The sequence below is a fragment of the Streptococcus sp. 2342 genome (assembly GCF_013276795.1).
In the GTDB taxonomy this organism is placed as follows: domain Bacteria; phylum Bacillota; class Bacilli; order Lactobacillales; family Streptococcaceae; genus Streptococcus.
On the sequence record NZ_VMLR01000003.1, the window covers coordinates 287,980 to 403,322 of the forward strand.

At 38.5% G+C, this 115,343-nt stretch carries 96 protein-coding genes, 6 pseudogenes and 1 riboswitch (2 of these 103 only partly in view); of the genes and pseudogenes, 82 read left to right on the plus strand and 20 right to left on the minus strand.

The window, feature by feature from the left end:
- Nucleotides 1-3,615: the 3' portion of a DNA-directed RNA polymerase subunit beta' gene (gene rpoC, locus HT689_RS03935; protein ID WP_173225215.1), read on the plus strand. It extends 63 nt beyond the left edge of the window; the window shows 3,615 of its 3,678 coding nt (coding positions 64-3,678); its start codon lies off the left edge, out of view; its stop codon occupies nucleotides 3,613-3,615.
- A gap of 305 nt (nucleotides 3,616-3,920) precedes the next feature.
- Complete coding sequence (gene ndk / locus HT689_RS03945) at nucleotides 3,921-4,334, plus strand: nucleoside-diphosphate kinase (protein WP_061115000.1); 414 nt, start codon at nucleotides 3,921-3,923, stop codon at nucleotides 4,332-4,334.
- A gap of 680 nt (nucleotides 4,335-5,014) precedes the next feature.
- Here ndk and HT689_RS03950 read toward each other — a convergent pair.
- The 3 genes and pseudogenes from HT689_RS03950 to HT689_RS09900 all read right to left on the minus strand — a co-directional run bounded on the left by HT689_RS03950 (nucleotide 5,015) and on the right by HT689_RS09900 (nucleotide 8,493).
- Complete coding sequence (locus tag HT689_RS03950) at nucleotides 5,015-5,671, minus strand: ATP-binding cassette domain-containing protein (RefSeq protein ID WP_033685029.1); 657 nt, start codon at nucleotides 5,669-5,671, stop codon at nucleotides 5,015-5,017.
- Nucleotides 5,672-5,675: 4 nt separating this feature from the next.
- Nucleotides 5,676-7,877 (minus strand): ABC transporter permease, encoded by a 2,202-nt coding sequence (locus HT689_RS03955; RefSeq protein WP_173225217.1) that lies wholly within the window; start codon nucleotides 7,875-7,877, stop codon nucleotides 5,676-5,678.
- Between the two features lie 464 nt (nucleotides 7,878-8,341).
- Nucleotides 8,342-8,493: pseudogene (locus HT689_RS09900) on the minus strand (PhrA family quorum-sensing system peptide).
- A 207-nt stretch (nucleotides 8,494-8,700) separates the two neighbouring features.
- Between HT689_RS09900 and HT689_RS03960 the strand changes: the two are divergent.
- From HT689_RS03960 to HT689_RS04135, 34 genes and pseudogenes are all read left to right on the plus strand, one after another.
- Entirely contained in the window at nucleotides 8,701-9,564 is an 864-nt protein-coding gene (locus HT689_RS03960; RefSeq protein ID WP_173225220.1) for a helix-turn-helix transcriptional regulator, read from the plus strand.
- A 305-nt stretch (nucleotides 9,565-9,869) separates the two neighbouring features.
- On the plus strand, nucleotides 9,870-10,490 hold the full coding sequence (locus tag HT689_RS03965) for a hypothetical protein (protein WP_050989826.1): 621 nt from the start codon (nucleotides 9,870-9,872) through the stop codon (nucleotides 10,488-10,490).
- A gap of 198 nt (nucleotides 10,491-10,688) precedes the next feature.
- Nucleotides 10,689-11,132, plus strand: a complete 444-nt coding sequence (gene tsaE, locus HT689_RS03970; protein WP_000288238.1) for a tRNA (adenosine(37)-N6)-threonylcarbamoyltransferase complex ATPase subunit type 1 TsaE — start codon at nucleotides 10,689-10,691, stop codon at nucleotides 11,130-11,132.
- Entirely contained in the window at nucleotides 11,122-11,640 is a 519-nt protein-coding gene (locus tag HT689_RS03975; RefSeq protein ID WP_173225223.1) for a GNAT family N-acetyltransferase, read from the plus strand. Before tsaE ends, HT689_RS03975 begins: the two co-directional genes overlap by 11 nt.
- Nucleotides 11,641-11,647: 7 nt before the next feature.
- On the plus strand, nucleotides 11,648-12,664 hold the full coding sequence (locus tag HT689_RS03980; RefSeq protein ID WP_173225226.1) for an LCP family protein: 1,017 nt from the start codon (nucleotides 11,648-11,650) through the stop codon (nucleotides 12,662-12,664).
- Nucleotides 12,665-12,747: 83 nt separating this feature from the next.
- Complete coding sequence (locus HT689_RS03985) at nucleotides 12,748-14,004, plus strand: competence/damage-inducible protein A (protein ID WP_173225229.1); 1,257 nt, start codon at nucleotides 12,748-12,750, stop codon at nucleotides 14,002-14,004.
- Nucleotides 14,005-14,058: 54 nt separating this feature from the next.
- Nucleotides 14,059-15,225 carry a recombinase RecA gene (gene recA / locus HT689_RS03990; RefSeq protein WP_173225232.1) on the plus strand — a complete coding sequence of 389 codons (1,167 nt, stop codon included), beginning with the start codon at nucleotides 14,059-14,061 and terminating at the stop codon, nucleotides 15,223-15,225.
- Between the two features lie 115 nt (nucleotides 15,226-15,340).
- Nucleotides 15,341-16,711: an MATE family efflux transporter gene (locus HT689_RS03995; RefSeq protein WP_173225235.1), complete on the plus strand. Its 1,371-nt coding sequence runs from the start codon at nucleotides 15,341-15,343 to the stop codon at nucleotides 16,709-16,711.
- 375 nt (nucleotides 16,712-17,086) lie between these two features.
- Nucleotides 17,087-18,037, plus strand: coding sequence for an N-acetylmuramoyl-L-alanine amidase family protein (locus HT689_RS04000; RefSeq protein ID WP_173225241.1), 951 nt, complete (start codon nucleotides 17,087-17,089; stop codon nucleotides 18,035-18,037).
- A 370-nt stretch (nucleotides 18,038-18,407) separates the two neighbouring features.
- Nucleotides 18,408-18,752 (plus strand): helix-turn-helix transcriptional regulator, encoded by a 345-nt coding sequence (locus tag HT689_RS09905; protein ID WP_001056000.1) that lies wholly within the window; start codon nucleotides 18,408-18,410, stop codon nucleotides 18,750-18,752.
- A 12-nt stretch (nucleotides 18,753-18,764) separates the two neighbouring features.
- Nucleotides 18,765-19,511, plus strand: coding sequence for an ImmA/IrrE family metallo-endopeptidase (locus HT689_RS04010; RefSeq protein WP_306291438.1), 747 nt, complete (start codon nucleotides 18,765-18,767; stop codon nucleotides 19,509-19,511).
- Nucleotides 19,504-19,926 (plus strand): annotated as a pseudogene (locus tag HT689_RS04015) (hypothetical protein); the annotation flags it as partial. The gene HT689_RS04010 and the pseudogene HT689_RS04015, both read left to right, overlap by 8 nt.
- A 765-nt stretch (nucleotides 19,927-20,691) precedes the next feature.
- Nucleotides 20,692-21,195 (plus strand): PBECR4 domain-containing protein, encoded by a 504-nt coding sequence (locus HT689_RS04020; protein ID WP_173251833.1) that lies wholly within the window; start codon nucleotides 20,692-20,694, stop codon nucleotides 21,193-21,195.
- A 796-nt stretch (nucleotides 21,196-21,991) separates the two neighbouring features.
- Complete coding sequence (locus HT689_RS09715) at nucleotides 21,992-24,811, plus strand: DUF1542 domain-containing protein (RefSeq protein WP_240148083.1); 2,820 nt, start codon at nucleotides 21,992-21,994, stop codon at nucleotides 24,809-24,811.
- A gap of 311 nt (nucleotides 24,812-25,122) precedes the next feature.
- A complete protein-coding gene (locus HT689_RS04045) occupies nucleotides 25,123-25,581 on the plus strand; it encodes a DUF4231 domain-containing protein (RefSeq protein ID WP_138699800.1) in 459 nt (152 codons plus the stop codon).
- 12 nt (nucleotides 25,582-25,593) lie between these two features.
- Nucleotides 25,594-26,202, plus strand: a complete 609-nt coding sequence (locus HT689_RS04050; RefSeq protein WP_173225250.1) for a hypothetical protein — start codon at nucleotides 25,594-25,596, stop codon at nucleotides 26,200-26,202.
- Nucleotides 26,195-26,605: a hypothetical protein gene (locus HT689_RS04055; RefSeq protein WP_000595753.1), complete on the plus strand. Its 411-nt coding sequence runs from the start codon at nucleotides 26,195-26,197 to the stop codon at nucleotides 26,603-26,605. The genes HT689_RS04050 and HT689_RS04055 overlap by 8 nt, the downstream gene beginning before the upstream one ends.
- 10 nt (nucleotides 26,606-26,615) lie before the next feature.
- On the plus strand, nucleotides 26,616-28,031 hold the full coding sequence (gene ply, locus HT689_RS04060; protein ID WP_173251347.1) for a cholesterol-dependent cytolysin pneumolysin: 1,416 nt from the start codon (nucleotides 26,616-26,618) through the stop codon (nucleotides 28,029-28,031).
- Nucleotides 28,032-28,701: 670 nt separating this feature from the next.
- A complete protein-coding gene (locus tag HT689_RS04065; RefSeq protein WP_000532883.1) occupies nucleotides 28,702-29,418 on the plus strand; it encodes a YebC/PmpR family DNA-binding transcriptional regulator in 717 nt (238 codons plus the stop codon).
- A gap of 176 nt (nucleotides 29,419-29,594) precedes the next feature.
- Nucleotides 29,595-30,065, plus strand: coding sequence for a MarR family winged helix-turn-helix transcriptional regulator (locus tag HT689_RS04070; protein WP_173226176.1), 471 nt, complete (start codon nucleotides 29,595-29,597; stop codon nucleotides 30,063-30,065).
- A complete protein-coding gene (locus HT689_RS04075; protein ID WP_173226178.1) occupies nucleotides 30,040-31,809 on the plus strand; it encodes an ABC transporter ATP-binding protein in 1,770 nt (589 codons plus the stop codon). Before HT689_RS04070 ends, HT689_RS04075 begins: the two co-directional genes overlap by 26 nt.
- Nucleotides 31,799-33,559 carry an ABC transporter ATP-binding protein gene (locus tag HT689_RS04080; RefSeq protein WP_173226180.1) on the plus strand — a complete coding sequence of 587 codons (1,761 nt, stop codon included), beginning with the start codon at nucleotides 31,799-31,801 and terminating at the stop codon, nucleotides 33,557-33,559. The genes HT689_RS04075 and HT689_RS04080 overlap by 11 nt, the downstream gene beginning before the upstream one ends.
- A 95-nt stretch (nucleotides 33,560-33,654) precedes the next feature.
- Entirely contained in the window at nucleotides 33,655-34,158 is a 504-nt protein-coding gene (locus tag HT689_RS04085) for a phosphatase PAP2 family protein (RefSeq protein ID WP_173226182.1), read from the plus strand.
- Nucleotides 34,159-34,271: 113 nt separating this feature from the next.
- Nucleotides 34,272-34,718, plus strand: a complete 447-nt coding sequence (locus HT689_RS04090) for a LytTR family DNA-binding domain-containing protein (RefSeq protein WP_033684350.1) — start codon at nucleotides 34,272-34,274, stop codon at nucleotides 34,716-34,718.
- A gap of 4 nt (nucleotides 34,719-34,722) precedes the next feature.
- A complete protein-coding gene (locus HT689_RS04095) occupies nucleotides 34,723-35,397 on the plus strand; it encodes a hypothetical protein (protein ID WP_173226184.1) in 675 nt (224 codons plus the stop codon).
- A 105-nt stretch (nucleotides 35,398-35,502) separates the two neighbouring features.
- The gene (rpmB, locus tag HT689_RS04100) at nucleotides 35,503-35,691 is read left to right on the plus strand and encodes a 50S ribosomal protein L28 (RefSeq protein ID WP_001140948.1); all 189 of its coding nucleotides are present in this window, start codon (nucleotides 35,503-35,505) and stop codon (nucleotides 35,689-35,691) included.
- 154 nt (nucleotides 35,692-35,845) lie between these two features.
- Nucleotides 35,846-36,211, plus strand: coding sequence for an Asp23/Gls24 family envelope stress response protein (locus HT689_RS04105; protein WP_050089938.1), 366 nt, complete (start codon nucleotides 35,846-35,848; stop codon nucleotides 36,209-36,211).
- A gap of 2 nt (nucleotides 36,212-36,213) precedes the next feature.
- Nucleotides 36,214-37,881, plus strand: a complete 1,668-nt coding sequence (locus HT689_RS04110; protein WP_173226186.1) for a DAK2 domain-containing protein — start codon at nucleotides 36,214-36,216, stop codon at nucleotides 37,879-37,881.
- Between the two features lie 199 nt (nucleotides 37,882-38,080).
- A complete protein-coding gene (locus HT689_RS04115; RefSeq protein ID WP_033682350.1) occupies nucleotides 38,081-39,781 on the plus strand; it encodes an acetolactate synthase large subunit in 1,701 nt (566 codons plus the stop codon).
- Nucleotides 39,774-40,250: an acetolactate synthase small subunit gene (ilvN, locus tag HT689_RS04120; protein WP_001253803.1), complete on the plus strand. Its 477-nt coding sequence runs from the start codon at nucleotides 39,774-39,776 to the stop codon at nucleotides 40,248-40,250. Before HT689_RS04115 ends, ilvN begins: the two co-directional genes overlap by 8 nt.
- 168 nt (nucleotides 40,251-40,418) lie before the next feature.
- Complete coding sequence (ilvC, locus tag HT689_RS04125; protein ID WP_000290683.1) at nucleotides 40,419-41,441, plus strand: ketol-acid reductoisomerase; 1,023 nt, start codon at nucleotides 40,419-40,421, stop codon at nucleotides 41,439-41,441.
- 114 nt (nucleotides 41,442-41,555) lie between these two features.
- Nucleotides 41,556-42,806: a threonine ammonia-lyase IlvA gene (ilvA, locus tag HT689_RS04130; RefSeq protein WP_000952975.1), complete on the plus strand. Its 1,251-nt coding sequence runs from the start codon at nucleotides 41,556-41,558 to the stop codon at nucleotides 42,804-42,806.
- 537 nt (nucleotides 42,807-43,343) lie between these two features.
- Nucleotides 43,344-43,457: pseudogene (locus HT689_RS09720) on the plus strand (SPFH domain-containing protein); the annotation flags it as partial.
- Nucleotides 43,458-43,563: 106 nt separating this feature from the next.
- Nucleotides 43,564-43,779, plus strand: coding sequence for a hypothetical protein (locus HT689_RS04135; protein WP_001130036.1), 216 nt, complete (start codon nucleotides 43,564-43,566; stop codon nucleotides 43,777-43,779).
- A 106-nt stretch (nucleotides 43,780-43,885) separates the two neighbouring features.
- Here HT689_RS04135 and HT689_RS04140 read toward each other — a convergent pair whose 3' ends face one another.
- Nucleotides 43,886-44,626 (minus strand): amino acid ABC transporter ATP-binding protein, encoded by a 741-nt coding sequence (locus HT689_RS04140; protein WP_000189477.1) that lies wholly within the window; start codon nucleotides 44,624-44,626, stop codon nucleotides 43,886-43,888.
- On the minus strand, nucleotides 44,626-46,191 hold the full coding sequence (locus HT689_RS04145) for an ABC transporter substrate-binding protein/permease (RefSeq protein ID WP_101785466.1): 1,566 nt from the start codon (nucleotides 46,189-46,191) through the stop codon (nucleotides 44,626-44,628). The genes HT689_RS04140 and HT689_RS04145 overlap by 1 nt, the downstream gene beginning before the upstream one ends.
- 138 nt (nucleotides 46,192-46,329) lie before the next feature.
- Between HT689_RS04145 and HT689_RS04150 the strand changes: the two genes are divergently transcribed.
- Together HT689_RS04150 and HT689_RS04155 are read left to right on the plus strand one after the other, a co-directional pair.
- Nucleotides 46,330-48,219 carry a DUF2207 domain-containing protein gene (locus HT689_RS04150; RefSeq protein WP_173226188.1) on the plus strand — a complete coding sequence of 630 codons (1,890 nt, stop codon included), beginning with the start codon at nucleotides 46,330-46,332 and terminating at the stop codon, nucleotides 48,217-48,219.
- A gap of 60 nt (nucleotides 48,220-48,279) precedes the next feature.
- The gene (locus HT689_RS04155; protein ID WP_173226190.1) at nucleotides 48,280-49,125 is read left to right on the plus strand and encodes an undecaprenyl-diphosphate phosphatase; all 846 of its coding nucleotides are present in this window, start codon (nucleotides 48,280-48,282) and stop codon (nucleotides 49,123-49,125) included.
- A 147-nt stretch (nucleotides 49,126-49,272) separates the two neighbouring features.
- Here the strand turns inward: HT689_RS04155 and dinB are convergent, their stop codons facing one another.
- The gene (gene dinB / locus HT689_RS04160; protein WP_173226192.1) at nucleotides 49,273-50,334 is read right to left on the minus strand and encodes a DNA polymerase IV; all 1,062 of its coding nucleotides are present in this window, start codon (nucleotides 50,332-50,334) and stop codon (nucleotides 49,273-49,275) included.
- Between the two features lie 237 nt (nucleotides 50,335-50,571).
- On the opposite strand from dinB, the gene pflB reads away from it, so the two are divergent.
- Nucleotides 50,572-52,896 carry a formate C-acetyltransferase gene (gene pflB / locus HT689_RS04165; protein ID WP_173226194.1) on the plus strand — a complete coding sequence of 775 codons (2,325 nt, stop codon included), beginning with the start codon at nucleotides 50,572-50,574 and terminating at the stop codon, nucleotides 52,894-52,896.
- A 263-nt stretch (nucleotides 52,897-53,159) separates the two neighbouring features.
- On the opposite strand, the gene HT689_RS04170 is transcribed toward pflB, so the two are convergent.
- From HT689_RS04170 to HT689_RS04180, 3 genes are all read right to left on the minus strand, one after another.
- The gene (locus HT689_RS04170; protein WP_000359824.1) at nucleotides 53,160-53,717 is read right to left on the minus strand and encodes a DUF6036 family nucleotidyltransferase; all 558 of its coding nucleotides are present in this window, start codon (nucleotides 53,715-53,717) and stop codon (nucleotides 53,160-53,162) included.
- Nucleotides 53,710-53,994 (minus strand): hypothetical protein, encoded by a 285-nt coding sequence (locus tag HT689_RS04175; RefSeq protein WP_050259685.1) that lies wholly within the window; start codon nucleotides 53,992-53,994, stop codon nucleotides 53,710-53,712. The genes HT689_RS04170 and HT689_RS04175 overlap by 8 nt, the downstream gene beginning before the upstream one ends.
- Before the next feature lie 1,078 nt (nucleotides 53,995-55,072).
- Complete coding sequence (locus HT689_RS04180) at nucleotides 55,073-56,296, minus strand: ROK family transcriptional regulator (RefSeq protein ID WP_173226196.1); 1,224 nt, start codon at nucleotides 56,294-56,296, stop codon at nucleotides 55,073-55,075.
- 167 nt (nucleotides 56,297-56,463) lie between these two features.
- Between HT689_RS04180 and HT689_RS04185 the strand changes: the two genes are divergently transcribed.
- The 5 genes from HT689_RS04185 to HT689_RS04205 all read left to right on the plus strand — a co-directional run bounded on the left by HT689_RS04185 (nucleotide 56,464) and on the right by HT689_RS04205 (nucleotide 63,357).
- Nucleotides 56,464-57,786, plus strand: a complete 1,323-nt coding sequence (locus HT689_RS04185) for a PTS sugar transporter subunit IIC (protein ID WP_173226198.1) — start codon at nucleotides 56,464-56,466, stop codon at nucleotides 57,784-57,786.
- A gap of 1 nt (nucleotide 57,787) precedes the next feature.
- Nucleotides 57,788-59,674, plus strand: coding sequence for a DUF4838 domain-containing protein (locus HT689_RS04190; RefSeq protein WP_173226200.1), 1,887 nt, complete (start codon nucleotides 57,788-57,790; stop codon nucleotides 59,672-59,674).
- A 167-nt stretch (nucleotides 59,675-59,841) separates the two neighbouring features.
- Nucleotides 59,842-60,186, plus strand: a complete 345-nt coding sequence (locus HT689_RS04195; RefSeq protein ID WP_000836780.1) for a PTS lactose/cellobiose transporter subunit IIA — start codon at nucleotides 59,842-59,844, stop codon at nucleotides 60,184-60,186.
- A gap of 9 nt (nucleotides 60,187-60,195) precedes the next feature.
- Nucleotides 60,196-61,608, plus strand: coding sequence for a 6-phospho-beta-galactosidase (gene lacG / locus HT689_RS04200; protein ID WP_173226202.1), 1,413 nt, complete (start codon nucleotides 60,196-60,198; stop codon nucleotides 61,606-61,608).
- A gap of 69 nt (nucleotides 61,609-61,677) precedes the next feature.
- Entirely contained in the window at nucleotides 61,678-63,357 is a 1,680-nt protein-coding gene (locus tag HT689_RS04205; protein WP_173280803.1) for a PTS transporter subunit EIIC, read from the plus strand.
- A gap of 124 nt (nucleotides 63,358-63,481) precedes the next feature.
- On the opposite strand, the gene HT689_RS04210 is transcribed toward HT689_RS04205, so the two are convergent.
- Both HT689_RS04210 and trkA read right to left on the minus strand, forming a co-directional pair.
- A complete protein-coding gene (locus HT689_RS04210; RefSeq protein ID WP_173226205.1) occupies nucleotides 63,482-64,921 on the minus strand; it encodes a TrkH family potassium uptake protein in 1,440 nt (479 codons plus the stop codon).
- A gap of 3 nt (nucleotides 64,922-64,924) precedes the next feature.
- Nucleotides 64,925-66,274, minus strand: coding sequence for a Trk system potassium transporter TrkA (trkA, locus tag HT689_RS04215; RefSeq protein ID WP_173226207.1), 1,350 nt, complete (start codon nucleotides 66,272-66,274; stop codon nucleotides 64,925-64,927).
- A 187-nt stretch (nucleotides 66,275-66,461) separates the two neighbouring features.
- Between trkA and HT689_RS04220 the strand changes: the two genes are divergently transcribed.
- The 16 genes and pseudogenes from HT689_RS04220 to rpsI all read left to right on the plus strand — a co-directional run bounded on the left by HT689_RS04220 (nucleotide 66,462) and on the right by rpsI (nucleotide 81,502).
- Complete coding sequence (locus tag HT689_RS04220) at nucleotides 66,462-67,310, plus strand: S-adenosyl-l-methionine hydroxide adenosyltransferase family protein (protein WP_173226209.1); 849 nt, start codon at nucleotides 66,462-66,464, stop codon at nucleotides 67,308-67,310.
- An 18-nt stretch (nucleotides 67,311-67,328) separates the two neighbouring features.
- Entirely contained in the window at nucleotides 67,329-67,877 is a 549-nt protein-coding gene (locus tag HT689_RS04225) for an ECF-type riboflavin transporter substrate-binding protein (protein WP_173226211.1), read from the plus strand.
- A gap of 237 nt (nucleotides 67,878-68,114) precedes the next feature.
- Complete coding sequence (locus HT689_RS04230) at nucleotides 68,115-69,797, plus strand: ABC transporter ATP-binding protein (RefSeq protein ID WP_173280805.1); 1,683 nt, start codon at nucleotides 68,115-68,117, stop codon at nucleotides 69,795-69,797.
- Entirely contained in the window at nucleotides 69,782-70,612 is an 831-nt protein-coding gene (locus HT689_RS04235) for an energy-coupling factor transporter transmembrane component T (protein WP_173280807.1), read from the plus strand. The genes HT689_RS04230 and HT689_RS04235 overlap by 16 nt, the downstream gene beginning before the upstream one ends.
- Nucleotides 70,613-70,804: 192 nt before the next feature.
- Nucleotides 70,805-71,308 (plus strand): tRNA (cytidine(34)-2'-O)-methyltransferase, encoded by a 504-nt coding sequence (locus HT689_RS04240; protein WP_000181388.1) that lies wholly within the window; start codon nucleotides 70,805-70,807, stop codon nucleotides 71,306-71,308.
- Between the two features lie 59 nt (nucleotides 71,309-71,367).
- Nucleotides 71,368-71,602, plus strand: a riboswitch (FMN riboswitch).
- Nucleotides 71,603-71,765: 163 nt separating this feature from the next.
- A complete protein-coding gene (locus HT689_RS04245; protein ID WP_000185834.1) occupies nucleotides 71,766-72,329 on the plus strand; it encodes an ECF transporter S component in 564 nt (187 codons plus the stop codon).
- Nucleotides 72,319-72,969, plus strand: coding sequence for a phosphatase PAP2 family protein (locus tag HT689_RS04250; RefSeq protein ID WP_240148127.1), 651 nt, complete (start codon nucleotides 72,319-72,321; stop codon nucleotides 72,967-72,969). The genes HT689_RS04245 and HT689_RS04250 overlap by 11 nt, the downstream gene beginning before the upstream one ends.
- 27 nt (nucleotides 72,970-72,996) lie before the next feature.
- A pseudogene (locus tag HT689_RS04255) lies at nucleotides 72,997-73,339 on the plus strand (chromosome partitioning protein ParB).
- 4 nt (nucleotides 73,340-73,343) lie between these two features.
- Nucleotides 73,344-73,793, plus strand: a complete 450-nt coding sequence (locus tag HT689_RS04260) for a GNAT family N-acetyltransferase (RefSeq protein ID WP_173226357.1) — start codon at nucleotides 73,344-73,346, stop codon at nucleotides 73,791-73,793.
- A 270-nt stretch (nucleotides 73,794-74,063) separates the two neighbouring features.
- Nucleotides 74,064-75,110: a phenylalanine--tRNA ligase subunit alpha gene (pheS, locus tag HT689_RS04265; protein ID WP_000103745.1), complete on the plus strand. Its 1,047-nt coding sequence runs from the start codon at nucleotides 74,064-74,066 to the stop codon at nucleotides 75,108-75,110.
- Nucleotides 75,110-75,619, plus strand: a complete 510-nt coding sequence (locus tag HT689_RS04270) for a GNAT family N-acetyltransferase (protein WP_173226217.1) — start codon at nucleotides 75,110-75,112, stop codon at nucleotides 75,617-75,619. The genes pheS and HT689_RS04270 overlap by 1 nt, the downstream gene beginning before the upstream one ends.
- Before the next feature lie 76 nt (nucleotides 75,620-75,695).
- Nucleotides 75,696-78,101, plus strand: coding sequence for a phenylalanine--tRNA ligase subunit beta (pheT, locus tag HT689_RS04275; protein WP_173226219.1), 2,406 nt, complete (start codon nucleotides 75,696-75,698; stop codon nucleotides 78,099-78,101).
- Between the two features lie 237 nt (nucleotides 78,102-78,338).
- Nucleotides 78,339-79,232: an ABC transporter ATP-binding protein gene (locus HT689_RS04280; protein WP_000895303.1), complete on the plus strand. Its 894-nt coding sequence runs from the start codon at nucleotides 78,339-78,341 to the stop codon at nucleotides 79,230-79,232.
- Entirely contained in the window at nucleotides 79,229-80,428 is a 1,200-nt protein-coding gene (locus HT689_RS04285) for an ABC transporter permease (protein WP_173226221.1), read from the plus strand. Before HT689_RS04280 ends, HT689_RS04285 begins: the two co-directional genes overlap by 4 nt.
- 216 nt (nucleotides 80,429-80,644) lie before the next feature.
- Nucleotides 80,645-81,091, plus strand: coding sequence for a 50S ribosomal protein L13 (gene rplM / locus HT689_RS04290; protein ID WP_001044624.1), 447 nt, complete (start codon nucleotides 80,645-80,647; stop codon nucleotides 81,089-81,091).
- An 18-nt stretch (nucleotides 81,092-81,109) separates the two neighbouring features.
- The gene (rpsI, locus tag HT689_RS04295; RefSeq protein WP_173226223.1) at nucleotides 81,110-81,502 is read left to right on the plus strand and encodes a 30S ribosomal protein S9; all 393 of its coding nucleotides are present in this window, start codon (nucleotides 81,110-81,112) and stop codon (nucleotides 81,500-81,502) included.
- Between the two features lie 260 nt (nucleotides 81,503-81,762).
- On the opposite strand, the gene HT689_RS04300 is transcribed toward rpsI, so the two are convergent.
- Together HT689_RS04300 and HT689_RS04305 are read right to left on the minus strand one after the other, a co-directional pair.
- Entirely contained in the window at nucleotides 81,763-82,158 is a 396-nt protein-coding gene (locus HT689_RS04300) for a tyrosine-type recombinase/integrase (RefSeq protein ID WP_173226359.1), read from the minus strand.
- 349 nt (nucleotides 82,159-82,507) lie between these two features.
- Complete coding sequence (locus HT689_RS04305; protein ID WP_173226225.1) at nucleotides 82,508-83,716, minus strand: ATP-binding protein; 1,209 nt, start codon at nucleotides 83,714-83,716, stop codon at nucleotides 82,508-82,510.
- A 454-nt stretch (nucleotides 83,717-84,170) separates the two neighbouring features.
- Between HT689_RS04305 and HT689_RS04310 the strand changes: the two genes are divergently transcribed.
- The 8 genes from HT689_RS04310 (at nucleotide 84,171) to HT689_RS04345 (ending at nucleotide 90,473) form a co-directional block, all read left to right on the plus strand.
- Nucleotides 84,171-84,647, plus strand: a complete 477-nt coding sequence (locus HT689_RS04310) for a PTS sugar transporter subunit IIB (protein WP_172931947.1) — start codon at nucleotides 84,171-84,173, stop codon at nucleotides 84,645-84,647.
- An 11-nt stretch (nucleotides 84,648-84,658) separates the two neighbouring features.
- Complete coding sequence (locus HT689_RS04315) at nucleotides 84,659-85,459, plus strand: PTS sugar transporter subunit IIC (protein WP_112444304.1); 801 nt, start codon at nucleotides 84,659-84,661, stop codon at nucleotides 85,457-85,459.
- Entirely contained in the window at nucleotides 85,452-86,264 is an 813-nt protein-coding gene (locus HT689_RS04320) for a PTS system mannose/fructose/sorbose family transporter subunit IID (RefSeq protein ID WP_001000716.1), read from the plus strand. Before HT689_RS04315 ends, HT689_RS04320 begins: the two co-directional genes overlap by 8 nt.
- Before the next feature lie 11 nt (nucleotides 86,265-86,275).
- On the plus strand, nucleotides 86,276-86,692 hold the full coding sequence (locus tag HT689_RS04325) for a PTS N-acetylglucosamine transporter subunit IIBC (protein WP_112444306.1): 417 nt from the start codon (nucleotides 86,276-86,278) through the stop codon (nucleotides 86,690-86,692).
- Nucleotides 86,692-88,377 (plus strand): alpha-glucosidase, encoded by a 1,686-nt coding sequence (locus HT689_RS04330; protein ID WP_173226227.1) that lies wholly within the window; start codon nucleotides 86,692-86,694, stop codon nucleotides 88,375-88,377. The genes HT689_RS04325 and HT689_RS04330 overlap by 1 nt, the downstream gene beginning before the upstream one ends.
- A 382-nt stretch (nucleotides 88,378-88,759) precedes the next feature.
- Complete coding sequence (locus HT689_RS04335) at nucleotides 88,760-89,521, plus strand: MurR/RpiR family transcriptional regulator (protein ID WP_173226229.1); 762 nt, start codon at nucleotides 88,760-88,762, stop codon at nucleotides 89,519-89,521.
- A gap of 164 nt (nucleotides 89,522-89,685) precedes the next feature.
- Nucleotides 89,686-89,862, plus strand: a complete 177-nt coding sequence (locus tag HT689_RS04340; RefSeq protein WP_000050754.1) for a hypothetical protein — start codon at nucleotides 89,686-89,688, stop codon at nucleotides 89,860-89,862.
- On the plus strand, nucleotides 89,862-90,473 hold the full coding sequence (locus HT689_RS04345) for a Fic family protein (RefSeq protein WP_173226231.1): 612 nt from the start codon (nucleotides 89,862-89,864) through the stop codon (nucleotides 90,471-90,473). The genes HT689_RS04340 and HT689_RS04345 overlap by 1 nt, the downstream gene beginning before the upstream one ends.
- Before the next feature lie 433 nt (nucleotides 90,474-90,906).
- Here HT689_RS04345 and HT689_RS04350 read toward each other — a convergent pair whose 3' ends face one another.
- Both HT689_RS04350 and HT689_RS04355 read right to left on the minus strand, forming a co-directional pair.
- On the minus strand, nucleotides 90,907-92,445 hold the full coding sequence (locus HT689_RS04350) for a helix-turn-helix domain-containing protein (RefSeq protein ID WP_173226233.1): 1,539 nt from the start codon (nucleotides 92,443-92,445) through the stop codon (nucleotides 90,907-90,909).
- The gene (locus HT689_RS04355) at nucleotides 92,426-94,096 is read right to left on the minus strand and encodes a histidine kinase (RefSeq protein ID WP_173280809.1); all 1,671 of its coding nucleotides are present in this window, start codon (nucleotides 94,094-94,096) and stop codon (nucleotides 92,426-92,428) included. Before HT689_RS04355 ends, HT689_RS04350 begins: the two co-directional genes overlap by 20 nt.
- A gap of 202 nt (nucleotides 94,097-94,298) precedes the next feature.
- On the opposite strand from HT689_RS04355, the gene HT689_RS04360 reads away from it, so the two are divergent.
- The 5 genes from HT689_RS04360 to HT689_RS04380 all read left to right on the plus strand — a co-directional run bounded on the left by HT689_RS04360 (nucleotide 94,299) and on the right by HT689_RS04380 (nucleotide 100,764).
- Nucleotides 94,299-95,216 (plus strand): ABC transporter permease subunit, encoded by a 918-nt coding sequence (locus HT689_RS04360; protein WP_000861540.1) that lies wholly within the window; start codon nucleotides 94,299-94,301, stop codon nucleotides 95,214-95,216.
- A gap of 17 nt (nucleotides 95,217-95,233) precedes the next feature.
- Nucleotides 95,234-96,130: a carbohydrate ABC transporter permease gene (locus tag HT689_RS04365; RefSeq protein ID WP_000870790.1), complete on the plus strand. Its 897-nt coding sequence runs from the start codon at nucleotides 95,234-95,236 to the stop codon at nucleotides 96,128-96,130.
- Between the two features lie 9 nt (nucleotides 96,131-96,139).
- Entirely contained in the window at nucleotides 96,140-97,705 is a 1,566-nt protein-coding gene (locus HT689_RS04370) for an extracellular solute-binding protein (RefSeq protein WP_173251340.1), read from the plus strand.
- Nucleotides 97,706-97,909: 204 nt separating this feature from the next.
- A complete protein-coding gene (locus HT689_RS04375) occupies nucleotides 97,910-98,554 on the plus strand; it encodes a YesL family protein (protein WP_173251338.1) in 645 nt (214 codons plus the stop codon).
- Nucleotides 98,551-100,764 carry a TIM-barrel domain-containing protein gene (locus HT689_RS04380; protein WP_173251336.1) on the plus strand — a complete coding sequence of 738 codons (2,214 nt, stop codon included), beginning with the start codon at nucleotides 98,551-98,553 and terminating at the stop codon, nucleotides 100,762-100,764. The genes HT689_RS04375 and HT689_RS04380 overlap by 4 nt, the downstream gene beginning before the upstream one ends.
- Before the next feature lie 222 nt (nucleotides 100,765-100,986).
- Here HT689_RS04380 and HT689_RS04385 read toward each other — a convergent pair.
- Nucleotides 100,987-101,464 (minus strand): annotated as a pseudogene (locus HT689_RS04385) (glutathione peroxidase).
- Between the two features lie 211 nt (nucleotides 101,465-101,675).
- Between HT689_RS04385 and HT689_RS04390 the strand changes: the two are divergent.
- Nucleotides 101,676-104,874, plus strand: a pseudogene (locus HT689_RS04390) (LPXTG-anchored hyaluronate lyase).
- A 93-nt stretch (nucleotides 104,875-104,967) separates the two neighbouring features.
- On the opposite strand, the gene HT689_RS04395 reads toward HT689_RS04390, so the two are convergent.
- The 4 genes from HT689_RS04395 to HT689_RS04410 are packed head-to-tail and all read right to left on the minus strand — an operon-like array spanning nucleotide 104,968 to nucleotide 108,114.
- Nucleotides 104,968-105,597, minus strand: a complete 630-nt coding sequence (locus tag HT689_RS04395; RefSeq protein ID WP_173226244.1) for a bifunctional 4-hydroxy-2-oxoglutarate aldolase/2-dehydro-3-deoxy-phosphogluconate aldolase — start codon at nucleotides 105,595-105,597, stop codon at nucleotides 104,968-104,970.
- 9 nt (nucleotides 105,598-105,606) lie between these two features.
- On the minus strand, nucleotides 105,607-106,608 hold the full coding sequence (locus tag HT689_RS04400; protein ID WP_173226246.1) for a sugar kinase: 1,002 nt from the start codon (nucleotides 106,606-106,608) through the stop codon (nucleotides 105,607-105,609).
- Between the two features lie 30 nt (nucleotides 106,609-106,638).
- Nucleotides 106,639-107,280: an RpiB/LacA/LacB family sugar-phosphate isomerase gene (locus HT689_RS04405; protein ID WP_173226248.1), complete on the minus strand. Its 642-nt coding sequence runs from the start codon at nucleotides 107,278-107,280 to the stop codon at nucleotides 106,639-106,641.
- Nucleotides 107,281-107,298: 18 nt separating this feature from the next.
- Nucleotides 107,299-108,114 carry a gluconate 5-dehydrogenase gene (locus HT689_RS04410; RefSeq protein ID WP_050313396.1) on the minus strand — a complete coding sequence of 272 codons (816 nt, stop codon included), beginning with the start codon at nucleotides 108,112-108,114 and terminating at the stop codon, nucleotides 107,299-107,301.
- A 271-nt stretch (nucleotides 108,115-108,385) separates the two neighbouring features.
- Between HT689_RS04410 and HT689_RS04415 the strand changes: the two genes are divergently transcribed.
- The 8 genes in view from HT689_RS04415 to HT689_RS04450 are tightly spaced (at most 59 nt apart) and all read left to right on the plus strand, a layout consistent with a single transcriptional unit that may run on beyond the window.
- The gene (locus tag HT689_RS04415; protein WP_000706826.1) at nucleotides 108,386-108,820 is read left to right on the plus strand and encodes a PTS sugar transporter subunit IIA; all 435 of its coding nucleotides are present in this window, start codon (nucleotides 108,386-108,388) and stop codon (nucleotides 108,818-108,820) included.
- Between the two features lie 11 nt (nucleotides 108,821-108,831).
- Complete coding sequence (locus tag HT689_RS04420; protein ID WP_000592923.1) at nucleotides 108,832-110,022, plus strand: glycoside hydrolase family 88 protein; 1,191 nt, start codon at nucleotides 108,832-108,834, stop codon at nucleotides 110,020-110,022.
- Nucleotides 110,023-110,032: 10 nt separating this feature from the next.
- Nucleotides 110,033-110,524, plus strand: a complete 492-nt coding sequence (locus HT689_RS04425) for a PTS system mannose/fructose/N-acetylgalactosamine-transporter subunit IIB (protein WP_000178619.1) — start codon at nucleotides 110,033-110,035, stop codon at nucleotides 110,522-110,524.
- A 14-nt stretch (nucleotides 110,525-110,538) separates the two neighbouring features.
- Complete coding sequence (locus tag HT689_RS04430; protein WP_000026611.1) at nucleotides 110,539-111,318, plus strand: PTS mannose/fructose/sorbose/N-acetylgalactosamine transporter subunit IIC; 780 nt, start codon at nucleotides 110,539-110,541, stop codon at nucleotides 111,316-111,318.
- Entirely contained in the window at nucleotides 111,305-112,123 is an 819-nt protein-coding gene (locus HT689_RS04435) for a PTS system mannose/fructose/sorbose family transporter subunit IID (protein WP_000148013.1), read from the plus strand. The genes HT689_RS04430 and HT689_RS04435 overlap by 14 nt, the downstream gene beginning before the upstream one ends.
- On the plus strand, nucleotides 112,123-112,416 hold the full coding sequence (locus HT689_RS04440) for a preprotein translocase subunit YajC (protein ID WP_000381737.1): 294 nt from the start codon (nucleotides 112,123-112,125) through the stop codon (nucleotides 112,414-112,416). The genes HT689_RS04435 and HT689_RS04440 overlap by 1 nt, the downstream gene beginning before the upstream one ends.
- Nucleotides 112,417-112,437: 21 nt before the next feature.
- The gene (locus tag HT689_RS04445; RefSeq protein WP_173226252.1) at nucleotides 112,438-114,339 is read left to right on the plus strand and encodes an alginate lyase family protein; all 1,902 of its coding nucleotides are present in this window, start codon (nucleotides 112,438-112,440) and stop codon (nucleotides 114,337-114,339) included.
- Between the two features lie 59 nt (nucleotides 114,340-114,398).
- On the plus strand, nucleotides 114,399-115,343 hold the 5' portion of the coding sequence (locus HT689_RS04450) for a LacI family DNA-binding transcriptional regulator (protein WP_000412459.1). Its footprint extends 57 nt past the window's final position; only the first 945 of its 1,002 coding nucleotides appear in the window; the start codon lies at nucleotides 114,399-114,401; the stop codon falls past the right edge of the window.

Below are 115,343 nucleotides of genomic sequence, written 5' to 3' on the forward strand. Positions count from 1 at the left end.
TCATGGTCTTATGGAGAAGTCAAAAAACCTGAAACAATCAATTACCGTACCTTGAAACCAGAACGTGAAGGACTCTTTGATGAAGTTATCTTTGGTCCTACAAAAGACTGGGAATGTGCTTGTGGTAAGTACAAACGCATTCGTTACAGAGGAATTGTTTGTGACCGCTGTGGGGTTGAAGTAACGCGTACGAAAGTTCGTCGTGAGCGTATGGGGCACATTGAGTTGAAAGCTCCTGTATCTCACATCTGGTACTTCAAGGGGATTCCAAGCCGTATGGGCTTGACCCTTGATATGAGCCCTCGTGCCCTCGAGGAAGTTATCTACTTTGCGGCTTATGTGGTGATTGATCCTAAGGATACACCACTTGAGCACAAGTCTATCATGACAGAGCGCGAATACCGTGAGCGCTTGCGTGAGTATGGTTATGGATCATTCGTTGCCAAGATGGGTGCCGAAGCCATTCAAGACCTTTTGAAACAAGTAGATCTTGAAAAAGAAATTGCTGAACTCAAAGAAGAGTTAAAAACAGCTACTGGACAAAAACGTGTCAAAGCCATCCGTCGTTTGGATGTTTTGGATGCCTTTTATAAGTCTGGAAACAAACCTGAATGGATGATTCTCAACATCCTTCCGGTTATTCCACCAGATCTTCGTCCAATGTTGCAGTTGGATGGTGGCCGTTTTGCCTCATCTGACTTGAACGACCTTTACCGCCGTGTTATCAACCGTAACAACCGTTTGGCTCGTTTGCTTGAGTTGAATGCACCAGGTATCATCGTTCAAAATGAGAAGCGTATGCTTCAAGAGGCGGTTGACGCTTTGATTGACAATGGTCGTCGTGGTCGTCCAATCACAGGACCAGGTAGCCGTCCATTGAAATCATTGAGCCACATGCTTAAAGGTAAACAAGGACGCTTCCGTCAAAACTTGCTCGGTAAACGTGTTGACTTCTCAGGACGTTCAGTTATCGCCGTTGGTCCAACTCTTAAGATGTACCAATGTGGTGTGCCACGTGAAATGGCGATTGAACTCTTTAAACCATTTGTCATGCGTGAAATCGTTGCCCGTGATATCGTGCAAAACGTCAAAGCAGCTAAACGCTTGGTGGAACGCGGAGATGAGCGTATCTGGGATATCCTTGAAGAAGTGATTAAAGAACACCCAGTGCTTTTGAACCGCGCACCGACCCTTCACCGTTTGGGTATCCAAGCCTTCGAGCCAGTCTTGATTGATGGTAAGGCCCTTCGCTTGCACCCACTTGTCTGTGAAGCCTACAATGCCGACTTTGACGGGGACCAAATGGCCATCCACGTACCGCTTTCAGAAGAAGCCCAAGCAGAAGCTCGTATCCTCATGCTCGCTGCTGAGCATATCTTGAACCCGAAAGATGGTAAACCAGTTGTTACACCATCTCAGGACATGGTTTTGGGTAACTACTACTTGACCATGGAAGAAGCTGGCCGTGAAGGTGAAGGAATGGTCTTCAAAGACCGTGACGAAGCGGTTATGGCTTACCGTAATGGTTATGTTCACCTTCACTCACGTGTTGGTATCGCAACAGACAGCCTCAACAAGCCTTGGACAGAAGAGCAAAAACATAAAGTCTTGCTTACAACAGTTGGTAAAATCCTCTTCAACGACATCATGCCAGAGGGTCTACCATACTTGCAAGAACCAAACAATGCCAACTTGACAGAAGGCGTTCCAGCTAAATATTTCTTGCCACTTGGTGGAGATATCAAGGAAGCAATCAGCAATCTTGAACTTAACCCCCCATTCAAGAAGAAAAACCTTGGAAATATCATCGCTGAAATCTTCAAACGTTTCCGTACGACAGAAACTTCTGCCCTACTTGACCGCATGAAGAACCTCGGTTACCACCATTCAACTCTTGCAGGATTGACAGTGGGTATTGCCGATATCCCAGTCGTTGATGACAAGGCTGAAATCATTGAAGAATCACACAAACGTGTCGAACAAATCACAAAACAATTCCGTCGTGGTATGATCACAGACGACGAGCGTTACAATGCCGTTACAGCTGAATGGCGTGCTGCTCGTGAAAAACTTGAGAAACGCTTGATTGCCAACCAAGATCCTAAGAACCCAATCGTTATGATGATGGACTCAGGAGCCCGTGGTAACATCTCAAACTTCTCACAGCTTGCCGGTATGCGTGGTCTGATGGCTGCTCCGAACGGACGTATCATGGAATTGCCAATCCTTTCAAACTTCCGCGAAGGTTTGTCGGTACTCGAAATGTTCTTCTCAACTCACGGTGCCCGTAAAGGTATGACTGATACGGCCCTTAAGACAGCCGACTCAGGTTACTTGACTCGTCGTTTGGTTGACGTTGCCCAAGACGTTATCATCCGTGAGGATGACTGTGGAACAGACCGTGGTCTCTTGATCCGTTCTATCGCAGAAGGAAAAGAAATGATCGAGTCACTCGAAGAGCGTCTCAATGGTCGTTACACTAAGAAAACTGTTAAACATCCAGAAACTGGTGCAGTAATCATTGGTCCAAATGAGTTGATTACAGAAGACAAGGCGCGTGAAATTGTCAATGCTGGTGTAGAAGAAGTTACTATCCGCTCTGTATTTACATGTAACACTCGTCATGGTGTCTGCCGTCACTGTTACGGTATCAACTTGGCGACTGGTGATGCGGTTGAAGTTGGTGAAGCAGTTGGTACAATCGCTGCCCAATCTATCGGGGAACCTGGTACACAGCTGACAATGCGTACCTTCCACACGGGTGGGGTTGCCTCAAATACCGATATCACTCAGGGTCTTCCTCGTGTCCAAGAAATCTTTGAAGCCCGCAATCCTAAAGGGGAAGCGGTTATCACAGAGGTTAAAGGACAAGTTACCGCTATCGAAGAAGATGCATCAACTCGTACTAAGAAAGTCTTTGTTAAGGGTGAAACTGGCGAAGGTGAATATGTCGTTCCATTTACAGCTCGTATGCGTGTAGAAGTTGGAGACCAAGTAGCGCGTGGTGCTGCTCTTACAGAAGGTTCTATCCAACCAAAACGTCTCCTTGCAGTTCGTGATGTCTTGTCAGTTGAAACTTACCTTCTCGGTGAAGTACAAAAAGTTTACCGTAGCCAAGGGGTAGAAATCGGTGACAAACACATCGAGGTAATGGTTCGTCAAATGATTCGTAAAGTCCGTGTCATGGATCCAGGAGATACAGACCTTCTCATGGGTACCCTTATGGATATCAATGACTTTACAGATGCCAACAAAGATGTCCTTATCGCAGGTGGAGTTCCAGCGACTGGTCGTCCAGTCCTTATGGGAATTACCAAAGCCTCACTTGAAACCAACAGTTTCTTGTCAGCGGCTTCCTTCCAGGAAACAACTCGTGTCCTTACTGACGCGGCTATCCGTGGTAAGAAAGACCATCTCCTTGGACTCAAGGAAAATGTTATCATCGGTAAGATTATCCCAGCAGGTACTGGTATGGCCCGTTACCGTAACCTTGAACCACATGCTGTCAACGAAGAAGAATACCTTAATCCTTCAGTAGAGGAAGAAGGGAATGAAGAAACAACAGAAGTAGTTGTGGATACTGCCGTTGAAACTGTGGAAGAAACAGTAGAATAAAAGAGAATGAGAGAGCCTTCGGGTTCTCTTTCTCTTTTCTGAAAATTTTCTCCATTTTTCCATGAAATGTGGTAAAATAATACTCAATGAAAATCAAAGAGCAAACTAGGAAACTAGCCGCAGGTTGCTCAAAGCACTGCTTTGAGGTTGTAGATAGAACTGACGAAGTCAGCTCAAAGCATTGCTTTGAGGTTGTGGATAGAACTGACGAAGTCAGTAACCATACCTACGGCAAGGCGACGTTGACGTGGTTTGAAGAGATTTTCGAAGAGTATAAAAGAAAGAAGCTGACAAAGGAGACGGGTATGGAACAAACATTTTTTATCATTAAACCAGATGGTGTAAAAAGAGGACTAGTGGGTGAGGTGTTGAAACGCATCGAACAACGTGGATTTACAATCGAAAAATTGGAGTTGCGTTCACAGGTTTCAGAAGAGTTGATTGACCAGCACTATCAGGACTTGGTTGGTCAAAGTTTTTACCCGCCGATTCGTGAATTTATGACTTCAGGACCGGTTCTTGTAGGTATCATTTCTGGTCCCAAAGTAATCGAAACTTGGCGGACTATGATGGGTGCGACTCGTCCAGAAGAAGCTTTACCAGGAACTATTCGAGGTGATTTTGCAAAAGCTGCTGGAGAAAATGAGGTTATCCAAAATGTTGTACATGGTTCAGATTCAGAAGAGTCAGCTAAGCGAGAAATTGCTCTTTGGTTTTAAGAGTGGATTGGCTCAATCAATTGGTTAAAAGCTCATTTGAATAGAAAGTATAGTCAATTAGTTTAAGACATGACGCATGATATCAAACTTTTTAGTTTTTGATATGGTGCGTTTTTTGATTAAGTGACTATTAGTTCGTCTCGCTCCGTTAGGTGCGAGACAAAAAAATACCCGCTATGCGGGTGCGCGTCGAAGGTTATACAAAAAACTCCGAGCACGATACAATAAAAGGTGTTCAAGCCAATTGTAAAGCGAAAGGAGAAAAATATGGCACAAAGGGCTCTTTTGTTCTGTTCTTGTTTCAATTGACTATATTTCTATACTTTTTCTTCCTTTCTCTGTGAAAATCGCAAGTTTTTCCCACTTTTTCTCGATGATTTCAATACTGAAACAACATCTTTCCAGAACTTCAATAATTTCTTTTTGTGTTAAATCATTATTTAACTAAATCTTTGGAGGCAATACGTTTTCAAAGCTACTTTTTATCATAGATTTTGAGCCTTCAACACATATTACTAAGCCAAAAATGCTCTAAATTTTTGAAATTCTAACAAATCCCACTCAACTTCATCATCATTTTTGACTTTCACAATATCTTCCTCAAAATAACATGGAATAAAGATAGTTTTCTTTTGAAATGGGTTCAGAAGTAACCGTATCAAGTGCTAATAATGGTTGAGTTAATTTACAAGAACTGACTCCAGTGAAATAATCCTATCACATTGCCGTGCTTGCTCCATGTTATGCGTAACAACCAAAATTGTTTTACCAAATTGATCTCTCAAAGTTCGAATCAAATCGAATGCTTTTTGAGACATTTCAGGATCTAAAGATCCGGTTGGTTCATCTGCTAGGACAATATCTCCGGGCTTTAAAATAGCTCTCACAATCGCAATTCTCTGCTGTTCACCTCCCGATAATTCATTGATTTTACTATTTAACCGATTTTGTAGACCAACAAATTCTAGCGTTTCCTTGATTCTCTGCTCTTTCTCCTGTCTAGAGAAATTCGAAAAAGTCATGGCAAGCATCAGGTTATCTTTCACACTAGATGTAGAAATGAGTGCATTGGATTGAAAAAGATAGTTGATGACATTCCTTCGATAATGAACTGCTGATTGCGAATTTACCTTAGGCAAAACTTTTCCGTTGATTAGGATTTTACCACTGTCAACAGTATCCAATAGTCCAATCATATTGAGGATAGTCGATTTTCCAGAACCAGAAGGTCCTACTAAAGCTACAAATTCATTTTCCTCAATATCAAAGCTTAAGTCTTTGAAAATTTCTCTTGAACCAAATTGTTTTGATACATTTTGTACTGAAATTCTAGACATGAGATTACTCCTTAAATGATTGTATGATACTCTCTCCTTCTTTACGGAACAAACTGAAGTAAAGAAGCATTATCTGAAAAGCAAATGTAGCTAGTGTCATGACTATTCCCAACTTAGAACCCACCAAGATAGAAACGATTAGTTCCATCACAGAAAAACTAATAATGAGAGAAAGCACACCAATATATCTTTTCCATGGTGAGAATCCCATAAAGTATTGGACATACAATTTTTCTTCAAATAACAAGCGGTACATTAAGACAAAACTCCAGAAAATAGCCATCATCGTAATGATGATAATCGCTATAATCGTGCCGAAAAGATAAAATGTATAACTCAGATCTTTTTGAAGACCATTGATAAAGTTCTTGACAGTTGTAAAACTCAACCGATTATCCGTTAAATCTGGAAATTCTGTTTCTAAAACGGACACTACCTGTTCCATCGTTTCCCTATCACGAATCTTCAAAAGACCATTATAGCCACTGACAACTAAGTTTGCCGACTCCATGAAATATAAATTCTCTGGTGTTGAGACAAAAATAACTGGATTCTCACTAGTTGTACCATAAGAAATGGAATCTGACCAAGTAAATATTGGTCGATACGGTTGGTAAACCTTGAACATAAATTTCTGATTTTCTGTGAAATTAGTTTGTAAATCTCCCGGTTTTACAGTGACACTTTCCTGTAAATACGCCTTCATCACCTCAAGTTCTTCTGTATTGAGCGTGTTAGGTAGAAGATAAAGTCGAGTACCATTCCTCATCTCTAGCAACTCTTCATCACTTAGGGGAATACCTAGCTCTTGCAGGTAATTATAGGAGAATTTCAAATACCAAAATGGTTTTTTAGGGACATGCTGGTATGTCCCATAGACTGCATCAAGGTACTCCTGATTAAGAAATTTTCCTTGGGCAATATAGACACCTGGAAGCTCAGATATACGCTGGTAAAAGTTATACATACTACGCTCAAGGGAATTTGTAGTTCCTGCATATGTACCTACATCATTTCCCTCAACAAAGCTGGATATAACGTACATATCTTCAACATTCTTCCACTCCCTAGATACTTTCATATTCTCAATAAACTGATTCATTGGAGCATCTAAAGAGTAACTGACTGCGATTAACAAACCAGCTACCAAGGTATAGAATAACAAGCAGGTTACCATTAAAGGCTTCATTGGTAATCGTTTATGAATTGCGGCTAATGGAGAAACCGAATAAACAATAATCGTTGGAATAATGAATATCAATAGTAGCAACAAGACTGAGAGGCTGACTCCAGCAAAAACTAGAATAAACGATGATAAACCAAAACTAGACCAGCCTGACAACAACCAACTACATAAAGAGATAATTGGAATAATGTAGATTGAAAATAGTAGAGAATTTTTGAAAAAAGCAGACCATAATTCTTTTCTATCCCATCCTAAAAGAATCAATGTTCCGAAATGTTTAAAGGATTGAAGAACACAGATTAAGAATAGAATCAGTAAAATGAAGGCATTTACTAAGATGCTGATAGCAAGTATTATTCCCCAAATTCCCTGATCAGTACTACTTCCAAAACTTTCTTTTGTCAAATCCTCAACAGAAATACCTGACATCTTTGAAAGATGTAACAGAAAGTTATCTCTTGAGACAGCATCGTGGAGACCATTGATATGGTATATCCCATTAATCGTATTAGTGTTTTGGAAAGTATAATCTAATCGTTCAATGACTACAGGTGTGCTAAATAATAAATCTGGAAGCTCGTAAAGCATATTATTTGACCCTTTGTCAAGTCCAATAGTCATACTATTATCACTATGAGATAATAAATCTGCAAATTGTTGTTGTGAGACTACTATTTTACCCGTACTTTCAAAATCTGAAAAACCAGCAGAGCTACCAAGGATGTCTATATAAATCCTATTTAGACCTTCTCCTGTATCACTACTTTCAGAACGTTTTGTCCATATGGACAAGTCACTCTGTTCTAAAAAATAATTAAATACATCTTGTGATTGCTCTTCTGTTAACTTCTGAAGATAAACTGTTACGGTCCCGGAATGATGATTATAACTCTGCCATGACTGTTGATACTGTAAACCTGCTAAAAAAATTGCCACCAGAGCAAGTAAGGCACTCTGGATAGTAATCAAAAACAGGATTAAGTATCTCATTTTACCTAATAATATGTTTTTGTATGTCATAAGTACTTACCTACAATTCCAGTAACATTCAGCTGTACAGTTCCAATGAATTTAGAAACATGTTCTTCTATTCCAGGTGATTGCCAGCCTGAGAATGACCCGTTAGCAGTTGCTGAGTGTTCGTAAACACTAGACTGAACATTTGAATAGCTCCAAAGACCAGCAGTACGACCATAATTCCAATAAACTGCAGTACCTTTATACCAAACTGTTGCAGCTGAAACAATCGAACCACCTGCACCAGCTAAAGTCAGTGTAAGTAAAGATGTTGTAATTATTTTTTTTTATGCTTTTCTTCATTGTAAAGCCCTCACTTCTTTCACTTAAAATCTAACAATAACAATGACTGCCTTTAGAAGTATCAACAAATCAAACCCTAGTACATCGGAATCCCTTCTTTCTAATTAAAAGTTAGATAAAACAGAAATACTATATAGTTAATAGTATTTTCATCATTTAATCAACTAATCAGCCTTCCCAACATCAAGACCATTGGACTTCTTTTGTGATTGGACTCGAATCTCCAATAGTTTATTCTTCTTAATAAACTATTGGTAAGGAATTGTATTACTAAACATAAAACACCTAGTAATGCTAATATAGCTAATTTTTGAATTCCACGATTTTTTTCATTCGTGAAACCCTTTTCTTTTTCGTTATCCTTATTTTAACAGATATATTTTATTTAGCCAAGTATTTTTATGTAATTTTTGACTTTTTTTTCAGTTTATTACCGTAAAGAATTATTTATTCCTTTAACTTGCTATTTTGAACTAAAAATTTTATAATGAAATTAAGCAAATAGGAAGGTTTATTATCTTTAATGAATACACTCGCAGAGAAATTCAGATTGAAAAGAAAAGAGTTGAGACTCTCCCAACAAACTCTTGCAGAAGGAATTTGTGAACAAAGCCAGATTAGTAAAATTGAGAGAGGGCATTTCATTCCCTCCGCAGACCTTTTGTTCAAACTCTCCCAACGACTCGAAGTGCCATTAGATTATTTTTTTAATGAACAAATTGAAATTAAATCTAACCTCTCTAATTTCAAGCAATTATCTGCTCGACTATTAGATGATAGAAATTATGACGATTTGGAATATATTTATAGAATAGAGATTGAACGAAGTACTTTTCTAACACTAGAAGACCGAACTTACCTTGAATGGATTAAAGCTATTATTGACTTCTATCAATATGACAGTAAGTGTGAGGCTATTTCTTCATTGGAAAATATATTATTAAAAGTCTCCTCAAATACTCTGATTTATTTAAAGGCATTGAATACTCTATCTAATTTCTATTCCTTAGTGGGTCGTGAACAAGAATATGAGGCAAACTACTCTCATTTAATGGAGTTATATCAGACAAAAAATTTTGAGCATCAAGAGTTTTTATTTGGCTACATCAGAGTTCGTTACAACTACGCTCACTACCTAGTATCAAAGGGAAAATATAATGAAGCCATCCAAGAAGCTCTTGAGACGATTGAACTCTGTAAACAAAGACAGACAAGCTACCAACTGGCTCCTCTACTTATTCTTGTAGGAAATGCTGGAGCCAAATTTCTAGACAAAGAACAAGTCAAAAATTATTATATAGAAGCAAGAGAGCTGTGCAAGATTTATAACAATCCTTTAATGCTGATGAAGATAGAAAATTATTTGAAGGAATTAGATACTGTTTAGTTAATCTTGACATTATAGTTTTTCTGAAACGTTAAATAACCTGTAAGGCTGATAGTGAAATGAATACTATCAGCCTTATTTCAATTTATATTCTTCGAAAATCTCTTTTAAACCACGTCAGCTCTATCTGCAACCTCAAAACAGTGTTTTGAGCAACCTGCGGCTAGCTTCCTAGTTTGCTCTTTGATTTTCATTGAGTATTAGCCTCTCATGTTTGTTTAGCGTCTTAAAAAGACATTTGAGAAGATTAGAAACAGTTCTCTCTTTTCTCCTAGTATAATGATTGGTAGGAAGGGAGAGAAAAGATGAAATCAATGAGAATCTTATTTTTGTTAGCTTTAATTCAAATCAGTTTGAGTAGCTGTTTCCTATGGAAAGAATGCATCTTGTCCTTTAAACAAAGTACAGCTTTTTTTATTGGAAGTATGGTCTTCGTTTCAGGAATCTGTGCTGGAGTAAATTATCTTTATACTCGTAAGCAAGAAGTTCATAGTGTCCTAGCCAGTAAGAAGTCGGTGAAGCTTTTTTACAGTATGTTACTCTTAATTAATTTGTTAGGAGCTGTTCTTGTCTTGTCAGACAACTTGTTCATCAAAAATACGCTACAGCAAGAATTAGTTGACTTTTTATTGCCATCCTTTTTCTTTCTATTTGGGCTAGATTTGTTGATTTTTTTACCCTTAAAAAAATACATGCGCGATTTGCTTGCTATGCTAGACAGAAAAAAGACGGTGTTGGTGACTATTTTAGCAACACTTCTCTTCTTAAGAAATCCAATGACCATTGTCTCACTTCTGATTTATATTGGACTGGGTTTGTTTTTTGCAGCCTATCTTGTCCCAAATTCTGTTAAAAAGGAAGTTTCCTTTTATGGTCATATTTTCCGAGATCTTGTATTGGTCATTGCTACGCTCATTTTCTTTTAGAGAAAGCTTGTTTTTATGGATGTTATGATGGTAATACTCTTCGAAAATCTCTTCAAACTACGTCAGCTCTATCTGCAACCTCAAAACAGTGTTTTGAGCAGCCTGCGGCGAGCTTCCTAGTTTGCTCTTTGATTTTCATTGAGTATAAGTTTAGTAGGAAAATAGACACAACAGAAAAGTTTTTGGTATAATAAGAGTATGTACACAAAAAATGAAGAAGAGCTACAAGCCTTAGGGGAGCGTTTGGGTCATCTATTAGAAAAGAATGATGTTTTAATCTTAACTGGAGAACTGGGTGCAGGTAAAACAACCTTTACTAAAGGACTTGCTAAAGGTTTACAGATTTCTCAAATGATTAAAAGTCCAACCTATACTATCGTAAGAGAGTATGAAGGCAGACTGCCACTTTATCACCTAGATGTTTATCGAATTGAAGGAGATGCGGATTCTATCGACTTGGATGAATTTCTCTTTGGTGGAGGCGTGACTGTTATTGAGTGGGGGAATCTCTTAGGAGATGCCTTGCCAGATACTTATTTAGAATTGGAAATTCTAAAAGAAGCAGATGGACGTCGTTTAAATTTTCAGGCAAAGGGTTTGCGTGCAGAAAAACTCTTAGAGGAGCTTCAACATGGAGTATGAATTGCTCATTAGAGAAGCAGAGCCTAAAGATGCAGCTGAATTAGTGGCCTTTTTAAATCGTGTAAGTTTGGAGACAGATTTTACCAGCCTAGACGGAGATGGTATTCTCTTGACCAGTGAGGAGATGGAAATATTCCTCAATAAGCAAGCTAGTTCGGACAATCAGATAACCTTACTTGCATTTTTAAATGATAAAATTGCTGGTATTGTAAATATTACAGCTGACCAGCGTAAGAGAGTCCATCATATTGGAGATCTCTTCATTGTGATTGGAAAAAGATATTGGAATAATGGCTTGGGAAGTTTGTTGCTAGAAGAAGCGATAGAGTGGGCACAAGCAAGTGGCATTCTACGTCGTCTCCAACTGACTGTTCAAACTCGTAATCAAGCAGCAGTTCATCTTTATCAAAAGCATGGCTTTGTCATTGAAGGTCGCCAAGAGCGTGGGGCATATATAGAAGAAGGGAAATTTATCGATGTTTACTTGATGGGTAAACTGATCGATTAGTAGAAATATGGTTAAAAAAATTATTGGAATGGTGCTAGCTTTACTTTCTGTAACTGTAGTAGGAGCAGGTATTTTTGCTTATACTATTTATCAACAAGGGACAGAAACCTTAGCTAAAACCTATAAAAAAATCGGCGAAGAAACCAAGGTTATTGAAGCGACTGAACCTTTGACCATTCTGTTAATGGGGGTTGATACTGGAAATGCTGAACGAACTGAAACTTGGGTCGGTAGAAGTGATAGCATGATCTTGATGACAGTGAATCCTAAAACGAAAAAAACAACGATGATGAGTTTAGAGCGGGATATTCTGACCCGCATTGAATCAGGGAATGGTCAGGCTCATGAAGCGAAACTGAATTCAGCATATGCAGATGGTGGAGCAGAGCTTGCTATAGAAACCATTCAAAAAATGATGAATATCCACATTGATCGCTATGTGATGGTCAATATGAAAGGGTTGCAAAAACTAGTGGATGCAGTAGGTGGTATTACAGTCAATAATACCCTAGGTTTCCCCATTTCTATCAGTGACCAAGAAGAATTTAATACCATTTCTATCGGTGTTGGGGAGCAACATATTGGGGGAGAAGAAGCTCTAGTCTATGCACGAATGCGTTACCAAGATCCTGAGGGAGATTATGGTCGTCAAAAACGTCAACGTGAAGTTATTCAAAAAGTCATGGAAAAAGCCCTCAGTTTAAATAGCGTTGGTCATTATCAAGAGATTCTAAAAGCTTTGAGTGACAATATGCAGACCAATATTGATTTGTCTGCAAAAAGTATCCCTAACTTGCTAGGCTATAAAGATTCATTTAAAACCATTGAAACTCAGCAGTTGCAGGGTGAAGGAGAGATGCTTCAAGGTGTTTCTTACCAGATTGTTTCGAGAGCACATATGTTGGAAATGCAAAATCTACTCCGACGTTCTTTGGGACAAGAAGAAGTCACTCAGCTTGAAACCAATGCGGTCTTATTTGAAGATTTATTTGGCAGAGCACCTGTTGGTGATGAAGAGAATTAACTTTTGATACAAATAAAAAATCAATCGTGGGAAATTTCCTGCGATTTTTTCAAAAAAATACGAATAGATAGGTAGGAGGAAACATGAAAGCAGAAATCATTGCTGTTGGAACAGAGATTTTGACAGGACAGATTGTCAACACCAATGCCCAGTTTTTATCGGAAAAACTAGCAGAGATTGGGGTAGACGTATATTTTCAGACGGCTGTAGGAGACAATGAAGCTCGTCTCTTGGCTTTGCTTGAGATTGCCAGTCAACGTAGCAGTCTGGTGATTTTGACAGGCGGTTTGGGACCAACTGAGGACGATTTGACCAAACAAACTCTAGCTAAATTTTTAGGGAAAGAATTAGTCTTCGATCCTCAGGCTCAGGAGAAGTTAGATGTCTTTTTCGCCCAGCGACCAGATTATGCCCGAACACCGAATAACGAAAGACAAGCCCAAATTGTAGAAGGAGCGACTCCACTGCCAAACGAAACGGGGCTGGCTGTGGGAGGAATACTAGAAGTAGATGGAGTGACCTACGTTGTCCTTCCAGGTCCACCAAGTGAATTGAAGCCTATGGTTTTAAACCAACTTCTACCTAAGTTGATGACAGGGAGCAAGCTGTATTCCCGAGTTCTTCGTTTCTTTGGAATTGGAGAAAGTCAGCTGGTTACGATTTTGGCTGATTTGATTGATAATCAGACAGATCCGACCTTGGCCCCCTATGCTAAGACAGGAGAAGTCACTCTGCGTCTGTCAACAAAGGCTAGCAGTCAAGAAGAGGCGAATCAAGCGCTGGATATCTTAGAAAACCAAATCTTGAATCGCCAAACTTTTGAAGGCCTTTCTTTACGAGAACTTTGCTATGGTTATGGGGAAGAGTCCAGCTTGGCCAGTATCGTAGTAGGAGAACTGAAAAAGCAAGGAAAAACCATCACGGCTGCAGAGAGCTTGACGGCAGGGCTTTTCCAAGCCAATGTAGCGGATTTTTCAGGAGCTTCAAGCATATTTAAGGGTGGTTTTGTGACCTATAGCTTGGAGGAAAAATCAAAGATGTTGGATATTCCTGCCAAGGATTTGGAAGAGCACGGTGTGGTGTCTGAATTTACAGCTCAGAAGATGGCTGAACAGGCGCGAATCAAAACCCAATCTGATTTTGGAATTAGTTTGACTGGAGTGGCAGGACCAGATAGCCTAGAAGGGCACCCAGCTGGGACAGTCTTCATAGGCTTGGCTCAAGAGCAAGGAACTGAGGTTATCAAGGTGAATATTGGAGGCAGAAGTCGAGCAGATGTACGACATATTGCGGTTATGCATGCCTTTAACCTAGTTCGCAAGGCTTTATTAAGTGACTAACTTTTGATATAATAGTAGATGGGTCTGAGAACCATTAGAATGTAGGAGAATAGAATGGCGAAAAAACCAAAAAAATTAGATGAAATTTCAAAAAAATTCGGGGCAGAACGTGAAAAAGCCTTGAATGACGCTCTTAAATTGATTGAGAAAGACTTTGGTAAGGGTTCAATCATGCGTTTGGGTGAACGTGCGGAGCAAAAGGTGCAAGTGATGAGCTCAGGTTCTTTGGCTCTTGACATTGCCCTTGGTTCAGGTGGTTATCCTAAGGGACGTATCATCGAAATCTATGGGCCAGAGTCATCTGGTAAGACAACGGTTGCCCTTCATGCAGTTGCGCAAGCGCAAAAAGAAGGTGGGATTGCAGCCTTTATTGATGCGGAGCATGCCCTTGACCCAGCTTATGCTGCGGCCCTTGGTGTCAACATTGACGAATTGCTCTTGTCACAACCAGACTCAGGAGAGCAAGGTCTTGAGATTGCAGGAAAATTGATTGATTCAGGTGCAGTTGATCTTGTCGTGGTCGACTCAGTTGCAGCCCTTGTTCCTCGTGCGGAAATTGATGGAGATATCGGAGATAGTCACGTTGGTTTGCAGGCTCGTATGATGAGCCAGGCTATGCGTAAGCTCGGTGCTTCTATCAATAAAACCAAAACAATTGCCATCTTTATCAACCAATTGCGTGAAAAAGTTGGAGTGATGTTTGGAAATCCAGAAACAACACCTGGTGGACGTGCTCTGAAATTCTATGCTTCAGTGCGTTTGGATGTTCGTGGTAATACACAAATTAAGGGAACTGGTGACCAAAAAGAAACCAATGTTGGTAAAGAAACTAAGATTAAGGTTGTAAAAAATAAGGTAGCTCCACCGTTTAAGGAAGCCGTAGTTGAAATTATGTACGGAGAAGGAATTTCTAAGACTGGTGAACTCTTGAAGATTGCAAGTGATTTGGATATCATCAAAAAAGCAGGAGCTTGGTACTCTTACAAGGATGAGAAAATCGGGCAAGGTTCTGAAAATGCTAAGAAATACTTGGCAGATCACCCAGAAGTCTTTGATGAAATTGATAAGCAAGTCCGTTCTAAATTTGGCTTGATTGATGGAGAAGAAGCTTCAGAACAAGATACTGAAAACAAAAAAGATGAAGCAGTTCAAGCAGATTCTGTGAATGAAGAAGTCACCCTTGATCTAGGCGATGAACTTGAAATCGAAATTGAAGAATAAGCTGTTAAAGTAGTGGAGAAAATCCGCTACTTTTTCGATTCCTTATTCTGGTTTTCTGCTCACGCATAGTTTGCTGTTTCTTGTCGCTCCACTAGAAAGCTGATATAATAGCCTTATGAATAAAAAACGAACAGTGGACCTGATTCATGGTTCGATTCTTCCCTCGCTCTTAAGCTTCGCCTTCCCAATCTTGCTATCAAATATTTTTCAACAGCTCTATAACACTGCTGATGTCTTGATTGTTGGACGTTTTCTTGGACAAGACTCCTTGGCTGCAGTAGGGGCGACAACAGCGATTTTTGACCTGATTGTAGGTTTTACTCTTGGTGTTGGAAATGGCATGGGAATTGTCATTGCCCGTTATTATGGAGCTCGGAATTTCACTAAAATCAAGGAAGCAGTAGCAGCCACCTGGATTTTAGGGGCTCTTTTGAGTATTGTAGTGATGTTGCTGGGCTTTCTTGGTTTGTATCCTCTTTTACAGTACCTAGATACTCCTGCAGAAATTCTTCATCAATCTTATCAATATATTTCTATGATTGTGACCTGTGTTGGTGTCAGCTTTGCTTATAATCTTTTTGCAGGCTTGTTGCGGTCTATTGGGGACAGTCTAGCTGCCCTTGGATTTTTGATTTTTTCTGCCTTGGTCAATGTGGTTTTGGATCTCTATTTTATTACGCAACTGCAACTGGGGGTTCAATCTGCGGGCCTTGCCACCATCATTTCGCAGGGCTTATCAGCGGTTCTCTGCTTTTATTATATCCGTAAGAGTGTGCCAGAACTTTTGCCTCAGCGCAAGCATTTCAAATGGGACAAGGCCTTATACGCCGATCTCTTGGAGCAAGGTTTGGCTATGGGCTTGATGAGTTCAATTGTATCTATCGGCAGTGTGATTTTACAGTCTTCTGTTAATACCTTTGGTGCAGTGATTATTAGTGCCCAGACGGCAGCTCGACGTATTATGGCCTTCGCCCTTCTTCCTATGACCGCTATTTCTGCATCAATGACGACCTTTGCTTCTCAGAATCTAGGAGCTAAGCGACCAGACCGCATTGTTCAAGGTCTTCGAATCGGCAGTCGTTTGAGTATGTTCTGGGCAGTTTTTGTTTGTGTCTTCCTCTTTTTTGCCAGTCCAGCCTTGGTTTCCTTCTTGGCTAGTTCGACAGATGGTTACTTGATAGAAAATGGCAGTCTCTACTTGCAAATCAGTTCATCCTTTTATCCCATTTTGAGCCTCTTGTTGATTTATCGCAATTGCTTGCAGGGCTTGGGGCAAAAGATCCTTCCTCTAGTTTCTAGCTTTATTGAACTAATCGGGAAAATCGCTTTTGTGGTTTTGATTATTCCTTGGGCAGGATATAAGGGTGTTATCCTTTGTGAACCTCTTATCTGGGTTGCCATGACCACACAACTGTACTTTTCGCTTTTCCGTCACCCCTTGATAAAAGAAGGCAAGACCATCTTGGCAACAAAAGTGTCATCCTAGCTTGATTTACTGAATAAAATCTATTTCCTTTAGTGAAAATCGAAAAAACTTGAGTTCTCCTCTTTAGTTTGGTCTTGAAAATAGTTTAATAGACTTTTGACTTCTTTTATATGATATAATAAAGTATAGTATTTATGAAAAGGACATATAGAGACTGTAAAAATATACTTTTGAAAAGCTTTTTAGTCTGGGGTGTTATTGTAGATAGAATGCAGATCTTGCCAGTCCTATTTACAGTGTCAAAATAGTGCGTTTTAAAGTTCTACCTACAAGCCTAATCGTGACTAAGATTGTCTTCTTTGCAAGGTATAAATAAAGGAGTTTCTGATTCTGTATTGTAAAAAATGAGTTGTCTTAATCGATAAGGAGTAGAATATGGAAATTGATGTGAGTAAATTAAGAACAGATTTGCCTCAAGTCGGCGTGCAACCATATAGGCAAGTCCATGCCCATTCCACAGGCAACCGTAACTCAACGGTGCAAAATGAGGCTGACTACCATTACAGAAAAGATCCTGAATTGGGCTTCTTTTCACACGTAGTCGGTAATGGTCGTGTTATGCAGGTAGGACCTGTTGATAATGGTGCCTGGGACGTTGGGGGCGGTTGGAATGCAGAAGGTTATGCACAAGTTGAACTGATTGAAAGTCATGAATCAAAAGAAGAGTTTCTGATTGACTATCGCCTCTATATCGAACTCTTGCGCAATCTAGCAGACGAGGCTGGGATACCTAAAACGCTTGATACTGCTGATTTAGCAGGTATCAAGACACACGAATACTGCACCAATAACCAACCCGATAATAACTCAGATCACATTGACCCCTATCCTTATCTTGCCAAATGGGGTATTAGCCGTGAGAAGTTTAAGCAGGATGTTGAAAACGGCTTGACGATTGAAGCAGGATGGCAACAGAACGATACTGGCACCTGGTATGTACACTCAGATGGTTCTTATCCAAAAGATAAGTTTGAGAAAGTAAATGGTACTTGGTATTACTTTGACGGTTCAGGATATATGCTTGCAGACCGTTGGAAGAAGCACATAGACGGCAACTGGTACTGGTTTGATCAGTCAGGCGAAATGGCTACAGGCTGGAAGAAAATCGCTGAGAAGTGGTACTATTTCGATGGAGAAGGTGCTATGAAAACAGGCTGGATCAAATACAAGGAGACTTGGTACTATCTTGATAGTCAAAATGGGGACATGGTTTCCAATGCCTTTGTCAAATCAAATGATGGCTGGTATTACCTTAAAGAAGATGGTACGATAGCAGAAAAACCAGAATTTACAGTCGAGCCTGAAGGCTTGATAACAGTAAAATAATAATGGAATGTCTTTCAAATCAGAACAGCGCATATTATTAGGTCTTGAAAAGCCTTAATAGTATGCGTTTTCTGGTGGAGATATTTACTTCAATTTTTGCTACTATATTAAATAAAAATCAAAAAGCAAACTAGAAAGTTATGCTCAAATAAAATCTAAATTTGACAATGTAAACCGAATCGGATAGCTTTAAGTACTGTTTTGAGGTTGAAGATACGATTTTTGATAGGAACTCATCAAATAGGTTTAATATTATCAATTTTGGATTTTTAAGCAGTATCAATAAATTGCTTCCTTGTTTTGTCATAATTTTTTTATTTAAAAAATTGACTTTATGACAAGAGTGTGCTATTCTTTTTATGAGAGGTGTATGAATATGATAAATGTATGTGATGTTGGAAAAAGAATAAAAGAACTTAGAATATCTTCAAATCTTACTCAAGATAAGATTGCTGAATATTTGTCTTTGAATCAAAGCATGATTGCCAAAATGGAAAAAGGTGAAAGGAATATCACGTCGGATGTTATTGAGAAACTATCTGCTCTATTTTGCTGTACGGTTGAATATCTTTTGTTTGGCGAACAAGCTGAACAACAGTGTGTCATATCGTTTAGAAAAAATAAAATAGTAGACCAAGATCTTAAAGTTTTAGCGAAAATCAATAAAATTGTATTGAATCAATTTGAGATAGATCAGCTATTGGAGACAAAATAAATGATTGATAAAATGGATTTAAGTAATAAAGCTTCAAATCTTAGAAAAAAGTTGGGAGCTGATGGTGAAGCGCCGATAGATATTTTTAAATTGGTACAAAAGATAGAAAATTTGACGCTGGTATTTTATGGACTCGGAAAGAATATTAGCGGAGTCTGTTATAAAGGAACTCAGTCCAGTCTCATTGTAATCAATTCAGACATGTCATTAGGAAGACAAAGATTTTCTTTAGCACATGAACTGTATCATCTTTATTATGATGAGGTGAAGAAGAGTTCAGTCAGTCTTATCTTGATTGGTGAAGGAGATGAAACTGAAAGAAAAGCGGATCAGTTTGCTTCTTATTTTTTAATTTCCCCATCTTCACTGTATAGGATGGTTGAGGAAATCAGAGAAAATGCCAATAGAACTCATCTTGAAGTAGAAGATATTATAAAATTAGGTCAGTTTTATGGTATCAGTCATAAAGCTATGTTATATAGATTGCGGAATGATGGATACCTTGACGCAGAAGAAATTAAAAATATGGATATTAGTGTTATAGAGACAGCTTCAAGATTAGGCTATGATACAAGTTTATATCGTCCTTTGTCAGAAAGTAAAAAGGAAATGGTATTAGGACACTATATTAAATCGACTGAACAACTTTTAGAAAATAACAGAATTTCGCAAGGGAAGTATGAGGAACTGCTACTAGATGCTTTCAGATATGATATTGTATATGGGCTAGATGAAGAGGGGGAGTTGTCGTTTGACTAGTCGTGTATTTATTGATACAGATTGTATTTCAGCATTTTTATGGGTTGGCACTGAACATCTTTTAGAAAAGCTCTATTCGGGTAAAATTGTTATTCCACAAGAGGTGTATGATGAAATCAATATACCTACAATTCCCCATTTAAAATCTAGGATAGACCAGTTGGTAGCTAAGGGTTCAGCTGAGATTGTGAGCATAGACATTGGAACTGAGGAATACGCATTATATAGAGATTTAACAAGAAATCATGATAGTAACAAGGTTATTGGTAAGGGAGAAGCGGCTTCTATTTCCTTAGCGAAAAAGCATAATGGGATATTAGGAAGTAATAACCTAAGAGATGTTCAACCATATGTAGAAGAATTTTCTTTAGAACATATGACAACAGGAGATATACTGGTTGAAGCCTTTAAGGCAAAATTAATTACTGAACAAGAGGGGAATAATATTTGGAATAATATGATTAAAAAAAGAAGGAAACTTGGGGCGGATTCTTTTTCAGACTATCTTCGTGGAAGTGTTCATCAAAATAGACAAAAATAAATTTGGATAAATCGAACTCACTATTCAGTAGGTATATGAGCAATTCGAAGAAGAAAAGTGTCAAATTGAGCCTATAAGAGTAGAGATGACCTACATAGGGGATGAGAGAAAAGTTGTCCTTGAAGTTTTCCTGAACTATCAGTCGCATATCAAACGATATGTGGGGTGATGTGAGAGGGGATAGCGAGTAGTTTTTAGTTGTTTTATCAAAAAACTTGTATTTTATCATACTGAATGATAAAATACAAGAAAAATAGTAGAATAAAGGAAAGCTTTTCTAAAATGTGTATCTCCCCACAGGATTCGTTCTTGTGGGATTTTTTTCGTTAAGGAAAGCGATAAATATTGACTTTTTTAAAGAAAGATGTCATAATTAAGTTGGAAAAAACGTAAAAGTATCACTTTTCTCGTTATCCCGACTCCCAAAACGTCGTTAAACCGCTCGGCAATCCATGGAGACATGGACACATAGTAGTAAGCACGCTATGTGGCTTGGCAGAGCTAAAAACTGTTCCCTTGCGATAAGCCTAATAAGCACAACATAGGGAGTTAGAGAAGCCGACTCTAATCATCCACTTTGGGCAGTAGTGAGAACTGCCCCGTGCTTTTTTTTATTTTGAGAAAATATGGAGTTTGTCGTTGAAATTACTTGATTGTATTTTAGATTATCAAGAGAAATTCGATGGAAAAACATGTCAAGTATCAACGAATTATAAGTATTTAGAGACTTTCGAAGTAGATTTTTGCTTGACTGATTTACATCATTTATTTGGCTTGCACAAAATCACACGAGATTATGCTAGTCAAACAATACCTGCTATTCAAGCTGGTGTTTTTATTTTGGAAGAATATAAAAATAATCCCATGTACAACGATGTTATAGAAAGGATATCTTTGTATAGTTTTATCGGTGATATCTTCTATTCTAAGATAACAAGTTGTTGTATCCTAGCCAAAGATTTATCTAAAAACACTATGAAGTTGGACGTCATATTTTTTGAAGATAGAAACAAAAGATCCGCAATTTTAGGTTTACGAAGAGATAAAAGTGGAGTGTTTAAACCGGTTACTCTACATTTTACAAGCGCTAAGAAATATGCTAAAGTTCGTAAAACAGATGTGAAAGAAATTAAATGGTTATAAAAAAAACTTTTTGCAGGCTTCGGCTTGCGTTTTTTTGTTTGATAAAATTAAAAAAATGTACAAAAATAAGTAGAATTGAAAACAGGAAAAAACACCTCCTTTCGATTCGCCAAGCCTCTTCGCAAGGCAATGAGGGGGCGGAGAGACGCGCTCGTCAACAGAAGTATCTCATTGGAAATGTTGCTCACTTTTTTAGTGAGCTTTTTATTTAAGGAATAGGAATGAAAAGTAAGAAGTTAAAATTATACTCAATGAAAATCTCATCAAACCCGTCAGCGTCGCCTTGCAGTCTGTATTTTACCGACCAAGCTATGATGATGGACTTAAATAGGTGGTTTGGAGCGTCCTAGTGGCTAGGAAATGCTGCTCATAGTCCTTTGCTGAGGCTAGGGTGTTTCAACATTCAACACTCAACTGGTTGATCTAATTGATAGGAAGGGAATTACTATAAAATACTCAGGTTTCCATCATATATTTCGAAATGAGTTTGTAATTAAAATGTAATAATATCGTAAAAATGGTGCAGATGATGTTGTGCATATATAAATGTAGTATAACTCTTGTATCTTTGTTAAAAAATAGGCTGTATCAAAAGGTTTTATACGTCTGTGCATATATATATATATATATATATATAATGTCGCTTTTCTCTTGCATTTTCTGACTCTATACTATCAGCGAGGGGGTTGATTTGTATGTCAGAAGTGTTAGTATAGAGTTGATATATTATCGTCTGTCGGCTTTTTGCGCGCTTTCTAAGCTCAGGGAAGCTCTCAGGCAAGGAAAGGATTCACTTATGTTCAAGAAAAAGAATGATGGTAATGGAGAGAAAATTTTCCGTTATTCAATAAGGAAGTACCACTTTGGTGCTGCCAGCGTTGCCGTTGCGGCGCTGATGTTTTTTGCCAATGGGACAGTACAGGCGCAAACGCCTGATATTTCTCCAGCTACAGAGAGCGAAGTGGCTAGAACCAGTGATGTTATAAGTTCTTCCTCGGATGGGGCTGAGGCTTTAAGCGAAAAAACTTCTGGTAAAAATCCCAACCAGCTAGAGCCTTCTACCCAAGGCAATCAAGAAAGTTCAGATAAAAACAAGTCTCTAGTAAAAGATAGCGAAGAAGGTAAGAAAGAGAATCAAGCAGAGGCAATCAGTATAGTTGTAGATAAGTCGCTTGCCCAATCTGCTCAAACTAGTCTACAAGCTTTACTTGCCAATCTGACTCTGGATTCTATGAAAGAACTCCATGCTCGTGTAGAGGAGAGTCTAGCAAGAGCTAAAGCTATTCTTGATAATCCAAACTCCAGTCAAGAGGAGGTTAATGCCCAGGTTCAAGTCATGAAAGCCTTGACTGAGGAGGTCAACAAGGCTTTGGCTGGTGGACTCACATCCCCAGCTCAGCTTGGGGAAGGAGGGAGCGCGACTACAAGTGAAGTAAGCCCAACTCCCAGACGGGGGCGAGGTCGCAGAGGACAACTAACCCCTCCTGCAATGCTAGCACCAGCAGAAAATCAAGAAACCAAGGAAACGGCGGAGGAAGCTACAGACTACACAAATGGTTCAGGTAGCTATCCTCTATCGGAAAAAATCCATCATCTCCTCCAAGAACTGAAGACCAGCACTGAAAATCCAGAACAAGTCCAAAAACTCAAGGAAGCTTACGATAAACTCAACGAAGCATTGGGACAATCAGAAAATGGGCTTGTCAATCAGGATGTCTTTAATGCTGCACTTGAGGAGTATAAAAAGGCAACTCAATTAAAGAATGGTGGGAGCTTCTCCTCGCATTCTCGAGGTAAGAGAGATACCATATCTTCAAATCTTAGAGTTGGTTTTGGTGTCAGAAGTGGGTCAGGCAGAAATCGTACAGATGTACTTGATGGGAGAGATGCGAAGTATTTTCAAAATAATACCTCTATTTCTGGCTTTAACTTATATTGGCTGGCAGAATCAGATAATTCGCCTATTCGCGAAATCACTGTGAGTGGTTTGGAAGACCTGAATTTGAAAGTTAATTTAGAGAACAAAGGGACTAGGAAAGCGATACTGAGAGCGACTGGGACACCACCAAAAAATATTTTTGGTACTAGACGAATAGTTGTCACCGCAATTGCTGAAAATGGTCACAGGGTACAAAAAGAATTAACACTTAATTTTCATCTTCCTAAAGTTACCTTTGATACGAGTAGTGAAGATTTAAAAGAAAAAGCAAATGAGAAGCCAATAGTTACAGTGAGAATGCCAGGAAATTTACCAAGCTCTCATATTCAATCTGGAACACAGGTAAAAGCTTTTTTAGTTAAAGGTGGTCACGATAGAGATGACTGGTTAAATCCTCGTGCAGAAGGATATGAAGTTGTTGCTGTAACATTAGTTCGAGGTGATGGGACTGCTATCTTTACTCCAGCTGATTATAAAAAAAATAGAATAGGGACAGAATCTTTGAGAGCAATTTTAGCAGTTGTTTATCAAGGAACAGAAAGACCAAAAGATGATTACGTTTCTTCTTTGTCGGACAGAAGTATTCAAGCTACAGATCCGATTGATAGGGATGGGGCGATTCAGGAGTTAGAGCAAGCAGCAACAACTAAGAGGGAATCGTTCGACCGTATTGACCACTTAACAGAGGAAGAGAAAGCTGAGGCAGTTAAGAAAGTCAACGAAGCCCTAAAAGCAGCGAAATCGAATGTTGACGCAGCAAATACGAAAGCTAAAGTAGATGAAGCGAAGGCTGCTGGTATTGGTGAAATCAATAAGGTCACAGCCACAGCAAGCGCCAACAATGGTGGCAACATTAATAACGGTGGCAACACTAACACCGGTGGCAACACTAACAATGGTGGTAACACTAACAATGGTGGTAACACTAATAACGGTGGCAACACTAACACCGATGGCAACACTAACAATGGTGGCAACACTAACGCTGGTGGCAACACCAACAATGGTGGCAACACTAATAACGGTGGCAACACTAATAACGGTGGCAACACTAACACCAGTGTGACACCACCAACCCGTAACCGGAGAAGTGTAACCTTTGCTGGTGGCACTCAATCGAGTCAAGAGAAACAGGTTGATAAATCAGTCTTAAGAGATTTGATTCAAGACTTGGAAACTCGTTTGAAAGACTTGGATGGTATTGATCAATCTGTCATTGACGCTGCGAAGGTCATTCTCGGAGAGGGTCAAGAAGCCCTTAGAAATGCTGACTTGACAGAGGCAGGCTTGAAAGAGATTACTGCTAAGATCAAAGAAGCTCTCGAATCCTTGAAAGGCAAGCAAACGACTAAGGATGAAGAAGAAAGGAAAGAAACAAGCAAAGAGCAAGGTCATCTTCCGTACGGTACGATGATTGGCAGCCTACTCGCCCTTCTTGGTCTCCTTCTCTTCCTCATCGCTCGTCGTAAGAAAGAGTCAGAACTCAAGAAATTGACCAAGGAATTGACTAAGGTTCTGCAAGAAAGCGACCTTACAAGTGTAGATGCCAAAGTTCTCGACCAAGCACGAGAAGCTCTCGCTCAAGCAGTTGCCTTCCTAGCCAATGAGAAAGAGTCTGACCACACAGAAGATGAGTTGATTGAAAAACTCAAAGCTATTCTTGCTCAGTTAAGATAAGCAATGCTTAGATGAGTCGGAAACTAGCTAGAATAGTGATTGATAGAATGTTGGAAAAACTCAATCTGAGGTGAACATTCAGAAAATCTTTCTCTGATAAAACGCATAATATCAAGCTTTTTAAGGCAAGGTATTATGCGTTTTTATCATTTTGAAACTTTTTGTTCCATCCTTTTTGTGATACTTTTCCCTTATTTCATAAACATTTCATATTTGGATTTTATAATAAGCTATAGTCCAGTTTTTACTATACTTTGACATTCAAATATGTTATACTATGATTATCAAAGTAAATGAAAGGGGTTACGAACATGACGCCAGAAGAAATGTACCTGACAGATCGATTGGATGTACAGATAGCTCATTTTTTAAAGAAAAGTGTTCAACATCGTAGACGCTATAAGGTATTAAAAATAACAGAAATTGTGGCAGGTTTCCTGATAGCTGTTTTTTGCGCTATTCCTATGCCAGGTGATCGCTACCGTTTGATTTCGGTTGCCTTGTCCAGTCTAGGCTTGCTGTGTGAGGGGATTCTCAATTTGTATAATGCAAAGGAACACTGGATTTCTTACCAAAAGACTGCGCAACTCCTGGAGAGAGAAAAATTCCTTTATCAATGCCAAACGGAGAAATATGCAGGAAAAACCAAGGCTTTTGCCCTATTTGTCAAGACATGCGAAAGTCTTATCTCAGAGGAAATCAACCAGTGGGAAAGTATCCAGTCAAAAGAAGTGGCAGCTAGTGCAGATGCTCCAGGGAAAAAAGAGTAGGAGGTGAAGGAAATGTTTCAATCCAGCTACCTATTGCCCTTACTCTGGTTAAAAAAAGAATCCAATAAAGAAGAGATGAGCGCGACTCAGTGCCAGATATTTTTCTTTTACTATCAACTATTTGAACTCTTATTTGCTAGAGAAAGCGACTTGAGAGACTTGTGTCTGGGAAGGCAAGGTTTTTATTTCTCGCAGTTAGAGAAAGATTTGCTTTCTGGAGTTTCCCACTTTCTAAAAAACTTGGAGGGAAAAGTAACTCTCAAGGCTAACCAAGAAGTATCAGCTCGCAAAGCTCTTTTTCTAGCCTTGACAACTAGCCAGTCAGATTGGCAATCTTTGGCTCCTGTTTTTGATTTTTATCAGACTATCGGGAGACTTGAACATCCTTCTCTCTTGAGTTCTCAGGACAGACAATATCTGATGTGGATTTACCAGTCAGCTTTGGAGAAGGATTATAGTGTCAAGGTAATTGGCGACAAGCATTTTGTATTGAAGAGACAAGATGCTACTAAATTGACAGCGCGCCAAACTCAAACTTTGGAAATTCTGAGTCAATCAGAAGACTTGGTCAATCCTGTCTATGTTACATTAGGAGAAAAGGGGGTGCTCTTACTTGATTAAGAGAGGAGATGTTGTAGCTCTTTATTTGCCTTTTCCGACTATTAGTAGCGATTTGGCTGTGAAGAATCATATGTATATCTGTATTGACAACAGCATGACTAAAAACAAAGAGTTGATTAAAAATCAGACCTTCAAACCAGCTCTCTTGACCAGACGTTTGGTCAAGAACTTTATGATAGAAGAGCCGGATTTAGCTCGTAATCCTTTTACAAGACCAACTTTGATTGACTTAGATAAGGTATTTATGTTGGATAATACGGTCATTCCGACTTCTTATCTAGCCAGACGGCGACGCAATGTCTCAGAAGAATTATACGAGGAAGTTTTGGATCACTTAGTCCAACCACAGCTGATTTCACTGAACAAGTCTGAGTTTATGCAACTCAATCCAGGAACTTATTAGGAGGTAGAAGATGGCAAATAAAGCAGTAAATGACTTTATACTAGCTATGGATTACGATAAAAAGAAACTCTTGACCCATCAGGGAGAGAGTATTGAAAATCGTTTCATCAAAGAGGGGAATCAGTTACCCGATGAGTTTGTTGTTATCGAAAGAAAGAAGCGGAGCCTGTCGACAAATACAAGTGATATTTCTGTAACAGCTACCAACGACAGTCGCCTCTATCCTGGAGCACTTCTCGTAGTGGATGAGACCTTGTTAGAGAATAATCCCACTCTTCTTGCGGTCGATCGTGCCCCAATGACTTATAGTATTGATTTGCCTGGTTTGGCAAGTAGTGATAGCTTTCTCCAAGTAGAGGATCCCAGCAATTCAAGTGTTCGCGGAGCGGTAAACGATTTGTTGGCCAAGTGGCATCAAGATTATGGTCAGGTCAATAATGTCCCAGCTAGAATGCAGTATGAAAAAATCACGGCTCACAGCATGGAACAACTCAAGGTCAAGTTTGGTTCTGACTTTGAAAAGACAGGGAATTCTCTTGATATTGATTTTAACTCTGTCCATTCGGGCGAAAAGCAGATTCAGATTGTTAATTTTAAGCAGATTTATTATACAGTCAGCGTAGATGCTGTTAAAAATCCAGGAGATGTGTTTCAAGATACTGTAACGGTAGAGGATTTGAGGCAGAGAGGAATTTCTGCAGAGCGTCCTTTGGTCTATATTTCGAGTGTTGCTTACGGGCGTCAGGTCTATCTCAAGTTGGAAACCACGAGTAAGAGTGATGAAGTAGAGGCTGCTTTTGAAGCTTTGATAAAAGGAGTCAAGGTAGCTCCTCAGACAGAGTGGAAACAGATTTTGGACAATACAGAAGTGAAGGCGGTTATTTTAGGGGGCGACCCGAGTTCGGGTGCCCGAGTTGTAACAGGCAAGGTGGATATGGTAGAGGACTTGATTCAAGAAGGCAGTCGCTTTACAGCCGATCATCCAGGTTTGCCGATTTCTTATACAACTTCTTTTTTACGGGACAATGTAGTTGCGACCTTTCAAAACAGTACAGACTATGTTGAGACTAAGGTGACAGCTTACAGAAACGGAGATTTACTCTTGGATCATAGCGGTGCCTATGTTGCCCAATATTACATTACTTGGGATGAATTATCCTATGATAATCAAGGTAAGGAAATCTTGACTCCTAAGGCTTGGGACAGAAATGGCCAGGATTTGACGGCTCACTTTACCACTAGTATTCCTTTAAAAGGGAATGTTCGCAATCTCTCTATCAAAATTAGAGAGTGTACCGGACTTGCCTGGGAATGGTGGCGTACGGTTTATGAAAAAACCGATTTGCCCCTAGTGCGTAAGCGGACGATTTCTATTTGGGGAACGACTCTCTATCCTCAGGTAGAGGATAAGGTAGAAAATGATTAGGGGGGAAGAATGTTTGCGACAAAAAGAGGCGATGATCTCTCTGCGAATATCTGAAAGTTTATCTCTTGCCTAGCGATTTCCATTGGAGCATGCTCGTGATGTTAAAATGAGTCTATCAAACAGGGGCTGTAAGAAAAAGTAAAAAGGGTAGTGAAACTCCTTGCTATACAGGGAATTAGCTACCTTTTACTTGTTTTAGAAGTGCCGTTGTACTAGTCTAACTTCAGTATCATGTGAAATCAAAAAGAGCATAAATTTCTGTTTCAAGAACACATAAATTATGGTTTTGTTTAGAAACTCTTCTATTGATTTCTTAGAATACAATAGTGCCTATAAGAACTGTTGAATTTCAAAGTATTTACTTGAACTATGATATGTCTGGAGTAGACTGTCAACAAAAGGTGCAGTATAATGGTTTTTATCGCTTATATCTACAACCTCAAAACAGTAGCTTGAGCGGACTTTGTCAAACTTGGCTGAGATTTTCTATTTTCAGATAATGGTCTAGTTTGTTTTTTGAATGTTGATAATGATGGAAAGGCAAGGAAATATTGGCAACAAAAGTGCTCTCCTAGCTGTATTTGCTAATAAAATCCGTTTCCTCTAGTGAAAATCGAAAAAACTTGTGTTATAATAAGAAAGATTAAAATGTGAAAAAAGGAGATTCCTAATGGGACGTAAATGGGCCAATATCGTAGCCAAGAAAACGGCTAAAGATGGAGCTAACTCTAAAGTATATGCAAAATTTGGTGTAGAAATCTATGTAGCAGCTAAAAAAGGTGATCCGGATCCAGAATCAAACTCAGCCTTGAAATTCGTTATCGACCGTGCTAAACAAGCCCAAGTGCCAAAACACGTTATCGATAAAGCTTTGGACAAGGCTAAAGGAAACACAGACGAAACCTTTACAGAAGGACGTTACGAAGGTTTTGGACCAAATGGTTCTATGTTGATCGTGGATACTTTGACTTCAAACGTTAACCGTACAGCGGCTAATGTCCGTGCAGCCTTTGGTAAAAACGGCGGAAACATGGGTGCTTCAGGTTCTGTTTCTTACCTCTTTGACAACAAGGGAGTTATCGTATTTGCAGGTGAAGATGCGGACGCAGTCTTTGAGCAGTTGCTCGAAGCGGATGTTGATGTGGACGACGTAGAAGCAGAAGAAGGTACAATCACAGTTTACACAGCTCCAACTGATCTTCATAAGGCTATCGTTGCCCTTCGTGAGTCAGGTGTCGAAGAATTCCAAGTTACTGAATTGGAAATGATTCCTCAGTCAGAAGTGGAATTGTCAGGCGATGACCTTGAAACCTTTGAAAAACTTTACAGTGTCCTTGAAGACGACGAAGACGTACAAAAAATCTACACAAATGTAGACGGGTTCTAATTTAACCTAGAGAACATGATCCTAAGTGAAAAAATCACTTGGGATTTTTTGAATCAAGAAAATAGTTCTCTAGGAAACTTTTTCTTGACATCTCTTTTCAAAGTGGTAAAATAGTTCTCATGAAAACTTATTTAGTTCCTAGGAGAACTAAATGTGATAGTTAGAAAGGAGTTAGTATGGATAAACCGATGTTAGTCTTTAAGCGTTTTGGTCATCAGATTCACCTGATGGTGCAAAAGGAAGCCAAACGTTGTGGTATTGAATTTATGGGTGGGCCTCAAGGTCAGGTTGTGCGTTTTTTGGATAATCGTGAGAAAAACCAAGACTTGGTCTTGATTAAAGATATCGAGCAGGAACTCAATATTACCAAGTCTGTTGCTAGTAATTTGGTCAAGCGTATGGTGCAAAATGGTTTGGTGGAATTGGAGGCGAATCCTAGCGATAAGCGGGCAAAATTTGTTCGTTTGACGGACAAAGCTCGTTCTCAGATGCAGCAGGTTAAGGCCTTTTTTGAACGAATTGACAAGCAGTTGATGGAAGACATTGATGAAGATGAATTACTGATTTTTGAGAAAGTTCTCGGTCAACTACAGGCAAATATCAAGGGAATAGGAGGAGAGAATGAAGAAATTAGCCAAACGAATTAGTAGAAAAGAATGGGGGATGATTTTACTAGCCATTCTATTTACTTGCTTTTCGGTCTATCTAGAGTTGGAAGTGCCGACCTATATCTCGAAAATTACGGATTTGCTAGGTAGTCAAGGAACTAATTTAGATGAGTTGTGGCAGCCGGCAAGCATGATGGTGGGAATGTCCTTTCTTGCCTTCTTGTCCGTAGTTGCAGTTGGATTTTTTGCATCCCGAGTGGCGGCTTCTTATACTAGTAGGTTGAGAAGTGATATTTTTAACCGAGTTTTGGATTACTCGCAGACAGAGATTAAGAAATTCTCTATTCCCAGTCTTTTAACTCGTACCACCAATGACATTACTCAAGTTCAAATGTTGATTACCATGGGCTTGCAAGTGGTAACACGTGGTCCAATTATGGCTATCTGGGCTATTGGGAAGATTTTAGGTCATTCGGAATACTGGCTCTGGGCCGTACTTGTGGCAGTGATTGTCAACGTCCTGATGACGACAGTTTTGATGACGCTAGCCTTTCCAAAACAGTCCTTGATTCAGGGGCTGACAGATAAACTGAACAGTATCACTCGTGAGAGTTTAACAGGTATTCGTGTCGTTCGCGCCTACAATGCTGAAGAATACCAAAATGAAAAATTTGCAGCAGCAAATGATGAATTGACACGCTTGAATTTGTTTGTCAACCGTCTTATGGCTATTTTGAACCCTATCATGATGGGGATTTCAAGTGGTTTGAGTGTGGCTATTTACTGGATTGGGGCCTATGTAATCAACGATGCTGCTCCGACAGCACGTCTGCCTCTCTTTAGTGACATGATTGTTTTCATGTCTTATGCCATGCAGGTTGTCATGGGCTTCCTTCTCATGGGAGCACTCTTCATCGTTCTTCCCCGAACTATGGTCTCTGCTAAGCGGATTAATCAGGTTTTAGATTTGCATTCGTCTATCCAAAACCCTGGTCAAGTGCAGCTGGCTGATGAAAACCTCAAAGGTCAGGTCGAATTTAAGGATGTGACCTTCCGCTATGCGGCAAATTCGGAGGCGGTTATCGAGCATGTTAGCTTTAGAGCAGAAGCTGGTCAAACAGTGGCCTTTATTGGGTCAACAGGTTCTGGTAAATCAACTCTGGTCAATCTGATTCCACGTTTCTATGACGTATCAGCAGGAGAAATTCTGGTGGACGGTGTCAATGTTCAAGACTATGCCTTAGAAGATTTGCGCAACAAGGTTGGTTATATTCCTCAGAAAGCGGTTCTCTTTTCAGGTAATGTCAAGGGCAATCTAGACTTTGGACAGAGTCAAGAAACACCACTTAGTGAGCAATCTATGTGGCAAGCCTTGGAATTGGCCCAGTCTAAGAACTTTATCGAAGACAAGGAAGAGGGCTTAGAGTCAGAAGTGGCCCAAGGAGGAACCAACTTCTCAGGTGGTCAAAGACAGCGTCTGGCAATTGCGCGTGCCTTGGCTCGGAAGCCAGAAATCCTCATCTTTGATGACTCCTTCTCAGCCTTGGACTACAAGACAGACCGTGTCCTACGCCAAGAGCTAGCAGAGAAAACCAAGTCTATGACCAAGCTTATCGTCGCACAGCGTATTTCAACGATTATGGATGCTGATTTGATTTTGGTCTTGGATCAAGGTAAAGTCGTGGGACAAGGCACCCACAAGGAACTTCTAGCTAATAACGAAGTTTACCAAGAAATTGCCTATTCACAACTATCGAAGGAGGAATTGGAACATGGAAAATAAGAAAATGTATCTCTGGAAACAGAGTAAACCCTATCTTGCAGGCCTCCAGTTTGCCCTTCTGATAGCCTTTCTAGCAACAATCGTATCCAATATCATTACTGTATATGGTCCAACCCGCATCAAGGAAATGACTAATATTATTGCCAGTGGTCTGGAAACAAGTGTGGATGTCGTGGCGGTTGCAGCTATTGGTGGTTTTTTAGCCGTGATTTATGTGATTGGACTTCTATCAAATTATTTGCAGGCCTTTCTGTTTACAACAGCCATTCAACGTTTTTCAGAGCGTTTGAGAAGAGCTATTGCAGAGAAAATCAATAGCCTACCATTGGGATATTTTGATGGACATTCTCAAGGAGATACCTTGTCTCGTGTGACCAATGATGTTGACACTGCAGCCCAGTCCCTTAATCAAAGTCTGGGAACAGTTCTTTCATCCACTTTACTGGTCTTAGCAGTCTTGGTAACCATGTTTGGGATGAACTGGATTTTGGCCTTGGTGACGGTTGTGTCAACTCTTGTTGGCTTTGCTTTCGTGTCTGTCTTTATGGGCAAATCCCAGGGCTTCTTTAAGAGTCAGCAACAGGATTTGGCAGCTGTCAATGGCTATGTGGAGGAAGTGTACTCTGGCCATAATGTGGTGACCAGTTACAATGCTATCGAGAGTACGAAAGAAGAGTTTGCGAAATTAAACAATCGTCTGTATGATAGTATCTGGAAATCTCAGTTTATTTCAGGGATTATGATGCCGATTATGATGTTTATTGGGAACTTTAGCTATGCCTTGGTGATTATCGTTGGTGCAGCCTTGGCTTTAAATGGACACATCAGTATCGGGATTATCGTTGCCTTTATGGCCTACGTTCGTATCTTTTCTCAACCTCTTTCACAAATCGCCCAAGGAATTACCAGTCTTCAGCAGGCTAGTGCGGCCATGGGACGTGTCTTTGAATTTCTAGCTGAAGAGGAGATGGAAGATGAATTCTATAAAGCAAGACAATTGAGCGATGTGAAAGGTCAAGTGGTCTTTGATAGAGTTTCCTTTGGTTACACACCAGAGCGAACTATTATCCATGACTTTTCTGCGACCGCTCATGCAGGTCAAAAGATTGCGATTGTCGGACCGACTGGGGCTGGTAAGACAACTATTGTCAATCTTTTGATGAAGTTCTATGAGATTGATAAGGGAAGTATCCGCATCGATGGTGTGGATACCAAAGAGATGAAGCGTTCGGAAGTACACGATGCCTTTTCAATGGTCTTGCAGGACACTTGGCTCTTTGAAGGAACCATTCGCGACAATCTTATCTATAACCAAAAAGGTATCAGTGATGAGCGCGTGATTGAAGCCAGCAAGGCTGTAGGGATTCACCACTTTATTATGACACTACCAGATGGTTACGATACAGTCTTGGATGATACAGTGACCTTGTCTGTCGGGCAAAAACAACTCTTAACTATTGCTCGTGCTTTGTTAAAAGATGCGCCACTCTTGATTTTGGATGAGGCGACTTCTTCTGTTGATACCCGTACAGAGGAATTGATTCAGAAAGCCATGGATCGTTTGATGGAGGGAAGAACTTCCTTTGTCATCGCCCACCGCTTGTCTACCATCCGAAATGCTGATTTGATTCTCGTCATGAAAGATGGCAATATCATCGAGCAAGGAAATCATGATGAGCTGATGGCGCAAGCTGGTTTCTACGCTGACCTCTATAACAGTCAGTTTACAGAAGACGAAGCAGAAGAATAAATCCAAAGAAGGCTTGACGGCCTTCTTTTTCTGCACTATACTAGAAGATAAGTGTTTCCCTGCAAGCAAAATTTGAGTAAGTAATGAGAAAATATATGAAAAATTATCAAGAATGGTATGACCATATTGCTGCTAATATTGAAAATAAGCTCTTTCTTCTGAGCCTGTTAAGAACTTTCAATCGGTTCATGACAGTAGTTATGCCTATAGTTTATCTGACCTTGTTAGCAATTATCTATCTCCAACAAGGACTTGGGAAACAAGTCTTGATCTATGTGTTTATCCCTGCATCAGGTTTTGTGATTTTGTCCTTTCTTCGTAAGAAAATCAATGCTCCTAGGCCTTATGAGGAATGGGATATTAAACCCTTGCTTGACAGAGATAGTCCTGGTCAGTCTATGCCCAGTCGTCATGTCTTTTCAGCAACCATTATCTCCATGGCTTGCTTGCATGCTAGTCTAACTATGGGGATGATTTGTTTGACATTATCAGCCTTCCTCGGTCTAGTGAGAGTCTTAGGGGGAGTGCATTATCCCAAGGATGTAGTAGTTGGTTATATTTGTGGTCTTGCGTGGGGTGTGATTTTCTTTCTATTTTGACCTGTAAGTTAAGGTGGCCATACAACCACTTACGAGTCTAAAGTAACCACTTGCTTTTTTGCTCTTGTTTTCTTATTTTGGCTTTGATATAGTAGAGTTAGAAAGGAGATGGAATGAAGTTACGAATCGAAATTGACAGCAATTTAGAGGAAACTGAAATTATCATCAAGGCAGCGACTTTGACAGATGAGATTGCAGATTTACAGCGGCTCTTGCAAGAGTCCAAGTCTCCTCGGTTGATTTTTTACAAGGGGACGGGCGAATATTATCTGGACTTGTCGGAAATTCTCTTCTTTGAGACGGAAGGCAGCAAGATTTATGCCCATACCCAGAAAGATGCCTACGAGGTTCGGCTTAAACTCTATGAGTTAGAGGCTATCCTTCCTCGTTATTTTAGTCGGGTATCCAAGTCAACGATCGCTAATATTCGGCAAGTTTATTCGGTGGACAAGTCCTTTTCAGGAACGGGCACCATTTCCTTTTATCAGACCCACAAGGAGGTTCATGTGTCACGGCATTACCAATCCCTCCTAAAAGAAAATCTAAGAAACATGAGGTAATAAGATGAAAAAGAAAGCATTTGGTATTGTGTTGCTTATTTTGGCGGCTTTAATATTATTACAGGGGAATTTTGGGATCCCTTCTCTTGGAGGGCACATTTGGCCCTTGCTTGGTATTGCATTTTTTGCCTATCAATCAGTTGAAGCTTTGCTTCGTCGTCATCTGACATCAGCAGTTTTTACAACTTTTGTAGCTCTCATGATTGCTAATCATTTTTATGACATTTTACCGATTCCAAATCAGACGCTAATCTGGGCAGGAGTTCTAATTGTTCTCGGAGTAAACATGCTGACTTATTCTAACAGAACTTGGAATGGAAAAAAATGGTGGTATGATGGTAAAAAGACCATTCTGACAGACAAGGAAGTTGCTTTTGGAAGTGGGACTTTCTATAAACAAGATCAAGATCTTGTAGACGACCAAGTAGAAGTTGCTTTTGGAAATGCAAAAATCTACTATGACAATGCAGAGATGTTGGGTGATTTTGCTACTCTGGATATCGAAGTTGCTTTTGGAAATGCAACCGTCTATGTTCCACAACACTGGCGTGTCGATTTGAAAGTAGAAACATCCTTTGGTGCAGCCAAGGCGGACGCTCCTGTAGCTCCAACAAGCAAAACCTTGATTATTCGCGGGGAAGTGGCCTTTGGGAAGTTAGGAATTGTCTACGTTAAATAAAAAAATCTTCCAATTCCCTTGCAAAAATGAAGAAAGTGTGATAACATAGTACGGTATGTGGTGCTAGCACATCCGCTATATTAGATCTAATAGGAGGAAAACACAATGGCTAAAGTATGTTACTTTACAGGTCGTAAGACTGTATCAGGAAACAACCGTTCACACGCGATGAACCAAACAAAACGTGCCGTAAAACCAAACCTTCAAAAAGTTACTGTTCTTATCGATGGTAAACCTAAAAAAGTTTGGGCTTCAGCTCGTGCTTTGAAATCAGGTAAAGTTGAACGCGTTTAATAATAAAAGCAAGGAGACCTCAGGGTCTTTTTCTTTTGTCATAGCGAAAAAATCATTTTAAAAGCAGAGTAAATATCCGCTGATACAGTATTCTGCTTTTACACTTGGGCTGAAATATGATAAAATAGAGTATCAACTAGTTGAGGTAAAAAGGATGACTGTAAAAATCAATACAAAAGATGGTCAAATCGAACTAACAGATGAAGTAATTGCAACTGTCGTAGGCGGTGCAACAACTGAGATTTTTGGTGTGGTCGGTATGGCTAGTAAAAATGCCCTCAAAGATAATTTCCAAGCCCTTCTAGGTAAGGAAAATTATTCTAAAGGTGTCGTCGTAAAGGCAGCCGAAGATGGCAGCATTGCAGTTGATGTGTATACCGTGTTGAGCTACGGAACAAAGATTAGTGAAGTGTCAAAAAACATTCAAGAGCGTGTTGCCTTTAGCTTGGAAAACCAGCTTGGAATTACTGCTCAGACTGTAAATGTCTACATTCAAAATATCAAAGTTGTAGGAGAATAACCGTGTCAAAAATTACTACTAGCTTATTTCAAGAAATGGTGCAGGCTGCATCAACTCGCTTGAATAAGCAAGCTGAATATGTCAATTCATTAAACGTCTTCCCTGTTCCAGATGGAGATACTGGAACAAACATGGGGATGACCATTGAAAATGGTGCTAAAGAAGTTGCAGACAAGCCAGCTTCTACAGTTGGAGAGGTAGCGAGCATTCTTGCCAAAGGGCTTTTGATGGGTGCGCGTGGGAACTCAGGTGTTATTACGTCTCAGCTTTTCCGTGGATTTTCACAAGCCATCAAGGATAAAGACGAGTTAACAGGTCAAGACTTGGCCCTTGCTTTCCAATCAGGTGTGGAAGTTGCCTATAAGGCAGTTATGAAACCAGTTGAAGGAACGATTTTGACAGTTTCTCGTGGGGCTGCTATCGGTGCTAAGAAAAAAGCTGAGCAAACCAATGACGCTGTTGAAGTCATGCGCGCAGCCTTGGAAGGTGCTAAAACAGCTCTAGCTAAAACACCAGACATGCTTCCAGTCTTGAAAGAAGTTGGTGTTGTGGACTCAGGTGGTCAAGGATTGGTCTTCATCTACGAAGGTTTCCTTTCAGCCCTTACTGGCGAATATATTGCATCTGAGGATTTTGTAGCGACTCCGGCCAACATGAGTGAGATGATCAATGCAGAGCATCATAAGTCTGTGGCTGGTCACGTAGCGACTGAGGATATAACGTTTGGTTACTGTACTGAAATCATGGTAGCTCTTAAGCAAGGTCCAACCTATGCTAAAGATTTTGACTACGATGAATTCCGTAACTACTTGAATGAGCTTGGGGATTCTCTCCTTGTTGTCAATGATGATGAAATTGTCAAAGTTCATGTCCATACAGAAGATCCAGGACTTGTTATGCAAGAAGGTCTCAAATATGGTAGCTTGGTAAAGGTAAAAGTTGACAATATGCGTAACCAACACGAAGCACAGGTTGAGAAAGAAGCTACTCAAGTTAGCAAGCCTGCTGAAGAAAAAGAGTATGCTTTGATTGCTGTAGTGGCTGGTAAAGGTCTAGCAGATATATTCCGTTCTCAAGGTGTGGATTATGTTATCGAAGGTGGTCAAACTATGAACCCTTCAACTGAAGACTTTATCAAGGCTGTTGAACAGGTCAACGCTCGTAACATCATCTTCCTGCCAAACAACAAAAACATCTTCATGGCAGCTCAATCTGCAGCAGAAGTTTTGGAGCAACCAGCAGTAGTGGTAGAAGCTCGTACTCTTCCTCAAGGTTTGACAAGTCTTCTTGCCTTTGATCCAAGCAAGTCCATCGAAGAAAACCAAGAGCGTATGACAGCTGCTCTTAGCGATGTTGTTAGTGGAAGCGTCACAACAGCCGTTCGTGATACAACCATTGATGGCTTAGAAATCCATGAAAATGATAATCTAGGTATGGTGGATGGAAAAATTCTCGTGTCAAACCCTGACATGCACCAAACCTTGACAGAAACTTTGAAACATATGTTGGATGAAGATAGTGAAATCGTAACCTTCTATGTCGGTGAAGACGGAAGCGAAGAACTTGCCAATGAAATTGCTCAAGAAATCGCAGAAGAATTCGAAGACGTTGAAGTCGAGATTCACCAAGGTCAACAACCTGTTTACCCATACCTATTTAGTGTGGAATAAGATTAATGAAGGACTGAGAAATCAGTTCTTTTTTCTTTTTAAATAATGAAATCGGTATCTTTTAAATAAAAACCAAAATAACATTCATAAATAAACGTTAAAATAGAAAATTCAGAAAATTTCTTCTTTTGTCTTGAAAATTTTTGAAAAAATGGTATGATAGTAACAAGTTATTTTTAAGAGGAAAGAAAGGGGAACAATGGAGAAAATCAGTTTAGAATCTCCTAAGACGGGGTCGGACCTAGTTTTGGAAACACTTCGTGATTTAGGAATTGATACCATCTTTGGTTATCCTGGTGGTGCGGTCTTGCCTTTTTATGATGCGATATATAATTTTAAAGGCATTCGCCACATTCTAGGGCGCCATGAGCAAGGTTGTTTGCATGAAGCTGAAGGTTATGCCAAATCAACTGGAAAGTTGGGTGTTGCCGTCGTCACTAGTGGACCAGGAGCAACAAATGCCATTACAGGGATTGCAGATGCCATGAGCGATAGCGTTCCCCTTTTGGTCTTTACAGGTCAGGTGGCGCGAGCAGGGATTGGGAAGGATGCCTTTCAGGAGGCAGATATCGTGGGAATTACCATGCCAATCACTAAGTACAATTACCAAGTTCGTGAGACGGCTGATATTCCGCGTATCATTACGGAAGCTGTCCATATTGCAACTACAGGTCGACCAGGGCCAGTTGTCATTGACCTGCCTAAAGATGTATCTGCTTTAGAAACAGACTTCATCTATTCACCAGAAGTGAACCTACCAAGCTATCAGCCAACTCTTGAGCCAAATGATATGCAAATCAAGAAAATCTTGAAGCAATTATCCAAGGCTAAAAAGCCAGTCTTGTTAGCTGGTGGTGGGATTAGTTATGCTGAAGCGGCCGCAGAATTAAATGAATTTGCAGAACGCTATCAAATTCCAGTGGTAACCAGTCTCTTAGGGCAAGGTACGATTGCAACGAGTCACCCACTCTTCCTTGGAATGGGAGGCATGCACGGGTCATTCGCAGCTAATATTGCCATGACGGAAGCGGACTTTATGATTAGTATTGGTTGTCGTTTCGATGACCGTTTGACAGGAAATCCAAAGACTTTTGCTAAGAATGCTAAGGTTGCCCACATTGATATTGACCCAGCCGAGATTGGCAAGATTATCAGTGCAGATATTCCTGTTGTTGGAGATGCTAAGAAGGCCTTGCAAATGTTGCTGGCCGAACCAACAGTTCATAATAATACTGAGAAATGGATTGAGAAAGTCACTAAAGACAAGAACCGTGTTCGTTCTTATGATAAGAAAGAGCGTGTGGTTCAACCGCAAGCAGTTATTGAACGAATTGGTGAGTTGACTAATGGAGATGCCATTGTGGTAACAGACGTTGGTCAACACCAAATGTGGACAGCTCAGTATTATCCCTACCAAAATGAACGTCAGTTAGTGACTTCAGGTGGTTTGGGAACGATGGGATTTGGAATTCCAGCAGCAATCGGTGCTAAAATTGCTAACCCAGATAAGGAAGTAGTCTTGTTTGTTGGGGATGGTGGTTTCCAAATGACCAACCAGGAATTGGCTATTTTGAACATTTATAAGGTGCCAATCAAGGTGGTTATGCTGAACAACCACTCACTTGGAATGGTTCGCCAATGGCAGGAATCCTTCTATGAAGGTAGAACATCTGAGTCAGTCTTTGATACTCTTCCCGATTTCCAATTGATGGCACAAGCTTACGGTATTAAAAACTATAAATTTGACAATCCTGAGACCTTGGCTCAAGACCTTGAAGTCATCACTGAGAATGTTCCTATGCTAATCGAGGTAGATATTTCTCGTAAGGAACAGGTGTTACCAATGGTACCAGCTGGTAAGAGTAATCATGAGATGTTGGGGGTGAAGTTCCATGCGTAGAATGTTAACAGCAAAACTACAAAATCGTTCAGGAGTCCTCAATCGCTTTACCGGTGTCCTGTCTCGCCGTCAGGTTAATATCGAAAGTATCTCTGTTGGAGCAACAGAAGATCCGAATGTATCGCGTATCACCATTATTATTGATGTTGCTTCACATGATGAAGTGGAGCAAATCATCAAGCAACTCAATCGTCAGATTGATGTGATTCGCATTCGTGATATTACGGATAAACCACACTTGGAGCGCGAGGTGATTTTGGTGAAGATGTCAGCGCCAGCTGAGAAGCGTGCTGAGATTCTAGCGATTATTCAACCTTTCCGTGCAACAGTGGTAGACGTAGCACCAAGCTCGATTACCATTCAGATGACAGGAAATGCTGAAAAGAGTGAAGCTCTATTGCGAGTCATTCGACCATACGGTATTCGCAATATTGCTCGAACGGGTGCAACTGGATTTACCCGTGATTAACACTCTTCGAAAATCTCTTCAAATCACGTCAGCTTTGCCTTGCCGTACTCAAGTACAGCCTGCGGCTAGCTTCCTAATTTGCTCTTTGATTTTCATTGAGTATAAAAATATTTTAAATTTGTTAAACCAGCCTAAAAGGCAATAAATAATAGAAAAGAGAGAAAAACTATGGCAGTTCAAATGGAATACGAAAAAGATGTTAAAGTAGCAGCACTTGATGGTAAAAAAATCGCCGTTATCGGTTATGGTTCGCAAGGACATGCGCATGCTCAAAACTTGCGTGATTCAGGTCGCGATGTCATCATCGGTGTACGTCCAGGTAAATCTTTTGACAAAGCAAAAGAAGATGGATTTGACACTTACACAGTAGCAGAAGCTACTAAATTGGCTGACGTTATCATGATTTTGGCACCAGACGAAATCCAACAAGAATTGTACGAAGCAGAAATCGCTCCAAACTTGGAAGCTGGAAATGCAGTTGGATTTGCCCATGGTTTCAACATCCACTTTGAATTTATCAAAGTTCCTGCAGATGTAGATGTCTTCATGTGTGCTCCTAAAGGACCAGGACACTTGGTACGTCGTACTTATGAAGAAGGATTTGGTGTTCCAGCTCTTTATGCAGTATACCAAGATGCAACAGGAAATGCGAAAAACATTGCTATGGACTGGTGTAAAGGTGTTGGAGCAGCTCGTGTAGGTCTTCTTGAAACAACTTATAAAGAAGAAACTGAAGAAGATTTGTTTGGTGAACAAGCTGTACTTTGTGGTGGTTTGACTGCCCTTATCGAAGCAGGTTTCGAAGTCTTGACAGAAGCAGGCTACGCTCCAGAATTGGCATACTTTGAAGTTCTTCACGAAATGAAATTGATCGTTGACTTGATCTACGAAGGTGGATTCAAGAAAATGCGTCAATCAATTTCAAACACTGCTGAGTACGGTGACTATGTATCAGGTCCACGTGTAATCACTGAACAAGTTAAAGAAAATATGAAGGCTGTCTTGGCAGACATTCAAAATGGTAAATTTGCAAATGACTTTGTAAATGACTATAAAGCTGGACGTCCAAAATTGACTGCTTACCGTGAACAAGCAGCTAACCTTGAAATTGAAAAAGTTGGTGCAGAATTGCGTAAAGCAATGCCATTCGTTGGTAAAAACGACGATGATGCATTTAAAATCTATAACTAATTGATAGAAATTAAGGTGAAGGCGAGTTGGGGGACTAACTCGCTTTTATAATCAATTCATCTCACTTTTAAGGGGATGGATTGCGATAAGTATGAAATAGTCTAGGAGAAAAAGATGTTAAGTTCAAAAGATATAATCAAGGCTCACAAGGTCTTGAATGGTGTGGTTGTGAATACCCCACTGGATTACGACCATTATTTATCGGAGAAGTATGGTGCTAAGATTTATTTGAAAAAGGAAAATGCCCAACGTGTTCGTTCTTTTAAAATTCGTGGTGCCTATTATGCTATTTCTCAGCTCAGCAAGGAAGAGCGTGAGCGTGGGGTAGTCTGTGCCTCTGCGGGAAATCATGCGCAGGGAGTAGCCTATACCTGTAATGAAATGAAAATTCCTGCTACTATTTTTATGCCCATTACTACTCCGCAACAAAAGATTGGTCAAGTTCGCTTTTTTGGTGGGGATTTCGTAACCATTAAACTAGTTGGAGATACCTTTGATGCCTCAGCTAAAGCAGCTCAAGAATTTACAGTCTCTGAAAATCGTACCTTTATTGATCCCTTTGATGATGCTCATGTCCAAGCAGGTCAAGGAACAGTTGCTTATGAGATTTTAGAAGAAGCTCGAAAAGAATCGATTGATTTTGATGCTGTCTTGGTTCCTGTTGGTGGTGGCGGTCTCATTGCTGGGGTTTCTACCTATATCAAGGAAACAAGTCCAGAGATTGAAGTCATTGGGGTAGAGGCGAATGGAGCGCGTTCTATGAAGGCTGCTTTTGAGGCTGGAGGTCCAGTCAAACTCAAGGAAATTGATAAATTTGCGGATGGGATTGCTGTGCAAAAGGTAGGACAGTTGACCTATGAGGCAACTCGTCAACATGTTCAAACTTTGGTAGGTGTCGATGAGGGATTGATTTCTGAAACCTTGATTGACCTCTACTCTAAGCAAGGGATTGTTGCAGAACCTGCTGGAGCAGCTAGTATCGCATCTCTAGAGGTTTTGGCTGAATATATCAAAGGGAAAACCATTTGTTGTATCATTTCTGGAGGAAATAATGATATCAACCGTATGCCAGAAATGGAAGAACGTGCCTTGATTTATGATGGCATCAAGCATTACTTTGTGGTCAATTTTCCACAGCGTCCAGGTGCTCTGCGTGAGTTTGTAAATGATATCCTGGGGCCAAATGATGATATCACACGTTTTGAGTATATCAAACGAGCTAGCAAGGGAACAGGCCCAGTCTTAATTGGGATCGCTTTAGCAGATAAGCATGATTATGCAGGTTTGATCCGTAGAATGGAAGGTTTTGATCCGGCTTATATTAACTTAAATGGGAATGAAACGCTTTATAATATGCTTGTCTGAGGACTAATAAAAAAATATCATATTATTTGCACAACTGATGTATAGGTGCTATAATGAAGATGAAGAAAGGGGGCGATTCCTATGGTTTTAGGAAGCTTATCGTGCAATTCTTACTTCTGTTCATTATAGCATTTATGATGTTTGGCTCAGATTTCCATCCTTCATTTTGATTTCCCGTCTATTTTGAAAAGTAAACTCACACGGTCTTTAAGATGTGATTTGATTTCTTTTTATTGACAAATATACCATATTAAAAGGATATATAAGTAATTGACTGAGCTTATCTGTCTTGTTATCTTTATTAAGGATGGTTTAGAGAATCAGGTGTTTGGTTTTAAGTTAGCACCTCAATATCCAAATGCGTGATGAGTTTGAATAATATAAGGAATAGCTATCTATCAGATGATTTATTGAGGAAGAAAGATAGGAGTTCTTGAGCTAGTGAAGGCTTTGATTTCTAAGGGTTAGGGCTGTCATCTTCAGTTCTTAAATCGAAGAAATAAGCTATCTTACGGAAATAGGGAAGCATTTTTTAAAAGCTTGAATAATTTTGTACCTCAAGAGGGTAATAATACAATATTTTTATTAGCAAATATTTATGGTGTAGAGGTTAGCAAAACCTATATATTATCGGCTTTAAAAAGGAAGTAAGAAAATTCTGAACTAATTATTTTCGTTGAATATATGTTTTTTTATTGACAAAAGTAGTAAAAACGTATACAATTAAATATTATAAAGAAGAAAATAGGAGAAAAACATGGCTAAGTCAAACTTTGAAAAAGTAGAATCAGTTGTTGGCTGGGTTCGTGATAAGAAAATCACAGGCTACCGTATCTCTAAAGAAACGAATGCGCGTGAAATGTCTATCATTGCTCTGGCGCAGGGTCGTGCAAAAGTAAAGAATATTTCATTTGAAACAGCCCTAGGCTTAATTGATTTCTATGAAAAAAATCATGAAAAATTTGAAGATTAATCTTTGGATACCGGCGGATTCTTGACCCTCAAGTAGTAGAGATAGAGAATCTGCCTTTTCGTTTTGAACAGCAAAAAGACTGCACGGTTGATGCAGCCTTTTCTTTTTATTTGAGATAGCGTTGAAGGAACTCTTTTGTACGGTCTTCTTTAGGATTGGTGAAGAGGTCTTCTGGTTTACCTTCTTCAGCAATCACACCTTTATCCATAAAGATAACACGGTGAGAGACATCACGAGCGAATTCCATTTCATGGGTTACGACAATCATGGTCAAGCCTTCCTGAGCTAGGTCCTGCATGATTTTGAGGACTTCTCCAACCATTTCTGGATCGAGAGCTGATGTTGGTTCATCAAAGAGAATAGCGTCCGGATTCATGGAGAGGGCACGAGCGATGGCCACACGTTGTTTTTGACCACCTGAGAGTTGTTTTGGTTTGGCTTGCCAGTAGCGTTCTCCCATGCCGACTTTTTCCAAGTTTTCTTTGGCAATCTTTTCAGCTTCTGTGCGTTCGCGTTTAAGGACAGTTGTCTGAGCGACGATTGTGTTTTCAAGAACGTTGAGATTTTCAAAGAGGTTAAAGGATTGGAACACCATCCCCAACTTTTCACGGTATTGCGTGAGGTCATAGCCTTTTTCGAGGACGTTTTGTCCATGATAAAGGATTTGTCCATCAGTTGGTGTTTCAAGTAGGTTAATGGAGCGTAGGAAGGTCGATTTCCCGCTTCCAGAGCTTCCGATGATAGAGATAACTTCTCCCTTGTGGACAGTGAGAGAAATGTCTTTTAGCACTTCGTTTTGTCCATAGGATTTTTTGAGGTGTTTAATTTCAAGGATTGCTTGGGTCATTATTTCAAATCCTCCGTTTGCATTTGGTTAGCACCTGTCGTATAGGTATCCATGTCCATTCGGCGTTCGATGAAGCGTAGGATACGTGTTACGGTGAAGGTGAGGACAAAGTAAATCACGGCGATGATTGTAAATGTCTGGAAGTATTGATAGGTTTGCGTTGCCACGGTATTTCCTGAGAAATAAAGTTCGACAACAGAGATAACGTTCAATACAGATGTATCTTTGATATTGATGACAAATTCATTACCAGTTGCTGGTAGGATATTGCGGACAACCTGAGGTAGGACAATCTTACGCATGGTTTGGTTATGAGTCATACCAAGAGCAGTCGCAGCTTCAAATTGTCCCTTGTCAACTGCTAGGATACCACCGCGGACGATTTCAGTCATGTAGGCACCGGTGTTGATCGAAACGATGAAGATAGCAGCTAGTGTACGGTCAAGGTTGATTCCGAAAGCTTGGGCAGTTCCATAGTAGATAACCATCGATTGAACGATCATTGGCGTACCACGGAAAATTTCAATGTAGACATTGAGGATCCAGCCGACTAGTTTTTGTAGGCCATAAATGGCTTTATTTTCAGAGAGAGGAGCAGTACGGAAGACACCAATGGCAAGTCCAATAATGAGACCTGTGATGGTTCCGACAATAGAGATTAAAAGAGTGATACCAGCACCACGCAAGAGTTGTTGCCAGTTTTCAGAAAGAATTTTAGTGACTTGGCTAAAGAAACTACTGCTAGTCTCTTCAGTTGTTGTAGCTTCGGCAGGTTGTTCCTTGATCATACGATCCATCAAGGCAACTTGATCGTCCTTTGAAATGGTTTCAATGCTGGCATTGATTTGGCTAATACGATTGTCATCTTTACGAAGTCCAATGGCGATAGCTGTATCTTCTTCCCCAGTTTTGAAACCTGGTTCTACTTGGACCATCTTGAACTTAGAGTTCGCAGCTTCAGCAGTCAGAGCTTCTGGGCGTTCAGAAACATAGGCATCGATGACACCAGCCTCAAGAGCTTGGCGCATTTGAGCGAAGTCTCCCATGGCTGTTTCTTTTTTAGCACCTGGGATTTGTGCAATCAAGTCATAAAGGTAGACACCTTGTTGAGAAGTGATTTTCGCACCATTAAAGTCATCTAAAGATTTAGCATTTGCGTAGGCAGAATCTTTTTTGACTAGTAGAACTGGTTCGCTAGTGTAGTAACTGCTTGAAAAGGCAATTTCTTGTTTGCGTTCGGCAGTTGGACTCATACCTGCGATAATCATGTCAATCTTACCAGAAGTAAGGGCAGGAACTAGACCTTCCCACTTGGTTTTAACAACCAAAGGTTCTTTGCCTAAGTCCTTAGCGATTTTCTTGGCAATTTGGACATCGTATCCGTTAGCATACTGGTTAGTCCCATCGATTTTGACAGCCCCATTGCTATCATCGTCCTGGGTCCAGTTAAAGGGAGCATATGCTGCTTCCATTCCGATGCGTAAATATTCATCGGCTTGGGCAACATTGACAAGTCCTAGCATCAGCAAGAGACTTGTGAAAATAGATAAGTATATTTTTCTCATGATTTCTCCTATTTCTAATCTATTAAAAAATAACTGTCTCCTATTTTATCGAAAAAAACTCTATTTTTCAATATAGGTAAGCCCTTACTTGAGAAAAAATGATATAATGATAGCAAAGATAAAAAAGGGGCTTAGTTGATGAAAAAAACTTTTTTCTTACTGATGTTTGGCTTGTTTTGCCTTCTGCCATTTTCTGTTTTCGCCATTGATTTCAAGATAAACTCTTATCAAGGGGATTTGTATATTCATGCAGATAATACGGCAGAATTTAGACAGAAGATAGTTTATCAGTTTGAGGAGGACTTTAAGGGGCAAATCGTGGGACTGGGACGTGCTGGCAAGATGCCTAGTGGATTTGACATTGACCCTCATCCAAAGGTTCAGGCATCGAAAAATGGTGCTGAACTAGCAGACGTTACTAGCGAAGTGATAGAAGGCGCAGATGGTTATACTGTTAAAGTTTATAATCCAGGTCAGGAGGGTGACACAGTTGAAGTTGACCTTGTCTGGAATTTAAAGAACTTGCTTTTTCTTTATGAAGATATCGCTGAATTAAATTGGCAACCTTTAACAGACAGTTCAGGGGCTATTGGAAAGTTTGAATTTCATGTAAGGGGAGAAAAGGAGGCTGAAAAACTCTACTTCCATACAGGGAAACTCTTTAAAGAAGGAACGATTGAAAAGAGTAACCTTGATTATACTATTCGTTTAGATAATCTTCCGTCTAAGCGTGGAGTTGAATTGCATGCCTATTGGCCTCGAACTGATTTTGCTAGCGCTACGGATCAGGGCTTGAAAGGAAATCGTTTAGAAGAGTTTAATAAGATAGAAGACTCGATTGTTAGAGAAAAAGATCAGAGTATGCAGCTCGTCACTTGGGTGTTTCCTTTGATACTTTCCATTTCCTTGTTATTGAGTGTCTGCTTCTATTTTATTTATAGAAGAAAGACCACTCCTTCAGTCAAATATGCCAAAAATCATCGTCTCTATGAGCCACCAATGGAATTAGAACCAATGGTTTTATCGGAGGCTATTTACTCGACCTCCTTGGAGGAAGTGAGTCCCTTAGTCAAGGGGGCTGGCAAATTTACCTTTGACCAACTTATTCAAGCTACCTTGCTAGATGTGATAGACCGTGGGAATGTTTCTATTATTTCAGAAGGAGATGCAGTTGGCTTGAGACTGGTGAAAGAAGATGGCTTGTCAAGTTTTGAGATAGACTGTCTAAATCTGGCCTTTTCAGGCAAAAAAGAAGCAACTCTTTCCAATTTGTTTGCGGATTACAAGGTATCTGATAGTCTTTATCGTAGAGCAAAAGCCTCTGATGAAAAACGGATTCAAGCAAAGGGGCTTCAACTCAAATCTTCTTTTGAAGAAGTATTGAACCAGATGCAAGAAGGAGTGAGAAAACGAGTTTCCTTCTGGGGGCTCCCAGATTATTATCGTCCTTTAACTGGTGGGGAAAAGGCCTTGCAAGTGGGTATGGGACTCTCTACTATCTTGCCTTTATTTATCGGATTTGGTTTGTTCTTGTACAGTTTGGATGTTTATGGCTATCTTTACCTCCCCTTGCCAATACTTGGTTTTCTAGGTTTGGTTTTGGCTGTTTTCTATTATTGGAAGCTTCGTCTAGATAATCGTGATGGTGTCCTAAATGAAGCAGGGGCAGAAGTCTACTATCTCTGGACCAGTTTTGAAAATATGTTGCGTGAGATTGCACGATTGGATCAGGCTGAATTGGAAAGTATTGTGGTCTGGAATCGCCTCTTGGTCTATGCGACTTTATTTGGCTATGCGGACAAGGTCAGCCATTTGATGAAGGTTCATCATATCCAAGTGGAAAATCCAGATATCAACCTCTATGTAGCTTATGGTTGGCATAGTATGTTTTATCATTCAAGTGCGCAAATGAGCCATTATGCCAGCGTCGCAAACACAGCAAGTACCTATTCCGTATCTTCTGGAAGTGGAAGTTCTGGCGGTGGCTTCTCTGGAGGAGGAGGCGGTGGCAGTATCGGTGCCTTTTAAAGAGAACTGCCATATACTGAAAAAGTATGCTATAATGGAAGATAGAAAAAGGAGTAATCTATGTATCTTATTGAAATTTTAAAATCTATCTTCTTCGGGATTGTTGAAGGAATTACGGAATGGTTGCCGATTTCGAGTACAGGTCACTTGATTTTAGCAGAGGAGTTTATCCAATACCAAAATCAAAATGAAGCCTTTATGTCCATGTTTAATGTCGTGATTCAGCTTGGTGCTATTTTAGCGGTTATGGTCATTTACTTTAACAAGCTCAATCCTTTCAAATCGACTAAGGATAAGCAGGAAGTTCGTAAGACTTGGAGACTGTGGTTGAAGGTCTTGGTTGCCACTTTGCCTTTACTTGCCGTCTTTAAATTTGATGATTGGTTTGATACCCACTTCCATAACATGGTTTCTGTTGCTCTCATGTTGATTATCTACGGGATTGCCTTTATCTATTTGGAAAAGCGCAATAAAGCGCGTGCTATCGAGCCAAGTGTAACAGAGTTGGACAAGCTTCCTTATACGACAGCCTTCTATATCGGTCTCTTCCAAGTTCTTGCCCTTTTACCAGGAACTAGCCGTTCTGGAGCAACGATTGTCGGCGGTTTATTGAATGGAACTAGTCGTTCTGTTGTGACAGAATTTACCTTCTATCTTGGAATTCCTGTTATGTTTGGAGCTAGTGCACTAAAGATTTTCAAATTTGTAAAAGCAGGACAACTCTTGAGCTTTGGGCAATTATTCTTGCTCTTGGTTGCGATGGGAGTAGCTTTTGCAGTCAGCATGGTGGCTATTCGTTTCTTGACAAGCTATGTGAAAAAACACGACTTTACCCTTTTTGGTAAATACCGCATCGTACTTGGTAGCATCTTATTGCTTTATAGCTTTGTCCGATTATTTGTATAAGAAAAAACCTTGAAGGGCCAACTCTTCAAGGTTTTATACTCTTAGAAAATCTCTTCAAACCGCGTCAGCTTTATCTGCAACCTCAAAACAGTGTTTTGAGCAGCCTGCGGCTAGCTTCCTAGTTTGCTCTTTGATTTTCATTGAGCATTAAAATCCAGTCATGGTAATCCCCAACAGGCGGACACCTCTTTCTTTCTCGCTTAACTCTTCATAGAGTTGCAGGGCGATTTGGCTTATCTGACTAGCATCCTGTGTTTTTTGAGCCAGACTTTTTCGTTTAGTGAGAGTTGAAAAGTCTTCGTAGCGGATTTTCAGAATGACAATTTTTCCAGCTTTTTCTTGTTGACTGAGATTGAGAGCGACTCGTTCTGATAGAAGAGTCAGCTCTTTTTTGATGTCTTCCTCGGCACGGAGAATCTTCCCGTAGGTTTTCTCCTTGCCGATTGATTTACGGATGCGATTGGATTTGACTGGGGAATTGTGAATGCCACGAGCCTTTCGATACAGCTCATAGCCCAGTCTGCCAAAGCGGTCTATTAGGGTCACTTCAGGAACTTCAAGTAGGTCAGCGCCAGTAAAAACACCCATGTGATGAAGCCGTTCCACCGTCTTTTTTCCTACTCCATGAAACTTGGTTACGTCCATTTGTTTGAGAAAATCCTCAGCCTGATCAGGTAGAATTACTGTCAAACCATGTGGTTTTTGATAATCGCTCGCCATTTTAGCTAAGAACTTGTTATAAGAAACGCCCGCGGAAGCAGTTAGATGGAGTTCTTGCCAGATATCTTTTTGAATGAGGCGAGCGATTTTGACCGCTGACTTGATACCGAGTTTATTTTCTGTTACATCCAAATAGGCTTCGTCAATGCTCATGGGTTCAATCAAATCTGTATAGCGCTTAAAAATCGCTCGAATCTGGAGTCCCACAGACTTGTATTTCTCATAATTTCCTGAGATAAAAACGGCCTGGGGACAACGCTCATAGGCTTCCTTGGAACTCATGGCAGAATGGACACCAAAAGCTCGTGCCTCATAGCTACAGGTAGAAACGACTCCCCGCCCACCTGTTTGCCGAGGGTCGCTTCCGATAATGACAGGTTTTCCTCTGAGTTTAGGATTATCTCTGATTTCTACCGCAGCAAAAAAGGCATCCATGTCAATATGGATGATTTTTCTTGACAAATCATTTAACAAAGGAAAAATCAACATACCTATCCTCTTTTTACCGCTTATTCTCTTTTATTATACTCTTTTTTCTGAAAAAAGGAAAAGAGGCTTTATTTTTTTCAAAAATATAATACAGTTTGAAATAAAATGTAGACTGTTTTAGAAAAGAAAGTGTAAAAATAGGGAATTTTCACTTGTTGAAATCGGTTACTGTGTGGTATACTTGTCTCATAAATGTAACAGATGGTTGTTACTAGAAAGAAAAAAGAGGACATTAACATGGTTGTTAAAACAGTTGTTGAAGCACAAGATATTTTTGACAAAGCTTGGGAAGGCTTCAAAGGCGTAGATTGGAAAGAAAAAGCAAGTGTATCACGCTTTGTACAAGCTAACTACACACCTTACGATGGAGACGAAAGCTTCCTTGCAGGACCAACAGAACGTTCACTTCACATCAAAAAAATTGTAGAAGAAACGAAGGCTAACTACGAAGAAACTCGTTTCCCAATGGACACTCGTCCAACATCTATCGCTGACATTCCAGCAGGATTTATCGACAAAGAAAACGAAGTTATCTTCGGTATCCAAAACGATGAACTCTTCAAATTGAACTTCATGCCAAAAGGTGGTATCCGTATGGCTGAAACTACTTTGAAAGAAAATGGATACGAACCAGACCCAGCTGTTCACGAAATCTTTACTAAATACGTAACAACAGTTAACGACGGTATCTTCCGTGCCTACACTTCAAACATCCGTCGCGCTCGTCACGCTCACACTGTAACTGGTCTTCCAGATGCATACTCACGTGGACGTATCATCGGTGTTTACGCACGTCTTGCTCTTTACGGTGCAGACTACTTGATGCAAGAAAAAGTAAACGACTGGAACGCAATCGAAGAAATCGATGAAGAAACAATCCGTCTTCGTGAAGAAATCAACCTTCAATATCAAGCATTGCAACAAGTTGTTCGCTTGGGTGACCTTTATGGGGTTGATGTTCGCAAACCAGCGATGAACGTTAAAGAAGCTATCCAATGGGTTAACATCGCCTTCATGTCTGTCTGCCGTGTTATCAACGGTGCTGCTACATCCCTAGGACGTGTGCCAATCGTATTGGACATCTTTGCGGAACGTGACCTTGCTCGTGGTACATTTACGGAATCAGAAATCCAAGAATTCGTTGATGATTTCGTTATGAAACTTCGTACAGTTAAATTTGCTCGTACAAAAGCTTACGACCAATTGTACTCAGGTGACCCAACATTCATCACAACTTCTATGGCTGGTATGGGTAACGACGGTCGTCACCGTGTTACTAAGATGGACTACCGTTTCTTGAACACACTTGACAACATCGGTAACTCTCCGGAACCAAACTTGACAGTTCTTTGGACTGATAAATTGCCATACAACTTCCGTCGCTACTGTATGCACATGAGCCACAAACACTCTTCAATCCAATACGAAGGTGTAACAACAATGGCTAAAGACGGATATGGTGAAATGAGTTGTATCTCATGCTGTGTGTCTCCACTTGACCCAGAAAATGAAGAACAACGCCACAACATCCAGTACTTCGGTGCGCGTGTAAACGTATTGAAAGCCCTTCTTACTGGTTTGAACGGTGGTTACGACGATGTTCACAAAGACTACAAAGTATTTGACATCGAACCAATCCGTGACGAAGTTCTTGAATTTGAATCAGTTAAAGCTAACTTTGAAAAATCTCTTGACTGGTTGACTGACACTTACGTAGATGCTTTGAATATCATCCACTACATGACTGATAAGTACAACTACGAAGCTGTTCAAATGGCCTTCTTGCCAACTAAACAACGCGCTAACATGGGATTCGGTATCTGTGGATTTGCCAACACTGTTGACACATTGTCAGCTATCAAATACGCTACAGTTAAACCAATCCGTGATGAAAATGGCTATATCTACGATTACGAAACAATCGGTGAATACCCACGTTGGGGTGAAGATGACCCACGTTCAAACGAATTGGCAGAATGGTTGATCGAAGCTTACACAACTCGTCTACGTAGCCACAAACTTTACAAAGACGCTGAAGCTACAGTATCACTTTTGACAATCACATCTAACGTTGCTTACTCTAAACAAACTGGTAACTCACCAGTCCACAAAGGTGTATACCTCAACGAAGATGGTTCTGTGAACTTGTCTAAACTTGAATTCTTCTCACCAGGTGCTAACCCATCTAACAAAGCTAAAGGTGGCTGGTTGCAAAACTTGAACTCACTTTCTAGCCTTGACTTTAGTTATGCAGCTGATGGTATCTCATTGACTACTCAAGTTTCACCTCGCGCTCTTGGTAAGACTCGTGACGAACAAGTTGATAACTTGGTAACAATCCTTGATGGTTACTTCGAAAACGGTGGACAACACGTTAACTTGAACGTTATGGACTTGAACGATGTTTACGAAAAGATTATGTCTGGTGAAGATGTTATCGTACGTATCTCTGGATACTGTGTAAACACTAAATACCTCACTCCAGAACAAAAAACTGAATTGACACAACGTGTCTTCCACGAAGTTCTTTCAATGGATGATGCCTTGGATGCGTTGAGCTAATCAAGTTCTTGAATAATGAAATACGGAACCCTCGGTCAGTCGACTGAGGGTTTTGTGTTTGGGATAGTGTGAGCAATTCCTTCGGCGCAATATGCAATGTTTTTGGAAAGGAATAGTGGACCGAATCTGAAATAGCCCGCTGAAACGACTCAAATAGTGCTAGAAATTGACTGGAATTCTCTAAGCGATTTGTTCAGTTTTTATTTCATTTCATCATAAAAATAAGACGACTGGCTAATTGACAATCATCTTGTTTGATACTGTTAATAAAATTCGCGAAGTTTATCTTGATTTTCTTTAAAAAATTTTTCTAACCAATCCATACCATAAGCATAACTAAAACCTTCTAAGAGAACAGAGAGGTCAATAGTATCAAATCCCATGTCTTTTAAATATTTAAAGGTATCGAATGGTGAATGAAAGTTTTTGTATTTAATAATTGCACCAATATCTTTCAAATCCTGCTCCCTGATACTCATCATCTTCATTCCTAACACATACTCAATAGGGACTACTAAAACGGTCAGATTCTCAAATGAGTACAAGGATTCACATAAACTTAAGGGAGGTTGTTTGTTCATATTTGCAACATGATTGTTGAGCCATAACTCTTCGTGGGTGTTAAGATTAAACTGTTTTCCTACACGAGCAATAATTTCATTGATTTTCTGATTTTGGTCATAAAAAGCATCAACATCTTGTGTGGCACGTAAACCATGATATTCTAAGACATAACCACCGACACAGATAATTGTTAAAGTCAGATTTTCCTGAATTAATTCCTTATTTAGGGCTTGGAAGACCGGTTTCATTTTATCCATGCTTGTATTTCTCCATCAATTTTTGAACATTGGTTAACTTAGCAGGTTTATTTAATGAAATCACATATTTATGAGTTGGAGTATGCTCTTGAAAGGCATACTTCAAGCTAATTTTTTGAAAATGAGTTAGTTCTTTGGAGTCTAGCAACTTTTCTACATCTTGGTTTGTTAAATAAGAATAGTCTTCAAAAATAACTTTTCGCAAATAGCGAAACCAATGGCTTGCGTTGAATTGTGATTGTTTGGATGCCTGTATCATATAATCGTACCAATCCATTGTCTTCCTCCTATGAAATTTAGTTTATCTTATTGTAGTTTATATTCAAAAATGTAGTTTTTCTTAATTAGCTCGTATCTATAGGATGATACTGAAAATTATCTTGTTGCTTTAAATCACAATCGAAAAATTCTGTTTTTCATCTTAGAAAAGAGTGTTTAGAAATGTAAAATGAACCTTTTTTCTTATCCGAAAACCTTACTAAAGTATATAATTTAGGAAGTCAATTCTGTATGATAATGTTTGTACTATCGTCGAGTTTTTGCTTGATTGCCTAACGAGATAAATTTTAGAAGAATTTTCGGTGTGATTTGACAAGCTTCTGACTGGAAGGATAGTTACACTAGTATTGTTCATTAAAATGAGGAGATAGAGAAAATTTGGAATCCATTTGCTTATTATCAATCGTTTTTTTAGCTTATTTGTCTTAGATTGGTATAGAACTGATTTATGGATTGATCCTCTTGTATCTTATCCCGTTCCTAAATATGTTGGTAGAAAAATGAAGCAGTTGTTACGAGTGTCTGTATTGGGAAAAATTTTGTCTATACAATTCTTTAAATGATATGAAGGCTAGGAATGCCAACACACTGACATATTTCGTTTGAATCTCATCCAATCCCTATACTTGTATTTGTAGAAATGCTATCAGTAATACATTCGCGAATACTATGATTTACAACAGTGTGGTCGTACATCTTTGTAAGTTTATTATACAACAACCATTTACAGGTGTAAAGTTGAGCAGTGTCTTTAGTAAATTTAGGGACTTGTTTTGTCACAGTTTTGATACCTGTATTCGTTGTTTCATGAGCATTTAACGTTCCTCTTCATGTAGGCATTTCAACAATTAGAATGATATTTTTCCGAGGATGAACTTATATATTGTGACTTTTTAGAGTTATGATGCCTCTTGATTTGACTACCGCTATCAATTTCATCCACTTTTACAGTTTCATGCAACATAGCGAGAAGGCGGTTTCCTATATGGAAGTCGTCTTGTTTTCATATTGTCTAAATACGAGATATTTACTACAGGTTATAGTTGATTTAAACAAGTCTATAGATTTCTAATATATTAAGGTGAAATAATATCTTGTAATACATTGCTATGTTCTATGAAAAAAGCGACGATAGCTAATGCACAAGCTCCTATACTTCCACGATGTTTGTTGTAAGGTAAAATTTCAATTTCTATATTACGAGTAAAGGGAACGAAGTGGAGCTGATCTTGGATTTTATCCCTGACTTCATGAGTGAAAGGTTGATAATTAAGCAATTGACTGTTGATATAGATTTTATCAGCAGGATTGATGAGGAGAAGATTTGCAATAGAAGTGGCCAATAAATTGACTCCTTTATCAATTTGTTGGCGTAAAGCGGAGTCGCCTAAGTTGTAAGCTGTTAAAAGGGTATCTAAATGAATGTCTTTTTCAGTCTTTACAAGGCTTTTTAGTACAGTTAGTTGGGAATTTTTAAATAATAATTGGGCATGTTTGATTAACCAAGCATCCGAAATATATGTTTGTAAACAACCTTTTTTTCCGCATTCACAATATTGCCCATTCAATTCGACAATGGTGTGTCCAATTTCTCCGATATAAGGATTTTTAGAGGCTCCTATTTTTTCTTTTGTGAAAAAGGAAGTGTAAATACCTAATCCAGCGTGTAGGAAAATAAAGTTATCGGGGGTATTGTGTGGATTAAAAAGGTATTGTCCTATAGCCATACAATCAATATTATTTTTTACAATAAAAGGAAAATTGAAATCTTTAATTACATTTAATAAATTAAAAGATTCCCATATGGGGTTGTTTGTAATGATGCTTCCGGAGTCTTTGTTATAATGTCCAGGTATTGATAAGCCAAATCCAAGTAATTTTGTCTCCAAAGGGACATACTCTATAGCTGTTTTTATCATATTGGTAATGGTGGAATTGATTTCTGAAATAGGATAATCTTCATTCAAAATTTCTGCCTCGAAAAGAGTTTTCCCTTGTAAGTCACATAGACTGAGAAAGATACCTAAGACATTTATTTCAATACCTCCAACAACATACGGAATATTATCTGTGATAGAAATAGTTTTTCTACGTCTTCCGGATCCGGAAAACTCGCTAAATTCATCACCAGTTTCGTATATGAGGGACTGTTCACTTAGCTCTTTTATGATGTTAGTCGTTGTTGCTGGAGTAAGTCCTGTTTCATTAACAATATCTGTACGGGATGTTGCTGGATTTCGATATAGAAACTCCAGTATAGTGGCTCTATTTTGTAAAAAGGCTGATTGTTTTGTAATCATTTGTTTCCTCCTTTGGTTTATTTTATATTAAACATAAGAAAAAATCAATTAAAATTATTATTCTATACAAAGAAAAAAATATTGTAAAAACAGTAAAAAATATATTGACAACGCTTTCTGTTAGTGGTATATTTAATTTATAAAAAATAAAAAAAGGAGTTCCGGTGATGAACAATATTTTAGCGTTTTTAGAAACAAAAGTCGCTCCGTTTGGTGAAAAAGTTGGCAACCAACGGCATTTGAAAGCTATTCGTGAAGGATTTATGATGGCAATGCCTTTGATTTTAGTCGGCTCTTTATTTCTTATTCTAATCAGTTGGCCTCAAGAGGCTTTTACAAATTGGCTGAATAGTGTTGGATTGCTAAGTATCTTGACAACTATGAATCAGTCAACAGTAGCGATTATCTCCTTGGTCGCTTGTTTCGGTATTGCCTACAGGTTGTCGGAAGGATATGGTACAGATGGTCCATCGGCAGGGATCATAGCCTTATCCAGTTTTGTATTGATGGCACCTCGTTTTTCGAGTATGGTTTATGATAAAAATGGAGAGCAGGTCAAGCAGTTATTTGGCGGCGCAATACCATTTTCTAGCCTGAATGCATCTTCTTTGTTTATGGCGATTACCATTGGATTGGTTACAGCAGAGATTTATCGTATGTTTATCCAGCGCGGAATTACGATAAAAATGCCAAGTGGTGTCCCAGATGTAGTAAGTAAATCATTTTCAGCTCTTTTACCTGGTTTTACTACTTTTGTTTTGTGGGCTTTGGTCTTAAAAGGTCTTGAAGCGGCAGGAGTTGCAGGAGGTCTCAACGGACTCCTAGGTGCAATTGTTGGAACACCGCTTAAGTTAATTGCAGGAACGCTTCCAGGTATGATTCTATGTGTTATTGTAAACTCATTCTTTTGGTTCTGTGGAGTTAATGGGGGACAAGTTTTAAATGCTTTTGTAGACCCAGTTTGGTTACAATTTACTACAGAAAACCAAGAAGCTGTGGCTGCAGGACAAACACTCCAACACATTATTACATTACCGTTTAAAGATTTATTTGTATTTATTGGTGGCGGTGGAGCTACTATTGGTCTTGCGATTTGTCTCTTCCTATTTAGTAAGAGTCGTGCTAATAAAACATTAGGTAAGCTAGCTATTATACCGTCTATCTTTAATATCAATACAGCTATTCTATTTACGTTTCCAACGGTTTTAAATCCGATTATGCTGATTCCGTTTATTGCTACTCCTACAATCAATGCCTTAATTACCTATGTATCAATGGCTGTAGGATTAGTACCTTATACAACAGGTGTAATCCTTCCGTGGACAATGCCACCGATCATAGGAGGATTCCTTGCGACAGGGGCTAGTTGGCGAGGAGCTCTATTACAAGTTGTGTTAATTTTGGTTTCTGTGGCAATTTATTATCCATTCTTCAAAATTGCAGATAAACGCAATCTTGAAAAAGAAAAAGCTACTGTTGGAGGGGAATAAGATGGTTATCAGAGTATTTGATCAGCAGAAAAATGCTTATTCTAGCTTTGCCTTAGAGGAATTAAGTTACTATATGAATCGGGTCTTTAAGACTGACATAGAACTTGTCGAGGAGAAGGAAGCGGATATTTTTGTAGGATTAGTCAATAAAGAGGATAGAAAAGACCATGTTCTTATCTCATTAGACAAGGGTAAGGGGAGAATTGAGTCTAATACAATTGTAGGTTTACTTATTGGAATTTACCGAATGTTTCATGAATTTGGGGTTGTGTATACTAGACCAGGGCGCGGACATGACTTTGTTCCAGAGTTACGATTTGAAGATTTTTTAGATAAAGAGCTATCTATAGATGAAACAGCCAGTTACTATCATAGGGGAGTATGTATAGAGGGAGCGGATTCATTTGAAAATATACTAGATTTTATTGATTGGCTACCTAAGATTGGGATGAACAGTTTTTTCATTCAGTTTGAAAATCCCTATTCTTTTTTGAAACGTTGGTATGAACATGAGTTTAATCCATACCTAAATAAAGAAAAATTCTCAAATGAATTAGTACAAGAATTGAGTGATAGGTTGGATAAAGAATTGCAAAAAAGAGGTCTTATTCATCATCGTGTTGGTCATGGATGGACAGGTGAGGTTTTAGGTTACTCTTCAAAATTTGGCTGGGAATCAGGTCTTAGTATTTCAGAGGAGAAGAAACCCTATGTCGCTGAAATAAACGGGAAACGAGAATTGTTTAATACGGCTCCGATTTTAACCAGCCTGGATTTTTCAAATCCAGATGTAGCTGATAAGATGGTAGAAATTATTACGGATTATGCCAAGAAAAGACCTGATGTGAATTACTTACATGTATGGTTGTCGGATGCTCGTAATAATATTTGTGAATGCGAAAACTGTAGACAAGAATTAGTTTCGGATCAGTATATTCGTATTCTCAATCAATTGGATAGGGCTTTAACGAGTGAGGGATTAGATACAAAGATTTGTTTTCTGCTTTATCATGAGTTGTTATGGGCACCTCGGAAAGAAAAATTAGATAATCCTGAACGCTTTACCATGATGTTTGCACCGATTACAAGAACATTTGAAATGAGTTATGCAGATGTAGATTTTGACAATTCCATACCTACGCCTAAACCTTATATGCGTAATAAAATTATACTTCCGAATTCTCTTGAGGAAAATTTATCTTATCTTTTTGAGTGGCAAAAAACATTTAAAGGAGATAGTTTCGTATATGACTATCCTTTAGGGCGTGCTCATTATGGCGATTTAGGCTATATGAAAATTAGTCAAACTATTTACAGAGATGTATCTTATCTTTCAAACCTACATTTGAACGGGTACATTTCGTGTCAAGAATTACGTGCCGGATTCCCTCATAATTTTCCTAATTATGTCATGGGGCAAATGCTCTGGAAGAAGACAAGAAGTTATGAAGAATTGATTGAAGAATACTTTTCTGCTTTGTATGGGGAAAATTGGCAGTCTGTTGTTGAATATTTAGAAAAATTATCTAGTTATTCCTCATGTGATTATTTTAATGCAATTGGCAGCCGTCAAAATGATGTTTTAGCGAATCATTATTATATAGCTTACAATCTAGCTGATAATTTTTTACCAATTATTGAGGAAAATATTTCTAAGTTATTAAATAGTCAAAAGGATGAATGGAAACAGCTCAGTTATCATCGTGAATATGTTGTTAAGATGGCGAAGGCTTTATATCTTCAAGCAACTGGAAAAACAAGGCAAGCTCAAGATGAATGGAGAAATGTGTTGAATTATATCCGTGGGCACGAATTACTATTCCAATCTAATTTGGATGTTTATCGTGTAATTGAAGTAGCAAAAAATTACGCTGGTTTCCACTTATAAATCATAAGTATAGAAAATGAACTAAGGTATTCAGAGAAGATTGATCCTAAATATTATGAAATTTAAGGATTTTTAAGATATTTAGGGTCAACTTTCTATTTGTATCGTAGCGAAGTCATTTTAATAATGATGTGTAAAAGATGGATCAAGATTGAGGAGGAAGAAAGATGAAATCAAAAGAAGAAATAAATATGCTTGGTTTTACAATTGTCGCTTACGCAGGAGATGCAAGGTCAGATTTGATGGATGCTTTGGCGTTTGCGAGAGATGGATATTTTGAACAGGCAAGAGAATTGGTTGAGTCTGCAAACGACTCAATAGTGTCTGCCCATCGAGAACAGACTAATTTATTAGCGGAGGAGGCATCTGGAGATAATTTTGAAGTGAGTTTTATCATGATTCATGGTCAAGATACTTTGATGACAACGATGCTATTGTATGATCAGGTAAAGTTTTTTATTGATGAATATGAACGAATTCGAAAGATTGAAGAACATATTGGTTTGCAATGAGGATTAGTCATGGAAAATTTACAGGTTAAAGCCTTACCGAAGGAGTTTTTATTAGGAGCTGCTACCGCTGCTTATCAAGTAGAGGGTGCAACTAGGGTAGATGGCAAAGGAATAAACATGTGGGATGTTTATTTGCAAGAAAATAGTCCGTTCTTACCAGATCCAGCTAGTGATTTTTATTATCGTTACGAAGAAGATATAGCCTTGGCGGCAGAACATGGTTTGCAGGCTTTGCGTTTATCTATTTCCTGGGTTCGCATATTTCCTGATATAGATGGGGAGCCGAATATATTGGCTGTTCAGTATTACCATAGAGTCTTTCAGTCCTGCTTAAAACATAATGTGATTCCGTTTGTTTCTTTACATCATTTTGATTCGCCTCAGAAAATGTTAGAAACAGGGGATTGGTTGAATAGAGAGAATATTGATCGTTTCATACGATATGCTCGCTTTTGTTTCCAAGAATTTACAGAAGTCAAGCATTGGTTTACAATCAATGAACTGATGTCTCTTGCTGCAGGTCAATATATAGGAGGTCAGTTTCCTCCGAATCATCATTTTCAATTATCTGAAGCAATTCAAGCGAATCATAACATGTTGTTGGCGCATGCTCTTGCAGTCCTCGAATTTCATCAATTAGGGATTGAGGGAAAGGTAGGTTGTATTCATGCGTTAAAGCCAGGCTATCCTATTGATGGGCAAAAAGAAAATATTTTGGCAGCTAAACGGTATGATGTTTATAATAATAAATTTCTATTAGATGGAACTTTTTTGGGCTACTACAGTGATGACACGCTTTTTCACTTGAATCAAATATTGGAAGCTAATAATTCTAGCTTTATTATAGAAGATGGTGACTTAGAAATTATGAAAAGAGCTGCACCTCTTAATACGATGTTTGGGATGAATTATTATCGTTCAGAATTTATTCGTGAATACAAAGGTGAAAATAGACAAGAATTTAATTCAACAGGAATAAAAGGACGGTCCTTTTTTAAATTAAATGCTCTAGGTGAATTTGTAAAAAAGCCTGGGATTCCGACAACAGATTGGGATTGGAATATTTATCCTCAAGGCTTATTTGATATGTTGCTTCGTATCAAAGAAGAATATCCTCAACATCCGGTCATTTATTTAACTGAAAATGGTACAGCCCTTAAAGAGGTTAAGCCAGAGGGCGAGAATGATATTATTGATGACAGTAAAAGAATCCGTTATATTGAGCAACATTTACACAAAGTTTTAGAGGCTCGAGATAGGGGAGTCAATATTCAAGGCTATTTTATATGGTCTTTGCAAGATCAATTTTCTTGGGCGAATGGCTACAATAAGCGATATGGTCTTTTCTTTGTTGATTATGAGACACAGAAGCGATATATTAAGAAAAGTGCTCTTTGGGTAAAAGTGCTAAAACGGAATTAAGGTTAGCGATTTGACTGATGTTTAATATATTTTAACTATGAGCTTAAATTTTTTACAGGAGGAGTTTTTATGGATAAGTTAGTCGCTGCCATTGAAAAGCAACAAGGGAAATTTGAAAAAATTTCTACTAATAATTATATGATGGCTATTAAAGATGGATTCATTGCTACTATGCCTTTAATTATGTTTTCAAGCTTTTTGATGATTATTATTATGATTCCTAAAAATTTCGGAGTAGAGTTACCGAGTCCAGCTATTGTCTGGATGAGGAAAGTGTATATGCTAACCATGGGAGTTTTGGGTGTTATTGTTTCAGGGACAGTTGCAAAGTCATTGGCTGGAAATGTTAATAGAAAAATGCCTCCTGGAAAGGTAATAAATGATACTTCTGTAATGTTGGCAGCCATATGTAGTTATCTGGTATTAACTGTAACGCTTGTAGTTGATGAGAAGACGGGATCTACAAGTTTGTCGACAAACTATTTAGGATCTCAAGGATTGATAACTTCGTTTGTCAGTGCCTTTATTACTGTAAATGTTTACCGATTATGTATTAAGCGAGACATTACTATTCATTTACCTAAGGAAGTTCCTGGAGTTATATCCCAAGCTTTTAGAGATATTTTTCCTTTTTCTTTTGTTTTACTTATTAGTGGTTTGTTAGATATTGTATCTCGGTTTAGTTTAGATGTTCCTTTTGCCCAAGTATTTCAACAACTATTGACCCCTATTTTTAAGGGGGCAGAATCATATCCTGCTATGATGTTGATTTGGTTTATGTGTGCTTTGCTTTGGTTTGTTGGAATTCATGGGCCATCTATTGTCTTACCTGCTGTTACAGCTTTACAGCTGAGCAATATGGAAGAGAATGCTCAACTTCTTGCAAATGGGCAGTTCCCTTATCATTCTTTAACACCTAATTTCGGGAATTATATCGCTGCTATTGGAGGAACGGGGGCTACCTTTGTTGTACCATTTATTTTGATTTTCTTTATGCGGTCTAAACAATTAAAATCGGTAGGTAAAGCTACAATTACTCCTGTTTTATTTGCTGTAAATGAACCTCTTCTATTTGGTATGCCTGTTATTTTGAATCCCTATTTTTTTGTCCCTTTTTTGATGACTCCACCAGTGAATGTATTTCTAGGAAAGGTCTTTATTGATTTCTTTGGAATGAATGGATTTTATATCCAGTTACCTTGGGCCTTTCCTGGTCCATTGGGATTGTTAATTGGAACGAATTTTCAACCTATATCCTTTGTATTTTTATCTTTGATTTTAGTTGTCGACATATTGATTTATTTGCCATTCTGTAGAGCGTATGATAGACAGTTACTGATGAAAGAAGATGTTGCAAGCTCAAATGATATTATTTTAGAGGAGGATACAAGTGAAATAATGCCTGGTGAGTTAGATGAAATAAAAAGTAAGGAGTTGAAAGTACTGGTTCTTTGTGCAGGATCTGGAACAAGTGCGCAATTAGCCAATGCAATTAACGAGGGCGCTCAATTAGCAGAAGTTAGAGTGATTGCGAATTCAGGAGCGTACGGAGCTCACTATGATATTATGGGTATTTATGATTTGATCATTCTGGCTCCACAAGTTCGGAGTTATTATAGAGAGATGAAGGTGGATGCAGAAAGATTAGGTATTCAGATAGTTGCTACCAGAGGAATGGAATATATTCATTTAACAAAGAATCCAAGTAAAGCCTTACAATTTGTATTGGAGCATTACCAAGCTGTGTAGTAAGTTTTTCCATCTTTTATTTGAGTAAGGACTTTGCTTACAGACAGGCTTGGATTTAAAAACGTTCCCCCTTTTTAATATAAAAATCCCTCTTTCACAATTGTAAAAAGAGGGATTTTGTATTTTATCTCTTAGACCAAGTTCTCTTCATAAAGAGAAGTAGGATTGGGTAAATCTCCAAGCGGCCTGCAATCATTGCAAAGGAGAGGAGAATTTTTGAGATAGGACTAAAGATTGAGAAACTAGAAGTAGTTCCTAGAATAGGCCCGATATTATTGAAACAGCTGAAGACAGCGCTGGTCACAACCAGAAAATCATTGCTATCTAGGCTGACAATAAAGATAAGGGATAGCAAAATCATAGAATAGATGACAAAGTACTTGAGAATCTTATGCTGGGTATCTTTGTCAATTACCGTTTTATTAACATGGAGGGTCAAAACACGGTGGGGCGATAGGATTGATAAAATCTGATTTTTAGCAATTTTTGAAAGGATTAGGCCTCGGATAACCTTGAGTCCACCTGCGGTTGATCCAGCAGAGCCACCGATTCCCATGAGGAAGAGAAGGATAAACTGGGAGAAGAGGGGCCAGTTGGTAATGTCTCCGTAACCAAAACCAGTCGTTGTAATGATATTGGAAACCTGGAAGAAGGCCATTTCAAAACTCTTTGAAAATCCTGGATAGAGATAGAGGGTATTAAGGCTAATCAAGCCTGTAGAAAGCAGAACAATGACCAAGTAAGCACGAAGTTCCTCGTCACCAAAGAAGGCTTTGACGCGACGGAGCATGAGGTAGTAGTAGAGATTGAAATTTACCCCAAAAACCAGAACTCCGATACTAACCAGATAGGTAATCAGTGAGCTGCCATAGTGGGCAATCCCGTCGTTATAGACGGTAAAGCCTCCTGTACCTGCTGTCCCCATAGCAATGACAAAACTATCAAATAGGGGCATGCCAGCCAGATAATAGATGATGACAAAGAGGGAGAAGAGAGCTAGATAAAGGAGATAGAGAATCTGGGCAGTGTTTTTTAGTTTGGATACTACTTTACCAAAAACAGGGCCAGGAACCTCAGCCTTCATCACTTCTAGGTGACTATTCTTGGCATTATCCATAATAGCAAGTGCAAAAACAAGCACTCCCATCCCTCCAATCAAGTGGGTAAAACTTCGCCAGAAGAGGAGGGAACGACTGAGGACCGAAACGTCGTTCAAAATACTTGCTCCAGTAGTTGTAAAGCCAGAACTGATTTCAAAAAAGGCATCGATAACGCTGGGAATTTGCTTAGCAAAAACAAAGGGGAGACCGCCAAAGAAGGACCAAAGGATCCAACAGAGGGCAACAATCAAGACTCCCTCCTTGGCATAAATCCGTTGATTTTTGGGCTTTTGTAAAATTCCTGAACCGCCTAGTAATACGAGAATCCCTATTGTTGAAAAGAGGGCCGTAAAGACTTGGCTCGATTCACGGTAATAGAGAGCGACAGACACAGGAACCAAAAGAAGAACAGCTTCAATCAAAAGTAATTTTGAAAGGAGGTAACGAATCATACTTTTATTCATTTCTTACCTCGCGATCAAGTCATAAATCTTGGTGATGTTTGGCAACAAGGTTGTTACTAGGAGCTTGTCTCCAACTTCCAACATATCCTCCCCAGTAGGGAAAATAGTCTTGCCCTTTCGAATGATGGCTGCTATAAGAACCCCTTTTTTTAGTTTTAGTTGAGAAAGAGGTTTGGCAGTCATTTTATTAGCTTCCTTGATATGAAATTGCAGGGTTTCGATTTGGCCATTGGCTAGATGGTGCATGGCCTGAAGGTCTGAATACTGGGCATTAACCCGACCACGAATAAAGTGCATAATCGTATCTACAGCGATGCTTTTAGGTGTGATGATACTTGAAAAATCAGGCGCATTGATAATCTCGAGGAGACTGGTACGATTGACCTTGGTGATATTTTTTTGTACACCTACCCTGTCAAGGAACATAGAGGTAATCAGATTTTCCTCATCGACCCCTGTTAGAGTCGCAACGGCATCATAGTTTTGAGCACTTTCTTCCAGCAGGATATCTTTTGCGGTACCATCTCCTTGAACGATGTAGAGGTTTGGGAATTTCTCGCTAAAGAAGCTAGCGATTTCAGGATTGATTTCAATAACCTTGGTATCGATACGACTGTCTTTGAGGATACCTAGTAGATAATAGGCAATTCTACCAGCTCCAACAATAAGAAGGCTCTTCACGGCACGAGACTTGAAATAATTATGGAAGAGCATCATGTCAACACGGTTACCAGTGACAAAGATTCTATCTTTATCCTGTACAGTCATGTCACCGCTTGGGATGATAATTTGATGATCCCTCTCTATAGCGCAGACAATGACATTGCCAAATTTTTTCCGAAAATCAGAAATGGGCATTTGGCAAAGACCGCTGGAAGATTTAACAGTGAATTCCATCAAGCTGACCCGTCCACCAAAGAAACGTTCGACAGAGAGAGCATTTGGGAAGTCAATGATATTAGCAATAGCGCGGGCAGCCAAGAGCTCAGGATTAACAATAAGAGAAAAACCGAGAATATTCTTTTCTTTGAAATAAGAGTTAGAATATTCAGGATTCCGCACCCGAACGATGGTCTCTTTAGCTCCCATTTTTTTGGCTAGAACTGCTGCGATCATGTTGACTTCATCGTATTCAGTCAGGGTGATAAAGATATCACAATCTTGGACGCTGGCTTGCTCAAGAATGGCAAAATCGGCCCCGTTACCAAGGATACCAATGATATCAAAGCGACTGACAATATGATTGAGAACAGCTTCGTCTTGCTCAATCAGCAAAACATCGTGCTTTTCTGCAACCAAGGAGCGACAGAGGGCAAAACCAACTTTTCCCCCTCCGACAAGGATAATTTTCATAATAAAACCTACTTTTTCATGATGTAACTATCATACCTTTTTTCAAGAAAAAATGCACCTACTAGCTAATAACAAGAGCTTTTAGTGAAATTTTGCTATAAGGTAAAACTATACCCTAATCAATTGAAATAGCTATTAGCACCTTTCTCTGAAATATGGTATGATAAAGGGTATATGAGGAGACAAAATGAATAATAATTTACTGGTATTACAATCAGACTTTGGTCTGGTAGATGGTGCGGTATCGGCTATGATTGGAGTGGCTTTAGAAGAGTCTCCAACCTTAAAAATCCATCACTTGACGCACGATATCACGCCTTATAATATTTTTGAGGGGAGCTATCGTCTCTTTCAGACGGTGGATTACTGGCCTGAGGGAACAACTTTTGTATCTGTTGTCGATCCAGGTGTCGGTTCGAAACGTAAGAGCGTGGTTGCCAAGACTGCCAAAAATCAATACATTGTCACGCCAGACAATGGGACGCTTTCTTTTATTAAGAAACACGTTGGCATTGTAGCTATTCGTGAGATTTCTGAGGTGGCCAATAGACGGCAAAATACAGAGCATTCTTATACTTTCCACGGTCGGGATGTCTACGCCTATACTGGAGCTAAACTAGCCAGTGGTCACATTACTTTTGAGGAAGTGGGACCAGAGCTCAGTGTAGACCATATTGTAGAGCTTCCAGTCGTAGAGACCATCATTGAAGATCATCTGGTGAAGGGAGCCATTGATATTCTGGATGTGCGTTTTGGTTCGCTCTGGACCTCTATCACACGGGAAGAATTTTACAAACTGGAACCAGCATTCGGTGATCGTTTTGAAGTGACTATCTATCATGCAGATATGCTGGTCTATCAAAATCAGGTTGTCTATGGCAAATCATTTGCGGATGTGAGAATTGGGCAACCCATCCTTTACATCAACTCTCTCTATCGTTTAGGTTTAGCTATCAACCAAGGTTCTTTTGCCAAGGCCTATAATGTGGGTGTCGGTTCATCTTGGACCATTGAAATAAAGAAAATAGAAGGATAAAATAGGAGAATAAATAGTATGGAAATCAAATTTACAATTAAACAAGTTGTTGCTGTCGGAATTGGCGCTGCCCTCTTTGTCGTCATCGGGATGATCAATATTCCGACCCCTGTTCCAAATACAAGCATCCAGCTTCAGTATGCGGTACAAGCGCTACTTTCTATTATTTTTGGACCGATTATCGGTTTGCTTGTCGGGTTGATTGGTCATGCAATCAAGGACACTCTTGCTGGATATGGTCTGTGGTGGACTTGGATTATCGCTAGTGGACTTTTTGGTCTAGTTGTGGGGCTATTTAGAAAGTACGTTCGCGTGATCAATGGTGTCTTTGACTGGAAAGATATTCTTATTTTTAACCTCATTCAACTACTTGCAAATGCCCTTGTTTGGGGTGTCTTGGCACCACTTGGAGATGTTGTGATTTATCAAGAAGCGGCAGAAAAAGTATTTGCTCAAGGGATTGTTGCGGGAATTGCTAATGGTGTATCTGTAGCTATTGCAGGAACTCTTCTCTTGCTTGCCTATGCAGGAACTCAAACTCGTGCAGGAAGTTTGAAAAAGGACTAAAATGATGGGGAAGGCTGGGCAACCTACGGCTAGCTTCCTGGTTTGCTCTTTGATTTTCATTGAGTATAAAATGATGGGGAAGGCTGGGCAACCAGTCTTTTTCGATGTTTATAGATTAGTGAGGCAAGTAAGCTAGGATAAGAATCTTTTGGGCGCTAAGATTTTAAGAGAAGAGACTGCAAGAAGGGCTTGATTTATGATAAAATAGAAGTCTAAGAAGCGAATGAAGAGAGTAAGATGAAAGAAGCTATAATTGAGTGGAAGGATTTCTCTTTCCGGTATGAAACACAACAAGAACCGACCTTGCAAGGGGTGGACTTGACCATTTACAAGGGAGAGAAAGTCTTAATTGTTGGGCCATCTGGGTCAGGTAAGTCTACCTTGGGTCAGTGTTTGAATGGGATTATTCCCAATATTTACAAGGGTCAAACGTCTGGAGAATTTTTGATCAAGGGCCAAGCCGCCTTTGATATGAGCATCTATGATAAATCTCATCTAGTCAGCACAGTTTTACAGGATACAGATGGGCAGTTTATCGGTTTATCCGTGGCAGAGGATTTGGCTTTTGCTCTGGAAAATGATGTGAAAGCTCTAGATGAGATGAAAAGTCGTGTTCATAAATGGGCTGAAAAGCTGGACCTTCTTTCTTTACTGTCTCAGCGTCCTCAGGATTTGTCTGGTGGTCAAAAGCAGCGAGTTAGTCTAGCTGGTGTCTTGATTGATGAGAGTCCGATTCTCCTGTTTGATGAGCCACTCGCCAATCTAGATCCCAAGTCAGGTCAGGATATTATCGAATTGATTGATCAGATTCATAAGGAGGAGGGGACGACGACTCTTATTATCGAGCACCGTTTGGAGGATGTTCTGCATCGCCCTGTCGATCGGATTGTCTTGATAAACGATGGTCGTATCCTCTTTAATGGGAGTCCTGACCAGTTACTGGCGACTGATTTATTGACCCAAAATGGGATTCGGGAACCCCTTTATCTAACGACTCTCCGTCAATTAGGTGTGGATTTAGCTAAGGAAGAACAATTAGCAAATTTGGACAATTTGTCTATCTCAAAAGGTCAGGTTCAGCTGCAGAATGAACTGGCAAAAGACCCCCCAGAATTGACGTCACTTTTTAGACTAGAGGATGTTTCTTTTTCTTATGATGATAGACCGATTTTAAAATCCCTACATTTAGATATTAAAAAGGGTGAAAAGATTGCCATTGTCGGAAAAAATGGAGCAGGGAAATCAACTCTAGCCAAGGCCATAAGTAGCTTTATCCAGACGGAAGGTCGCTATCTGTGGGAAGGGCAGGATATCAAAGGAGATTCTGTTGCAGAGCGGGCGGAACGAGTAGGCTATGTGCTGCAAAATCCCAATCAAATGATTTCAGCCAATATGATTTTTGATGAGGTGGCTCTGGGACTACGTTTGCGAGGTGTGGACGAGCAGGAAATTGAAACGAGAGTCTATGAAACCTTGAGAATTTGTGGTCTCTATGAATTCCGTAATTGGCCCATTTCTGCCCTGTCATTTGGTCAGAAAAAACGTGTGACTATTGCATCGATTTTGGTCTTAGGGGCTGAAATTATTCTCTTAGATGAACCGACAGCAGGTCAAGACCAGAAGAACTATACTGAGATTATGGAATTTCTCGAAGAACTGCATCAAAAAGGGCATACCATTGTCATGATTACGCATGATATGCAATTGATGCTGGATTATTCAGACCGAGCCCTTGTCATGGTGGATGGGGAATTGATTGCTGATACTGATCCAGCTAGTCTGTTGAGCAATCCTGAGCTGTTAGTAAAAGCCAATCTAAAAGAAACTTCAATCTTCAACTTGGCTAAAAAACTAGACGTGGATCCACTTGCTTTAACGGCATTTTACAAAGAAAGGAGAGAAGGATGCAAGCTAAATTAATCGGTTACCAGCACAGAGATACTGTGATTCATCGCTTGTCAGGAGCTGGAAAACTTCTCTTTTTCATCCTCGTGTCATTGGCGGCCATGATTAGCTATGATACCAGACTGCTTGTTCTGATTGCCATCTTTTCGGTCTTTCTCCTCTATTTGTCAGAAATCCGTTTTAAAGATGTTTCCTTTGTAGCAGTTTTTGCGACGGTATTTGCCGTTTTAAACGTCTTGATGGTCTATCTCTTTTCTCCCGAGTATGGGGTTGGACTTTACGGAGAGAGAAGTGTGATTTGGCAGGGAATCGGTGCCTACACTCTGACCAGCCAAGAGCTCTTTTATCTGCTAAATTTGGCCATTAAGTACCTTTGCACCATTCCTCTGGCTATTATCTTTTTGATGACAACCCACCCTAGTCAGTTTGCTTCCAGTTTAAATCAAATTGGTGTGCCTTACAAGATTGCCTATTCAGTCAGCCTGACTTTGCGCTATATTCCAGATTTGCAGGAAGAATTCTTTACCATCAAGATGTCTCAGGAAGCGCGTGGGATGGAATTATCCAAGAAAGCTTCTCTTATGCAACGAATCAAAGGCAATCTGCGCATTATCACGCCCTTGATTTTTAGCTCGCTAGAACGCATTGATACCATCGCGACCGCCATGGAACTTCGCCGCTTTGGGAAAGAGAAAAAACGCACTTGGTATAGTTATCAGGCCTTGAAAAAAGGAGATTATATTACCTTGCTCTTGGCAGCTGTATTTTTAGTAGCTAGTTTACTACTTATCTTGCAGAATTACGGACGATTTTACAACCCTTGGAAATAGCTTGAAAAAATTGAAAAAATCAAGTCGTTTCTATTGACAATGATTCTGAAAGTGTTATACTAAGAAAGTAGTTTCGCTGATTTACTTCAAACCTGTTGTGAGGTAAGTTAACGATGCCTTAACCACGCTGTTTGCTGAGCTTGACTCCGGGCAGTGTGGCTATTTTTTTGCAATGGTGAAAGGAAGCAAGTCATGACAAATCACATTGTATTATTTGAACCTCAAATTCCACAAAATACAGGTAATATCGCGCGTACTTGCGCTGCGACCAATTCTCCTCTCCACATCATCAAGCCTATGGGCTTTCCTATCGATGACCGCAAGATGAAGCGGGCTGGATTGGATTATTGGGATAAGCTAGAGATTTATTTTTACGAGAGTTTGGAAGATTTTATGTCCCAGATGAAGGGAAAACTCTATCTGATTTCGAAATTCGCGGAAAAAGTCTATTCTGAGGTGGATTTATCGACTGACGAGGACCACTATTTTCTCTTTGGACGTGAAGACAAGGGTTTGCCGGAGGACTTTATGCGCGAACATCCTGAGAAAGCTCTTCGTATTCCTATGAATGATGAACACGTTCGCAGTCTCAATGTGTCTAATACCGTCTGCATGATTGTCTATGAGGCTCTCCGCCAGCAGAATTTTGCAGGTCTTGAGCTCGTTCATACCTATGAAGTGGATAAATTGAAATAAAAAATGAAAATGAAAATAAACAAAATGCTTGCGCTTGCAAGCGTTTTTTGTTATGATAAAAGAGTCTTCAGGGCAGGGTGTGATTCCCGACCGGCGGTGACTTTAACTAGGAAATGATCTTTTCCTTTTATACTTTGTTGACAAGCTTTGCCTAACCAGAAGTTATGCCTACAGCTTGTCGCCTAGTCTAAAAGAAAAATCTCTATTTCCTTCTCTTTAAAGAAGTCCGCGAGCGCAAGCTGATGTGGTGAGATTCCACAACCGACAGTATAGTCTGGATGGGAGAAGACGAAAGAATAGCTTTGTCTGTTCTGATAGATTTATAGCTAAACTGTAACCGCTTGCTTGAATTTCCTTAATAGAGTGAGAGGGAACTTTTGGGATATAAAAAGTGAGAATAGATAGAGGAATCCTTTCTAACTTCTTCTGATTTTATAGAAAATTGGAGGAACCTGTTATGACAAACACACGTAGACTTTCGACCATTGCGATTTTATCAGCCATCTCATTTGTGCTGATGTACTTTGACTTTCCGCTTTTACCAGCGGCGTCCTTCCTCAAGATCGAATTTAGTATCTTGCCAGTCCTTGTTGGTCTGGTGGTCATGGATTTGCCTGCTGCTCTAGGAGTTCTCTTGCTTCGCTCACTCTTGAAATTGCTTCTTAACAGTCAGGGAGTGAATACTTACATTGGCTTGCCTATGAATATCGTAGCTTTGGGAGTTTTTGTCATCGTATTTGCTTTGATTTGGAAAAAGGAACGGACAACCCTTCGTTTCCTACTAGGCTCTCTAGCTGGGACTATTGGTTTAACTGTGGCAATGTTGGTTCTCAACTATGTTTACGCTGTTCCTTTGTACGCTAAGTTTGCTAACTTTGATATTGGAAAAATTTTGGGACTTTCCAACTACCTAATGACTATGGTGTTGCCTTTTAACTTGATTGAGGGTGTCATCTTTTCCGTTTCATTCTGGTTGTTGTATGTTCTCTTGAAACCAACCTTGAAACATTATGAGAGATAAACAAACATTTTTAATGAAGGGCAGTTTTGCCCTTTTACTTTTCGTTATTCTTGGTTACATGGTCAAATTTTACCCTGAAACGCTGGTCGGTTTTGACCAACCGATACAGACTGCCGTTCGAGGAGACTTGCCAGATTACTTGACTATTCTTTTCCGAGCCATCACACGCTTGATTGATATTCCGGTGATTATCACTTGGGTTGTCATTACAGCTTTTGTCTTTTATCGTAAGCGATGGAAGATAGAAAGTTTCTTCATGCTGGGAAATCTGGCTTTGGCAGGTCTTTTAATCGTGACCTTTAAAAATATCTACCAGCGCCCACGACCAGATATCTTACACTTGGTAGAGGAGAAGGGATTTTCCTTTCCAAGCGGCCATTCTCTGGCTGTAACCTTGATGGTCGGTTCTCTGATTGTCATTCTCAGTCAACGGATGAAAGATCCAGTCTGGAGAAAAGTAGTACAAATCGTCCTTGGCCTCTACCTAGTTAGTGTGCTGGTATCAAGAGTCTATCTAGGAGTTCACTACCCATCAGACGTCCTTGCCAGTCTCTGTCTGGGTTTGGGAGTCCTGTTTATCGAATTTCCCTTCTATGACAAGCTCCGCTTCCAATGGCGATTTAAAGGCAAGCAGAAGTGAGTATCAAATTCCCTTGAGGAGAAAGAAATGAAAGTCAGTATAGCAGATCTTCATCCTACTCAACTATATTTATCAGAAAAGAAACTGCTTGTTGATTACAGATGGGCATCACAGGGCTTATCAGACTTTATTGGCAGGTAGGGATACGATTTCTGCTGAGTGGGATAGAGATGGTGGTGATGAACTATATCATCTCTATGCGCAAGCCTGCGAAGAAAGAAAAATTTACTCTGTTCTGGATTTAAAAAATCATATCTTAGCTAAAAATGAGTATGAAGCAAAATGGTATAACTGGTGTGATGGTTTTAATCAAGCAGCAACTCTTTTGTTGAAAAGGAAAGCAGATGAAACGGATTTTACAAATAGATAATGCACTGCGTCTTGTTCCTTATTATAAGGTCAATCATTGTGAAGAAGCTTTTGCTTGGTATCAGGATGTGAACTTGGTTCACCTCGTAGATGGTGTGAAGAGACCTTATAGTCAAGAAACTTTGGAAGCTATGTATTCCCATTTGGATCAGCATGGTGAACTTTTTTGGATTGAAGTCAAGGAGAAGGGGGAATGGTTTCCAATTGGGGATGTTACACTATCTCAGGATAATCTCCCCATTGTGATTGGGAATTCCGATTACCAACATCGAGGACTTGGAAAAAAGATTCTAAGTGCTTTGATTGAATTGGCTCGAGTAAAAGGATGGAAAGAATTGAGAGTCAAGGAAATCTACACCTACAATCATGCTTCTAGGAGGTGTTTCAAGTCGCTTGGATTTGTGGAAAATGGAGCAACAGAAAAAGGAATGAGTTTTATATTGAAATTAGTCTAATCTAACTTGTTTTTTAACTAAAAATCTGATAAACTATGTAGTAATTGAATAGAAATCTGCAAGACTAGTAACTCAAGGGAAGTATATCAGGGAGGAGAGCCGTGACTGCAAGCTCTCTATATGAAAGCTGGGTGAATTCACTTGCGCATGGATTTAGAAATGAAGGTCTGACTTGTCAGATGAAAACGGATGGTACCGCGTGTCAACGCTCCGAGTGGAGTTTTTGGCATGTGGTTTTCTTTTTATCTACGAGCGACTGATGGAGGAATTATGTCAACTATTGAAGAACAATTAAAAGCGCTTCGCGAAGAAACGCTGGCTAGCTTGAAGCAGATTACTGCTGAAAATGAAAAAGAGATGCAAGAATTGCGTGTCTCAGTCCTTGGTAAAAAAGGTTCGCTCACTGAAATCCTCAAAGGGATGAAAGATGTCTCTGCTGAGATGCGTCCAATTATTGGGAAACACGTCAATGAAGCTCGTGATGTCTTGACAGCTGCTTTTGAAGAAACAGCTAAACTATTGGAAGAAAAGAAAGTCGCGGCTCAACTGGCTAGCGAGAGTATCGATGTGACACTTCCAGGTCGTCCAGTTGCGACTGGTCACCGTCATGTTTTGACACAAACCAGTGAGGAAATCGAAGATATTTTCATTGGGATGGGTTACCAAGTCGTGGATGGTTTTGAAGTGGAGCAAGACTACTATAACTTTGAACGTATGAACCTTCCCAAAGACCACCCAGCCCGTGATATGCAGGACACATTCTATATCACAGAAGAAATCTTACTCCGTACTCACACGTCTCCAGTTCAAGCGCGTGCTATGGATGCCCATGATTTTTCAAAAGGTCCTTTGAAGATGATCTCGCCAGGGCGTGTCTTCCGTCGTGATACGGACGATGCGACCCACAGTCACCAGTTCCACCAAATTGAAGGCTTGGTTGTTGGGAAAAACATCTCTATGGCTGACCTTCAAGGAACCCTTCAGTTGATTGTCCAAAAAATGTTCGGTGAAGAGCGTCAAATTCGTTTGCGTCCATCTTACTTCCCATTCACAGAGCCATCTGTTGAGGTGGATGTTTCTTGCTTCAAGTGTGGTGGAGAAGGCTGTAACGTATGTAAGAAAACTGGTTGGATCGAAATTATGGGGGCCGGTATGGTTCACCCACGTGTCCTTGAAATGAGTGGCATCGATGCGACTGTTTACTCTGGCTTTGCCTTTGGTCTTGGACAAGAGCGTGTAGCTATGCTCCGTTATGGAATCAACGATATCCGTGGATTCTACCAAGGAGATGTCCGCTTCTCAGAACAGTTTAAATAATGATTAGAAAAGTAGAAATGGCAGATGTTGAGGTGTTGTCCAAAATTGCCAAACAAACCTTTCATGAAACATTTGCTCATGATAATACGGAAGAGCAGTTACAGGAATACTTTGAAGAGGCTTATAGTCTGAGAACTTTGTCAACTGAGTTGGAAAATCCTGACTCCGAAACCTATTTCATTATGCATGAAGATGAGATAGCTGGTTTTCTCAAAGTCAACTGGGGAAGTGCTCAGACTGAGAGAGAATTAGAGGATGCTTTTGAAATTCAACGCCTCTATGTGCTACAAAAATTCCAAGGATTTGGACTAGGTAAGCAACTGTTTGAATTCGCTCTTGAACTTGCTACAAAAAATAGTTTTTCCTGGGTTTGGTTAGGTGTTTGGGAGCATAATACAAAAGCTCAAGCGTTTTATAATCGATATGGTTTTGAAAAATTTAGCCAACATCATTTTATGGTTGGTCAAAAAGTAGACACGGATTGGTTACTGAGAAAGAAATTAAGGTAAGAAGATGATTCTTCTATTGAAATGATAGGAAAGGAAAAGAACTAGAGTGGCAACTGTCATTCTGGAGAACTAAATTATGCTTGTATCTTATAAATGGTTAAAAGAATTGGTGGACATTGATGTGCCATCACAAGAGTTGGCTGAAAAAATGTCAACTACAGGGATCGAGGTCGAAGGTGTCGAATCACCTGCTGCTGGTCTCTCAAAAATTGTCGTAGGTGAGGTCTTGTCTTGCGAAGATGTGCCAGAAACTCACCTCCATGTTTGTCAGGTTAACGTTGGCGAAGAAGAAGCCCGTCAAATCGTCTGTGGTGCCCCAAATGTGCGTGCTGGTATCAAGGTTATGGTGGCTCTTCCAGGAGCTCGCATCGCTGACAACTACAAAATCAAAAAAGGGAAAATCCGCGGTCTTGAGTCACTTGGGATGATCTGTTCACTTGGTGAATTGGGAATTTCTGACTCAGTTGTGCCTAAGGAATTCGCAGATGGCATCCAAATCTTGCCAGAAAATGCCGTTCCAGGTGAGGAAGTCTTCTCATATCTAGACTTGGATGATGAAATCATCGAACTTTCAATTACACCTAACCGTGCAGATGCCCTTTCTATGCGTGGGGTGGCTCACGAAGTGGCAGCCATCTATGACAAGGCAGTCAACTTTAAAGAATTTACTCTTTCAGAAACTGACCAAGCTGCAGCAGATGCTCTTTCTGTCAGCATTGAGACAGACAAGGCGCCTTACTATGCCGCTCGTATCTTGGACAATGTGACTATCGCACCAAGTCCACAATGGTTGCAAAATCTTCTTATGAATGAAGGTATCCGTCCAATCAATAACGTAGTGGACGTGACCAACTATATCCTGCTCTACTTTGGTCAACCTATGCATGCTTTTGACTTGGACACCTTTGAAGGGACTGACATCCGTGTGCGTGAAGCGCGTGCTGGTGAAAAATTGGTGACTTTAGATGGTGAAGAACGTGACTTAGACGTGAATGACTTAGTTATAACTGTCGCAGACAAGCCAGTAGCCCTTGCAGGCGTCATGGGCAGTCAAGCAACAGAAATCTCTGAGAAATCTAGTCGTGTCGTCCTTGAAGCTGCAGTCTTCAACGGAAAATCTATCCGCAAGACCAGTGGTCGCCTGAATCTTCGTTCTGAGTCATCTTCTCGCTTTGAAAAAGGCATTAATGTGGCAACTGTTAACGAAGCCCTTGATGCGGCGGCTAGCATGATTGCAGAACTTGCAGGTGCGACGGTGCGCAAAGGCATCGTTTCAGCAGGTGAACTTGATACTTCTGATGTGGAAGTTTCTTCAACCCTTGCTGATGTTAACCGTGTCCTTGGTACAGAACTTTCTTACGCGGATGTAGAAGACGTCTTCCGTCGTCTTGGATTTGGCCTTTCTGGAAATGCAGACAGCTTTACAGTCAGCGTTCCACGTCGTCGCTGGGATATCACTATCGAAGCAGACCTCTTTGAAGAAATCGCTCGTATCTATGGATATGATCGCTTGCCAACCAGTCTTCCAAAAGATGACGGTACAGCTGGTGAATTGACAGCCACACAAAAACTCCGCCGTCAAGTTCGTACTATTGCTGAAGGGGCAGGTTTGACAGAAATCATCACCTACGCTTTGACAACTCCTGAAAAAGCAGTTGAGTTTACGGCTCAACCAAGTAACCTTACTGAACTCATGTGGCCAATGACCGTGGATCGTTCAGTCCTCCGTCAAAATATGATTTCTGGTATCCTAGATACAGTTGCTTACAATGTGGCTCGTAAGAACAAAAACTTGTCTCTTTACGAGATTGGAAAAGTCTTTGAACAAACAGGCAATCCAAAAGAAGAACTTCCAAATGAGATTAATAGCTTTGCCTTTGCTTTGACAGGATTGGTTGCTGAAAAAGATTTCCAAACAGCAGCAGTTCCAGTTGATTTCTTCTATGCTAAGGGAATCCTTGAAGCGCTCTTTACTCGTTTGGGACTTGCAGTGACTTATACAGCAACATCTGAAATCGCTAGCCTTCATCCAGGTCGTACAGCTATGATTTCACTCGGTGACCAAGTTCTTGGTTTCCTTGGCCAAGTGCATCCAGTCACTGCCAAGGCTTACGATATTCCAGAAACTTATGTAGCAGAGCTCAACCTTTCAGCCATCGAAGCAGAGCTTCAGCCAGCTGCTCCATTTGTGGAAATCACGAAATTCCCAGCAGTTAGCCGTGACGTTGCCCTTCTCCTCAAGGCAGAAGTGACTCACCAAGAAGTTGTGGATGCTATCCAAGCTGCCGGTGTGAAACGTTTGACAGATATCAAACTCTTTGACGTCTTCTCAGGCGAAAAATTGGGACTTGGTATGAAGTCAATGGCCTATAGCTTGACCTTCCAAAATCCAGAAGATAGCTTAACGGACGAAGCAGTCGCACGCTATATGGAAAAAATCCAAGCGTCTCTCGAAGAAAAAGTCAATGCAGAAGTGCGTTAAAATATCAATCCATCCTCCGGGGTGGATTTTTTCTTTTCAAATAACAATTCAGGATCAAAAATAGACAGTTGAGGAGCAGAGTGGATAAATTAAGTTTACTACTGTATAATGGATTTATCACTAAAAACGCTCCATGCCATATTTTACATAGCATTAGTCTTCTAAAAATGGACAGAAATCATTGTAAAGGCTATCAAAAAGGAGTATAATGAGTGCAAGACATTTCGGAGGTTAAAGATGCTCGAAGTAAGAAGTCTAGAGAAAAGTTTTGGATCCAAGCAAGTTTTGTTTGGTATTGACTTTCAAGCGCGACCAGGTCGTATTTTGGGATTAGTCGGAAAAAATGGTGCTGGGAAAACAACGATTTTCCACAGTATTTTGAAGTTTTTAGAATATCAAGGAGAAATCAGTCTGGATGGTCAGGATATCCGTCAGGAGACCTACGCTCGGATTGGCTATCTGCCTGAAGAACGCAGTCTCATGCCTAAATTGACAGTCCTTGAACAAGTTCGTTACTTGGCGACTCTAAAGGGCATGGATGCCAAGGAAGTTAAGGAAAAACTTCCTCAATGGATGAAGAGGTTGGAAGTGAAAGGGAAGCTGACAGATAAAATCAAGAGTCTGTCAAAAGGAAATCAGCAGAAGATTCAGCTCATCATTACTCTGATTCATGAACCAGACTTGATTATCTTGGATGAGCCTTTCAGTGGATTGGACCCAGTCAATACAGAATTGCTCAAACAAGTCATTTTTCAAGAAAAAGAACGTGGGGCAACCATTATCTTTTCTGACCATGTCATGACCAACGTCGAGGAGCTTTGTGACGATATTCTCATGATTCGAGATGGCCGTGTGGTCTTGCATGGACCAGTTCAGGATGTCCGCAATCAATACGGGAAAACACGTCTCTTTGTTTCAAGTGAACGAAGCAAGGAAGAATTGGAAAACCTTCCTCATGTTAAACAGGTGAGCTTGACCAAACAAGGCAGTTGGAAATTGATTTTGGAGGATGAGAGCGCTGGAAGGGAACTCTTCCCAATCTTGACTCAGGGGCAATATATCGCAACCTTTGACCAGCAAGCGCCAACAATCGATGAAATCTTTAAACTAGAATCAGGGGTGGAAGTATGAGAAATATGTGGGTTGTAATGAAGGAAACCTATCTTCGACATGTCAAATCGTGGAGTTTCTTCTTTATGGTGATTTCACCATTCTTGTTTATCGGTCTCTCTGGAGGAATTGGCTATCTCCAAGGCTCTTCAATGGCTAAAAATGATAAAGTGGCAGTAGTGACAACAGTGCCGTCTGTAGCAGAAGGACTGAAGAATGTAAATGGTGTTAACTTTGACTATAAAGACGAAGCAAGTGCCAAAGAAGCGATTAAAGATGAAAAATTAAAAGGCTATCTGACTATTGATCAAGAAGATAGTGTCTTGAAGGCAGTTTATCATGGCGAGACATCGCTTGAAAATGGAATTAAATTTGCAGTTACAGGTACACTCAATGAACTGCAAAATCAGCTTAATCGTTCAACGGCCTCCTTGTCTCAAGAGCAGGAAAAACGCTTAGCGCAGACAATTCAATTCACAGAAAAGATTGATGAAGCCAAGGAAAATAAAAAGTTTATTCAAACAATGGCAGCAGGAGCCTTAGGATTCTTTCTTTATATGATTCTGATTACCTATGCGGGTGTAACGGCTCAGGAAGTTGCCAGTGAAAAAGGCACCAAAATTATGGAAGTCGTCTTTTCTAGCATAAGGGCTAGTCACTATTTCTATGCGCGGATGATGGCTCTGTTTCTGGTAATTTTAACGCATATTGGGATTTATGTTGTAGGTGGACTTGCTGCCATTCTTCTCTTTAAAGACCTACCAATCTTGGCACAGTCTGGTATTTTGAATCACTTGGGAGATGCATTCTCATTGAATACATTGCTCTTTATTTTGGTCAGTCTCTTTATGTATGTCGTCTTGGCAGCCTTTCTAGGTTCTATGGTTTCTCGTCCTGAGGATTCAGGAAAAGCCTTGTCGCCTTTGATGATTTTGATTATGGGTGGTTTTTTTGGAGTGACAGCTTTAGGTGCAGCTGGTGACAATCTCATCTTGAAAATTGGTTCTTATATTCCCTTTATTTCGACCTTCTTCATGCCATTTAGAACCATTAATGGCTATGCAGGGGGAGCAGAAGCGTGGATTTCACTTGCTATTACAGTGATTTTTGCAGTGGTGGCAACAGGATTTATCGGACGCATGTATGCTAGCCTAGTCCTTCAAACGGATGATTTAGGGATTTGGAAAACATTTAAACGTGCCTTAGCTTATAAATAGAAGAGCCTCGCGAAAGCGAGGTTTTTTAGAGATAAAAAGAGTGGAATTTTAGAAAAATATTTTTCATATCTATTGACTTTTAGGGGTGAAATTTGGTATTATAGTAGGCGGTATTGTTTACCCCATTTGAAAGGCCCCGGAACCTTCCAAATACTTTTCGATGGGAAGGAACACCCATCACCGTAAACAAAAATCGAACTATATATAGGAGAAATCATGAACAAAACAACATTTATGGCTAAACCAGGCCAAGTTGAACGTAAATGGTACGTAGTTGACGCAACTGATGTACCACTTGGACGTCTTTCTGCAGTAGTTGCTAGCGTACTTCGCGGAAAAAACAAACCAACATTTACACCACACACTGATACAGGTGACTTTGTGATTGTTATCAATGCTGAAAAGGTTAAATTGACTGGTAAAAAAGCAACTGATAAAATCTACTACACTCACTCAAACCACCCAGGTGGATTGAAACAAATCTCTGCAGGTGAACTTCGTTCTAAAAATGCAGTACGTTTGATCGAGAAATCAGTTAAAGGTATGCTTCCACACAATACTCTTGGACGCGCTCAAGGTATGAAGTTGAAAGTATTTGTTGGAGCTGAGCACACTCACGCTGCACAACAACCAGAAGTTCTTGATATTTCAGGACTTATCTAAGGAAAGGAACAATAAAGTATGTCACAAGCACAATATGCAGGTACTGGACGTCGTAAAAACGCTGTTGCACGCGTTCGCCTTGTTCCAGGAACTGGTAAAATCATTGTTAACAAAAAAGATGTTGAAGAGTACATCCCACACGCTGACCTTCGTCTTGTCATCAACCAACCATTCGCAGTTACTTCAACTGCAGGTTCATACGACGTTTTCGTTAACGTTGTAGGTGGTGGATACGCTGGTCAATCAGGAGCTATCCGTCACGGTATCGCTCGTGCCCTTCTTCAAGTAGACCCAGACTTCCGCGATTCATTGAAACGCGCAGGACTTCTTACACGTGACTCACGTAAAGTTGAACGTAAGAAACCAGGTCTTAAGAAAGCTCGTAAAGCATCACAATTTAGTAAACGTTAATTCGAAAGAATTACTGTACTTACAAAGAGCACCTTTCGGGGTGTTCTTTTTTGTACTTTTTTACTAAATTGGTGCAATTGACACAGTTGTTGCGACTTTAGTCGCTTACAAATGTGGCTGCAACCTGACAAGGTCAGTTGCCTCAAAACGTTAATCAATACGATTATATCAACGTTTCAAAGCACTCAAGAGTTTACCTCAGGGGTGCTTTTTTTATGTTTTTTGAAAAAGTTCACCTCAAAGTTTACCTTATTTTCACCTTATTGTTTTAGAGACTTTAAAGCAAATTCACCTACTGTCATAGGAACTACATTAGAGGTATTTACATAAATCTGTGTTGTTCCTGTGTCACTGTGTGTTAAAGCTTCAGAAATAGCTTCTAAGCTCATTCCCTCTTGTTTGGCAAGTGTCGCTCCTGTATGTCGCAGTTTATGAGGTGTAGCATGTGCCAGCTCTTTATGTCGCTTTCTAATGCTTATCATTTTATTGTTTAGATAGTCAGCATGTAAAGGCTTATTGATATTTCCTTTTGTATCGATATATGTAAAAACAAATTGTTCTGGGTTACTGATGATACCAAATTTTGCTAGTTCATATTTTTGTTGCTCTTTCCAAGAGGTAAGAAGCTGAAGTAAGTCATTAGAAATAGAGAAAATAGGCTAGCAAAAACTCTATTTCAGGAGAAAATGAAGCAAATATTTCCATAATAAAACGCATAATATCAAGTTTTTCAACACCTGATACTATGCGTTTTTAGGATTTTAAAGCCTGATTGCTTGGTCTCTTTTTCATTATAGTTCCGTTTGATTTATAGTTTCATTAATTCTATGGAGATTCATCATTTTAAGTAATAATAGTTCTTACAGAAGTTAAAGATTCCATTTTATCCTTCAAGTGTCTGTATTAGATAATGTGTTCTAAATTCTTTATATCTTGTTAGGATTTGGGTAGAATCATTGATAACAGACTGTTGCAAATCTAGTTAGCTGTATGATTTATATTTATCTATTTTTCTAGTAACCAATCTATGATATTTTTTTTCTCAATTCCATTGTAATTTGCTGTTGGCTGAATCGTATCCATTGTTAATAGATACTTGGGGAATTGATCTTTAATGGCTTCTAGTGGTCTAAGTTCTCTTTCTAGTGTTTCTGGAGCAAGTGTTGTTTCACTGACTTGATAATAAGCGTAGTGACCAAGATCAGTTACAACAACAAAATCAACCTCATATTTATCTAAATTACCAACATATACTTGTGAATATCTACGTCTTAATTCCAAATATACAATATTTTCCAAGATATGCCCAATATCTTCTTTGGGGTCTGGCAATAAGAGGTGTCGTAAACCTAAATCAACGGGATAATATTTTTCTAAGCGTTGCAATAATGCTCTACCTTTTACATCAAAACGTGGAACGGAATAAAAAAGTAAACTGTCTGTCAAAGTCGTCAAATAATTTTCTAAAGTATTATGGGAGATTGAAACATTTTGGCTGACCAGGGTATTGCGAATCTTATTTGTTGATATTAAGCTACCTGTACTACTGAGAAGGGTTCGGACAATGCGCTCAATAATAGTAGGATTTGGATTTCCCAATCTAGTGACAATATCATTTAACAGTATGGAGTTATATATTCCTCTGAGATAGTCAATTTTTTCAGCGTAAGATGATGTTTGCAATAAGTAAGGGAAAGCACTAAAGAGATAATTGTTAAAAACTTCTGTTGTATTCAGATTCTCTGAGAGAGATTGACCTGATAGATATTCTTCAAATGACAAAGGAAGAACCTCTATCTCAACATACCGACCAGTCAAGTTTGTAGCTAATTGGCTACTCATAAAGTAGGCATTTGATCCAGTCAAATAGAGGTCAACATTTGGCAAGATGAATAGACTATCTGCTACCAGTTCAAATTTTTCAACATGTTGAATTTCATCTAAAAAGATATAGTATGTTTTCTCTCCAACTAACTGCCCTTTTATATAAGTGAATAATGTTTGAAAATGTCGCAGGTCATAATAACTTAGATCCTCAAAATTGATGAATATAATCTGATCCTCGTCTACCCCAGTTGCTAGTAACTCCTCTTTATAGAGTTGAAAGAGAACAGATTTACCAGCTCGTCTAACTCCATTCACAACCTTAATGATTTGTCGGTCACAATGTCTTCTTAAAAAGTCTAAATAATGTGGTCTTTTAATATAGTTCATAAAAGATACCTCAAAGATAGTATAATACAAATGAAGATTATTTTCAAATATTTAGAAATAAAGCGGAATGTATTTTATTATTTACAAATATTTAGAAATAATATCTTCAAATAGAAAACGACGATAACAAAATCATTTGAACTGGTACGAAGAAACTGTACATTTGTTGCTAAACTGTACATCATCTTTATGATACAGTAGTTCATATTTCTCAATTACATAAGCTCGGAAAACTAAAAAAGTGATAACCCTTTAATAATATTTCGATTTGAATACTAATAATCAAATGAAGGAAAAAGATAAGAGATACATAAATTACTTATGTCGGGAAACTTCTCACTAATTTGCTACTTATCCCAACTTTTCAATACATCTCCCGAAATGCTTATAACATCTTGTGTTAAGCGTTTTCGTGTTTTATAATTCTATCATAACTAAAAAAAGGAGAAGCTATATGTCAGTAGTATTAGCGAGAATTGATCAACGCATGATTCATGGTATTGTGGTAACACAATGGGCGGGGGCTACAAATGCCAAAAGGTTGATGGTAGTAGATAATGAAGTAAGTAAGGACGAAGTCCAAAAGGCTGCTATGAGGATGAGTAAACCTGCAGGAACTGGAATGTCAATTATTGATACAGATACTGCGATTACAAATTTTGCAGATGGCAAGTATGATAATCATAATGTTTTACTAATTGTTCGAGAACCTGAAACATTGGTGGCATTGGTTGAAGGTGGAGTAAAGATACCAAAAGTTAACGTTGGAATAATGTTTGATGGTGAAGGAAAAAAAACAGTCAAGAAGATGGTATCTGTCAATGAAAAAGAAATTGCTGATTTGAAAAGATTAAAAACACTTGGTGTTGAGGTAACATTCCATTTTGTTCCTTCTGATCCAGAGGAAAATTTAGAAAAGTATATTAAATAGGAGATGATACTATGGAAGTGATTCAAGGTTTACTTATTATTTTATTGTCGTTTTGGGTAGTACTAGATCAACAAGGATTGGTACTAAGTACTTGGTTTCCTATAATGGTTTCATTATTTGTTGGAATTATTATGGGAGATATGAAAACAGCAATGATTATTGGTGGAACATTCCAATTGATGGCATTAGGTGTTGCAAACATTGGTGGTTCATCAGTACCAAACTGGGGACTAGCAGCATTAGTAGGTGGTTTTATTGCGATTAAAACAACAAGTAATGTAGAGTCTGCAAAAGCTGTAGCTTTAGCAGTAGGAGTTCCTGTTGGAATGCTTGGGATTCAGTTGGATGTTTTAGCAAAAATACTTAATACATATGTAACCCACGCAGCTCAGAAGGCAGCTAATGAGAAAAAGTTTACTAAGATGAATCGAATTTTTTGGATTGGACCGGTTATTTTTGGTTTATCAACAGCAATTCCGACAGCTCTTTGTGTCATTTTTGGAGATAAAATTGTAAATGTAATTTTGAATAGTGTACCAGAATGGTTCACTAATGGTTTATCTATTGCAGGTAGTATCCTACCTGTTGTCGGAATCGCGATTCTATTACAGGTGATGCCTACTAAAAAATATTTAAGCATGCTTATTGTTGGCTTTATCCTTGCAGCATATTTGAATTTACCAATTTTAGGAATTTCTCTTGCTGGTTTTGCCATTGCATATTACTATTTTACTATGAATAAAAATGTATCAACTGTTGTCTCTTCAACAGTTGCCGGAGCTGAAGAATTTGGAGATGACTTTGATGAATGATGTACAACAAAAAATAACAAAAAAAGATATTCGTAATGCCGCGTTCAGATATATGTTTATGGCATGTAACACTTTTAATTATGAGAATCAACAGGGACCAGCAGTTGTTTATGGATTAAATAAAGTTTTAAGAAAAATCTATCCAAATGATGATGAATATGTTGCATCATTGAATAATCATTTTAAGTATTTTAATACTACTACTTGGATGGCTAATATCTTATTAGGTGCAAGTATAGCAATGGAAGAAAAAGATGGTGTTGAATCTTTAGATACGGTACAAAATTTTAAAACTGGTATGATGGGACCACTTGCTGGTGTAGGTGATACCTTAATTTGGGTATTATATCCAACAATCATGGGCTCAATTGCAGCATATATGGGATTAGAAGGGAATCCAATTGGTGCAATAATTTGGTTAGTTTTGAATGTTTTCTTCCTATTTTTCCGATTTAAATTATTTGATATCGGATATGATTCTGGTTTGAAGTTGATAACCGGATTAGGTGAAAAATTAAATATTTTTACTGAATCTGCTTCAATCATGGGTTTAACGGTTGTTGGAGCTTTAATCCCATCTGTAGTTAAAATGAAGATTTCGACAGTATTTACTACAGGAGATGTTAAGCTAGTAATTCAAGACGATATTCTTGATAAAATCATGCCAGCGCTATTACCTGCAGTGATGACTTATTTAGTTTACAAATTGTTAGCGAATAAGAAGTTATCCGTAATTCAAATTATTTTTGGAATTATTATTCTATCTTTAATTCTGTCTTACTTTGGCATTTTATCAGTTAATTAAAAGGAGAAAATATGACAAAAGTTATTATTGCAAGTCATCATCATCTTGCAACTGGGATGAAGGATACTATAGAGTACTTAATCCCATCTATTGGAAAAATTGATGTAATTGCAGCCTATATTAATAATGAGCCAATTGAAGACGAAATTTCAAAACTTTTAGAAAGTTATCCCGTTGACGAAAAAGTTCTGATTTTTACAGATTTGCTTGGTGGATCGGTGAATCAAACTTTTATTAGGTATATGAGCAAAAGAAATTTGTTTCTTGTAACAGGGATGAATTTACCAATTATTATGACGCTTTTGTTATCTATTGAAAGCGAAGATTTATCTGAAGAGTTAATTAGAAAGTCTATTGATGAAGCAAAGAATCAATTACTTTTTGTGAATGATATATATAATCAAGTGACTGATGAGGATGATGAGTGATGGCAGATGCTTGGTGGAAAAATAGTGTTGTTTATCAAATTTATCCTCAAAGTTTTAAGGATTCAAATGGAGATGGTGTAGGAGACCTGAATGGAATAAAAGAAAAATTACCGTATCTCCATAAGTTAGGAATTGATGTTATTTGGCTTAATCCTATCTATGAATCACCATTGGTGGATAATGGATACGATATCAGTGATTATGAAAGAATCCTATCAATTTATGGGACAATGGAAGATTTTCAAGAATTATTAGCAGAAGCTCATAAATTAGAAATAAAGATTATTCTGGACTTGGTTGTGAATCATACCAGTGATAAGCATTCATGGTTTATTGAATCTAGAAAAAATAAAAATAATCCATATTCTGATTACTATATTTGGAAAGATCCTAAGCCAGATGGTAGCGAACCTAATAATTGGGGTTCCACTTTTGGTGGATCTGCATGGGAGTATGTTCCAGAACGAAATCAATATTATTTACATTGTTTTGCCAAGGAACAACCAGATTTAAATTGGGAAAATCCAACGGTACGTCAAGAAATTCAAAAAATGATGACCGAATGGTTTGATTTAGGAATTGATGGTTTTAGGATGGATGTAATTACATTGATAAGTAAAAGGCAGGACTATCCTGACGCACCGGGTGGAGTTCCATACACTAAATCTTATTATGTAGGAGCTTCAAATGGCCCACGAGTTCATGAGTTTTTACATGAACTAAATCAGGAAGTTCTAAGCCGATATAATGTAATGACAGTTGGTGAAGCTCCAAATACAAACAGTGATCAAGCTTTGCAGTATACTCTGCCCGAAAATGAAGAATTGAATATGGTGTTTCATTTTGATCACATGCACTTGGATTATGGTAGATATGGTAAGTTCTCAGATATACGCTTTAAAGTAAGTGATTTAAAATCAGTTTTAACAGAGTGGCAATTGAAGTTAGAAAAAGGGTGGAATTCACTATACTGGAGTAATCACGATCAACCAAGAGCTGTCACTCGATTTGGTGATGATGGTGAATTTAGGGTACAGTCAGCAAAGATGTTAGCTACCTTATTGCATATGATGAAGGGAACTCCGTATGTTTTTCAAGGTGAAGAGTTGGGGATGAAGAATGTTCATTTTGATTCTGTAGAGAATTACAAAGATATCGAGACTAAATATTTTTATGAACTTATGAAGGAAAATGGTGAATCTTCATCTTATATAAATAATTCAATTTATTTAAAATCTAGAGATAATGCGAGAACACCGTTCCCATGGAATGGAAATAAAGAAGAAGGATATGGTTTTTCAAGTGGAAACCCTTGGATACAGTATTCTCCAGACAATTCTTCTATAAATGCAGAAGCCTGTCTTGAAGATTCAAACTCAGTTTTTTATTATTATCAAAAATTAATCAGCTTGAGGCGTGATTACCCAATTATAATTCATGGGAAGTATGAATTGATAAACGAAGAAGATAGTGATGTCTTTAGTTATGTACGGGAATATAATAAACAAATTTTGTTAATTGTGTGTTCATTCTCTAAACAACCTACTACCTCACAAGTACCATCGAATCTGATTGGTAGTCAAGTAAAATATTTAATTGGAAATTATGAATCAGAACTTAAACAACTTCCAAAATTTTTTGAATTGAAACCTTTTGAGGCTCAAGTTTTCTTAATAGAACAATAAAGATTTTTGCAAAACTTTGAATAGAACCTATTTGTCGAGTATAGTGAGAGCTAATACTATTAAGTTTAAATACTAGAGCAAAATTCAATTGAAATAGGGAATTTATAAAATCTATTCATGAGGAAACGTATGATATCAAATTTTTTTAAACTTGATATTGTGCGTTTTTTGATTTTGTTTCTTCTACTAACTTATTTATTGAAGCCTAATTCAATCAAATATGAGTTCGGATGTATATAATCTATGAAGAAGATGTTTTATCTTTAATTCTATGTTTGTTTATGATAGAATTAAATTGTTTTATAGGATTTTCAAATGGATATGCACTTTTAATAACAACACCGATTTTGAAAATAATGATGTAAATAAAAAGGATGAAAAAATGAATTTTGAACAGCATGTTGAAGTTAACTATGATAGTTTAACAATGAGTGAAAAAGAGATGTTGCAGTTCATTGTTCAACATAAAGAATTAATTGTATCAAAAACGATAGTAGAAGTAGGAGAACTTTTATTAACTTCAAAAAGCACTGTTTTGAGATTAGCGAAGAAGATTGGTTTTAGAGGTTTTACAGATATGAGATATTCGATTCAAGATTCAATCTCTAAAACAAAATCAGTGGATAAAATAGACTTGTTATCTCAATTACAAATGGATATACAGAAAACATTTCGATTTGCTACAGAATTAGATTTTTTGCCCATTTTAAAAAAAATTTATGAAGCTTCCCAAGTAATATTGTATGCCACTGGTTTCACTCAAAACAATTTTACGAAAGAGTTGTCAAATGAATTATTCTTAAGTCATCGTCCAAATTATCTTGTTTCAGGGGAAACGAATTTTTCCATGCTAGCTGATAATTTGAATAAAGATGATTTAGTGATAATTACATCATTGAGTGGAAATACTAAAGGAATACAAACAACTATAAATAAATTAAATGCAAAGGGAGTTACTATTATTGGTGTAACGGAGTTTAGCGATAATTTTCTAAAGAATAATTCAACGTATCAATTGTTTTATGAAATTAGTAGAATAGACGAAAATCCAGACCTTGATAGTCGCTCTATGTCTTGCTTATATATTGTATTAATGATTTTGGCAAGAAAATATAGAGAATTTGTAAATAAGTTAGTTGATTAAAGATGATTATTCCTGATGTTTTTTATAGCTTAAAATAAAATTATGATTAACCTAAAAAATTTTAAAACGTTTTTAAAATGACTAAAATGATTACAGTACATTAGTTAAAAATGAAAAAGAAATTACATAGAAACATGGTATAATGTAACTATAGGAGGTAGTATATGTCCTTAGATATAGATAAAGAAAAGATGACAATCATGGGAGTAGCTTTTGAAAACCGCTCCGTTTTTAAGAGTGTTTGGTATGCTTTAAGTACAAATATGATTGAAGGATGGCGACCTACGGTTAGTGATGTTGAAAAATTACGAGATGAAGCTCTTGCTCTGGGGATGGCTTAATGAAGCGTAAATGTTATGATTCTTATGACTATATTGATCCGAATAATTTATATACCTATCCAGATTCTTCAGTTCTAAGAAATAAGCAGGAAGAACGAGATGAGCAAAAAGCACGCGATCTTGAATATCGTATGGTTGCTAGTAAGAGTTTGAAATTATTTATCAATCCTATCCCAGTTTATAGTGTAGAAGATATATTGAAAATTCATCAATTTTTGTTTGAAGATATGTATCATTGGGCAGGTGAATTTAGAAAAGTCAATATTTCAAAAAGTGGTAATGCTTTTATGCCGATTCAGTCTTTCGATACAGCACTTACTTACCTTAATAATTTGATAGATAGATTTCATGACAATGCCAATAGTAGAAAAGAAGTCGTTCACTTATTGGTCGAAATTTTAGATAATCTCAATTATTTTCATCCATTCCGTGAAGGAAACGGTAGAACGCAGAGGGAGGTTATTCGTTCTTTAGCTTTGATGAAAGGTTTTGAATGTGAAATATCAATTGGTGATGATGATGAGATTTATCATTTATATATGGATGGTACAGTTTATGGAGACAAAACTAAATTAACGAAGTTATTTGAAAAAATTCTTTTCAAGTTATGAGTTTATACATTCGACTACCCTGGATAAGAATGCTCTATTGTACTAGAATATTTTATGTAATCTGCACCTTAAAAGTTAGATTTTTTCTATTTAACTTTTAGGGTGCAGTTCATTTTGCTATGGCATAATAGTAAATCTTGTGAGGTTTTGTAGCAAGTATTCAAATAAAAAGCGCATACTATCAGGCGTAAAAGCTTGATAGTATACGTTTCATCCTAGCAATATTTACTGGATGTTTTTCTCAAACTGACTTTTTAAGAAGTTACCTTATCAGCAATTTTAAAGAAATTTTTGGAGATATGTTAGACTGAAAGATATTGTCCTGATGATAATCTAAAAAATTATCATTTAACTTATCTTTGGAAAAACTGTAGAATGTCAAAAATTACTACAGACCTTGAATTTTACTTATCATTTCAATGATTTAGATTGCTTACATTTTGTTTTGATAAGTTTTACGGTAATCTCCAGGAGAAAGTCCAGTCCTTTGTTTAAAAATTTTAGTAAAGTAAGAATAATTATCATACCCTACTTGACAAGATACTTGTGATATCGATATATTTGTTTGAGATAGGAGAGATTTAGCAGCATTAATGCGTTTATCCGTTATATATTTAACAAGAGTTTCTCCAGTTTCTTTTTTAAAAATTCTAGCTAAATGATCTGCGCTGAGATAAACCATATCTGCTAATATAGAACGATTTATATCTTCATAGTAGTGATGATCTATGTATTCGACGATGCGTTGAATACTATTTTTTTGATTTTCAATGTTTGTTGCAAATTTCTTAGCATGTGACCAGTAATAATCAAAGTAATCCTGAAAAGATTCAATTGAATGAAAGCGTCGTTGGAATAGGAAATCATGAGTGCTGTTTTGGAATAATTTATGAGCTGAAATTCCATTTTGATCTAGATATATTCCTATTTGTTGAGTCCAATCTAGTAAAATTTGTTGTAGTGTGAAAGTAGGAATTTGAGAATTGTAAGCAAGTGAATCAATTTTTTCTCTTAATTCATATTCGCTTAAGCTATCTAAAAAAGTAATTGAAAGAGTTTCTGTTTTGAAAGAAGTTGGGAAACTATGTGGAACACATGTAATAGTATTCCAATAAGAAACATACTGTTCATTATAAGTGTAGAGTTCTTTGGTATGAAATAAAATATCGGATATTTTATGGCAACTCTTATATATAATGTTTGAGTATTTACTAAAGTTATTAGAAATTTGAGAATGAATCTCATATGCCAATTTGTCACTACGTTTGGATGAGTCTACTCTAAAGAGACAAACATATTGATCAACCTGGCTTTCCATTTTGAATAGACTTATCAGCTTATAAGAAGGTTGTGAAATTCTTTGAAGTTCTCTTTTTAGTTGAGAAGTCCATGATGGAGTTTCTGCAGAATAATCTTCTTCATTAAGATTTATTGTTAAAACTGCAAGGAAAAAATACTGGTGTTTTTGAAGAATAAAATCTTGTTTGCTTGCTATATTTTCTAGCTCATCAATGCGAGAAATTTGAGGTTTTCTAAGGTAATCATACCAGAAGTTATCTTCTATTTGTAAAAGTGCATCATTTTTTCCGTTTAAGTTATGATTCTCAATTTTACTAATGGCTTTTTGAATAATAAATTCTAATTTTTCAAAGTTAATGGGTTTTAGATAGTATTCGAAGCTTTGTAATTCAATTGCTTTTTGAGCATAGTTGAAGTCGGCGTAATTGGTTAAAAAAATTGTTTTTATATCATATTTTTCATTTCTAATCCACGATAAGAGTTCGAGGCCGCTGCCTTGAGGCATTTCTATATCGCTTATCATGAGATCAATAGGATTCTCTCTAATAATATTTTGAGCTTGAGTGAGGCTATAGGCAACATAAACAGTGTCAATGTGTAGTTTAGCCCAATTTATTTTCTCTCGTAAAGCTTCAATGATAAAGCGATCGTCATCAACTAATAAAATGTTCATTATAACCTCCGTCTATAATCTTGTATGGAATAAGTAAAAGAATTTTAGCCCCACCTTCTTCATTATTTTCAAATGTAATAGTATAGTCGTTGGGATAGAGAAGATTTAAACGTTCGATGGTGTTTGTTATCCCGATATGATGTCCATCTTCTGTTATTAGAGACTGTTTCTGATTTAGTTTTGATAAAATTTCTTCAGAGAAACCTGGACCATTATCCTCGATACAAATCTGAATATAATCTGAGTTCTCAGTTTTTACTTTTTTTATCGATAGCAAAATTGTAAATAAATCCTGAAATGAAAAACCGTGTTTGATTGTGTTTTCAATAAATGTTTGTAACAGTAATGATGGGACAAGAGTATTTTGTAGGTCATCATTGTAGTTTAGTGAAAAGTAGATGCTATTTCCATATCGAATTCGTTGTATTTCTAAATAATCTTTAATATGCTGAACTTCATCTTTGAGTTCTGAAAAATCTTGATTAGCCATAAATAAATGACGGAGATAATTTGAAGTTAGGATAGTTAACTCTTCAATTTCCTTATAGTTTTTTGTTTGAAGCATACTATGAATCATTGATAACATATTTAAGTATAAATGCGGACGAATTTGGTTCTTAAGATAATTAAGTTCTATCTTCTTAAGTTCTAGTTGTGAATGGTATTCTCGTATTTTTAATTCTTGCATGTCAAATATTACTTTATTAAGTTTATCATTTGCCTTATCAATTTCTAGTATACCTTCAGATATAAAAAATTCAGAAGGGGGGATGGAGTCTCCGAGTTGAGAGAGTCGTTCAGTGAGTCTTGTTATAGGTTTAATCATCCACTGACGAATATACAGGATAATGATGATTGATAAAATGGTGATAATAATAGGAACAGCTGATAAAAATACTTCTAAGAGTGTAATGTTTCTAAAGGCTTCAGCATAATCGACTAAAACATAAATATCGAAAGGTAAATGTGTTTTTTCATTTTGTGCATGAATCAGGTAGTTTTCGGAGGGGATATTATTAGGCTCTTTTAGGGAAAGTTTACCATTATTTCCAATATTGAGTTTTCTTAGAGGTTTTAGGATATCTTCTGAAGATATGACGGCATAAATGATTTTTCCTTCGTAATGAACAGATTTAACTAAGTATTCGCTGTTTTTAGTAGTTACATTTTTCCATTTACGGTCACTTATATCACTACGCAATGATTTTAGATTTGATTTTAACAGTAGATAATCTTCATATGGAATATAAAGATTGGAGACATTTATAAAATAATCAGTACTATCGGTTTCTAATAAGAATGTCATATGAGTTTCATTTTGATATTCAAACTCTGTAAAGCTAGTTTGAACTTTTTTAAGATTTTCTTGATACTCAAGAAACGTTTGTATATGATTTAATTTCTCTAAAGATTCATTATGCGTTATTGTTGAGTACATAAAGCGTTCTACAGAATGCAATTTCTCATTAACAGAATCAGCATAAATTTCAATTGAACTACGTAGGTGTACTATATTTTGGTTTTTAATAAAATTTCTGGTTATGTTACTCATAGCAATATTGATTAAAATATTTATCAATAGTAGTACAAGTAGGAGTTTAAAGAAAAAATGAATGGAATGTTTTTTTGATAAGTCGTGATTTAATTTCATATACTATTCTCCTCTTAAAATTATAGCACTTTGAAAATATGATATCATGTAACAAAACAGATATGTTTTATCAAGATGTCGGAAAAGTAATAGTTCTCAGAAATGATAAACTGAAAAATTGATAAATCTAGTCCAAAAAGTTCTATTAAGGGAATTCTATATGGTGTAAAATAATCGTAGAAAATCAGATGGGAGGAAAAACATGAAAGTAGCATCTCAACTTCATAAAATAAAATTAAAGCATAGTATTCCGTTATATATATTACTTTTTCCTTCAATATTGCTATTAATTTTATTTTCCTATATTCCCATGTTGGGACTAATTATTGCATTTAAAGACTATTCACCAGCCAATGGTATCTTTGCTAGTCAGTGGGTAGGATTTAAGTACTTTACTCAATTTTTCTCATCATTCCAATTCGGGACAACTATGTTCAATACATTAAAAATTTCACTTTATAGTATTGTAGTAGGATTCCCCTTACCTATTATACTAGCTATCATTAGTAATCAGTTAAGAGTTGGGAAATTTAGAAAAATATTTCAAGTGACAACCTACTTACCCCATTTTATCTCTACAATGGTTATGTGTGGGATGATTATCTTATTTTTATCTCCTACTAGTGGTTTGTTAGCGAATGTATTTAAGTCTGTTGGAATCACTATTCCAGATTTTTTATCAAAACCTAGTCATTTTGCAGGTGTTTATGTTTGGAGTGATGTATGGCAACATATTGGTTGGGATAGTATTATTTATCTAGCAGCGCTTTCTGCAATTGATCCTACATATTATGAGGCTGCAACTATGGATGGTGCCTCTAGGTTACAAAAAATTCGGCATATAGAATTACCATTACTTTTGCCGACTGCTATGATTTTATTAATATTAAGAGCAGGTAGTTTATTAAGTGTAGGGTTTGAGAAGGTGTTACTACTACAGAATCCTCTTAATTTAGCAGGAAGTGAGATAATTTCGACCTATGTTTATAAAGTTGGTATGGTGAACTTTCAGTATAGTTATTCGACAGCTATAGGGTTATTTAACACCGTAGTCAATCTAATAATTTTGTTATCTGTTAACTGGTTCTCGAAAAGATATACTAGAACGGGTCTTTTTTAAAGGAAGGAGTGCTCAAGGTGAAATGGTTTCATAAATCAAGAAAAACAAACTCTGAATTATTATTTGATATAGTTACCTATGGTTTAGCAATTTTCCTTATCTTGTTAATTGTTTATCCGTTATGGTTTGTAGTGATTGCATCTTTTAGTAATCCTTCAGATGTTGCAAATGGAAAGGTATGGTTTATTCCTAGAGAATGGAAATTAGATGGATATTTACGTCTTATTCAACAACCTTTATTCTTACGTAGCTATCTAAATACCATTTTATATACTGTTGTTGGTACCTTAGTTGCTTTAGTAGTCAATATTCCAGCTGGTTATGCTTTATCTAGAAAAGAATTAGTTGGTAGAAAGTGGATGAGTATTCTATACATAATCCCTATGTTTGTATCAGGTGGCTTGATTCCTACCTACTTAACAGTAAAGAATGTAGGCTTGATTGATACATTTTGGGTAATGGTAATCCCTTTTGCAGTTTCATCATACAATATTATTGTTGCTAGAACTTTCTTTAATAATAGTATTCCAGACGGGATGTGGGAGGCTGCGCAAATTGATGGATGTGGTACAATTCGTTATTTTATTAAGATAGTCGTTCCTTTATCAAAAGCTATTATAGCAGTTATTGGACTTTGGACTGCAGTTGGTATTTGGAATTCGTGGTTTAATGCTTTAATTTATTTAACGAATGAAAATTTACAACCATTGCAATTAATTTTACGACGTTTACTAATTAGTAATCAAATGTTACAATCGCAAGCAACAGGAGAAGTTGCATCAGATCTTCGTATCAAAGCTGATATGATGAAATATGCAGCAATTGTTATTTCAACTGCTCCGATTATGTTGTTGTATCCCTTTGTTCAAAAATATTTTAATCAAGGCGTAATGATTGGCGCCTTGAAAGAATAGGAGAAAATCATGAAAAATAAATCATTTACATATTTGTTCTTAGGAACAGTTACACTTGCTGGCTTAACAGCCTGTGCAAATTCCAATAATGCGAATAAGGACGATAAGTCTGGAGAAGATTCTTATAAAATCACAACTGTTCGTTGGTCTGACTGGGGAGAAGATTATCATAAAGGTTTTCTAACAGATTCTGCCAAGGAAGCAGGTATCGATGTTAAATGGGATACACTTGTAGCCGCAGATTGGGCAGATAAGAAGTCTGTTTTGGTTGCTAGCGGAGATTTACCAGATGCATTTTTGGGTTCAAATGCATTTACAGATTCAGAAATTGCTCAGAACCAATCTCTATTTATCCCATTGGAAGATTTAATCAAGGAAAACATGCCTAATTTAACTAAGGCTATGGAGAAAGAACCTAAGATTAAAGCTATGATTACTTCACCAGATGGTCATATCTACAGCCTACCTAAAAAATTACCGATGCGCCCTACTGTAGCAAATCAGCTATTTATTAATAAAAAGTGGCTAGATAATCTAGGATTAAAAGTTCCAGAAACTTATGATGATTTAGTAAAAGTACTACAAGAATTTAAGGATAAAGATGCGAACGGAAATGGAGACGCTTCTGATGAAATTCCATTCGGAGCAGGAAACTTTGATCCAACATTTTCATATATTCTTCCGTTCAATAATCGTTTAGGTGCAGATAATACATATGAAATGTCTGTAAAAGATGGAAAACCAGTCTACCTTCGTACAGAGGAAAGTTATAAACAAGGGATTGCAGCAATGCATGAAGCTTATAAAAAAGGTTTGATTGATCCGGAAATCTTTACAGAAGATACCTCTATGAGTGTTGCGAAACGTATGGATAAGGGAGTATCTAGAGTAGGTGTTTCTAGTGGTTGGACAGCAGATGCAACGTTTGGATTACATTCAAGTGAGTATATTGCTCTACCTGCTTTAAAAGGTATGGATGGAAAACAATATGTCTTTTCTGATCCAGATCATTACAACTACGGTCGCAATGAAATTTTGATTACAAATAAGAGCAAAAACCCTGCTAAATTATTGAAATGGTTGGATAAATTATATACAGATGAAGCAAGTATTCAGAATTTCTATGGATCATTTGGAATAGCTACTGAAAAGAATGGTGATAAGTTTAAAGTGTTACCTCCTAAAGATGGTAAATCAGCTGATGAATGGGCATGGATTAATTCACTTCGAGATTTTGGTCCTAAATACGTAAGCGATGATATCAATAGTCGCGTAGAAATCGATCAAACACAAGGTGATGGATTGAAATTGAAGATGGACCAAGATTTGAAACAATTTGCGTTGCCAGCTTACCCTAATGTGATTTATTCACAAGAAGAACTCAACAAATTATCATCAATCTATGTGAGTATTGAATCTTATGTCAAACAACAAGCATCTAAATGGGTAGTTGAAGGCGGCATAGAAAAAGAATGGGACTCATACAAAGAAACTCTTAAGAATATGGGATTGGACGAATTTATGAAGATTCAACAGGAAGCATATAATCGTTACCAAAAAGAAGTAAAAGAGTAATACTTTATATGAACTCTTGGTTGTATAAACAAGGGACTAGCTAATTACAGGAAGCGAGACTGATAACATCAAATTATCTCGCTTCCTTTATTCTAATTTTTAAAGAAATTTGGAAATGTTTTTTAAATAATTTAGGTAATATTTTTGTGCAACTGACATTCTAAAATATAGAGTTAAGACGATTGATTTTATGGAGAATATATTATGCAAAAATTATTTTCATTAGATGGAAAAGTGGTTAGAATTTTAACTTTTTTGACAGATTTAATTATTTTAAATACTCTATTTATTGTTAGTTGTATTCCAATAGTTACAATTGGGGCATCATTAACTTCTCTTACGACAATGTGGTATCGTATTTTAAAAGGTAAAGATACCGATATTGCTTATCATTATTTTCGGATCTTTAGACAAAATTTTAAACAATCAACTTTTATTTGGTTGTTTATCCTCCTAATAGAATTACTTTTATATGTGAACTATTGTCTTTGGGGCTATTCAAGTTTATTTTCAGAGTATAGTTTATTGTTAGTGTTGCCCTTTTTATTTGTTATAATACTTTTGATGAGTGTTATTTTTCCCTATATTGGTCTATTTAAAGATAATCTAAAAAATAGTATTGTAAATAGCGTATTAATTTGTCTTTTAAATCCAATACAAGCTATCATGTTGGTTTTATTTAATATTTCTGTACTGTATATGAGTTTTAGTAGTCCAGAACGAGTTTTAACAGCTATTTACGTATTTACATTTGGGGGCTTTGCTTTTTGCGGATTGATGAATGTAACGATAACAAATAAAATGTTTGATAAGGTAAAGAAATTTACTAAAAGGAGGAAACCAAATTGAAAATTTTTAAAGGAGAGTTTTATCGAATCTCTGTATTAACAGACAAGTTAGTAAGGTTAGAATACTCTCAAACTGGAAGTTTTGAGGATAGAACGACACAACTTATCTATAATAGAGATTTTGGCCAAGTTTCGTTAGATTATATCGAGACATCAAACGTACTAGATATTATGACGGACTATTTTCATTTGCACTTTAATAAAGGAGAATTTAACGCCGAAAATTTATTTATAGAATTAAAAGGAAATTTTGCCGTATATGGTAGTCGCTGGTATTTTGGTGAATCTATTGAAACGTTAAAAGGAACAGCTCGGACTTTGGATAAGGCAGATGGAGCAATTTCGTTAGAAGATGGAATTATTAGCCGAAATGGTATAGCCTTATTGGATGATTCTCAAGGATTTATTTGGGATGAACAGTCTGGTTATATTGAGAGAGAAAATCAAATTGACCTGTATTTCTTTGCCTATGGGCATGATTATAGAGGAGCAATCAGAGACTTTTACCATTTGACTGGTTCAACACCCTTGTTGCCAAGATATGCTTTAGGCAATTGGTGGAGTAGGTATTGGCCTTATACGTCAGATGAATACTTGGATTTAATAGATAGATTTGAAACAGAGAAAATTCCATTATCTATCGGTGTGTTAGATATGGATTGGCATATAACTGAAATTCCAGCCCGTTTTGGAAGTGGCTGGACAGGATATAGTTGGAATAAAAACTTAATACCTAATCCAGAACAGTTATTGCAACAACTTCATGATAGAAAGTTAAAACTCTCTTTAAATGTCCATCCTGCTGATGGTATACGGGCTTATGAAGAAGCTTATCCTCGAGTTGCCAAACGATTAGGGTTAAATGTAGAATTAGAAGAACCTGCCATTTTTGATTTTTTTAATCCCTCTTTTAGGGAATCCTACTTTAAATATGTTCATTATGAGCTAGAAAAGCAGGGAGTAGATTTTTGGTGGATTGACTGGCAACAAGGGACACAAGGCATGTTGGATCCACTATGGCTTTTAAACCATTATCACTATCAGGATAGTTGTAAAAATGCAGAAGGTGGCTTGATTTTATCAAGATATGCAGGTCCGGGTAGTCACCGATACCCTGTTGGTTTTTCAGGAGATACCATTATTAGTTGGAATTCGTTAAGATTTCAACCTTATTTTACAGCGACAGCATCTAACATCGGTTATAGTTGGTGGAGTCATGATATCGGTGGACACATGCTGGGGGATTATGACGAGGAGCTACAAACTAGATGGCTACAGTTTGGCGTTTTTAGTCCGATTACTCGATTACATAGTTCTAGAAGTCCTTTTAATAGTAAAGAACCTTGGTTTTTTTCAGAAACAACATCTAAGATTATGAAGAAATACCTTCGTTTGAGACATCAGATGATTCCATATCTATATACCATGAATGTAAAGACACATGAAGAAGGTGCCCCATTAATCAGCCCAATGTATTATTTCTACCCAGAGAATGATGAGAGCTATAATGTTCCAAACCAATACTTTTTTGGAACAGAACTGATGGTGGCTCCCATTGTAGAAAAGATGGATTTGGCATTCCAATCTGCAAAAGTGGATGTATGGTTCCCTGAAGGTGAATGGTATGACTTCTTTTCAGAGAAAAAATATACAGGTGGTGTGAAGTTAAGTGTTTATAGAGACATTTCGACTATACCTGTGTTTGCAAAAAGTGGTGCAATCATTCCTTTGGTTGGTTCCGAGATAGATATGGGTGTTGATTTACCTGAAATTGTAGATTGGTATGTATTCCCAGGCAAACAACATTCTTTTGAAATGATTGAAGATCAAAATGGTCAAAGATATAAAACAAGATTATCAATCGATTGGGAAATGGGAATGCTAGAGTTAGCATTACAAGGAGATTCTAGTATCGTTCCAAGCAATAGAAAACATAGAATTCATTTTAAAGGAACGAATGTGTCTATAATTGAATTGCCAAATAAGAATGATACAGCTAGATTTGAATGTAAAGATAATAAAATACCATCTCTGAATGATGAAGTTTTTAGACTACTAAAGACAGCTTCTCTTCCATATGAATTAAAAGATAGATTGTTAAATCAATTCATCAATGCGAAAAATTCTCATGAGTTAATGAATATCTTGCATCATCAGGATAAGGAATTGAGAGGGCGTTTGTTGGAAATGATATTTACTAGCGAAAACTAATTGAGATAATTAGAAAGTCATTTGTTTAGTGTATATGAAGCTTCGGTATGGTATTTGTTATCATTGGTCACATTGAAAATGTGAAATAAGCACCTACAACATAGACTTTACAACACTTCATGTTTCATATCATGGGGTGTTTTTCTATTTAAGTCAAAGCCCATCAAAAAATCCCACTATTCATTAGGCTAAAGGAAACCTAATCATAGTGAGATTGTGAAATTATAGTAGGGTTCGTATGGCCTCTTCAATTTGTTTGGGGTCTGTTTTGGAAGAGAAGCGTTCAACGACCTGTTCCATCACGACCAATGAGAAACTTAGCGAAATTCCATTCAATTCGTTTTCCCAGTGGGCCAGATTTCTGGTCTTTTAACCAGACATAGAGAGGATCTGCCTCCTTACCGTTGACCTTGATTTTGGCAAAACGTGGGAAGGTGGTCTGATAATGTAGGCTACAGAAGGTGTTGATTTCCTCTGCGCTACCTGGTGCTTGTCCCATAAACTGATTGCAAGGGAAGTCTAAAATCTCAAAACCTTGTTCTTGATAGTGATCATAGAGTTCTTGAAGTTCTTGGTACTGGGGCGTTAAACCACATCCAGTAGCAGTGTTGACAACCAAGAGAATCTTACCACGATAGCTTTCCAAGGGAGTTGATTGGTTGTTTTGGCCTAAAACGGAAAAATCATAAAGTGAAGTCATGAGGGCCTCTTTTCTTTTTCTACATTGTAACAGTTTTTACTTTTTTCGTCGAGTCGGATGGAAGATGTTGTTGAAAAATAGGTCCTTGATACAATAGAAACCGTTTACGAACAGCTTAAAAAAATGGTGTGGTTTAATTAAGCCGGGTTACTTAGTTGCTATAAATCTCTAATTTGAGATTTAGTTCCTATTGATTTATTGGAGTGTATACATGCAAACAAAAACAAAGAAACTCATTGTGAGTTTGTCTTCACTTGTTTTATCAGGATTTTTATTACATCATTATCTGACAGTTGGAGCGAAAGAAACGACTACGAATACCATTCAGAAAAGCCAGAAGTTCAGTATCAGCAAAGGGATACAAAAATTTAGTTGAAAATGGTGATTTTGGTCAGACGGAGGACGGAAGCAGTCCGTGGACAGGAAGCAAAGCTCAGGGGTGGTCAGCTTGGGCAGACCAGAAGAATAGTTCTGCAGATACCTCAACTCGAGTTATTGAGGCTAAGGATGGGGCTATCACTATCTCAAGCCATGAGAAATTAAGGGCAGTGGTTCACCGTATGGTTCCTATTGAAGCTAAGAAAAAGTATAAACTGCGTTTCAAGATTAAAACAGATAATAAAGTCGGGATTGCTAAGGTTCGTATCATTTAGGAAAGTGGTAAGGACAAGCAATTGTGGAATTTTGGAACGACGTCAGGAACAAAGGACTGGAAGACCATTGAAGCAGACTATAGCCCGACTTTAGATGTTGATAAAATCAAGCTGGAGTTATTCTATGAAACGGGAACTGGGACTATTTCTTTTAAGGATATTGAGCTGGTAGAGGTAGCAGACCAGCCTTCTGAGGATTCTCAAACAGATAAACAGCTCGAGGAAAAGATTGATTTACCAATTGGGAAAAAACATGTCTTTGCTCTTGCAGACTATACTTATAAGGTAGAAAATCCTGATTTTGCTTCAGTCAAAAATGGAATTTTAGAACCTCTTAAGGAAGGGACAATCAATGTCATTGTCAGTAAAAATGGCAAGGAGGTGAAAAAGATTCCTTTGAAGATTCTAGCCTCTGTTAAGGATGCATACACAGCCCGTTTGGATGACTGGAATGGTATCATCGCTGGGAATAAATACTATGATTCTAAAAATGAACAGATGGCCAAATTAAACCAGGAACTGGAAGGAAAGGTGGCTGATAGCCTATCCAGTATTTCAAGTCAGGCGGGCCGCACCTATTTGTGGGAAAAATTTTCAAATTATAAAACGTCTGCGAATCTAACTGCCACTTATCGGAAATTGGAGGAGATGACCAAGCAAGTGACCAATCCTTCTTTTCGTTATTATCAGGATGAAACCGTTATTCGAACAGTTAGGGATTCCATGGAATGGATGCATAAACATGTCTACAATAGTGAAAAAAGCATTGTTGGGAGTTGGCGGGATTATGAAATCAGTATACCTCGTGCCATCAACAATACCTTGTCTCTGATGAAAGAATACTTCTCTGATGAGGAAATTAAAAAGTATAGAGATGTGATTGAAAAATTTGCGCCAGATCCCGAATATTTCCGAAAGACGACTGATAACCCATTTAAGTCCCTAGGTGGAAACTTAGTGGATATGGGAAGGGTAAAAGTAATAGCTGGTTTACTGCGCAAGGATGACCAAGAAATTTCTTCTACCATTCGTTCGATTGAGCAAGTGTTCAAGTTGGTAGACCAAGGTGAAGGTTTTTATCAAGATGGATTCTATATTGACCACACCAATGTTGCCTATACAGGTGCTTATGGGGATCTCTTGATTGCTGGCCTGTCTCAACTGTTGCCAGTCATTCAAAAGACCAAGAGCCCAATCAATAAAGATAAAATGCAAACTATGTACCACTGGATTGATAAATCGTTTGCCCCTTTGCTGGTGAATGGAGAGTTGATGGATATGAGTCGTGGACGCTCGATCAGTCGTGCAAATTGCGAGGGGCACGTGGCCGTAGTAGAAGTGCTAAGAGGGATTCACCGGATAGCGGATATGTCTGAAGGAGAAACCAAACAACGTTTGCAGAGTCTTGTGAAGACCATTGTTCAATCGGATAGTTATTATGATGTCTTTAAGAATTTGAAGACTTATAAGGATATCAGTTTGATGCAATCTTTGTTAAACGATGCTGGAGTCGCAAGTGTTCCAAGAATCAGTTACCTATCTGCCTTTAATAAGATGGGTAAAACAGCCATGTACAATGCAGAGAAAGGGTTTGGATTTGGCTTGTCACTCTTTTCCAGTCGTACCTTGAATTACGAACACATGAACAAGGAAAACAAACGTGGTTGGTATACGAGTGATGGGATGTTCTATCTTTACAATGGCGATTTGAGTCACTATAGCGATGGCTATTGGCCAACAGTTAATCCATATAAGATGCCTGGTACGACAGAAACAGATGCTAATAGATCGGATAGTGATACAGGTAAAGTTCTACCGTCTGCTTTCGTTGGAACGAGCAAACTAGATGAGGCCAATGTGACAGCAACCATGGATTTCACTAACTGGAATCAAACACTGACTGCTCATAAGAGCTGGTTTATACTGAAGGATAAGATCGCCTTTTTAGGAAGCAATATCCAAAACACTTCAACAGATACTGCTGCAACTACAATTGACCAGAGAAAACTGGAATCAAGTGTTCCATATAAAGTCTATGTCAATGATAAAGAAGCCTCCCTCACGGAACAAGAAAAGGATTATCCTGAAACCCAAAGTGTCTTCTTAGAATCGTCCGATTCGAAAAAGAATATTGGTTACTTTTTCTTTAAGAAGAGTTCAATCAGTATGAGTAAGACTGTCCAAAAGGGATCTTGGAAGGATATCAATGAAGGACAGTCAGACAAGGAAGTTGAAAATGAATTTCTTACGATTAGTCAGGCTCATAAGTAAAATGGGGATTCTTATGACTATATGCTCATCCCTAACGTGGATTGTGCCATCTTCAATCAAATGGTAAAAGAGTTAGAAAGTAGTCTCATCGATAACAATGAGACCCTTCAGTCTGTTTATGATGCCAAACAAGGAGTTTGGGGCATTGTGAAATATGATGATTCTGTTTCTACTATTTCCAACCAATTCCAAGTCTTGAAACGTGGGGTCTATACCATTCGAAAAGAAGGGTATGACTATAAGGTTGCCTACTACAATCCTGAAACCCAGGAATCAGCTCCAGATCAGGAAGTCTTTAAAAAGTTAGAACAAGTAGCTCAACCACAAACTCAGGATTCAAAAGAAAAGGAAAAATCTGAAGAAGAAAAGAACCATTCGGATCAAAAGAATCTCCCTCAGACAGGAGAAGGTCAGTCAATCTTGGCAAGTCTAGGGCTCTTGCTACTTGGGGCGGCTTATCTATTCCGTAGAGGAAAGAATAACTGATTTGTTCATCATCTAAGATGAATCACATGAAACTGTGGAAAATAGAAAAAATCCGAAGAAGGTCAAACATCTTCGGATTTTTTTCACTTCATTTTATCTGAGTGTAACATACTGTTGGGCAATCTCGCTAATGCGGTCAAAGTCGCCTTGGGAAGCGAGTTTATTGAGTTCGCCACCAATTCCAACGGCGTCTGCACCAGCAGCGAACCATTGAGGAATGTTGTTTAGGCCGACTCCTCCGGTTACCATTACGGAAACTTGTGGGATCGGTGCCTTGACTGCAGAGATATATGCTGGACTGAGAGCACTACCTGGGAAGAGTTTAATGATTTCACTACCAGCTTCAAGTGCAGTCGTTATCTCTGTGAGAGTAATACAGCCTGGAATGTACGGTGTGCTGTAGAGATTGCACATTTTTGCAGTTTCAGCATAGAAAGATGGAGAAACAACGTAATTTGCTCCGGCTAGAATAGCATCTCTAGCAGTTACGGCATCAATCACAGTACCTGCACCGATACAAACACTTTGATCGTCCTGATACAAGTCTACAAGTTCCTTGATGATTTGCCCTGCATACTGATTGGTATAGGCGATTTCAATAGCTTTGATACCTCCCTTGATACAAGCAATTGAGGCTTGCAGTCCTTCTTCCTTTGTATTTCCTCGAATAACAGCGACAATTTTTTGTTTTTTTAGTTCAATAATCGTATCTGATTTGGTCATGTAATTCTCCTAACGAATGATATCTTGTGCATTTGCCAGTAATTTTTCAATACTAGTTTCGGAAGTGGAGAGATGGTCTCCTGGAAGAGTACATTTGAGAGTTGCGCTCGCAACTGCAAAGTCAATGGTAGTTTTTAAGGAGGAATGATGGAGTAGTTGATAAAGGGCACCAGATATAAAGGCATCCCCGCTACCAACTCGTTGATAGACTGCAGTTTTTAGTTGGACAGACTCTTCAAATCGTTCTCCCAGAGCATAGGCCTGATAGACATTTTTGTCTTGTTCATCACTAGAGCGGAGGGTATGGAAAATGGCCTTGAAACCATAGGCTTCTTTTAATTGTCGCATGCGATTTTCCACCTCTTTTAGGCTGGCTCTGTCTCTTGGGAACATCTCTAGATTTTGGTCATCAATCATGAGAGGATCAATACCAAAGCAATAGTCAGCGAAACGTGCAAACTTAGAAAATTCATACTTGGCTTCTAGGACTGAAATCATCTTTGTTCTCAGATTGAGATCCATTGAAACGATAATCCCTCGGCGCTTGGCTTCTTCCAAGAGTAGGAGAAGGAGCGTACGAATCTCTTGACCGATAGCTACAGTGATTCCACTAAAATGAAAATGGCCAATCCCCTGAAAGAGAGAATCCATATCTAGCATGTTTGGCCGAATCTGGCTGATACTCGTATGCTTACGATCGTAGAAAACTTCACTTTGACGACAACCAAAGCCGTTCTCCAAAAAGTAGAGGCCGATTCGATCGCCAAGCCGACAGATTGAACTGGTATCGATTTGGTGCTGTTTCAAGAATGTGAGAAAACGATCTCCAATCTCGTTGGCAGGGAGTGCGGTAAAGACTTTCGTTGAGATACCCAGGGCTTGCAAATTACAAGCGATGTTAATTTCTGATCCGCCAAAATAAGTCGAACTGGCAACATGATCGCCGATACTGGTGGCATCTAATGGTGAGATTCGAATTAATGGTTCGCCAAACAGTAATATTTTCGTCATCCATTAGTTCCTTTCTGGTTTAGAATAGCTTTACTTGGCTGATACTTCTTTCAAATAAGCAGCGACTTCATCATCTTGGCAGTTTTCAAAGAAGTATTCTTGGAAGTATTTGCCAGAGATGGTGTCTTTGAGAAAGTCTTGGTCGATTGTTTTAAGGATGGTCATCAAATTATTGTGGGTGATTTGTTTCACCTCGTTTAAGATACGAGCGTTGCGTTGTTCAGGGACTACACGTTCTCTTGGGTAGCCACCGCCCATTTCTTCAGCAAATAAGCGTTCAAACATTAATTTGAGGGTCAGTTCTGCCCCCCAGCCAAATCCTTTGGCATAAGGGATAGACAAGGCGTTACCACCATTGATTTGAGAATAAAGGTAAGCGTCAGTTGGGTCCACTGCTAGACCACAGACAACACCAGGGAAGCTGTTTAAAGCAAGCATAGCTCCTACACCCGTACCACAGCCGGTAACAACAAAGTCGACTGCTTTTGTATTTAAAAGGATGGCAGCCATTAGGCCGTTTTGTACGTATGTTAATGGGGTTTCACCTTCTTCTCCACGCATACCATAGTTAAATAATTGGTAGCCTTTTTTATTTGTCGCTTCTTTTAGACTATCATAAATAATGTGATTCTTACTAGCTTGACTATTTTCATTGATTAATGCGATTTTCATAAGATCCTCTTTCTATTTTTACTCAGGTTGTTTTCCGATGTAGGCTAAGATACCGCCATCTACATATAGGATGTGGCCATTGACAAAGTCGCTAGCGTCACTAGCGAGAAAGACAGCAGGGCCCATTAAATCTTCAGGATTTCCCCAACGTGCAGCAGGTGTTTTTGAAATGATGAACTGGTCGAATGGATGACGAGAACCATCTTCTTGCAACTCACGAAGAGGTGCTGTTTGAGGAGTGGCAATATAACCCGGTCCGATTCCGTTACATTGGATATTGGCTCCACCGTATTCAGACGCAATGTTGCGGGTCAACATTTTCAAGCCGCCTTTAGCGGCAGCATAAGCGCTAACCGTTTCACGTCCCAGTTCGCTCATCATCGAGCAAATATTGATAATCTTTCCATGCCCTTTCTTTATCATAGAAGGAATGACTGCTTTTGAAACGATAAATGGTGCGTTTAAGTCAATATCGATGACCTTACGGAAATCAGCGGCGCTCATTTCGCACATTGGAACGCGGCGGATAATACCAGCGTTATTAACGAGGATGTCAATGACACCAACCTCTTGTTCGATTTGCTTGACCATGGCTTGGATACCGTCCTCGTCTGTCACGTCACAGACATACCCATGGGCTTCGATGCCAACTTCACGATAAGCTTCAATCCCTTTATTGACCAGGTCTTGATTGATATCATTAAAGACAATAGTAGCGCCGACCTCAGCGTAGGATTTGGCAATAGCAAATCCAATTCCATAAGAAGCGCCGGTGATGAGAGCAATTTTTCCTTTTAAAGAAAACTGCTCAATTGAGAATGATGTATTTGTCATTTGATACTTCCTTTCAAATTTGTTAAGACTTCTCTATAACCAAATTATATTCTAGTAAACCGGTTTTGTCAATAATTAAATATTTTTATTTCTGAAAATCTTTGTTTTCCTAAAAAAACGGAAGATTTTGAAGTTTCTGTCTATTGTAATGGTTAAATAAGCAATGAAAGCGCTAATATTTTTTTGAAAAAACTATTGACAAGATAAAAATAAAGGTCTACAATGTAAAATATAGAGTAAACCGGTAAACTCAAAAAAGAAAGGAGAAAAGATGAAAATTGTACTTGTAGGGCATGGACATTTTGCCACAGGGATTTATAGTTCTTTACAATTGATTGCAGGCAATCAAGAAAATGTGGAGGCGATTGACTTTGTGGAAGGAATGTCAGCAGATGAACTCAAGCAAAAAATCTTACTTGCAATTTCAAATGAAGAAGAAGTTTTAATCCTAAGTGATCTCTTGGGAGGATCGCCATTCAAGGTTTCTTCTACCATAATGGGAGAAAATCCAGCCAAAACAATGAATGTTCTCTCGGGTTTGAACTTAGCTATGTTAATGGAAGCAGTCTTTGCTAGAATGGCTCATAGCTTTGATGAGGTTGTTAATAAATCAGTAGTGGCGGCTCAGGGTGGAGTCGTAAATGGTAAAGAATTGTTTTCAACGGATGCAGAGGAAGAGGAAGAAGATTTCGAATCGGGTATTTAAAGGGTAAAAGAATGATAAAAAAGGTTACGATTGAAGAAATAAAATCGCCTGAGCGCTTCTTAGAAGTACCACTTCTGACGAAAGAAGAAGTCGGCCAGGCAATCGATAAGGTTATTCGGCAGTTAGAACTCAACCTTGACTATTTCAAGGAAGATTTCCCGACGCCAGCTACCTTTGATAATGTCTATCCAATCATGGATAATACGGAATGGACCAATGGTTTCTGGACAGGAGAACTGTGGTTGGCTTATGAATACAGTCAACAGGATGAATTTAAAAACATCGCTCATAAAAATGTTCTTTCTTTCCTGGATCGTGTCAATAAGAGAGTAGAATTGGATCACCATGATCTCGGCTTCTTGTACACACCGTCTTGTATGGCTGAATATAAGATAAATGGAGATGGAGAGGCCAGAGAGGCAGCCTTGAAAGCTGCAGATAAGTTGATTGAACGCTATCAAGAAAAAGGTGGTTTTATTCAAGCTTGGGGAGACTTGGGCAAGAAAGAGCATTACCGTTTGATTATCGACTGCTTGCTCAACATCCAACTCTTATTCTTTGCTTATCAAGAAACAGGCGATCAAAAATACTACGATATTGCAGAAAGCCATTTCTATGTTTCAGCTAATAATGTAATCCGTGATGACGCTTCGTCCTTCCACACCTTCTACTTTGATCCTGAGACAGGTCAACCCCTTAAAGGTGTAACGAGACAAGGGTATAGTGATGATTCATGCTGGGCACGTGGTCAATCATGGGGAGTCTATGGTATTCCTTTGACTTATCGTCACCTGAAAGACGAGTCCTGCTTTGACTTGTTTAAGGGTGTAACCAATTATTTCTTGAATCGTCTGCCAAAAGATCATGTTTCTTATTGGGATTTGATTTTTAATGATGGTAGTGATCAATCACGAGATTCTTCAGCAACAGCTATCGCTGTCTGTGGGATTCATGAAATGCTAAAACATCTCCCAGAGGTGGATGCTGACAAAGATATTTATAAACATGCTATGCATGCCATGCTTCGTTCTTTGATCGAACATTATGCAAATGATCAATTTACCCCTGGTGGGACAAGTCTCCTCCACGGTGTGTACTCATGGCATTCAGGTAAAGGAGTGGACGAAGGCAATATCTGGGGTGACTACTATTACCTAGAAGCCCTTATCCGTTTCTACAAGGATTGGAACCTATATTGGTAGGAGGAGAAATATGACAATGCCAAATATTATTATGACCCGTATCGATGAACGGTTGATTCATGGACAAGGACAACTTTGGGTAAAATACCTAGGTTGTAATACGGTCATTGTTGCCAATGATGAAGTAAGCACGGACAAGATGCAACAAACTCTGATGAAAACAGTTGTGCCAGACTCAGTTGCCATGCGTTTCTTCCCTTTGCAAAAGGTGATTGATATCATTCACAAGGCCAATCCTGCTCAAACGATCTTTATCGTTGTAAAGGATGTAAAGGACGCTTTAACCTTGGTAGAAGGTGGTGTCCCTATCAAAGAAATCAATATTGGGAACATTCACAATGCCCCTGGTAAAGAGCAAGTGACACGCTCCATCTTCCTGGGTGAAGAGGACAAGGCAGCCCTCAAGGAATTGAACCAAACTTATCAAGTAACATTTAATACGAAAACAACTCCAACAGGAAATGATGGAGCTGTTGAAGTCAACATTATGGACTATATTTAAAAGAGGAGATCGTTATGTCGATTAATGTATTTCAAGCGATTTTAATTGGATTATGGACAGCTTTCTGTTTTAGTGGAATGCTGTTAGGAATTTACACCAATAGATGTATTGTTCTGTCATTTGGTGTCGGAATTATTCTAGGTGATTTGCCTACTGCTCTTGCAATGGGAGCTATTGGTGAATTGGCTTATATGGGATTCGGTGTTGGTGCTGGAGGTACTGTTCCACCAAACCCAATCGGACCTGGTATCTTTGGTACCTTGATGGCTATCACTAGTGCTGGTAAAGTCAGTCCAGAAGCGGCTCTTGCCCTCTCTACTCCGATTGCTGTGGCGATTCAATTCTTACAAACTTTCGCCTACACTGTACGTGCTGGTGCGCCTGAAACGGCGATGAAGCACTTGAAAAACCATAATTTGAAGAAATTCAAGTTCACTCTAAATGCAACAATTTGGTTGTTTGCCTTTATTGGATTTACCTTGGGTTGCTTGGGTGCCCTTTCAATGGATACCTTGTTGAAACTCGTAGACTACATTCCACCGGTATTGCTTACAGGTTTGACAGTTGCTGGTAAAATGCTCCCAGCTATCGGTTTTGCGATGATCTTGTCAGTGATGGCTAAGAAAGAGTTGATTCCCTTTGTCTTGTTGGGATATGTTTGTGCAGCTTATCTAAACATCCCAACAATTGGTATTGCAATTGTAGGTACTATCTTTGCTTTGATTGAATTTTATAACAAGCCAAAAACAGCGAATCATGTGGTAGAGGAGGAAGCACACGATGACTGGATCTAACAAATTAACAAAACGTGATTATCTTAAAACGTCTTTGCGGGCATTCTTTTGTCAAAATGGATTTAACTATAGTAACTATCAAGGGTTGGGATATGCCAATGTGATGTATCCTGCTTTGAAAAAACACTATGGAGAGGATCAGGAAGGTTTCTACCAAGCCTTGGAAGAAAACTGTGAATTCTATAATACCAACCCACACTTCCTGCCTTTTATTACCAGCTTGCATCTTGTAATGTTGGAAAATGGCCGTCCGGCAAAAGAAACACGTAGTATCAAGATGGCCTTAATGGGACCGTTGGCAGGTATTGGGGATTCTCTTTCACAATTCTGTTTAGCCCCATTGTTCTCAACGATTGCAGCTTCATTTGCTCAAGAAGGCCTGGTTGTCGGTCCAATCTTGTTCTTCCTAGCGATGAATACGATTTTGACAGCGATTAAATTGTCAACTGGTCTGTATGGATACAAACTAGGAACGACTGTGATTGATAAACTAAGTGAGCAGATGGCAACGATTTCTCGTATTGCCAATATTATTGGTGTAACCGTAATTGCTGGTTTGGCAGCGACATCTGTTAAGATTATGGTGCCGATCACCTTTGCTGCAGGGGAAGTTAAAGCAGACGCTAAACAAAGTATCGTAAGTATTCAGGGAATGCTTGATAAGGTTGCTCCAGCTCTTCTACCAGCCCTATTTACACTTTTAGTTTACTACTTGATCAAAGAAAAGAAATGGACAACATATAAACTCGTTATTTTAACAGTTATCATCGGAATTATCGGAAGCTGGCTTAAGATTCTAGCTTAATGGATACAACATTGTTTTATGGAATAGTGATTGTCTTGGCAGTGAGTCCCCTTTTACTGTCAAGCTTTCATTCTATTCGTCAGCAAAAGTTGCTTCGCAAACAGATGGAGCAACGACAAGAGTATTTAGCTTCTTTAACATCTGGTGATGAAGTGTTGTTATTGTCTGGAATTCATGGAAAAATCATTTCTATCAAAGATGACTTGGTCTCCTTGCAGATTGCAAAAGGTGTGGTCATCTATGTAGAAAAGGAAAGTGTAATGGGAAAGACAAAAGAACTGCTTTTTAAGTAGTTCTTTTTCTGGTAATAGATAATGAAAGAAGAAAGAAGACAATTTTTTGAAAGAATTGATGGGGACCAATATCGTGATTATATCTTGTCCCACTGTTCAAAAGACTATGAGAAAGTCAAGAGTTCCCTTGAGCGCTTGATGGACAATCGTTTTATGTTTGATAGTCCTTGGGATATGGAACCTTGTTCAAAAATCCATCAAATCCAGCCGATGGTGTGGAATCAAGTATTTGAAGATGATCCAGAATGGGCTTATATGCTCAATCGACAAGAATATCTCTTGCAGTTTATGATAGGGTACCTGGTAGAAGGAGATAAGGGCTATATCCAAAAGTGCAAGTTCTTTCTATTTGACTGGATTGAGCAGGTGAGAGAATTTCGTCCTCAATCTTTGATGACTAGAACCTTGGATACGGGTATTCGTTCCTTTACTTGGTTGAAACTACTCTTGCTCCTCTTGAAATTTGACTTGCTAGAGGAGGAAGAACTAGAGAAAATTTTGGTCAGTCTAGAAAAGCAGATTGACTTTATGAAAAGCCATTATCGCGCCAAGTACACCCTTAGTAACTGGGGGATTTTACAAACGATTCCGATACTTGCAACCTATCATTTCTTTTCAGATAAGATGGACCTAGAAGAAGCTTACCATTTTGCTTCAAAGGAGTTGAAACAGCAGATCGAGACGCAGATTTTAGAGGATGGAAGTCAGTTTGAACAGTCGATTCTCTATCATGTAGAGGTTTATAAAGCCTTGCTGGACTTGTGTCTCTTGCTTCCGGACTTGCAAGATAGCTTTCAAGAGCTGCTGGAAAAGATGGCGACTTACATTCAAATGATGACAGGTCTAGATGGACGGACCTTGGCTTTTGGTGATAGCGATTCTACAGAAACGACAGAGATTTTGAGCCTGTCTGCTATGGTTTTGAACAAGGAAGACCTTCTTAACGGTCTGGATGTTAAAGTCGATTTACTTAGCCTCCTGTTCCTGGGGCGAGAAAAGGTCAAGCGACTGCAGGAATTTGAAAAGAGAGCTTGGCAGCCTAAGTTCAGGAGCTTTGAAGATTCTGGGCATGTTTGCATTAAGGATGAACATCGTTATCTATTTTTTAAAAACGGTCCGCTGGGAAGTGCCCATAGCCATAGTGACGAGAATAGTTTTTGCTTACAGTATCAAGGCCAACCGATTTTCATAGATACTGGGCGTTATTCTTATCGGGAGGTAGATGAACGTTATCTCTTAAAGAGTGCTTGGAGTCATTCGACCTGTATAGTAGATGGGAAAGCTCCAGAAAGGATCGTGGGATCCTGGGAATATGAATACTATCCTCACTCCCTGTTTTGTCACCACAAAGAAAGAGAGGGAGTGCATTATATTGAGGGGGCGTATTTGTCAGCAGAACCTGATTTGCCTTATCTTCACAGGAGAAAAATCCTCATGTTGGCAGAGGATGTATGGCTCTTGGTAGATGATATCAGGTGTCAAGGTCAGCATGAGGCGTTGACTCAGTTTATCCTTGACAAGGATGTGACCTATCAAGATGGGAAAATCAATCAGTTGAAACTATGGAGTGAAGTTGATTTTGATTTGGAAGCTACGATCATTTCTCCTAAATACAACGAGCTTGAAAAAAGTAGCAAACTCATCAAACACCAATTCTTTGAGAATCAGATGCTGGATTATACAATCATTGCGCATGAGAGTTTTGAAATCATCCGTCATTCTGTCTACCAGACAGATGGTCATCAAGTAGAAAATGCTCTGGCTTTTGAAGTGAAAAATGACGAAACAGACAAGCTGATTCTGTTATTAAGCGAGGATATTTGTGTAGGTGAAAAATTATGCCTCGTTGACGGAACAAAAATGCGTGGAAAATGTCTAGTATATGATAAAATAAATGAGAGAATGATTCGCTTGCAGTGCTAGAAATAGACGTTTTGAATAGTGAATATGTTATAATGGGTATTAGTAGGAGGTGTTTTAGATTGGAGAAGAAACTGACCATAAAAGATATTGCAGAAATGGCTCAGACCTCGAAAACAACCGTGTCATTTTACCTAAACGGGAAATATGAAAAAATGTCCCAAGAGACACGTGAAAAGATTAAAAAAGTTATTCATGAAACAAATTACAAACCGAGCATTGTTGCGCGTAGCTTAAACTCCAAACGAACAAAATTAATTGGTGTTTTGATTGGTGATATTACCAACAGTTTCTCAACCCAAATTGTTAAGGGAATTGAGGATATCGCCAGCCAGAATGGCTACCAGGTAATGATAGGAAATAGTAACTACAGCCAAGAGAGTGAGGACAGGTATATTGAAAGCATGCTTCTCTTGGGAGTAGACGGCTTTATTATTCAGCCGACCTCTAATTTCCGAAAATATTCTCGTATCATCGATGAGAAAAAGAAGAAAATGGTCTTTTTTGATAGTCGGCTCTATGAACACCGGACTAGCTGGGTCAAAACCAATAACTATGATGCCGTTTATGATATGACCCAGTCCTGTATCGAAAAAGGTTATGAGCATTTTCTCTTGATTACAGCGGATACGAGTCGTTTGAGTACTCGGATTGAGCGGGCAAGTGGTTTTGTGGATGCTTTAACAGATGCTAATATGCGCCACGCTAGGCTAACCATTGAAGATAAGCATACGAATTTGGAACAAATTAAGGAATTTTTACAAAAAGAAATCAATCCCGATGAAAAAACTCTGGTATTTGTTCCTAACTGTTGGGCCCTACCTCCAGTCTTTACCGTTATCAAAGAGTTGAATTATAACTTGCCACAAGTTGGGTTGATTGGTTTTGACAATACGGAGTGGACTTGCTTTTCTTCTCCAAGTGTTTCGACGTTGGTTCAGCCCGCCTTTGAAGAAGGACAACAGGCTACAAAGATTTTGATTGACCAGATTGAAGGCCTCAATCAA

Bases quoted from the DNA above. Each gene is read 5' to 3' on its own strand.
- HT689_RS04065 (WP_000532883.1), top strand. From the start codon at position 28,702: ATGGGACGTAAATGGGCCAATATCGTAGCCAAGAAAACGGCTAAAGAT.
- HT689_RS04250 (WP_240148127.1), top strand. From the start codon at position 72,319: ATGAGAGATAAACAAACATTTTTAATGAAGGGCAGTTTTGCCCTTTTA.
- HT689_RS03980 (WP_173225226.1), top strand. From the start codon at position 11,648: ATGGTTAAAAAAATTATTGGAATGGTGCTAGCTTTACTTTCTGTAACT.
- HT689_RS04325 (WP_112444306.1), top strand. From the start codon at position 86,276: ATGACAAAAGTTATTATTGCAAGTCATCATCATCTTGCAACTGGGATG.
- HT689_RS04105 (WP_050089938.1), top strand. From the start codon at position 35,846: ATGACTGTAAAAATCAATACAAAAGATGGTCAAATCGAACTAACAGAT.
- HT689_RS04410 (WP_050313396.1), bottom strand. From the start codon at position 108,114: ATGACAAATACATCATTCTCAATTGAGCAGTTTTCTTTAAAAGGAAAA.
- HT689_RS04115 (WP_033682350.1), top strand. From the start codon at position 38,081: ATGGAGAAAATCAGTTTAGAATCTCCTAAGACGGGGTCGGACCTAGTT.
- HT689_RS04045 (WP_138699800.1), top strand. From the start codon at position 25,123: ATGACGCCAGAAGAAATGTACCTGACAGATCGATTGGATGTACAGATA.
- HT689_RS04400 (WP_173226246.1), bottom strand. From the start codon at position 106,608: ATGACGAAAATATTACTGTTTGGCGAACCATTAATTCGAATCTCACCA.
- HT689_RS03965 (WP_050989826.1), top strand. From the start codon at position 9,870: ATGAAATCAATGAGAATCTTATTTTTGTTAGCTTTAATTCAAATCAGT.
- HT689_RS04135 (WP_001130036.1), top strand. From the start codon at position 43,564: ATGGCTAAGTCAAACTTTGAAAAAGTAGAATCAGTTGTTGGCTGGGTT.
- HT689_RS04435 (WP_000148013.1), top strand. From the start codon at position 111,305: ATGACTGGATCTAACAAATTAACAAAACGTGATTATCTTAAAACGTCT.
- HT689_RS04425 (WP_000178619.1), top strand. From the start codon at position 110,033: ATGACAATGCCAAATATTATTATGACCCGTATCGATGAACGGTTGATT.
- HT689_RS04430 (WP_000026611.1), top strand. From the start codon at position 110,539: ATGTCGATTAATGTATTTCAAGCGATTTTAATTGGATTATGGACAGCT.
- HT689_RS04310 (WP_172931947.1), top strand. From the start codon at position 84,171: ATGTCAGTAGTATTAGCGAGAATTGATCAACGCATGATTCATGGTATT.
- rpsI (WP_173226223.1), top strand. From the start codon at position 81,110: ATGTCACAAGCACAATATGCAGGTACTGGACGTCGTAAAAACGCTGTT.
- HT689_RS04245 (WP_000185834.1), top strand. From the start codon at position 71,766: ATGACAAACACACGTAGACTTTCGACCATTGCGATTTTATCAGCCATC.
- HT689_RS04145 (WP_101785466.1), bottom strand. From the start codon at position 46,191: ATGAGAAAAATATACTTATCTATTTTCACAAGTCTCTTGCTGATGCTA.
- HT689_RS04240 (WP_000181388.1), top strand. From the start codon at position 70,805: ATGACAAATCACATTGTATTATTTGAACCTCAAATTCCACAAAATACA.
- pheS (WP_000103745.1), top strand. From the start codon at position 74,064: ATGTCAACTATTGAAGAACAATTAAAAGCGCTTCGCGAAGAAACGCTG.
- HT689_RS04095 (WP_173226184.1), top strand. From the start codon at position 34,723: ATGAAAAAGAAAGCATTTGGTATTGTGTTGCTTATTTTGGCGGCTTTA.
- HT689_RS04420 (WP_000592923.1), top strand. From the start codon at position 108,832: ATGATAAAAAAGGTTACGATTGAAGAAATAAAATCGCCTGAGCGCTTC.
- HT689_RS04235 (WP_173280807.1), top strand. From the start codon at position 69,782: ATGCAAGCTAAATTAATCGGTTACCAGCACAGAGATACTGTGATTCAT.
- HT689_RS04335 (WP_173226229.1), top strand. From the start codon at position 88,760: ATGAATTTTGAACAGCATGTTGAAGTTAACTATGATAGTTTAACAATG.
- HT689_RS04195 (WP_000836780.1), top strand. From the start codon at position 59,842: ATGAAATCAAAAGAAGAAATAAATATGCTTGGTTTTACAATTGTCGCT.
- HT689_RS04280 (WP_000895303.1), top strand. From the start codon at position 78,339: ATGCTCGAAGTAAGAAGTCTAGAGAAAAGTTTTGGATCCAAGCAAGTT.
- HT689_RS04340 (WP_000050754.1), top strand. From the start codon at position 89,686: ATGTCCTTAGATATAGATAAAGAAAAGATGACAATCATGGGAGTAGCT.
- HT689_RS04320 (WP_001000716.1), top strand. From the start codon at position 85,452: ATGAATGATGTACAACAAAAAATAACAAAAAAAGATATTCGTAATGCC.
- HT689_RS04370 (WP_173251340.1), top strand. From the start codon at position 96,140: ATGAAAAATAAATCATTTACATATTTGTTCTTAGGAACAGTTACACTT.
- HT689_RS04010 (WP_306291438.1), top strand. From the start codon at position 18,765: ATGGATTTAAGTAATAAAGCTTCAAATCTTAGAAAAAAGTTGGGAGCT.
- HT689_RS04315 (WP_112444304.1), top strand. From the start codon at position 84,659: ATGGAAGTGATTCAAGGTTTACTTATTATTTTATTGTCGTTTTGGGTA.
- HT689_RS04230 (WP_173280805.1), top strand. From the start codon at position 68,115: ATGAAAGAAGCTATAATTGAGTGGAAGGATTTCTCTTTCCGGTATGAA.
- HT689_RS04180 (WP_173226196.1), bottom strand. From the start codon at position 56,296: ATGATTACAAAACAATCAGCCTTTTTACAAAATAGAGCCACTATACTG.
- ilvN (WP_001253803.1), top strand. From the start codon at position 39,774: ATGCGTAGAATGTTAACAGCAAAACTACAAAATCGTTCAGGAGTCCTC.
- lacG (WP_173226202.1), top strand. From the start codon at position 60,196: ATGGAAAATTTACAGGTTAAAGCCTTACCGAAGGAGTTTTTATTAGGA.
- HT689_RS04375 (WP_173251338.1), top strand. From the start codon at position 97,910: ATGCAAAAATTATTTTCATTAGATGGAAAAGTGGTTAGAATTTTAACT.
- HT689_RS04085 (WP_173226182.1), top strand. From the start codon at position 33,655: ATGAAAAATTATCAAGAATGGTATGACCATATTGCTGCTAATATTGAA.
- HT689_RS04050 (WP_173225250.1), top strand. From the start codon at position 25,594: ATGTTTCAATCCAGCTACCTATTGCCCTTACTCTGGTTAAAAAAAGAA.
- HT689_RS04225 (WP_173226211.1), top strand. From the start codon at position 67,329: ATGGAAATCAAATTTACAATTAAACAAGTTGTTGCTGTCGGAATTGGC.
- tsaE (WP_000288238.1), top strand. From the start codon at position 10,689: ATGTACACAAAAAATGAAGAAGAGCTACAAGCCTTAGGGGAGCGTTTG.
- ilvC (WP_000290683.1), top strand. From the start codon at position 40,419: ATGGCAGTTCAAATGGAATACGAAAAAGATGTTAAAGTAGCAGCACTT.
- HT689_RS04070 (WP_173226176.1), top strand. From the start codon at position 29,595: ATGGATAAACCGATGTTAGTCTTTAAGCGTTTTGGTCATCAGATTCAC.
- HT689_RS04210 (WP_173226205.1), bottom strand. From the start codon at position 64,921: ATGAATAAAAGTATGATTCGTTACCTCCTTTCAAAATTACTTTTGATT.
- HT689_RS03960 (WP_173225220.1), top strand. From the start codon at position 8,701: ATGAATACACTCGCAGAGAAATTCAGATTGAAAAGAAAAGAGTTGAGA.
- HT689_RS03995 (WP_173225235.1), top strand. From the start codon at position 15,341: ATGAATAAAAAACGAACAGTGGACCTGATTCATGGTTCGATTCTTCCC.
- HT689_RS03985 (WP_173225229.1), top strand. From the start codon at position 12,748: ATGAAAGCAGAAATCATTGCTGTTGGAACAGAGATTTTGACAGGACAG.
- HT689_RS04445 (WP_173226252.1), top strand. From the start codon at position 112,438: ATGAAAGAAGAAAGAAGACAATTTTTTGAAAGAATTGATGGGGACCAA.
- HT689_RS03975 (WP_173225223.1), top strand. From the start codon at position 11,122: ATGGAGTATGAATTGCTCATTAGAGAAGCAGAGCCTAAAGATGCAGCT.
- recA (WP_173225232.1), top strand. From the start codon at position 14,059: ATGGCGAAAAAACCAAAAAAATTAGATGAAATTTCAAAAAAATTCGGG.
- HT689_RS03950 (WP_033685029.1), bottom strand. From the start codon at position 5,671: ATGTCTAGAATTTCAGTACAAAATGTATCAAAACAATTTGGTTCAAGA.
- HT689_RS04270 (WP_173226217.1), top strand. From the start codon at position 75,110: ATGATTAGAAAAGTAGAAATGGCAGATGTTGAGGTGTTGTCCAAAATT.
- HT689_RS04285 (WP_173226221.1), top strand. From the start codon at position 79,229: ATGAGAAATATGTGGGTTGTAATGAAGGAAACCTATCTTCGACATGTC.
- rpmB (WP_001140948.1), top strand. From the start codon at position 35,503: ATGGCTAAAGTATGTTACTTTACAGGTCGTAAGACTGTATCAGGAAAC.
- HT689_RS04395 (WP_173226244.1), bottom strand. From the start codon at position 105,597: ATGACCAAATCAGATACGATTATTGAACTAAAAAAACAAAAAATTGTC.
- ply (WP_173251347.1), top strand. From the start codon at position 26,616: ATGGCAAATAAAGCAGTAAATGACTTTATACTAGCTATGGATTACGAT.
- HT689_RS04220 (WP_173226209.1), top strand. From the start codon at position 66,462: ATGAATAATAATTTACTGGTATTACAATCAGACTTTGGTCTGGTAGAT.
- HT689_RS09715 (WP_240148083.1), top strand. From the start codon at position 21,992: ATGTTCAAGAAAAAGAATGATGGTAATGGAGAGAAAATTTTCCGTTAT.
- HT689_RS04090 (WP_033684350.1), top strand. From the start codon at position 34,272: ATGAAGTTACGAATCGAAATTGACAGCAATTTAGAGGAAACTGAAATT.
- HT689_RS04150 (WP_173226188.1), top strand. From the start codon at position 46,330: ATGAAAAAAACTTTTTTCTTACTGATGTTTGGCTTGTTTTGCCTTCTG.
- HT689_RS04185 (WP_173226198.1), top strand. From the start codon at position 56,464: ATGAACAATATTTTAGCGTTTTTAGAAACAAAAGTCGCTCCGTTTGGT.
- ndk (WP_061115000.1), top strand. From the start codon at position 3,921: ATGGAACAAACATTTTTTATCATTAAACCAGATGGTGTAAAAAGAGGA.
- HT689_RS04345 (WP_173226231.1), top strand. From the start codon at position 89,862: ATGAAGCGTAAATGTTATGATTCTTATGACTATATTGATCCGAATAAT.
- HT689_RS04175 (WP_050259685.1), bottom strand. From the start codon at position 53,994: ATGGATTGGTACGATTATATGATACAGGCATCCAAACAATCACAATTC.
- HT689_RS03955 (WP_173225217.1), bottom strand. From the start codon at position 7,877: ATGACATACAAAAACATATTATTAGGTAAAATGAGATACTTAATCCTG.
- HT689_RS04155 (WP_173226190.1), top strand. From the start codon at position 48,280: ATGTATCTTATTGAAATTTTAAAATCTATCTTCTTCGGGATTGTTGAA.
- HT689_RS04205 (WP_173280803.1), top strand. From the start codon at position 61,678: ATGGATAAGTTAGTCGCTGCCATTGAAAAGCAACAAGGGAAATTTGAA.
- ilvA (WP_000952975.1), top strand. From the start codon at position 41,556: ATGTTAAGTTCAAAAGATATAATCAAGGCTCACAAGGTCTTGAATGGT.
- HT689_RS04330 (WP_173226227.1), top strand. From the start codon at position 86,692: ATGGCAGATGCTTGGTGGAAAAATAGTGTTGTTTATCAAATTTATCCT.
- pflB (WP_173226194.1), top strand. From the start codon at position 50,572: ATGGTTGTTAAAACAGTTGTTGAAGCACAAGATATTTTTGACAAAGCT.
- HT689_RS04170 (WP_000359824.1), bottom strand. From the start codon at position 53,717: ATGGATAAAATGAAACCGGTCTTCCAAGCCCTAAATAAGGAATTAATT.
- HT689_RS04355 (WP_173280809.1), bottom strand. From the start codon at position 94,096: ATGAAATTAAATCACGACTTATCAAAAAAACATTCCATTCATTTTTTC.
- HT689_RS04415 (WP_000706826.1), top strand. From the start codon at position 108,386: ATGAAAATTGTACTTGTAGGGCATGGACATTTTGCCACAGGGATTTAT.
- HT689_RS04000 (WP_173225241.1), top strand. From the start codon at position 17,087: ATGGAAATTGATGTGAGTAAATTAAGAACAGATTTGCCTCAAGTCGGC.
- HT689_RS04075 (WP_173226178.1), top strand. From the start codon at position 30,040: ATGAAGAAATTAGCCAAACGAATTAGTAGAAAAGAATGGGGGATGATT.
- HT689_RS04440 (WP_000381737.1), top strand. From the start codon at position 112,123: ATGGATACAACATTGTTTTATGGAATAGTGATTGTCTTGGCAGTGAGT.
- pheT (WP_173226219.1), top strand. From the start codon at position 75,696: ATGCTTGTATCTTATAAATGGTTAAAAGAATTGGTGGACATTGATGTG.
- HT689_RS04305 (WP_173226225.1), bottom strand. From the start codon at position 83,716: ATGAACTATATTAAAAGACCACATTATTTAGACTTTTTAAGAAGACAT.
- HT689_RS04350 (WP_173226233.1), bottom strand. From the start codon at position 92,445: ATGAACATTTTATTAGTTGATGACGATCGCTTTATCATTGAAGCTTTA.
- rplM (WP_001044624.1), top strand. From the start codon at position 80,645: ATGAACAAAACAACATTTATGGCTAAACCAGGCCAAGTTGAACGTAAA.
- HT689_RS04405 (WP_173226248.1), bottom strand. From the start codon at position 107,280: ATGAAAATCGCATTAATCAATGAAAATAGTCAAGCTAGTAAGAATCAC.
- HT689_RS04190 (WP_173226200.1), top strand. From the start codon at position 57,788: ATGGTTATCAGAGTATTTGATCAGCAGAAAAATGCTTATTCTAGCTTT.
- dinB (WP_173226192.1), bottom strand. From the start codon at position 50,334: ATGTTGATTTTTCCTTTGTTAAATGATTTGTCAAGAAAAATCATCCAT.
- HT689_RS04360 (WP_000861540.1), top strand. From the start codon at position 94,299: ATGAAAGTAGCATCTCAACTTCATAAAATAAAATTAAAGCATAGTATT.
- HT689_RS04140 (WP_000189477.1), bottom strand. From the start codon at position 44,626: ATGACCCAAGCAATCCTTGAAATTAAACACCTCAAAAAATCCTATGGA.
- trkA (WP_173226207.1), bottom strand. From the start codon at position 66,274: ATGAAAATTATCCTTGTCGGAGGGGGAAAAGTTGGTTTTGCCCTCTGT.
- HT689_RS04080 (WP_173226180.1), top strand. From the start codon at position 31,799: ATGGAAAATAAGAAAATGTATCTCTGGAAACAGAGTAAACCCTATCTT.
- HT689_RS09905 (WP_001056000.1), top strand. From the start codon at position 18,408: ATGAATATGATAAATGTATGTGATGTTGGAAAAAGAATAAAAGAACTT.